This window comes from Flagellimonas onchidii (assembly GCF_004804315.1).
Taxonomy (GTDB): domain Bacteria; phylum Bacteroidota; class Bacteroidia; order Flavobacteriales; family Flavobacteriaceae; genus Flagellimonas; species Flagellimonas onchidii.
Window position 1 is genome coordinate 1 of sequence record NZ_SRXX01000013.1, and the last position, 113,948, is coordinate 113,948.

At 38.8% G+C, this 113,948-nt stretch carries 107 protein-coding genes and 1 riboswitch; of the genes, 65 read left to right on the top strand and 42 right to left on the bottom strand.

The genetic code is table 11. The features are described from left to right. Positions 1 to 116: 116 nt before the first annotated feature. The 14 genes from E4661_RS13780 to E4661_RS13850 form a co-directional block, all read right to left on the bottom strand. Complete coding sequence (locus tag E4661_RS13780; protein ID WP_136468039.1) at positions 117 to 968, bottom strand: hypothetical protein; 852 nt, start codon at positions 966 to 968, stop codon at positions 117 to 119. 5 nt (positions 969 to 973) lie between these two features. Continuing rightward, positions 974 to 1,393 (bottom strand): hypothetical protein, encoded by a 420-nt coding sequence (locus tag E4661_RS13785; RefSeq protein ID WP_136468040.1) that lies wholly within the window; start codon positions 1,391 to 1,393, stop codon positions 974 to 976. 81 nt (positions 1,394 to 1,474) lie between these two features. Next, entirely contained in the window at positions 1,475 to 2,263 is a 789-nt protein-coding gene (locus E4661_RS13790; RefSeq protein ID WP_136468041.1) for a hypothetical protein, read from the bottom strand. Positions 2,264 to 2,326: 63 nt separating this feature from the next. Beyond that, positions 2,327 to 2,845, bottom strand: coding sequence for a hypothetical protein (locus tag E4661_RS13795; protein ID WP_136468042.1), 519 nt, complete (start codon positions 2,843 to 2,845; stop codon positions 2,327 to 2,329). A 100-nt stretch (positions 2,846 to 2,945) separates the two neighbouring features. Then, the gene (locus E4661_RS13800; RefSeq protein ID WP_136468043.1) at positions 2,946 to 3,452 is read right to left on the bottom strand and encodes a hypothetical protein; all 507 of its coding nucleotides are present in this window, start codon (positions 3,450 to 3,452) and stop codon (positions 2,946 to 2,948) included. Positions 3,453 to 3,985: 533 nt separating this feature from the next. Beyond that, positions 3,986 to 4,198, bottom strand: coding sequence for a hypothetical protein (locus E4661_RS13805; protein WP_136468044.1), 213 nt, complete (start codon positions 4,196 to 4,198; stop codon positions 3,986 to 3,988). Then, a complete protein-coding gene (locus tag E4661_RS13810) occupies positions 4,188 to 5,027 on the bottom strand; it encodes a class I SAM-dependent methyltransferase (RefSeq protein WP_136468045.1) in 840 nt (279 codons plus the stop codon). Before E4661_RS13810 ends, E4661_RS13805 begins: the two co-directional genes overlap by 11 nt. Positions 5,028 to 5,465: 438 nt before the next feature. Next, on the bottom strand, positions 5,466 to 5,924 hold the full coding sequence (locus E4661_RS13820) for a hypothetical protein (RefSeq protein ID WP_136468047.1): 459 nt from the start codon (positions 5,922 to 5,924) through the stop codon (positions 5,466 to 5,468). Positions 5,925 to 6,282: 358 nt separating this feature from the next. After that, positions 6,283 to 7,098, bottom strand: a complete 816-nt coding sequence (locus E4661_RS13825) for a mechanosensitive ion channel family protein (RefSeq protein ID WP_136468048.1) — start codon at positions 7,096 to 7,098, stop codon at positions 6,283 to 6,285. Between the two features lie 148 nt (positions 7,099 to 7,246). Further along, positions 7,247 to 7,786 carry a DUF4252 domain-containing protein gene (locus tag E4661_RS13830; RefSeq protein ID WP_136468049.1) on the bottom strand — a complete coding sequence of 180 codons (540 nt, stop codon included), beginning with the start codon at positions 7,784 to 7,786 and terminating at the stop codon, positions 7,247 to 7,249. A gap of 20 nt (positions 7,787 to 7,806) precedes the next feature. After that, positions 7,807 to 8,352 carry a DUF4252 domain-containing protein gene (locus E4661_RS13835; protein WP_136468050.1) on the bottom strand — a complete coding sequence of 182 codons (546 nt, stop codon included), beginning with the start codon at positions 8,350 to 8,352 and terminating at the stop codon, positions 7,807 to 7,809. A gap of 98 nt (positions 8,353 to 8,450) precedes the next feature. Next, positions 8,451 to 8,990: a DUF4252 domain-containing protein gene (locus E4661_RS13840; protein WP_136468051.1), complete on the bottom strand. Its 540-nt coding sequence runs from the start codon at positions 8,988 to 8,990 to the stop codon at positions 8,451 to 8,453. A 10-nt stretch (positions 8,991 to 9,000) separates the two neighbouring features. After that, positions 9,001 to 9,420 carry a hypothetical protein gene (locus E4661_RS13845; protein WP_136468052.1) on the bottom strand — a complete coding sequence of 140 codons (420 nt, stop codon included), beginning with the start codon at positions 9,418 to 9,420 and terminating at the stop codon, positions 9,001 to 9,003. Further along, complete coding sequence (locus E4661_RS13850) at positions 9,407 to 9,916, bottom strand: RNA polymerase sigma factor (RefSeq protein WP_136468053.1); 510 nt, start codon at positions 9,914 to 9,916, stop codon at positions 9,407 to 9,409. The genes E4661_RS13845 and E4661_RS13850 overlap by 14 nt, the downstream gene beginning before the upstream one ends. A 211-nt stretch (positions 9,917 to 10,127) precedes the next feature. Between E4661_RS13850 and E4661_RS13855 the strand changes: the two genes are divergently transcribed. Beyond that, complete coding sequence (locus E4661_RS13855) at positions 10,128 to 11,639, top strand: S41 family peptidase (protein WP_136468054.1); 1,512 nt, start codon at positions 10,128 to 10,130, stop codon at positions 11,637 to 11,639. A gap of 49 nt (positions 11,640 to 11,688) precedes the next feature. Here the strand turns inward: E4661_RS13855 and E4661_RS13860 are convergent, their stop codons facing one another. Both E4661_RS13860 and E4661_RS13865 read right to left on the bottom strand, forming a co-directional pair. Further along, positions 11,689 to 12,630: an ABC transporter substrate-binding protein gene (locus E4661_RS13860; protein WP_136468055.1), complete on the bottom strand. Its 942-nt coding sequence runs from the start codon at positions 12,628 to 12,630 to the stop codon at positions 11,689 to 11,691. 17 nt (positions 12,631 to 12,647) lie between these two features. Beyond that, on the bottom strand, positions 12,648 to 14,525 hold the full coding sequence (locus E4661_RS13865) for a TonB-dependent receptor plug domain-containing protein (RefSeq protein ID WP_136468056.1): 1,878 nt from the start codon (positions 14,523 to 14,525) through the stop codon (positions 12,648 to 12,650). Between the two features lie 70 nt (positions 14,526 to 14,595). Beyond that, a riboswitch (cobalamin riboswitch) is annotated at positions 14,596 to 14,826 on the bottom strand. 54 nt (positions 14,827 to 14,880) lie between these two features. Between E4661_RS13865 and E4661_RS13870 the strand changes: the two genes are divergently transcribed. From E4661_RS13870 to E4661_RS13890, 5 genes are all read left to right on the top strand, one after another. After that, positions 14,881 to 16,044, top strand: coding sequence for an ABC transporter substrate-binding protein (locus E4661_RS13870; RefSeq protein WP_136468057.1), 1,164 nt, complete (start codon positions 14,881 to 14,883; stop codon positions 16,042 to 16,044). Then, positions 16,045 to 17,076 (top strand): FecCD family ABC transporter permease, encoded by a 1,032-nt coding sequence (locus E4661_RS13875; protein ID WP_136468058.1) that lies wholly within the window; start codon positions 16,045 to 16,047, stop codon positions 17,074 to 17,076. It begins immediately after the preceding gene. Continuing rightward, on the top strand, positions 17,076 to 17,855 hold the full coding sequence (locus tag E4661_RS13880; RefSeq protein ID WP_136468059.1) for an ABC transporter ATP-binding protein: 780 nt from the start codon (positions 17,076 to 17,078) through the stop codon (positions 17,853 to 17,855). The genes E4661_RS13875 and E4661_RS13880 overlap by 1 nt, the downstream gene beginning before the upstream one ends. Positions 17,856 to 17,973: 118 nt before the next feature. Next, the gene (locus E4661_RS13885) at positions 17,974 to 19,317 is read left to right on the top strand and encodes a DNA recombination protein RmuC (RefSeq protein ID WP_136468060.1); all 1,344 of its coding nucleotides are present in this window, start codon (positions 17,974 to 17,976) and stop codon (positions 19,315 to 19,317) included. A 3-nt stretch (positions 19,318 to 19,320) separates the two neighbouring features. Next, the gene (locus E4661_RS13890) at positions 19,321 to 19,686 is read left to right on the top strand and encodes a 6-phosphogluconate dehydrogenase (protein ID WP_136468061.1); all 366 of its coding nucleotides are present in this window, start codon (positions 19,321 to 19,323) and stop codon (positions 19,684 to 19,686) included. Between the two features lie 14 nt (positions 19,687 to 19,700). On the opposite strand, the gene pgl is transcribed toward E4661_RS13890, so the two are convergent. Then, a complete protein-coding gene (gene pgl, locus E4661_RS13895) occupies positions 19,701 to 20,417 on the bottom strand; it encodes a 6-phosphogluconolactonase (RefSeq protein ID WP_136468062.1) in 717 nt (238 codons plus the stop codon). A 105-nt stretch (positions 20,418 to 20,522) separates the two neighbouring features. Then, a complete protein-coding gene (zwf, locus tag E4661_RS13900) occupies positions 20,523 to 22,055 on the bottom strand; it encodes a glucose-6-phosphate dehydrogenase (RefSeq protein ID WP_136468063.1) in 1,533 nt (510 codons plus the stop codon). 185 nt (positions 22,056 to 22,240) lie between these two features. On the opposite strand from zwf, the gene gndA reads away from it, so the two are divergent. From gndA to E4661_RS13925, 5 genes are all read left to right on the top strand, one after another. After that, entirely contained in the window at positions 22,241 to 23,650 is a 1,410-nt protein-coding gene (gndA, locus tag E4661_RS13905; protein WP_136468064.1) for an NADP-dependent phosphogluconate dehydrogenase, read from the top strand. A gap of 6 nt (positions 23,651 to 23,656) precedes the next feature. Beyond that, positions 23,657 to 24,937, top strand: a complete 1,281-nt coding sequence (locus E4661_RS13910) for an RNA polymerase sigma factor (RefSeq protein ID WP_136468065.1) — start codon at positions 23,657 to 23,659, stop codon at positions 24,935 to 24,937. Positions 24,938 to 25,023: 86 nt separating this feature from the next. Then, positions 25,024 to 25,380, top strand: coding sequence for a YciI family protein (locus E4661_RS13915; protein ID WP_136468066.1), 357 nt, complete (start codon positions 25,024 to 25,026; stop codon positions 25,378 to 25,380). A 10-nt stretch (positions 25,381 to 25,390) separates the two neighbouring features. Further along, positions 25,391 to 25,591 (top strand): hypothetical protein, encoded by a 201-nt coding sequence (locus tag E4661_RS13920; RefSeq protein ID WP_136468067.1) that lies wholly within the window; start codon positions 25,391 to 25,393, stop codon positions 25,589 to 25,591. Positions 25,592 to 25,597: 6 nt separating this feature from the next. Beyond that, positions 25,598 to 26,074, top strand: coding sequence for a YHS domain-containing (seleno)protein (locus E4661_RS13925; protein ID WP_136468068.1), 477 nt, complete (start codon positions 25,598 to 25,600; stop codon positions 26,072 to 26,074). Between the two features lie 110 nt (positions 26,075 to 26,184). Here the strand turns inward: E4661_RS13925 and carB are convergent, their stop codons facing one another. After that, on the bottom strand, positions 26,185 to 29,037 hold the full coding sequence (gene carB, locus E4661_RS13930; protein WP_136468069.1) for a carbamoyl-phosphate synthase large subunit: 2,853 nt from the start codon (positions 29,035 to 29,037) through the stop codon (positions 26,185 to 26,187). 102 nt (positions 29,038 to 29,139) lie between these two features. Further along, the gene (gene rpmH / locus E4661_RS13935) at positions 29,140 to 29,298 is read right to left on the bottom strand and encodes a 50S ribosomal protein L34 (RefSeq protein WP_082433296.1); all 159 of its coding nucleotides are present in this window, start codon (positions 29,296 to 29,298) and stop codon (positions 29,140 to 29,142) included. A gap of 150 nt (positions 29,299 to 29,448) precedes the next feature. Here rpmH and E4661_RS13940 point away from each other — a divergent pair, with 150 nt between their 5' ends. The 4 genes from E4661_RS13940 to E4661_RS13955 all read left to right on the top strand — a co-directional run bounded on the left by E4661_RS13940 (position 29,449) and on the right by E4661_RS13955 (position 33,002). Further along, positions 29,449 to 30,336 carry a DUF6263 family protein gene (locus E4661_RS13940; protein ID WP_136468070.1) on the top strand — a complete coding sequence of 296 codons (888 nt, stop codon included), beginning with the start codon at positions 29,449 to 29,451 and terminating at the stop codon, positions 30,334 to 30,336. Positions 30,337 to 30,339: 3 nt separating this feature from the next. Then, positions 30,340 to 30,882 carry a DUF2892 domain-containing protein gene (locus E4661_RS13945; RefSeq protein WP_136468071.1) on the top strand — a complete coding sequence of 181 codons (543 nt, stop codon included), beginning with the start codon at positions 30,340 to 30,342 and terminating at the stop codon, positions 30,880 to 30,882. 394 nt (positions 30,883 to 31,276) lie between these two features. Beyond that, positions 31,277 to 32,524, top strand: a complete 1,248-nt coding sequence (locus E4661_RS13950; RefSeq protein ID WP_136468072.1) for a C10 family peptidase — start codon at positions 31,277 to 31,279, stop codon at positions 32,522 to 32,524. Positions 32,525 to 32,528: 4 nt separating this feature from the next. Then, on the top strand, positions 32,529 to 33,002 hold the full coding sequence (locus E4661_RS13955; RefSeq protein ID WP_136468073.1) for a hypothetical protein: 474 nt from the start codon (positions 32,529 to 32,531) through the stop codon (positions 33,000 to 33,002). Positions 33,003 to 33,182: 180 nt separating this feature from the next. On the opposite strand, the gene E4661_RS19090 is transcribed toward E4661_RS13955, so the two are convergent. Continuing rightward, positions 33,183 to 33,344, bottom strand: coding sequence for a hypothetical protein (locus E4661_RS19090; protein ID WP_168796377.1), 162 nt, complete (start codon positions 33,342 to 33,344; stop codon positions 33,183 to 33,185). An 11-nt stretch (positions 33,345 to 33,355) separates the two neighbouring features. Between E4661_RS19090 and E4661_RS13960 the strand changes: the two genes are divergently transcribed. Then, positions 33,356 to 33,865 (top strand): hypothetical protein, encoded by a 510-nt coding sequence (locus E4661_RS13960; RefSeq protein ID WP_136468074.1) that lies wholly within the window; start codon positions 33,356 to 33,358, stop codon positions 33,863 to 33,865. 49 nt (positions 33,866 to 33,914) lie between these two features. Here the strand turns inward: E4661_RS13960 and E4661_RS13965 are convergent, their stop codons facing one another. Together E4661_RS13965 and E4661_RS13970 are read right to left on the bottom strand one after the other, a co-directional pair. Continuing rightward, positions 33,915 to 34,874: a lytic transglycosylase domain-containing protein gene (locus E4661_RS13965; protein ID WP_136468075.1), complete on the bottom strand. Its 960-nt coding sequence runs from the start codon at positions 34,872 to 34,874 to the stop codon at positions 33,915 to 33,917. Positions 34,875 to 34,907: 33 nt separating this feature from the next. Beyond that, positions 34,908 to 35,585, bottom strand: coding sequence for an alpha/beta hydrolase (locus E4661_RS13970; protein WP_136468076.1), 678 nt, complete (start codon positions 35,583 to 35,585; stop codon positions 34,908 to 34,910). Positions 35,586 to 35,736: 151 nt separating this feature from the next. On the opposite strand from E4661_RS13970, the gene E4661_RS13975 reads away from it, so the two are divergent. Next, positions 35,737 to 36,030, top strand: coding sequence for a GNAT family N-acetyltransferase (locus E4661_RS13975; protein ID WP_136468077.1), 294 nt, complete (start codon positions 35,737 to 35,739; stop codon positions 36,028 to 36,030). 48 nt (positions 36,031 to 36,078) lie between these two features. Here E4661_RS13975 and mtaB read toward each other — a convergent pair whose 3' ends face one another. After that, the gene (mtaB, locus tag E4661_RS13980; RefSeq protein WP_136468078.1) at positions 36,079 to 37,407 is read right to left on the bottom strand and encodes a tRNA (N(6)-L-threonylcarbamoyladenosine(37)-C(2))-methylthiotransferase MtaB; all 1,329 of its coding nucleotides are present in this window, start codon (positions 37,405 to 37,407) and stop codon (positions 36,079 to 36,081) included. Positions 37,408 to 37,646: 239 nt separating this feature from the next. Between mtaB and E4661_RS13985 the strand changes: the two genes are divergently transcribed. The 5 genes from E4661_RS13985 to E4661_RS14005 all read left to right on the top strand — a co-directional run bounded on the left by E4661_RS13985 (position 37,647) and on the right by E4661_RS14005 (position 41,720). Beyond that, on the top strand, positions 37,647 to 38,810 hold the full coding sequence (locus tag E4661_RS13985) for a TlpA disulfide reductase family protein (RefSeq protein ID WP_136468079.1): 1,164 nt from the start codon (positions 37,647 to 37,649) through the stop codon (positions 38,808 to 38,810). 169 nt (positions 38,811 to 38,979) lie between these two features. Beyond that, positions 38,980 to 39,798 (top strand): helix-turn-helix domain-containing protein, encoded by an 819-nt coding sequence (locus E4661_RS13990; protein ID WP_136468080.1) that lies wholly within the window; start codon positions 38,980 to 38,982, stop codon positions 39,796 to 39,798. Positions 39,799 to 39,881: 83 nt separating this feature from the next. Beyond that, positions 39,882 to 40,256: a VOC family protein gene (locus E4661_RS13995; protein ID WP_136468081.1), complete on the top strand. Its 375-nt coding sequence runs from the start codon at positions 39,882 to 39,884 to the stop codon at positions 40,254 to 40,256. Positions 40,257 to 40,452: 196 nt separating this feature from the next. Beyond that, on the top strand, positions 40,453 to 41,235 hold the full coding sequence (locus E4661_RS14000) for a peroxiredoxin family protein (RefSeq protein ID WP_136468082.1): 783 nt from the start codon (positions 40,453 to 40,455) through the stop codon (positions 41,233 to 41,235). A 263-nt stretch (positions 41,236 to 41,498) separates the two neighbouring features. After that, complete coding sequence (locus E4661_RS14005) at positions 41,499 to 41,720, top strand: hypothetical protein (protein WP_136468083.1); 222 nt, start codon at positions 41,499 to 41,501, stop codon at positions 41,718 to 41,720. An 82-nt stretch (positions 41,721 to 41,802) separates the two neighbouring features. Here the strand turns inward: E4661_RS14005 and E4661_RS14010 are convergent, their stop codons facing one another. After that, on the bottom strand, positions 41,803 to 42,978 hold the full coding sequence (locus tag E4661_RS14010; protein WP_136468084.1) for a GlmU family protein: 1,176 nt from the start codon (positions 42,976 to 42,978) through the stop codon (positions 41,803 to 41,805). 82 nt (positions 42,979 to 43,060) lie between these two features. Further along, positions 43,061 to 43,327, bottom strand: coding sequence for a type B 50S ribosomal protein L31 (locus tag E4661_RS14015; RefSeq protein WP_136468085.1), 267 nt, complete (start codon positions 43,325 to 43,327; stop codon positions 43,061 to 43,063). A gap of 165 nt (positions 43,328 to 43,492) precedes the next feature. Between E4661_RS14015 and E4661_RS14020 the strand changes: the two genes are divergently transcribed. The 8 genes from E4661_RS14020 to E4661_RS14055 all read left to right on the top strand — a co-directional run bounded on the left by E4661_RS14020 (position 43,493) and on the right by E4661_RS14055 (position 50,667). Next, the gene (locus tag E4661_RS14020; RefSeq protein ID WP_136468086.1) at positions 43,493 to 44,014 is read left to right on the top strand and encodes a DUF4199 domain-containing protein; all 522 of its coding nucleotides are present in this window, start codon (positions 43,493 to 43,495) and stop codon (positions 44,012 to 44,014) included. A gap of 42 nt (positions 44,015 to 44,056) precedes the next feature. After that, the gene (locus E4661_RS14025) at positions 44,057 to 45,004 is read left to right on the top strand and encodes a glycosyltransferase family 2 protein (RefSeq protein ID WP_136468087.1); all 948 of its coding nucleotides are present in this window, start codon (positions 44,057 to 44,059) and stop codon (positions 45,002 to 45,004) included. A 56-nt stretch (positions 45,005 to 45,060) separates the two neighbouring features. Then, the gene (locus E4661_RS14030) at positions 45,061 to 46,767 is read left to right on the top strand and encodes a phospho-sugar mutase (protein ID WP_136468088.1); all 1,707 of its coding nucleotides are present in this window, start codon (positions 45,061 to 45,063) and stop codon (positions 46,765 to 46,767) included. 4 nt (positions 46,768 to 46,771) lie between these two features. Continuing rightward, positions 46,772 to 48,595, top strand: a complete 1,824-nt coding sequence (locus E4661_RS14035; RefSeq protein WP_136468089.1) for an ABC transporter ATP-binding protein — start codon at positions 46,772 to 46,774, stop codon at positions 48,593 to 48,595. A 65-nt stretch (positions 48,596 to 48,660) separates the two neighbouring features. After that, the gene (locus E4661_RS14040; protein WP_136468144.1) at positions 48,661 to 49,203 is read left to right on the top strand and encodes an RNA polymerase sigma factor; all 543 of its coding nucleotides are present in this window, start codon (positions 48,661 to 48,663) and stop codon (positions 49,201 to 49,203) included. 33 nt (positions 49,204 to 49,236) lie between these two features. Further along, positions 49,237 to 49,776 (top strand): hypothetical protein, encoded by a 540-nt coding sequence (locus tag E4661_RS14045; protein WP_136468090.1) that lies wholly within the window; start codon positions 49,237 to 49,239, stop codon positions 49,774 to 49,776. Beyond that, positions 49,751 to 50,209, top strand: coding sequence for a Spy/CpxP family protein refolding chaperone (locus tag E4661_RS14050; protein ID WP_136468091.1), 459 nt, complete (start codon positions 49,751 to 49,753; stop codon positions 50,207 to 50,209). The genes E4661_RS14045 and E4661_RS14050 overlap by 26 nt, the downstream gene beginning before the upstream one ends. A gap of 107 nt (positions 50,210 to 50,316) precedes the next feature. Next, complete coding sequence (locus E4661_RS14055; protein ID WP_136468092.1) at positions 50,317 to 50,667, top strand: DUF6515 family protein; 351 nt, start codon at positions 50,317 to 50,319, stop codon at positions 50,665 to 50,667. Between the two features lie 161 nt (positions 50,668 to 50,828). Here the strand turns inward: E4661_RS14055 and E4661_RS14060 are convergent, their stop codons facing one another. Further along, a complete protein-coding gene (locus E4661_RS14060; protein ID WP_136468093.1) occupies positions 50,829 to 51,857 on the bottom strand; it encodes a WD40/YVTN/BNR-like repeat-containing protein in 1,029 nt (342 codons plus the stop codon). A gap of 74 nt (positions 51,858 to 51,931) precedes the next feature. On the opposite strand from E4661_RS14060, the gene E4661_RS14065 reads away from it, so the two are divergent. The 9 genes from E4661_RS14065 to E4661_RS14105 all read left to right on the top strand — a co-directional run bounded on the left by E4661_RS14065 (position 51,932) and on the right by E4661_RS14105 (position 68,303). Beyond that, positions 51,932 to 53,143 carry an RsmB/NOP family class I SAM-dependent RNA methyltransferase gene (locus E4661_RS14065; RefSeq protein ID WP_136468094.1) on the top strand — a complete coding sequence of 404 codons (1,212 nt, stop codon included), beginning with the start codon at positions 51,932 to 51,934 and terminating at the stop codon, positions 53,141 to 53,143. 182 nt (positions 53,144 to 53,325) lie between these two features. Then, positions 53,326 to 56,994, top strand: a complete 3,669-nt coding sequence (purL, locus tag E4661_RS14070) for a phosphoribosylformylglycinamidine synthase (RefSeq protein WP_136468095.1) — start codon at positions 53,326 to 53,328, stop codon at positions 56,992 to 56,994. A 46-nt stretch (positions 56,995 to 57,040) separates the two neighbouring features. Then, the gene (locus tag E4661_RS14075) at positions 57,041 to 58,690 is read left to right on the top strand and encodes a beta-N-acetylhexosaminidase (RefSeq protein WP_136468096.1); all 1,650 of its coding nucleotides are present in this window, start codon (positions 57,041 to 57,043) and stop codon (positions 58,688 to 58,690) included. A gap of 176 nt (positions 58,691 to 58,866) precedes the next feature. Next, a complete protein-coding gene (locus E4661_RS14080; RefSeq protein WP_136468097.1) occupies positions 58,867 to 60,636 on the top strand; it encodes an AMP-dependent synthetase/ligase in 1,770 nt (589 codons plus the stop codon). Between the two features lie 141 nt (positions 60,637 to 60,777). After that, a complete protein-coding gene (locus E4661_RS14085) occupies positions 60,778 to 61,224 on the top strand; it encodes a MarR family winged helix-turn-helix transcriptional regulator (RefSeq protein WP_136468098.1) in 447 nt (148 codons plus the stop codon). A 13-nt stretch (positions 61,225 to 61,237) separates the two neighbouring features. Then, positions 61,238 to 63,643: a 3-hydroxyacyl-CoA dehydrogenase/enoyl-CoA hydratase family protein gene (locus E4661_RS14090; RefSeq protein WP_136468099.1), complete on the top strand. Its 2,406-nt coding sequence runs from the start codon at positions 61,238 to 61,240 to the stop codon at positions 63,641 to 63,643. Between the two features lie 83 nt (positions 63,644 to 63,726). Beyond that, complete coding sequence (locus E4661_RS14095) at positions 63,727 to 64,917, top strand: acetyl-CoA C-acyltransferase (RefSeq protein WP_136468100.1); 1,191 nt, start codon at positions 63,727 to 63,729, stop codon at positions 64,915 to 64,917. Between the two features lie 24 nt (positions 64,918 to 64,941). After that, positions 64,942 to 66,753, top strand: a complete 1,812-nt coding sequence (locus E4661_RS14100; protein ID WP_136468101.1) for an acyl-CoA dehydrogenase family protein — start codon at positions 64,942 to 64,944, stop codon at positions 66,751 to 66,753. Between the two features lie 104 nt (positions 66,754 to 66,857). Further along, on the top strand, positions 66,858 to 68,303 hold the full coding sequence (locus E4661_RS14105) for a pyridoxal phosphate-dependent decarboxylase family protein (RefSeq protein WP_136468102.1): 1,446 nt from the start codon (positions 66,858 to 66,860) through the stop codon (positions 68,301 to 68,303). Here the strand turns inward: E4661_RS14105 and E4661_RS14110 are convergent. Beyond that, the gene (locus E4661_RS14110; protein ID WP_136468103.1) at positions 68,296 to 70,095 is read right to left on the bottom strand and encodes a glycoside hydrolase family 15 protein; all 1,800 of its coding nucleotides are present in this window, start codon (positions 70,093 to 70,095) and stop codon (positions 68,296 to 68,298) included. The genes E4661_RS14105 and E4661_RS14110 overlap by 8 nt on opposite strands. 100 nt (positions 70,096 to 70,195) lie before the next feature. Between E4661_RS14110 and E4661_RS14115 the strand changes: the two genes are divergently transcribed. From E4661_RS14115 to E4661_RS14165, 11 genes are all read left to right on the top strand, one after another. Further along, positions 70,196 to 72,406 carry a bifunctional alpha,alpha-trehalose-phosphate synthase (UDP-forming)/trehalose-phosphatase gene (locus tag E4661_RS14115; RefSeq protein WP_136468104.1) on the top strand — a complete coding sequence of 737 codons (2,211 nt, stop codon included), beginning with the start codon at positions 70,196 to 70,198 and terminating at the stop codon, positions 72,404 to 72,406. Further along, on the top strand, positions 72,403 to 73,584 hold the full coding sequence (locus E4661_RS14120; RefSeq protein WP_136468105.1) for a nuclear transport factor 2 family protein: 1,182 nt from the start codon (positions 72,403 to 72,405) through the stop codon (positions 73,582 to 73,584). Before E4661_RS14115 ends, E4661_RS14120 begins: the two co-directional genes overlap by 4 nt. Before the next feature lie 118 nt (positions 73,585 to 73,702). Then, complete coding sequence (locus tag E4661_RS14125) at positions 73,703 to 74,206, top strand: VOC family protein (RefSeq protein WP_136468106.1); 504 nt, start codon at positions 73,703 to 73,705, stop codon at positions 74,204 to 74,206. Positions 74,207 to 74,216: 10 nt separating this feature from the next. Beyond that, positions 74,217 to 75,551, top strand: coding sequence for a M28 family peptidase (locus E4661_RS14130; RefSeq protein WP_136468107.1), 1,335 nt, complete (start codon positions 74,217 to 74,219; stop codon positions 75,549 to 75,551). 44 nt (positions 75,552 to 75,595) lie between these two features. Further along, on the top strand, positions 75,596 to 77,209 hold the full coding sequence (locus tag E4661_RS14135; RefSeq protein ID WP_136468108.1) for a M1 family metallopeptidase: 1,614 nt from the start codon (positions 75,596 to 75,598) through the stop codon (positions 77,207 to 77,209). Position 77,210: 1 nt separating this feature from the next. Next, positions 77,211 to 77,792, top strand: coding sequence for a YdeI/OmpD-associated family protein (locus tag E4661_RS14140; protein WP_240751486.1), 582 nt, complete (start codon positions 77,211 to 77,213; stop codon positions 77,790 to 77,792). Next, positions 77,789 to 79,213: an amidohydrolase family protein gene (locus E4661_RS14145; RefSeq protein WP_136468110.1), complete on the top strand. Its 1,425-nt coding sequence runs from the start codon at positions 77,789 to 77,791 to the stop codon at positions 79,211 to 79,213. The genes E4661_RS14140 and E4661_RS14145 overlap by 4 nt, the downstream gene beginning before the upstream one ends. Before the next feature lie 2 nt (positions 79,214 to 79,215). Beyond that, positions 79,216 to 80,613 carry an amidohydrolase family protein gene (locus tag E4661_RS14150; protein WP_136468111.1) on the top strand — a complete coding sequence of 466 codons (1,398 nt, stop codon included), beginning with the start codon at positions 79,216 to 79,218 and terminating at the stop codon, positions 80,611 to 80,613. Between the two features lie 223 nt (positions 80,614 to 80,836). Continuing rightward, positions 80,837 to 84,037 (top strand): VPS10 domain-containing protein, encoded by a 3,201-nt coding sequence (locus E4661_RS14155; protein WP_168796378.1) that lies wholly within the window; start codon positions 80,837 to 80,839, stop codon positions 84,035 to 84,037. Next, on the top strand, positions 84,037 to 84,735 hold the full coding sequence (locus E4661_RS14160) for a DUF2490 domain-containing protein (protein ID WP_136468112.1): 699 nt from the start codon (positions 84,037 to 84,039) through the stop codon (positions 84,733 to 84,735). Before E4661_RS14155 ends, E4661_RS14160 begins: the two co-directional genes overlap by 1 nt. A gap of 41 nt (positions 84,736 to 84,776) precedes the next feature. Then, positions 84,777 to 85,997, top strand: coding sequence for a bifunctional alpha/beta hydrolase/OsmC family protein (locus E4661_RS14165; protein ID WP_136468113.1), 1,221 nt, complete (start codon positions 84,777 to 84,779; stop codon positions 85,995 to 85,997). 10 nt (positions 85,998 to 86,007) lie between these two features. Here the strand turns inward: E4661_RS14165 and E4661_RS14170 are convergent, their stop codons facing one another. Beyond that, positions 86,008 to 86,220, bottom strand: coding sequence for a hypothetical protein (locus E4661_RS14170; RefSeq protein WP_136468114.1), 213 nt, complete (start codon positions 86,218 to 86,220; stop codon positions 86,008 to 86,010). A gap of 191 nt (positions 86,221 to 86,411) precedes the next feature. On the opposite strand from E4661_RS14170, the gene E4661_RS14175 reads away from it, so the two are divergent. Further along, entirely contained in the window at positions 86,412 to 86,993 is a 582-nt protein-coding gene (locus E4661_RS14175) for a superoxide dismutase family protein (protein ID WP_136468115.1), read from the top strand. Between the two features lie 178 nt (positions 86,994 to 87,171). After that, positions 87,172 to 88,176: a bifunctional helix-turn-helix transcriptional regulator/GNAT family N-acetyltransferase gene (locus E4661_RS14180; RefSeq protein WP_136468116.1), complete on the top strand. Its 1,005-nt coding sequence runs from the start codon at positions 87,172 to 87,174 to the stop codon at positions 88,174 to 88,176. 100 nt (positions 88,177 to 88,276) lie between these two features. Here E4661_RS14180 and E4661_RS14185 read toward each other — a convergent pair whose 3' ends face one another. After that, positions 88,277 to 88,921, bottom strand: coding sequence for an OmpW/AlkL family protein (locus E4661_RS14185; protein WP_136468117.1), 645 nt, complete (start codon positions 88,919 to 88,921; stop codon positions 88,277 to 88,279). Positions 88,922 to 89,089: 168 nt separating this feature from the next. Between E4661_RS14185 and E4661_RS14190 the strand changes: the two genes are divergently transcribed. Together E4661_RS14190 and E4661_RS14195 are read left to right on the top strand one after the other, a co-directional pair. After that, a complete protein-coding gene (locus E4661_RS14190) occupies positions 89,090 to 89,632 on the top strand; it encodes a mechanosensitive ion channel family protein (protein ID WP_136468118.1) in 543 nt (180 codons plus the stop codon). A 63-nt stretch (positions 89,633 to 89,695) separates the two neighbouring features. Continuing rightward, a complete protein-coding gene (locus tag E4661_RS14195) occupies positions 89,696 to 90,880 on the top strand; it encodes an LETM1-related biofilm-associated protein (RefSeq protein WP_136468119.1) in 1,185 nt (394 codons plus the stop codon). A gap of 96 nt (positions 90,881 to 90,976) precedes the next feature. Here E4661_RS14195 and E4661_RS14200 read toward each other — a convergent pair whose 3' ends face one another. From E4661_RS14200 to E4661_RS14230, 7 genes are all read right to left on the bottom strand, one after another. Beyond that, on the bottom strand, positions 90,977 to 91,732 hold the full coding sequence (locus tag E4661_RS14200; protein WP_136468120.1) for a LytR/AlgR family response regulator transcription factor: 756 nt from the start codon (positions 91,730 to 91,732) through the stop codon (positions 90,977 to 90,979). Between the two features lie 45 nt (positions 91,733 to 91,777). Next, on the bottom strand, positions 91,778 to 92,095 hold the full coding sequence (locus E4661_RS14205) for a 2TM domain-containing protein (protein ID WP_240751487.1): 318 nt from the start codon (positions 92,093 to 92,095) through the stop codon (positions 91,778 to 91,780). Further along, positions 92,086 to 92,388: a 2TM domain-containing protein gene (locus tag E4661_RS14210; protein ID WP_136468122.1), complete on the bottom strand. Its 303-nt coding sequence runs from the start codon at positions 92,386 to 92,388 to the stop codon at positions 92,086 to 92,088. Before E4661_RS14210 ends, E4661_RS14205 begins: the two co-directional genes overlap by 10 nt. 39 nt (positions 92,389 to 92,427) lie before the next feature. After that, positions 92,428 to 92,706: a 2TM domain-containing protein gene (locus E4661_RS14215; protein ID WP_136468123.1), complete on the bottom strand. Its 279-nt coding sequence runs from the start codon at positions 92,704 to 92,706 to the stop codon at positions 92,428 to 92,430. A 123-nt stretch (positions 92,707 to 92,829) separates the two neighbouring features. Next, positions 92,830 to 94,152 carry a 2TM domain-containing protein gene (locus E4661_RS14220; RefSeq protein ID WP_136468124.1) on the bottom strand — a complete coding sequence of 441 codons (1,323 nt, stop codon included), beginning with the start codon at positions 94,150 to 94,152 and terminating at the stop codon, positions 92,830 to 92,832. A 2-nt stretch (positions 94,153 to 94,154) separates the two neighbouring features. Then, positions 94,155 to 94,778 carry a hypothetical protein gene (locus E4661_RS14225; RefSeq protein ID WP_136468125.1) on the bottom strand — a complete coding sequence of 208 codons (624 nt, stop codon included), beginning with the start codon at positions 94,776 to 94,778 and terminating at the stop codon, positions 94,155 to 94,157. Between the two features lie 162 nt (positions 94,779 to 94,940). Next, entirely contained in the window at positions 94,941 to 96,080 is a 1,140-nt protein-coding gene (locus tag E4661_RS14230) for a glycoside hydrolase family protein (RefSeq protein WP_136468126.1), read from the bottom strand. 270 nt (positions 96,081 to 96,350) lie between these two features. Here E4661_RS14230 and E4661_RS14235 point away from each other — a divergent pair, with 270 nt between their 5' ends. From E4661_RS14235 to E4661_RS14265, 7 genes are all read left to right on the top strand, one after another. Further along, positions 96,351 to 98,750, top strand: a complete 2,400-nt coding sequence (locus E4661_RS14235) for a TonB-dependent receptor (RefSeq protein ID WP_136468127.1) — start codon at positions 96,351 to 96,353, stop codon at positions 98,748 to 98,750. A 6-nt stretch (positions 98,751 to 98,756) separates the two neighbouring features. After that, entirely contained in the window at positions 98,757 to 99,602 is an 846-nt protein-coding gene (locus tag E4661_RS14240; protein WP_136468128.1) for a DUF4249 domain-containing protein, read from the top strand. Positions 99,603 to 99,723: 121 nt separating this feature from the next. Continuing rightward, positions 99,724 to 100,887: a serine hydrolase domain-containing protein gene (locus E4661_RS14245; protein ID WP_136468129.1), complete on the top strand. Its 1,164-nt coding sequence runs from the start codon at positions 99,724 to 99,726 to the stop codon at positions 100,885 to 100,887. A gap of 314 nt (positions 100,888 to 101,201) precedes the next feature. Beyond that, entirely contained in the window at positions 101,202 to 101,969 is a 768-nt protein-coding gene (locus tag E4661_RS14250; RefSeq protein ID WP_136468130.1) for a hypothetical protein, read from the top strand. A 57-nt stretch (positions 101,970 to 102,026) separates the two neighbouring features. After that, complete coding sequence (locus E4661_RS14255) at positions 102,027 to 102,782, top strand: hypothetical protein (RefSeq protein WP_240751488.1); 756 nt, start codon at positions 102,027 to 102,029, stop codon at positions 102,780 to 102,782. 118 nt (positions 102,783 to 102,900) lie between these two features. Next, positions 102,901 to 103,902 (top strand): DUF3500 domain-containing protein, encoded by a 1,002-nt coding sequence (locus E4661_RS14260; RefSeq protein WP_136468131.1) that lies wholly within the window; start codon positions 102,901 to 102,903, stop codon positions 103,900 to 103,902. Between the two features lie 122 nt (positions 103,903 to 104,024). Further along, entirely contained in the window at positions 104,025 to 104,633 is a 609-nt protein-coding gene (locus E4661_RS14265; protein WP_136468132.1) for an FMN-binding negative transcriptional regulator, read from the top strand. Here the strand turns inward: E4661_RS14265 and E4661_RS14270 are convergent, their stop codons facing one another. Next, on the bottom strand, positions 104,634 to 106,433 hold the full coding sequence (locus tag E4661_RS14270; protein WP_136468133.1) for a PorP/SprF family type IX secretion system membrane protein: 1,800 nt from the start codon (positions 106,431 to 106,433) through the stop codon (positions 104,634 to 104,636). A gap of 305 nt (positions 106,434 to 106,738) precedes the next feature. Here E4661_RS14270 and E4661_RS14275 point away from each other — a divergent pair, with 305 nt between their 5' ends. Both E4661_RS14275 and E4661_RS14280 read left to right on the top strand, forming a co-directional pair. Next, positions 106,739 to 107,218: a GNAT family N-acetyltransferase gene (locus E4661_RS14275; protein ID WP_136468134.1), complete on the top strand. Its 480-nt coding sequence runs from the start codon at positions 106,739 to 106,741 to the stop codon at positions 107,216 to 107,218. A 93-nt stretch (positions 107,219 to 107,311) separates the two neighbouring features. Beyond that, entirely contained in the window at positions 107,312 to 107,734 is a 423-nt protein-coding gene (locus E4661_RS14280; RefSeq protein WP_136468135.1) for a DoxX family protein, read from the top strand. Positions 107,735 to 107,750: 16 nt separating this feature from the next. Here E4661_RS14280 and E4661_RS14285 read toward each other — a convergent pair whose 3' ends face one another. Beyond that, positions 107,751 to 109,913 carry a TonB-dependent receptor gene (locus tag E4661_RS14285; protein ID WP_136468136.1) on the bottom strand — a complete coding sequence of 721 codons (2,163 nt, stop codon included), beginning with the start codon at positions 109,911 to 109,913 and terminating at the stop codon, positions 107,751 to 107,753. A 211-nt stretch (positions 109,914 to 110,124) separates the two neighbouring features. Here E4661_RS14285 and E4661_RS14290 point away from each other — a divergent pair, with 211 nt between their 5' ends. Next, the gene (locus tag E4661_RS14290) at positions 110,125 to 111,066 is read left to right on the top strand and encodes a LysR substrate-binding domain-containing protein (protein WP_136468137.1); all 942 of its coding nucleotides are present in this window, start codon (positions 110,125 to 110,127) and stop codon (positions 111,064 to 111,066) included. 34 nt (positions 111,067 to 111,100) lie between these two features. Here the strand turns inward: E4661_RS14290 and E4661_RS14295 are convergent, their stop codons facing one another. Then, positions 111,101 to 111,298 (bottom strand): hypothetical protein, encoded by a 198-nt coding sequence (locus tag E4661_RS14295; RefSeq protein ID WP_136468138.1) that lies wholly within the window; start codon positions 111,296 to 111,298, stop codon positions 111,101 to 111,103. 208 nt (positions 111,299 to 111,506) lie between these two features. Here E4661_RS14295 and E4661_RS14300 point away from each other — a divergent pair, with 208 nt between their 5' ends. Continuing rightward, entirely contained in the window at positions 111,507 to 112,703 is a 1,197-nt protein-coding gene (locus E4661_RS14300; RefSeq protein ID WP_240751489.1) for a D-alanyl-D-alanine carboxypeptidase, read from the top strand. Here the strand turns inward: E4661_RS14300 and E4661_RS14305 are convergent. Both E4661_RS14305 and E4661_RS14310 read right to left on the bottom strand, forming a co-directional pair. Beyond that, positions 112,678 to 113,196, bottom strand: a complete 519-nt coding sequence (locus tag E4661_RS14305; RefSeq protein WP_136468139.1) for a peptide-methionine (S)-S-oxide reductase — start codon at positions 113,194 to 113,196, stop codon at positions 112,678 to 112,680. The genes E4661_RS14300 and E4661_RS14305 overlap by 26 nt on opposite strands. A 21-nt stretch (positions 113,197 to 113,217) precedes the next feature. Next, the gene (locus E4661_RS14310) at positions 113,218 to 113,802 is read right to left on the bottom strand and encodes an NUDIX domain-containing protein (RefSeq protein WP_136468140.1); all 585 of its coding nucleotides are present in this window, start codon (positions 113,800 to 113,802) and stop codon (positions 113,218 to 113,220) included. Positions 113,803 to 113,948: the final 146 nt, after the last annotated feature.

A 113,948-nucleotide genomic window follows, 5' to 3' on the forward strand; every position in this document is an offset into this window, starting at 1 on the left:
TTTGCAGACTTTTGAGGATTCCATACTTTTAGCAAAAGAAAAGCTCATCGAATACAATGAGCTTAAAGGTTCTTTTCAAGTGTCAGATTAACCACAACTGTCAGGTTAAGTAGTGGCTAGTACAATTCATGATTTATTAAAACTTTGATAATTCTGTTGTTCATATCATAAACATAGGTAAGATAATTATGCTCATATATATTACCTGTAAATATTTTTAATTTAGTCACTTTAATTATTTTTTCATTCCTGTTATATCCGAGTACAATTTTAGAATACTTACCTGTAATGATTTCCGATAGTAATCCATTGCTATTATAGCTGTATTTGATTACTTTGTTTTTCCCATTGGAAGAATGAATTGATAATTCTGATAATCTATGATTGTAGTATCTATATTCTTTATAATAATGCACTTTTGAAGTATCGTTTTTTCTATAACCAACTTTAATCAACTGACCATTTTCGTTATATTCATAAATGGTATTTTCATTTCTTGTAAGCAATCCATATTTGTTGTATTCATATATGTTTTTATCTCCAAAATGATAATCCGAGCCACCTGTATCATCGGGACAAACTTCTTCATAACCTATTTTTAATCCTAAATTGTTATAAAATATATGTTTAGAACAAAGAACAACCCCTGCATCAATATATTTTTGGGTATAAAGATAGGTAGGGAAAGTTTCTTCAGAAACTTCAACTCTTTCGGGAATTTTACCTCCAAAAACAATGTCTTGAACTTCTTTTGGTAAACCATGGGGAATTATTTTTTTATTCTTTAAATCAATAACCTTTCTTAAACTTCCCAAGCTGTTATAAAAGAATACCGAATCGTTTTGCTTTTTATATGCAATAGTTTTGTTTGAATAATAAACGATAGTATCATTAGTTTGAGCATGCACTCCGTAAACAGAAAACATGATTATCATAAATAGATTTATTTTTCTTATACCATGTTTCATAATTACTACCAACTAAAAGGATATGAATTCGTTTTAATGATTTTCCAGTTTTTATCGTCTCTGTTGTCGACAAAGTAGGTGATTTCTTCGATTGACACCGACATGCAGAGTTCTTCTGATGTCTCATTGTAAGTAAGATTGATTGTGTCGTTTTTGAAGTTCAAATCCGGAATGCTTTTACCACAAGCATTAGCTATATACCATGCTGTTACGATCATGTAATGCTCTCGCTTTTCAATTTTTACGTTATCTGAATTTGCAAGTTGCACATATTTAGCTGCTTCAGGATCCATAGGCTCACCAACGTAAACAGATTGTGCCCCTAGAAGCTTTGGGTGTTTAGGTCTGTGTTGTTTTCCTTGATTACATCCAAAACCTAGGATTATGAATGAGAATAGTATCGGTATTGAAAATCTCCTGTTCATTTTGTTAGGTTTTAATTGCTTGCAACGGTCAAGTAGTTTCGCAGATATAACTCTCAACAATACGTTGTACATCCCGTTTTTTTACTTAGCGTTATAATGCTTTCCGAAATTTTCAGGGTTCTTTAGATCAATCCAGAATATCTCGGTTGGTTCATTCGATTCCGCTTGTCCATTTTGGTTCGTGTCTTTTTTTGCAAATACGTACATATAGTCATTTGCCCAGTCGTATTCTGAGCTCAGAGCAGAATAATCTTGTGGGATAAACGCTTTTTTATCAAGTCCGTTTATGTTAAAATGATAAAACCTTCTTAAGTCTTTTACATTGATAAATCCGTCTTTGTTTGTATCCTCATCATAAACCGAAACCATATAAAATTCTCTTTTTACGGGCGCTTCGTAGTTTAATGTGTCTTTTGAAAAAGCAGGATAATACAGATTCTTGATCAAAACAGGTTTTTTAAACAACTTGTTCTCTGTTTTTGTTTCGTTGTTGTAATGGGAGACATTTACAAAATTGTATCCATAAATGGCCTCAAACCCTGGCATGAAGTTGCGGTTCCAATTATTTCCTTCCTCTGGATCATAATCCCAGCTGTTGTGATAACCAATTGATCCTGTCCATGGCTTCTTTGTTTTCTTATCGTAATTCACCTTGTAGATTGGTGTTAATCTATGTGCGTCATTAAAAGTCAGCAACACACTTTTCGGTTGTGTTTCAAGTTTTAATGAGTCGATTTGGAGTCCTACAATTTTTTGTCCACTTTCATCTTCCGTAATTTCGTTTACCTGGAATCCTTTTTTCTCAATCTTGTTTTTAGAACAACTTAAGGTTACAAGTCCAAGAATTAATACTATCAAAATTTTGTTCATATTGTTTTTTCATGGTTTACAATGTTTGTAGCTAAACTTCATGTCAGTGCAGTTTGGGTTTTATCATCTGTCATTTTCTAGACAAAAAAAGTTTTTGTATTGGCTATCCCAAATTAGCAGTATAGTTCTATCGCATCCACCAAAAGGATTCGCTATTAAGTAGAGTTCGTCATCTTTGTCACTAATTTTAATGATACAATGAAATTCGAGCAACTCCTCTGTGTTAAACGCTATTTTGCCGTTATTGAATTTTCCGGTTGCTTTGTTCTTAGTCAGTTCAAGTAATTTTTTGAAATTCTTACATCTGGATACATTTGAAGTATCGATTAATCTTTTTGACTTTTCAGTATTAATTATCTTACCACAAATTCTTTTGCGCCCTGCATTTCCTGAGAGTTCCCTATCTACATAATGACTGTTTGCAGGGAAAATTTCATACCTAAAATCTTTTTCAGCCGTTCCATTTAAGGTGTAAATTTCAATCCGATATATTCCTCCTCCACAGGCTTGACCTACCACTTGATTAGGGAAAGCCAAAGCAACAACTGTGCTAATCAAATATATTTTAAGCCAGAACTCCATATAAAATAATTTCAGGTAGCGCCATAGTTATAAAGCGTATAGTGAAGAGTGCAAACTATATATCTTATCATATGGTATTTTTATCTAGACGGGGTCATTTTTAATTCCAAGATGAGTACACTTTCCATTTATTTCCTTTTTTTTCAAGTATTTGGAGCATCATAAATTCACCATATTTAGGCACGGTAGCTTTTGAAGAATCAAATTTGGGAAGAAGACAAACAAGATATCTTTCCTCAGTAAATTCTATTTTAGGGTTCCAGTTCTTGGTAATATCCATTCCAAGTTGCTTGGTAATAGCCACTTTTTTAGAATCTTGTTCAACATCTTCTTTCGTCAAAATATGCACATTAAAATCATTGAAAAATTCTTCAAATGGAGTCATTATAACTTGTTCGGACTTAGAATAATTCCCCTTTTTCTTTTTTAATTTCCGCCTATTTATTTTTACATGTCTATTCCTATTTATTTTTTCACCTTCAAACATTTCTACAAAATCATCCAAATCATTGAAGTTTTTGAAATATTTTTTAAACTTGAGTGAGTGTAGATATTTCGTTTCCTTTTTTACAAAGTCATATATTTCTGTTTTAGTCTTAATATCCAATTGTTGTCCTTTTACTGAAAAGGCAATTATGGCAAACAATGTGACCAAGAGTTTTTCTGCTTTAATAAAGTTCATTTTTATTCTTGATTTTTTGTCTTATGCTAAATATTATTCCAAACAATAATCCTATCGGTCCACCTATATGACCTAAGCTATCCTGAATTCAGTTCAGCACAAGTACATGAAGTTCAAGAAATATTTGAGAAAATCCAGCCCAAATTGACGAATGCCGGTTATAAATTGATGGAAGTAGTTCCAGATTTGATACAATTTGAGCGCAGCCAAAATGTAACGTATCTTGACTTCCTATCCTCCGCACGAGACTTTGGAAGGTGGACACTCGATATGACATTGCAATAAGAAACCAATCGTTCCTTTCCCTTTAAAGGGAAAGGTGTCTGCCGGGTGGGCGGAAAGGGGCAATACATCCCTTCCGTCCTTCGTCCACCTTCCCTTTCCTTCGACAACACTTCGACAGGCTCAGTGTGACATTGCTCTGGATGACAGGGAAGGAGTTTTTTATGCTTATATATTTAACCACCAATATTTCTTCCTTTTGATGTTCTTATTGGCCTATAACTACAGGCTCTATGTTCAACATATTCAATTTTATGTTCGGATAGAAGTTGTGCAATGAGTTCTCTTGTTTCATTTTCATCAAAGCCCATTCTTTCTCCCAGATCAATTTCATTAAGTCGACCCTTATTTTCCAGTAAAGCTTTATAATAGATTTCCTTATTTTCCATAAGTAGTTGGTTTTTTTGCCGCTATCATCATATGAGGGCTAAAAGGTAGCAGATAGCTATCATTCTCGGTTATCTTAATAAGTTCCAATAATATTTCTCTTCTTTTGGGATTTGTCATATTGGCAAAATAAGCTTTGTCCAACCAAGCCATTCCTTCCACGGCATACATGTTAAGATAGGTCAGGTCTTGACTTGTAAATTCATCCCTGAACTGTTCTGGTTTATGATAGTACGCTTCGGCTAAAAGCCAAGGGAAATCATCAGGGGGATTGTGTATTCCTGTTGTCAACTCTTCTTTGCACATTTCAAAAAAAGATTTTTTATGTACGAGGCCGTTTAATAAACCTACCAAAGTCGATGCGGTGTAATTGATGGCAAAACCCAATACAATCCCATTAGTTTTTAAAACCCTCTTTGCCTCGCGTATTGTCGCATCTCTATCTTCTCTTTTTTGAAGATGATACAGCGGTCCGTGCAAGATTATAAGGTCTGCAAAATTATTGGGAAACTCCAATTTTCGGGACTCACCTAGGTGAACCGAAAATTTATTCTTTGAGGCATTGGCCCTGTTTTTTGCGATTTTTATATGCTTTGGAACTGGTTCAACCAAATGAACTTGATGTCCTTTCTTGGCAAGCCATTCCGAATATTTACCTGTTCCGCCACCTACATCAATTATTCTTGAAGGTGAAGATGGGATGTATTTTTCTATAAGTGATTTGATTCTTTCAAACTCGAATACTCCCATTCCTTTGTCAAGCCTAGTTTCTTCGGATGCTTTATTATAAAAGACTTCTATACTTCTGCTTATTAACTGTTTACTAGGCATTCTTAATCATTGTATTGATATCACGTTGAAATGTTGCATACATCACAAAGTGATATTGCAATCGATTTTTAATCAATTGCTTTGTTTAAAATTTGATGAAATGATTGGATATGATTATCTGTGCGCCAAAAAAAAAAGATAGTTTCTAGGCACTAGTTACTCATTTGTCCTTTGGACAAAAACACAGATAATATGTTCTAATAATAAAACAGGTTGTAAAGGTAGGTATTCTGAAGTAATTTTTTTCGGAGTTTTTTTGATTGCACTTATCGGTCTCGACTATAAGTAGTTGCTTGATTTAGCACATAACTTTGCAAGTACACACAAAGCTGAAAATCCTCACGGATTTTCAGAAGTAGTCGAGAACAAGCAATTACTTATAGCCATTGTCGCAATAAGCTTTTTTCATTCCACTTTTGGACTTAATTCAATAAAATCTTATTTTTTTTCAAAAGCAATGACGTTTTTTTTGTCATTATAATAAATTAAAAGTTGAGAATTCTTTACCTCATAGTATTCAGCCTGACTTATTTGATATAATTTAGTCCATTCAGGTTCATTGATAAATGTTTGGAAAACTGCTCCAATTGATATTTTCCCATTGGCTTTAATCTCGAATTGGGCACTGTAGCCATTTGTGACTTTAAAACCTGAAATTTCTCCTTTCCCGTCATTTTGAGGTTCAGTAAAGTTAGCGGTTATATCTCCGTTGTTATAGTCTAACCAAGTGTTCTGTTTTGTCTTAGTTATTTTATTTCCATTATCTATAAAATAGATTACTTTCCAATTTCCAGTCAAATCGTAAATAATTTCATCACTATCGTTTGAACAACTGTTAAATATAAGAGTGAAAACCATTAAAAATGTTGATGTTTTGATTGAAGAATAAGATTTCATATGTGCGTTTATTTGAAGATAAAAAAAACACCCTTTAGTTGCGTTATTTTTGTCAAGTTTACTGCCAACTAAAAGGATATGAATTCGTTTTAATGATTCATATCCCACAATAAGTGAAGTTATAGGTTTTTAGTTTAAAAATCCAGCTTGAATCAATGGGTACTAGTTACGAATTGATGAAAGTGGTTTTGATCTAATACAATTTGAGCGCAGTCAAGAATATTTAAATCTCGACTACGCTCAATGTGGCAAAATTAACTTTGCGTGTTCCCAGCACACTTCGACAAGCTCAGTGTGACAATAATTTCCCTTCTCCGACCCCTTTCGACAGGCTCAGGATGACCACGCAATGTGATGGTTATCCTTCTTTGTGGATTTCGACCTGATGTGGGTAAGGAATTTCGATTCCAGCTTCATCCAAGGCCAATTTGCAATTTTCATAGGTGGCAAAATACACATCCCAATAATCCTCTGGTTTGCAAAACGGACGTACCGCAAAGTTTACGGAGCTATCGGCCAATTCCAGCACATTTACGGTAGGTTCCGGCTCTGTTAATACCTGTGGATTGGAAGTCAATACCTTCAACAACACCTCTTTGGTCTTTTTAATATCCTCTCCATAACCTACACCAATTACAGTGTCCACTCGAATTTTACCTTCGGCGGAGTAATTGACAATATTTCCGTTCGCCATGGCTCCGTTAGGCACAATGGCCAATTTATTCTCTGGGGTAACCAATTTAGTAGTGAAAATTTCAATTTCCTTTACCACACCCAAAGCTCCCTGGGCCTCAATTAAATCTCCAATACGATAGGGCTTAAAAATCATGATCAATACCCCACCGGCAAAATTGGAGAGTGAGCCCTGTAAAGCCAAACCAATCGCCAAACCTGCGGCCGCAATAACAGCGGCAAAAGAGGTTGCGTCCACGCCCAACTGTGAGATAACCAGTAGAATCAAGAATACTTTGAGACCCCATGAAATAAGGTTGAGCAGGAATTTCTGTAGCGATTCATCATACTTGCTCTTGGACATCATATTTCGCGTGGCCCCAAGGATTTTTTTAATAACCCATGAACCTACAATATATAAGAGAATTGCTGTTATCAGCTTTGGTCCAAATTCCTTGGCCAAATCTAATCCGTAATTAATCCATTCTTGTGCTTTTTCCATAGTCGGTGTACTTAAATTTGTTAGTGTTTTCTTGTGAGTGAGACACTAATATAAAAAGAAGGTCACATAAAATCCATTACCAGAACATTTTGCACAAAAAAAGGGTAACTTAAGTTACCCTGATTCCGTTTTTTGATGTTTATATTGTTTATCCTTTCAAAAACTCACCTATTTCACCTAATCCCTCTCCTTTATAATCCGATTTTTGAATGGCCTGTATTAATTGCACTATATGGGCCGGGTTCATATCCTTGCCCAAAACTCGCACTAATGCGAAACCTTTATCCTTACTATCTCCATAAATTATGACCTCATCTATGGCATTTTCATCCCCCAAATACTTAATGACTCCTTTTCCGTATTGGGAATTGATTTTCATCAATTCAACAAAATCATCATTCTTTAGAATCTCTTTTACCTTGGCTGTCTCCGTTTTGTATTCTCCGGCATTTTCTTCGGTTTTTCTAAACGCCAAAAGATTGAATTTACGAAGAGATTCCACAGCTTCCCGCTGTGTTTCGGTCAAGTCTACCGCATCCATCTTTAATATACTTGCTGGAACATCGACCACGATGAAATTGGGGTTTTCGGAATTGTCCACATAATACTCCTGTAGACTTTGCTGTGATGAGCAGGAGGCCAATAGTATGGCCCCTGCAATCATTAAACTTTTAAACATATATTTCATCTGTTCTTTTTTGATTGTTGTTATTTTTCATCCAATTTCTCCAACCCCTTGTGAAGTTTCATCTTTCTGGTCAATGAACCTACTTTGGCAAGGTCAATGTCTCCTGTTATGGTCAACAGCACAGTTTCTATGTCGCGATGATGGCTTTTTCCATGTTTCTTATCGTCTATTCCGGTAACAAACATTAATAATTCCTCAACCCTATTATCGTTTCTCCCATGTTTAATGTAGAACCTCAAGTTGGTATCTCCATCCTTGACCTTCATCAATTCTTCAAGTTTTGAAGATTTTACATATTGCTTCATGGTAACCGCCATATCAGCAGCCGCTCCCTTGTCTTCTGAGAGAAAAATTTTGATGTTTTCTATACTTTTTGCCAACTCTACAAACTCTCGAGTATCTTCATCTTTGTCATCGGCCATCATTTGCGCTACCAGCTCAAGCATACCTTTGTTAATAGTCACTGTTCCGATTCTGTCAGAATCTTCGAATTTATCGAGTACCGATTGAGAAACTCCCCAATAAGGGAGCACGCCCATCAACAGTATTATAATTACTTTTTTCATTTTGATGTTTTTTGATTGATTTCGATTTCATCTGTCAGATATCAGTTCTAAGTCATCAGAATGCTGTACGAACTTGATTTCTGCCAACTGAAAAATGTTTATTGTTTTTTACCTGCTTTGTTCAGTTCCTTTGGAAGATTCATTTTATTGGTCAACGAATTGATTTTGTTCAAATCGATATCTCCAGTAAGGGAAAGTAATACCGTCTCGAACTTTCTACCATCTGCCTTAACTTCCTTCAAACCTGTAACGAACATCAATAACTCGCTTACATGATCGTCATCTCTACCCTGCTTAATGTAGAATTTTACATTGGCATCTTTGTCCTTCACACGCATCAATTCCTCCATCGTCGAAGCTTTCAGGTATTTATTCACAGATGATTTCATGTCATCGCCAATTTCTTTATTGTCTGTTGTAAACACCTTCAAACTTTTAAGGCTACTGGCGATGTCCATAAAGTCTTGTGCTTCTTGATCATCTACCTCAACATCTATCTTCGCCAATAGGTTGAACATGCTTTTGTTCACCACTACCGAGGTCACGTCGTCCAAATCCTCGAATTTATCGAATAGTGATTGGGAAAAACCTGAAAGTGGTAATACAGCTATTAAAAAGATTATAATATTCCTTTTCATTTTTTACGTTTTACTTGTTGTTATAAATTTTCTGCTTTGCGACTTCAAACTCTTGTAAATAGGCTACCTTTTCTGTGCCTTTTCCAAAATTCTCCGCTAAGAGTTCAAAAGCCTTTTTGGTTTCTTGATAGGCATACTCTGCCTGTCTTTGTTCCTGGTATTGATTACCAAAATAAATGCCAAAGGTCAAAACTGCTACGGCCGCAACGGAAATCCACTTGTAATAGTTTTTTCTAGGTTTTAATGGAACCTGCTTTGTGTACCGTTCTTCCTTGGCGTTGGAAAAGTAGTTGAACATAGGCTTGTACTGTTCCAGATGTGTTGCAACACTTTCTTGTGAAAAATAAGCCTGCAGTATTTTCTCTTCAGCTACCGTAGTGGTGGCTTCAAAATACTTTTCCAATAATTTTTCTATGTTATCCAATTCCATAGTTATGTTTTTTAACTAGTTCTTGTCGTACTGTTTTTCTAGCTCTTGACAGCGCTACTCTTACTGCGGTCGGTTTCATGTCCAAAAGCTCACATATTTCTTCAAACTCATATTGCTCAACATCTCGCAATTGTAGCACCATTTTTTGCTGTTCAGGTAACTCTTCCATAATGCGCTCCATCCATCTTACACTATCCTCTGCTTCAATTTGGCCTTGCAGGGAGGTGTTTTCATCAGTATAGTTACTATGCACCAACTTTAGGTTGCCCGCTTGCTTAGATTTTAATCGGTCCAAACAAAAATTCTTTGTCATGGTCATCGCAAAGGCCTCTACATTTTTATATTCACCCATACTCTCGTTTTTAGACCATAACTTTAGCAAAATTTCCTGTGTAGCGTCTTCCGCTTCTTCCCGTGACACCAACAACCTTTTGGCAAGTCGGTATAATTTGTCCTTAAAGGGCATTACCACATTTAAAAATTCGGCTTGTTTCATTAGGTTTCCTTAGTCGTTGTAGGCTTAAAATTTTTCGCTTACATTATCACGACGACACATATCGAATTTTGTTACAAAAAATTTGTATTCTCCTGATATGTATCTATTTTGTGACTTCAATTTGTAAGAATTTAGAAAATTATACCACATAAATATTATGTTTTTCAATTTATATGGAATGATAATTGATAGTTCTTATCAAAATTTAGCTATGAAAAAATTACTTTTCCCCCTTTTTGCCTTTTTACTTATTGCATGCTCCAGTGATGACAACGGTGGCAGCATAGAAAATCCCAATCCCAATCCACCTACTGCTACACTTGAAGAAGTACAGGTGCAAAACTTCATGTGGGGTGCAATGAATCTCTGGTACTTTTGGCAAGCTGATGTAGATGATCTTGCAGACGATAGATTCTCGAATAATCAAGAGTATACGGAGTTTTTGGCGGCGACTGAAAATCCTCGGGATTTCTATTATCAAATATGTAATAGGCATTCTGTCATATTTGGAGAAGAGAATTCCATTGATCGTTTCAGCTTCCTTGGCGACGATTATAGAGAGTTGGTAAATAATTTATCGGGAGTTTCTAAAAGTAATGGTCTAGAATTTGGAGTTCAGCTCTTTTCAGATGATGATAATTTGCTTTTCGGCTATGTACAATATATAGTTCCAAACTCTGATGCATCCACAAAAGACATTAAACGCGGCGATATTTTTACCCGTGTTGATGGACAACAGCTTACCTTGGGCAATTACCGTAATCTTCTATTCGGCAGCAACAACAGTTATACTTTGGGTATGGCCGATATAAATGGTACTGAGATAGATGATAATGACAAAGAGGTTACATTGACAAAAATCGAAAACCAAGTTGAAGATCCTATCTTAGTGGCCAAGACTTTAGATGTTAATGGGACTAAAGTTGCATACCTTATGTACAATCGATTTCTAAGAAGTTTTGATGAACAGCTCAATAACGCATTCGGTCAATTCGTAGCGGATGGAGCTACAGAATTAGTTCTTGACATGCGATACAATCCGGGAGGTTCTGTAAACACTTCAAGGCTTTTGGCAAGTATGATATATGGAGCCAATACCGATGATTTGTATATAAGACAACGGTATAATAATAAAATCCAACCCCAATTGAGCGAAGAGTTCTTAGAAGATTATTTTGCTAGTGGAATTGGCGACAACAACTCCGGTGCAGCTATAAACACATTAAACCTAAGCAAGATTTATGTGATTGCCACCCATGGTTCTGCATCAGCAAGTGAGTTGGTCATGAACAGTTTAGCTCCTTATATAGATATTATTCATATTGGGGAAACTACCCGTGGAAAAAACGAATTTTCAATTACGCTTGTCGACGATCCAGGTAACGCCTTTGCATATTCCCGGAATCGGGAAGACGAAATTAATCCAGAAAACAGTTGGGCTTTACAGCCTTTGGTTGGACGAAACGAAAATGCGGATGGCTTTTTTGATTACACAGCTGGTTTAGCTCCTACTATTTTCCTAGAAGAAGATTTAGCCAATCTTGGTGAGCTGGGAGATGAAAATGAGCCTCTATTGGCAAGGGCCATTCAAGAGATTACAGGCGCGGCCTCTAAACAGAGTTTTTCGGTACAAATGCCTGCAAAAACCTTAACTAGTTCTAGAATTGAAACCCCACTAAGAGACAATATGTATTTGGACAAACCAATACGATTAAACAAATAAAAAGAAAGCGGCCTTTTAGCCGCTTTCTTTTTATACTAAGGAACATGTTTTATTCTTGGGTTACCTTAACCGTCTTGAAGTGACTGTATTTTTTAGAGAGTTTTTCAGGAACTTTTAAAACCTCTGGATGAAAAAGACCAGCTAGCAATTCAATACCATTAACCAAGGTGTTTGCCGAAGATTGGGTAAACATATCAAAGTCAGCAATAAAAACTGCATTCTCTTTGACCGCTTTTAAATTGCTCCAACCCTCCTTTTCCACCAGTAGGTGTAATTCTTCAAGAGTACGGTCAACTGTAAATCCACATGGCGCAATCACCAAAACTTCAGGGTTGTATTTGACAATCTTATCCCATTGGGTTACAATGCTATCTCCCGAAGGATTAGAAAGCATATCCACTCCCCCAGCATAGGCAATTTGATGAGGGATCCAATGTCCACAATTGAAAATGGGGTCCAACCATTCCATAAGCATTACCCTTTTAGGAAGTGCCCTAGCTGCTCTTAATCCGTCCACTACAACGTCGATACGTTTGTGTAATCCATCCAAGTAAGTATAGGCAACTTCTTCTTTCCCTAACGCTTTCGCTATTGTGATGGCTGATTCAAAAACATCTTCCAACGATTCCGGGCTTATGGAAATCAATTCTGGTTGTTTCTCTAAATTAGCTACAGCTGCCGCGGTGCATGCTGTATCAATCTGGCAGATATCACACATGTCTTGCGTAAAGATGATATCTGGTGCAATCTCTTCCAAAAGGGGTTCATCCACATAGTACAAATCCTTTCCCTGATGCTTACTCGCAGAAAAAAGTGCATCTATTTCTATACTGGATAGGTTTTTCCCTTCAAGTACGCACCTTACTACAGGTTTTTTTTCTTTTAAAGCCTGTTGTGGGCATTCAAAAGTGATGCCATGCAGGTGCTCTTCCAAACCCATATCATAAAGCATTTGGGTCACAGCCGGTAAGAACGAACAAACTTTTAGCATGGCATCAAGTTATTAAATTATAGGCTAAGATTAAGTCCAGCGCTCAAGTTTCTACCTCTGGTCGTAAAACCAAAAACTTCTGTAAACTCCGCATTGAACAAATTCGTTGCATTCAGAAATAAGGTAACTCTTTCCTTCATAATCTTTTTTGAAAAATACAAGTCCACCGTAGAGAAAGAATCCAAATCTACGATGTAGGAAGGCTCGGGAAACGGAGGAAAAACCCTATCAGTTCTGCTCCCAACGTATTGATAGCGCAATGAAGCATTCATTGTATCGGAAAAAGTGAAATCAAACAGTGCATTTATCTTATGTTCGGGTATACGGATTGCATCATCACCTTGACGGTTGGTATAGGTATAGTTTGTGCTGATATTTAGCTTTTTGCTTGTTACCCAAAGAGCTTCCACCTCAACACCGTTTACATCGATTTCATCAGAAATATTGATACTTTGAAAAGTAGAGGAGTCAAAGCCTATTGCATTTTTCTCATTACGATCAAAATAAAGTGCGCTTACCCTTATTTTATCATTAACATAGTACTCCACACCGCCTTCAATGGTTCTGTTTTCTTCGGGTTCCAAATTAGGGTTCGCACCAAAATCTCCGAACAATTGAATCAACCCCGGTGTTATATAGGAAGTAGCATACGACCCCAATAACTTTACATATCCATTAGACGTGGTAAAAGCATATGAAGGATTAACGTTATATACAAAGTGATTCCCATATTCGGAATGGGTATTTAGCCTAGCTCCAGTATTCAGGTTAAATCCAAAATCAGAGACGTAGACCACATTGGCATAAGGGTCTAGAATGGAAAGCTCGGCCTCATTACTAAAAACAGCTTCATCCTTTAAGTAGTTTACACCTAAAATAGTATGCCATTTATTATCAATAACATATTTATTATATAAATCAACGACTAGGTTTTTTCCATCCAATACACTTTCTCCAAAACCGGTACTCGAATTGGTTTCATAATCGGTATACGCAGAATTAATGTGAATGGAACCGTTATTATACTTAAGCGATGAAGAAATACCTACTCTTTCTTGATCTACTTTGGAACGATTGGTAGCTTCTGCCCTATCATCATCAAACTCCGTATCAAATTTTGTTTGGTTTCCATAAATGGATATTTCAAAATTATCTGAAAACTGATATCCTAGCTTAAGATCAGTACTGTAATGTGAAAATGTATCTTCATCATTTTCAGGTGTGACCGCCGCTGAAAGTCCATTTGAATAACGGTTGGAAAACCCAACATTATAGGAGAATTTATCCAGCGTTCCGTTTACTGCAACGGCATTGCCAAAACTTGCCAAATTATAATTTTGGTCTTCCTTGGTCTGATTTGTCCCTATAGTGGATTGAATACTCCCGGCTATTTTCGCATCGGAGCTTTTCTTCGTCGTAATACTAATGACCGCAGTGGCGGCATTGGTACCATACAAGGTACTAGCAGCACCTTTTATTATTTCAATAGATTCCACGTTCGCGGGAGACAACAATCGTAAATCATATTCCCGTGAAAAGGATGAAGGGTCGGACACCCGAACTCCATCAATGATTATCAAAACCTGTCTTCCTCTACCCCCTCGTGCGAAAACCCCAAATACGGAGCCGTCTCTTCCTCGGCTCCCTGCAATTTCAATTCCGCTCTTGGCATTAATAATCTCTGGAATGGTCTTTCCTTGGTTTCTTTCGAGCTCTTCGGCTGAGATTTTAATGACCGTTTTACCTGAATTTTCCCGTTTCAATTGAAACCGGGAATCGCTCACAACCACTTCTTGTAGTTGCTGTACTTCAGTCTCATCTTGCTGCGATTCCTGTGCAGAAAGACCCTGACCCGCCACAAAAGTGGCACATAACAATAAATAATTTTTTTTCATTTCGTTTAAGTGAATAAACGGGAGAATAGTATGCTGTCCCATACGTAAACCTTTATCCCGAAAGTTTAACAATGTTTGTTTGAATTTGGCAGGTATCCTGACTTGCGTCTTGCTCACTACCTTCCCACCCAAAGGGCAGTGGTTTTGAAGTTGCGGCAAGCACCTTCTCGATGCTGACACTCTAGAAATATCATCATCAATCTGGCTGAGCTTACAGTTGCGGGAACAGCTCCGGATTTACACCGGATTCCCTTTTAATCATGCAAAAAAACACGCACAAACCAAAATTCGGCACGAAAATAATCATTCTGTTTAATCTTTTTTTGAAAAAGTTAAATAATCTTACTTTTGGGCTATGTCAAAAAATCACTTTGTATCCCTTTGTCTTGGGACATTTTTTATCGCACTTCTTTCCTCTTGTGGAGAAAAAAAGAGGCCACAACCCATTGAACAGCCCTTACAACAGGATGAATCACCATTAAAGTATGCTTCGGGTTTTAGCATCGAAAATTCTGGAGACATTACCATTGTAAAGGTCTCGTCACCTTGGCCAGATGCTAAAGAAAGCTTTACTTATGCCCTTGTTCCTAAAGACAAGTTGGCCTCCATTACCCTGCCCGCAGATGCCTATGACGCCATTGTGGGCACACCTGTGGAAAACTTGGTGATTACCTCCACAACCCATATTTCATCTTTGGAAGCGCTGGGGGCCTTGGATGTTGTTACAGGTTTTCCCAAGACCGATTTAATCTCCTCGCCCGCAGCACGCAAGCGGATTGAACAAGGACAAATCAAGGAATTGGGAACCAACGAAGACATTAATACTGAAGTAATTTTGGAATTTAACCCTGACGCAATCATCGGTTTCGGAATCAACGACACCAATAAAGCTTATGAAACCCTACAGCGATCCGGGATTCCCATTATTTATAATGGAGATTGGACCGAAAAAACTCCTTTAGGAAAAGCAGAATGGATCAAGTTTTTTGCTCCTTTTGTTGACAAGGAACTGGAAGCCGACAGTATTTTTCGAAATATTGAAAGTTCATATGATGAAGCCAAACTGTTGACCCAAAAAATTACCCAAAAACCAACTGTGCTTACAGGGGGATTGTACAAAGATGTATGGCATGTAGCGGGCGGAAACAGTTGGATGGCTCAATTTTTAAAGGATGCTAATGCTGATTATCTATGGTCCGATACTGATAATACAGGAAGCATTGGTCTAAGCCTGGAAGCCGTTTTGGTCAAGGGGGCACAGGCAGATTTTTGGTTCAACCCTTCCTTGCATGCGAGTTATGAAGAATTGTCTCTTGCCAACAACCATTACGAACAATTTTCAGCTTTTAAAAACAAGAAAGTATACTCCAATGCTGTAAAAAAAGGCGCCACCGGAGGCCTGTTATTTTATGAACTCGCTCCGCAACGTCCCGATTTGGTTTTAAAGGATTTGATTTTTATTCTACATCCGGGGCTATTGACCAATTATCAACCCCATTTTTTCATGCCCTTACGTTAAATGCTTTCCACACGGACATATCGAATTTCCTTCCTTATGATCAGCTTGGCTTTATGCTTCGCTTGGTTGTTGAATGTCAGTTCAGGGTCCGTGATCATCCCATTTAGGGATACCCTTTCAATTTTATTGGGCTCTTCCGCAGAGGTTGATTCTTGGAACTACATTATCTGGAATTTTCGCGTTCCAAAGGCATTTACTGCAGTTTTAGTTGGAGGTGGGCTCTCTATCAGTGGGTTGCTCATGCAGACACTGTTTCGTAATCCATTGGCAGGTCCTTTTGTTTTGGGCATCAGTTCAGGGGCCAGTTTAGGAGCCGCTTTGGTACTAATGGGCGGTTCGGTTCTATCCGGAATGGCTTCGTACACCTATATAAATGATATTTCGATGGCTGTGGCCGCCAGTTTAGGAAGTTTCTTGGTATTATTGGTGGTCATGTTGGTCGCCAATCGAATAAAAGATACGATGGCGCTACTGATTATCGGGCTAATGTTTGGAAGCATTACAACTGCCATAGTAAGCGTTCTGGCCTATTTTTCTGAAGCTGATAAATTGCAACGCTATATTTTCTGGTCGTTTGGTAGTGTGGGAAATCTTTCCGGCCAGCAAGTTTTATTGTTAAGCATCGTAGTATTTGTTGGATTACTGCTGAGTGTTTTGTCCATCAAAAAATTAAATGCCTACTTGTTAGGTGAGAATTATGCGCAAAGTCTTGGAGTGCATCTCAAAAAATCAAGATTGATGATTATCATAGCTACTGGGCTACTTGCCGGTGGAATAACCGCCTTTGCAGGCCCTATTGCTTTTGTAGGATTGGCTGTACCCCACCTTACCCGACAGATTTTTGATACCATGGAGCATCGCGTTTTAATTCCGGCCGTATTTCTATATGGCGCTATTTTGATGTTGTTATGCGATACCATCGCCCAGCTGCCCAGTTCAGCCAACGTATTACCCATAAATACCATAACTTCATTGATTGGAGCACCTGTAGTAATTTGGTTGTTGGTACGAAAACGTAAAATGCTTTTTTGATGTCTACCTCAGAAACACATAGCATTCAAGTAAAGAATTTAACCATAGGTTATAAAACCAAGATGGTTTGCAAAAACATTGATTTTAATGTTTCCTCTGGTCAATTATGTGCGATAATTGGAGTGAACGGGGTTGGAAAATCTACCCTTTTAAGAACGCTTGGGAAACTTCAACCTAAATTATCTGGAGATATTTTAATTGATGGTAGCTCGCTTGAGAAATTTACCTCACAGGAACTGGCAAAAAAACTCAGCTTTGTGCTTACCGAACAGCCAGCATCCAAAAATCTGACAGTTCAGGAATTAATTGCCTTGGGAAGACAGCCTTATACCAATTGGATTGGCACTCTAACTACTGAGGATAGGGCACAAATCGTTGACAGCTTAACTTCTTTCTTATTAAAAGATCTACGCCATCGCAAATGCCACCAACTAAGCGATGGCCAACTACAACGTGTTCTGATTGCACGGGCCATGGCCCAGAACACCCCTTTAATCTTATTAGATGAGCCTACCACCCATTTGGACCTCTACCATAAAGTGCAAATTCTAAAACTATTGCAGCAACTGGCTCACGATAAGAAAAAAACCATTCTATTTACCACCCATGAAATAGATTTGGCGATTCAACTGTGCGATAAAATTGTTTTACTGGACGGAAATGAAAATCCAAGTGGAACTCCCTGTGAACTCATTGAACAAAAACATTTTGAACGCTTATTTCCATCAGAAATGGTACAGTTTGATGCGAAAACGAGTTCTTTCAAAGTGAATAAGTAATACCTACTGTCATTTCGAACCGAGTTTTAACGAGTGTGAGAAGTCTCAATTAGATTCCTCGTCACTTCGTTCTGTCGGAATGACTTTAATATTATCTTTATCCGAAGAATAAAATGATATGAGTAGCGAGTTGATTTATATAATCATTGGACTGATCACTGGGATTGGTGGTTTGTTTTTAGGAATGTATATTCAAAGACTAAAGACCAAATCCAACGAAAGTGTATGGCAGGAACGGGAACAGCAATTGAATGGTTCCGTGAAATCCTTAAATGACAAACTGCTATCCATTGATGAAGAAAAAAAACAATTGCAGGGGGAAAAGGAACTCCAGGGCAATCAAATTGTTCGCTATCAAGCTGATTTGGAAAACCTCCAGCGTATAAACACAGAACAAAAGGAAGAAGTAGAAAAACTTCAGGAAAAGTTCACTAAGGAATTCGAAAACTTGGCCAACAAAATTTTGGATGAGAAGAGCAATAAGTTCACTGAGCAGAATCAAAAAAACATCAAGCAGATATTGAATCCTTTACAGGAAAAAATTCAGCTTTTCGAGAAAAAAGTCGAGGCCACACAAAAAGAGAATATCAGCATCCATTCCGCATTAAAAGAGCAATTGCTCAATCTTCAAAACCAAAACCTCAAAATTACCCAAGAAGCGGAGAACCTCACCAAAGCCTTAAAGGGAGATAGTAAAATGCAAGGGAACTGGGGGGAATTGGTATTGGAGCGTGTTCTTGAAAAATCGGGATTGGAAAAAGATCGGGAATACAGCGTACAACAAAGTTTTACCAGAGAAGATGGATCACGAGTCATGCCCGATGTTATTATTCACCTTCCTGATGGCAAAAAAATGGTGGTTGATTCCAAGGTTTCCCTTACGGATTACGAACGCTATACCAATGCAGATGAAGAACAAAAGGAAAAGCATTTAAAAGATCATATCAATTCGCTCAAAAAACACGTAGAGCAGCTTTCTGCCAAAAAGTATGAGGATCTATACGAGATGGAAAGCCCAGATTTTGTGCTCTTGTTTGTTCCTATTGAACCAGCGTTTGCCGTTGCCATCAACAACGACAATTCGCTGTATAACAAAGCATTTGAACAAAACATTGTGATTGTCACCCCCTCTACCCTGTTGGCCACACTTCGAACTATCGACACCATGTGGAGCAACGAAAAACAACAGAAAAATGCCATTGAAATTGCCCGACAAGCCGGAGCTTTATACGACAAATTTGAAGGTTTTGTCACCGACTTGACCAAAGTGGGCAAAAAAATGGATGAAGCCAAAACCGAATATCGAGGGGCCATGAACAAACTGGTCGAAGGTCGTGGTAACATTGTCACCAGCATTGAAAAACTCAAAAAAATGGGCGCCAAGGCCAAAAAATCAATACCCGAACCTATATTGAAAAGAGCTCAGGAAGATGATTTTGAAGAACCCAAACTTGAAATATAAGCTATGCGTAAGTTCCTTTTTATATTTATTGCAATTGTTCTTTTAGGTGCTACCGCCTACTTTACTTTTATCTATTATGTTCCCTTTAGCGAAGGCTATCGCTCAGGCGAGTTGATCAAGTTTAGTAGAAAAGGGGTTTTGGCAAAAACTTGGGAAGGTGAAATTAGCCAGGGTATTTCTGGGGCGCAGATTTTTGAATTTTCTGTTGAGGACAGTGAGGAGGATGTAATACAAAATTTAAAAGAGTTTCAAGGACACTACGTCAAGGTCACCTATAAGGAGCGATATGCCACTTTTTTCTGGTTAGGTGACACCAAGTACTTTATTGTTGATGTGGAAAAGGAAAAATCCCCTCATTTTGTGAATTAATCGAACAATGATGGTTATTGTTTCAGTAAGGATGCAGCATCCTCATCCATAAACCAAACTAATTTACCGGAAAAAGGGTTAACCAGGGAAGCAGGGTAAGCATGATAATCTTCTGTTTTACCCAAAATAGCTTGCACTTTTTTAGCCTTTCCTGCACCTGTCACCAAAAATACCACTTCTTTGGCGGTATTGATAACTTTCCCATTAATGGAAACCCGTTTTTGCCCTGAATCCGGATGAGTGGCCACCACGCAATGGTCTTCGGCATTCCAAAGGTCAATTTCATGTGGAAAAATGGAAGCTGTATGCCCGTCATCACCCATACCCAAAATGACCAAGTCAAATTGAGGGACACCTTCTACCCTATCCAAATTGATTTCCAACAAGTTTGCGTAGCGCATCGCTTCCCTATCTGGTTCAGCTTCCCCTAAAACCCGATGTACATTTTCTTCAGGAACATTAATTTTAGAAAACAGATGCTCCACTGTCATTTTATAATTGCTTTGATTATCTGTTGGTGGTACACAACGTTCATCTCCCCAGTAAAAATGAATATTGCTCCAGTCAATTTTATCACCATAATTCGAAGCCAACACATCAAAAACGATTTTAGGAGTACTTCCACCTGACAGCGCCACGTGAAATTCAGTCTTATCCTTCACCAATTCGGCAAAATAGTTAGAAAACTGCCTTGCCACCTCTTGTTTGTCCTTATATACTTTTAATTTCATATTCTTACCTTAAATTATTCTGAATCACTTCTTCGATAAGCTCAGAATAATGGTTCTACTTCAACCGATAACTGATAACTGATAACTGATAACTGATAACTGAATCTAACAGATTACACAATAACCCGGGTCATCGGCCAAATTCTCCCCAGGGTTTCGCCAATATCCCAAGTCTTCAATTAGATCATCCGAATTTTCCGGACCCCAAACCCCCGCGGCATACCCATACATACGAACATCCTTCCCATTTTTCCAATAGTTTAAAATGGGGTCTACAAATTCCCATGCCGCTTCCACCTCATCGGCTCTTGCATACAATGTGGCATCACCTTGCATGGCATCAAGGAGTAATCGCTCATATGCTTCCATTACATAGGTTTCTGCTAAACTGGAATAATAAAAATCCAAATTGGCTCGCTCTACTTTAAACCCTTGCCCAGGAACCTTCACTCCAAATTTGATGAGCACTCCTTCATCGGGTTGAATTCTTATGATCAACTTGTTATCCTTGCTGTTCATCCCGGAGTCTTTAAATATCTGGTGATGCGGAGTCTTAAAGTGAATGATCACCTCCGTAACCTTGGTTGGCATACGTTTGGCAGTTCTCACATAAAAGGGAACACCGTGCCAGCGCCAGTTATCCACAAAAAACTTGACCGCCGCATAGGTTTCAGTGGTAGAATTAGGATCTACCCCATCTTCTTCACGATACCCCTTCACTTTTTCACCATTGATTTCAGAATTCACGTACTGGGCACGAATCGTATGATCAAACAAGGTCTTTTCATCTTTCATAATGCGTAAAGACTTCAGGGCTTTGACCTTCTCGTTTCGAATTTCTTCAGGTTGATCTCCAATGGGCGGTTCCATAACCACCAAGGAAACAATCTGCATCAAATGGTTTTGGAACATGTCACGGAGGGCACCCGATTTGTCATAATATCCTCCTCTCTTCTCCACTCCAACACTTTCTGCATTAGTGATTTCTACATGATGGATATAATTTCTATTCCAAAGTGGTTCGAAAATACTGTTGGAAAAACGGGTCACCAATAAGTTTTGAACCGTCTCTTTCCCTAAGTAATGATCAATTCGATAAATCTGGGGTTCTTTAAAATATTGCTGTAGTCCCGCATTTAATGCTTTTGCGGTTTCCAAGCTATATCCGAACGGTTTTTCCACAATCAATCTTTTCCAGCCTTTTTCCTGACTGTTCAACCCAACATCTGCTAAATTTTTAGCTATGGGTTCATACAAACTCGGCGGCGTGGAAAAATAGAACATATAGTTATCCTCGGTTCCATTTGCCTTGTTCAAAGTTGCTATGCGATTGGCCAGACCAGAATATTCAGTAGTATAATCGCTACCCAAATCTTCGTAAAAAATTCGGTCCGTAAAGCCTTTAATATAGTTCTCCTTTAAATCCTCAAGCTTCTCCTTTAAATATGGACTGTTGTTCACCACCTTGTTGCGAAATTCCTCATCGGTCATATCGCTTCGACTGGCGCCCAAAACCACAAAATTTTTAGGCAATTGCCTAGCAACATATAGGTTAAACAATCCAGGTATCAGCTTTCTCGCAGTCAAATCTCCAGAAGCTCCAAAAATAATGAGCATTTGGTTCTCGGTCTTTCTCATAAAGTGTATCAATAGTTGGTTCGGATGTCTCAAAAAAAATGCTCATTTGTGGCATTTTTACCAAAAATCCAGTACCACCTTCATTTCGTTTTGAGCATAACGAATATAACGCTATTTTAGGTTCGGAATTCAACAAATGGCTTACTTAAAGCCGTCTTAACCTTAAGACATTAAAAATAAAGAACATGGCAGATAGGTATGATTTTGGTCTTGTGGGACTTGGAGTAATGGGGCGTAATTTTATCCTCAATGTGGCTGACAACGGCTTTACGGCTTTTGGTAACGATTTGGATGAGGAAAAAGTAAATGCGCTCATTGAGGAGGGTGGAGATACCAATAGGGTGAATGCTACTTCCGATGTATCCACCTTTGTAAACTCCTTAAGTACTCCGCGCAAAATCATGCTATTGGTTCCTGCGGGAAAGATTGTGGATGTCGTAATCGAAGGCTTACTTCCTCATTTGGATGAGGGAGACATTATTATTGATGGGGGAAATTCGTTTTTTACCGATACCGACCGACGGGAGGCTTATTTAAAGGAAAAGGGTATCAACTTTTTTGGGGCCGGAGTATCTGGTGGAGCCAAAGGAGCACGCAAAGGGCCTAGTATCATGCCCGGGGGTTCCAGAGCAGCCTATCAACATGTAAAACCTGTTTTTGAGGCGGTTTCTGCCAAATATAAAGGAGAACCTTGCGTGGCCTATCTAGGGCCAAAATCAGCTGGAAACTATGTGAAGATGGTCCATAACGGTATTGAATATGGATTGATGCAACTGACCTCAGAAATCTACGACTTATTGAAAAAAGCCGGGGGATTGACCAATGAAGAACTGCATGAAACCTATGCAAAGTGGAATGCTGGACGATTACAATCCTTTTTAGTGGAAATCACTTCGGAAATCTTCGCACAAAAAGATGATTTGGGTGAAGGCCACTTGGTAGATAAGATATTGGATAAAGCCAAACAGAAAGGAACCGGAAAATGGACCTCACAAAATGCCATGGATCTGGGTATTCCTGTTCCGACCATTGATATTGCGGTGAGCATGCGTGAAATCTCTGCTCTTAAGACAGAACGAATACAGGCGGATGAACTTTACAATCGTCCTAAACCTGAATTATTGGTAAAAGACTCTTTAATCAGCAAAGCGGAACAAGCGCTCTATTTTTCGTTCATCATCACCTATGCCCAAGGTATGCATCAATTGGCCGATGCTTCCAGGGAATATGGATATGAGTTACAGCTTGGAGAAATTGCCAAAGTTTGGCGGGCAGGTTGCATCATTCGAGCGGCATTGTTAGCTGATATAACCGAAGCTTTTAATGAGGATAATACGCTTCAAAACTTGTTGTTATCGCCTTCTTTTGTAGAAAAAATCAACGAAACTGTAGATGCTGCCAGAGAATTGGTGACTTATGGAGCCACTAACGGCATTCCCTTACCTGGACTCTCCAATGCACTTACCTATTTTGATGCCTATACCAGCAGTCGTTTACCGTTGAATTTGATTCAAGCCCAACGGGACTATTTTGGTTCCCATACTTATGAACGATTAGATCGTGAAGGGATTTTCCATACAGAGTGGGAGGAGTAAAATGAAATGACTCAGAGTCAATCCGACATATCCATCCAAATTGATCATCTGTTTCGACATGAGCATGGAAAGTTGATTGCAGTATTGACAAAAGCTTTTGGCACCCCTAACATTGATTTGGCAGAGGATGTTGTGCAGGAAGCCATGATAGAAGCACTAAACAAATGGACTTACAATGGTGTGCCGGAAAATCCTGTGGGATGGATTTATAAAGTGGCCAAATATAAGGCCGTGAACATCCTCAATAAGGAGAAATACAAACGCAGGTATGCTTCAGAAGTAGCACATCATCTACAATCGGAATGGACTAGGGAGTCAGCCTTAAAACAGATTTTTACCGATAAAGAAATTGCAGATGACCAGTTAAGGATGATCTTTACCTGTTGTCATCCCATCCTCTCAACTGATTCCCAAGTTGCCTTGACCTTAAAAACACTTTGCGGTTTCAGTATCCCTGAAATAGCCCAGGCTTTTTTAACTTCTGAAAGTAACATCAACAAGCGACTGGTGAGAGCTCGTAAAACTATTAAAGAGGCCAATTTGCCTTTTGAAGTTCCCAGTGGAAAAGAGCTCGAACCCAGATTGTCCAGTGTCTTGGAAACCCTTTATCTTTTGTTCAATGAAGGATATAACTCTATTTCAGATGATAATTTGATTCGATTGGAGCTTTGTGAGGAAGCCATCCGTCTTACAGAAATTATCGTTCAAAACCCTACCATAACATCATCCAACACCCATGCACTATTGGCATTAATGCTGTTCAATACTGCTCGATTCGGCTCAAGAATGGATGAATTGAACAACAATATAAGTCTTGAACACCAAGACCGAAGCCAATGGGACCAGCAATTGATTAAGAAAGGATTGGTACATCTAGAATTTGCCGCTGGGCAAAACGAGGTGTCCATGTATCATATTCTCGCCACCATCTCAGCCCAGCATTGCACCGCCTCCACATACCAAGATACGGATTGGGAAGGCATATTGGAATTGTACGACCTGCTTTTGAAGCTTGATAATTCTCCCATTATCCAATTGAATCGGGCCATAGTGCTTTCAAAAACCTCCGACCCTCAGACTGCCATTACGCAATTAGAGCAAATCAAAGATGAAGATACCTTTCAATCGTATTTACCTTATTATACCTCGCTGGCGGAACTCTATTTTCAGAACAATCAATCATCAGAGGCCGTTAGTCTTTTGAAAATGGCATTGGAACTCCCCATTGGAGAAAAACGTAAGTCACTTATTTACAAAAAGATAGAGGGTTTCTCCAAAAATATTTGATATTTTTCAGAATTCCATGTCCTTTTTTATACCCTTCAACTGACTACGGGGTATAAAACGATATTATATCATTCAAAACATTCATCATGCAAGAATTTATGATTTTCATCAAAACAAAGGGAGACCATTTGGAAGGTCTATCTCCAGAGCAACAACAGGCCCATGTGCAAAAAATAGGAAAGTACATTGGCGGGTTGATGGAATCGGGAAAGTTAAAGGGAGCACAGCCCTTGGAAATGAACGGAACCATTATCCATGGAAACAAAGGTGTTTTTAAGGATGGACCATTTAATGAGTCGAAGGAAGTTATTGTGGGTTATTTCCACATTGTAGCAGAAAATCTTGAAGAAGCTATTGCTATCGCCAAAGCCAATCCCATGTTTGACGATGCTGAAGGGAGTATTGAGGTAAGACCTATTAAACAAATGGAGGGAATAAACTAAAAAGGAAGTGATGGAAAACAACAATTTTGAATACGGAGGCAAATGTGCCTTCGCGCTAAGCTTGGGCAAGGATGCTCCTATCACCAATGGAAAGCACACACTCATCAAGGACGGAAAAACATATACTTTTCTAAATCCGGTTGCTAAATTTCTGTTTAAACTTTTTCCGAACAGCGTTCAGAAAGCGAATGCTGCATGGAACAAAAATTAAGCTGTCATGAAAAAAAGAAAAATCTTTAAAATCATAGGAATCTCCCTTTTTATCCTTTTTGGAGTAGTATTTACTTTTGCCAAAATCAAAAGGATTTCACCACTAGCTTGGAACCATAAGACCGTTAATCAACCTGTGTTTTCAGACAAGGCCATAAATGGTTATGATCCCGTGGCCTATATGGTTTCTGACGAAGCCATGGAAGGAAATGAGCAGTATACCCACAGATGGCATGATGCTGACTGGTTTTTTGCAACAGCGGAAAATAGAGATTTGTTTGCCAAAAACCCTGAAAAGTATGCTCCGCAGTACGGAGGGTTCTGTGCTTTCGCTGTCAGTAAAGGATTTACAGCGAACGTTTCTCCCGAAAGTTTTGTCAACGTAGAAGGAAAAATATATCTCTTTGCCGATGATGGCATAATGCAAGAATGGAAAGATGATTTGCAGGAAAACTTAAAGCTTTCCAACAAGAATTGGAAATAATCACTAGCTTTTGGGCTAAGCGTCATCCTGAGCTTGTCGAAGGACTGTGAAGGCCTTTAAACTTCGACAGGCTCAGTTTGACAGTCATGGTCTATAGTCCATTCTTTAAGCTACTTGCTCAAGTACATTTTTCTGCGGGAGTACAGGTTATAAAATTCATCATCCTTTAAACTATCGATGAACAAGATACTTTCTCCCGTACTTTTCATTTCCGGCCCAAGGTTTTTATTCACGTTCGGGAATTTATTGAACGAGAACACGGGTTGTTTTATGGCATAACCATCCAAATGGGGATTAAAATCAAAATCTTTGATTTTCTTCTCTCCTAGCATCACTTTGGTCGCATAATTTACATAAGGTTCTCCATAAGCCTTAGCAATAAATGGAACGGTTCTAGAGGCACGTGGATTGGCTTCGATAATGTAAACGGTGTCATCCTTGATGGCAAACTGAATATTTATAAGTCCAACCGTGTTTAGTGCCAAAGCAATTTTTCGGGTATGATCTTTTATTTGTTGCATCACGAACTCACCCAAATTAAAAGGTGGCAAGGTAGCATTCGAATCTCCGGAGTGGATTCCGCATGGCTCGATATGTTCCATGATTCCAATAATGTACACATCTTCTCCATCACAAATAGCATCTGCTTCCGCTTCAATGGCACCATCCAAATAATGATCCAACAAAAGCTTGTTGTTTGGAATGCTTCGAAGTAAATCCACCACATGAGCTTCCAGTTCTTCTTTATTGATGACAATTTTCATCCCTTGGCCACCCAAAACATAGGATGGTCTAACCAAAAGTGGAAAATTCAACTCGTCCGCAAGATCCAAAGCTTCATCTGCCGTTTCGGCCACACCAAATCTTGGATATGGAATATTGTTCTCTTTTAGAAGGGTAGAAAAGCTTCCTCGATCTTCTGCTAGATCCAGGGATTCGAAACTGGTTCCAATAATGTTGATTCCGTATTTGTCCAGTTTTTCAGCAAGCTTCAACGCGGTTTGTCCGCCCAACTGCACGATTACCCCTTCGGGCTTTTCATGGCGGATAATATCATAAATATGCTCCCAGAAAACCGGCTCAAAATAAAGTTTATCCGCAGTATCAAAATCGGTTGAAACCGTTTCAGGGTTACAATTGATCATGATAGTTTCGTAACCGCATTCTGCCGCTGCCAAAACTCCATGTACACAACAATAATCAAACTCTATCCCCTGTCCTATTCGGTTGGGTCCAGAGCCCAAGACCACAATCTTTTTTCTATCAGTTACTTCACTGTCGTTGGCAACAAATCGCTTTCCATCCGCAGTTTCGATTTCCTCTTCAAAAGTAGAATAGTAATATGGGGTCATCGCTTTAAACTCCGCAGCACAAGTATCTACCAGTTTATAAACTCTATTAATCCCCTTATTGATACGCTTTTTGTGAACCTCACTTTCGTAGCAGTCCAACATATGAGCTATCTGTCTATCAGCAAAACCTTTTTGTTTAGCTTCCAGCAATAGGGATTTGGGTAGACTCTCCACAGTATATTTTGAAATTTCCTGTTCCAAGAAGTTTAACTCCTCGTACTGTTTTAAGAACCACATGTCTATTTTGGTGATCTCATAAATCCTGCTCAACGGAATACCCAATTGAATGGCATCATAGATTACAAACACTCGATCCCAGCTGGGTACTTTAAGCTTTTGGATAATGGTATCATAGTCCTTATATCCTTTTCCATCTGCTCCTAGCCCATTCCGCTTAATCTCCAAGGATTGAGTGGCTTTATGCAAAGCCTCTTGGAACGAACGTCCAATTCCCATTACCTCTCCAACAGCTTTCATTTGCAATCCTAAAGTACGGTCAGAACCTTCAAATTTGTCAAAGTTCCAACGTGGAATCTTCACAATTACGTAGTCTATTGTAGGCTCAAAAAGGGCCGAAGTAGATTTGGTGATTTGGTTCTCCAATTCATCCAAAGTATACCCTATGGCCAGTTTAGCAGCTACCTTGGCGATAGGGTATCCCGTCGCTTTAGAAGCTAAGGCCGAAGACCTCGAAACCCGTGGGTTAATCTCGATGGCAATGATATCTTCCTTTTCATCCGGGCTTACAGCAAACTGTACGTTACATCCACCAGCAAAATCCCCGATACTACGCATCATGTGGATGGCCATATCCCTCATCCGCTGGAAGGTCTTGTCGGAAAGTGTCATCGCTGGAGCTACAGTAATGGAATCACCTGTATGGATTCCCATAGGATCCATATTCTCGATGGTACAGATAATGACCACATTATCATTTTTATCGCGAAGCAATTCAAGCTCATATTCCTTCCACCCCATCAAAGCTTTATCGATCATCACTTCATGGATAGGCGACACCTCAAGCCCATGACTCAATTGCTTGTCGAATTTTTCTTGATCGTATACGATTGAAGCACCAGCGCCTCCCAAGGTAAATGATGCCCTAATTACCAATGGAAAACCAAACTCTTGAGCTATTTCCTTTCCTTTAAGGAAAGAGGTAGCGGCAGCCTGAGGCGGCATGCCAATACCAATTTTTAGCATCAACTCTCTAAACTTTTCCCGATCTTCTGTAATGTTGATGGCATCAATATCAACCCCAATAATCTCTACTCCAAAATCTTCCCAGATTCCTTTTTCATCAGCTTCGATACACAGGTTCAAAGCAGTTTGCCCTCCCATCGTTGGAAGAACGGCATCTATATTGGGATGATTCTTTAAAATCTCAATGATTGATTTTGTATTCAGCGGTTTCAAGTAGACATGATCCGCCATCTTGGGGTCTGTCATGATCGTAGCAGGGTTGCTATTGATCAAAATAGTTTCAATCCCATCTTCGCGAAGTGACCGAAGGGCTTGGGAACCAGAATAATCAAACTCACATGCCTGACCAATGATGATGGGGCCAGAACCAATAATCAAAATCGATTTAAGATCTTTTCTTTTGGGCATTCTATATAAGGTTACTCGTTAACAAATTTTTCAAAATTAGATCAAAAAAAAGGTGCTAAACTTGAAAAAGTAGCACCTTTATTAAAAAGTTATTTACAGTCATTATTTCTTATGACGCGGTTCTGATGAAACAGTTAGTTTTTTTCTTCCTTTGGCTCTTCTTCTCGCAAGAACTTTTCTACCATTGGCAGTCGCCATGCGCTCTCTAAAGCCATGCTTGTTTCTTCTCTTCCGCTTTGACGGCTGATACGTTCTTTTCATTTCGGAACTATTTTAATGGATTTTGTTGATGGCAGATAAATCTACCTGAAAAATTCTGGGCGCAAATATACGAAGACTTTTTGCATTGACAAGAGCTTTCTAAAAAATGTTTGTATTAGTTTTGTCGGCTGAACAAAACACCATTATATAATGTATAAAATTGTGAGATTCTTCAGCTTGATTTTCTTATTGGGCACAATGCTTTCCTTTTCCCAAACAACTCTGGGATACCATTTAAAAAAAGGTGAAGCATTCAATATAAAGCAAACCGCTCATCAAGTTATGGTTCAGAGTATGGAGGGTACTTCCCATGAGATAACAAATGATTTGGAGGGAATTTACGAATTTAAGGTAACCAACGTTGACCAAAACAATTACGGAATAACACTCCAATTTAAAGATTTTGCGTTGAAGTCAACCTCAAGCCTCCAAGGCACCTTAATGGATGTGAGAGCTTCCGAACCTGTGGAAGGTGATATCGTTTCCAATATGTTCAGTACCTTGATCGGACATGAGATGGGCATGAAGATGGACAAACAAGGAAAAGTCTTGTCTATTGATGGAGGAGATGAGCTCGTGGAAAAAATGATAAATTCTGTGCCAGGAATCGACGATTTTACAAAAAACATCATGAAAAAGTCGTTGGAAAAAGAATTCAGCTCTGATGGTTTGGCAAGAAGTTTTGAACAAATGACCTATTTTTATCCAACTGAACCCAAAAACATAGGAGACACTTGGGAGGCAGCGTTTAGTGGAAAGGTTAATTCCATAAACCAATGGAAACTGGAAAAAGTGGAGGGTGATGTCTTGTCCATTTCGGGCAATGCTGACGTAACCATGGAAAATGCGGAGCAAGCCCTTACCTTGTCATTGAACGGACATCAAGAAACCTTGATACAAGCTTCTGCCAAAAATGGTTTCATTATTAAATTGATGGTTTCTGGAAAAAATGAGGGAAAATCCATAATGGCCCATAATAACATGGAAATACCGACCACTTTGGACCAAACCATTACTTATGAATTAATTACTGAATAAAATATGTTCCATAAAAATATAAAACTAGTAATCGCGGCCCTAATCGTTGGCTACTCCGGATATCAGTTTGTTGAAGGCAATATTGGCAATGGTATTGCATTGATTTTACTTTCGTTGGTGTTCATTTTTCTTTATTTCAGAAATGAGCTTATCCTTTTGGCGTTTTTGCGCATGCGAAAGCAGGATATGGAGGGTACCCAAAAATGGTTGGACAAAATCAAGAACCCTGAGACAGCTTTAATTAAAAAACAACAGGGGTATTACAACTACCTGCACGGTATCATCTATTCACAAAAGAACTTGACCCAAGCGGAAAAATACTTTAAAAAGGCGTTAAAACTTGGTTTGACCATGGATTATGATGTTGCCATGGCAAAATTAAGCCTTGCAGGTATTGCCATGCAGAAAAATAGAAGGCAAGAAGCTACCAAACTGCTACAAGAGGCCAAAAAACTGGACAAAAACAATATGCTTACCGAGCAGATTAAAATGATGCAGCAACAGATGAAGAAAGGTCCACAACAAGTTAGGTCTAGATATCGTTAACATTCCTTTTTTGAAACATTCATTGTAGGGCATGCCCTGAGAATGTTCCTTTCCCTGATTGGGAAAGGTGTCCACTTTTAGTGGACATAAAGAGCAAACCACCCCTTACGTCTTGATGCAAAGCATCAATCCACCTTCCCTTGACCTCTTTGAAGCTTTAGCGAAGAAGAGGGAAGGAGCCCAAAACCCACTTTTTGCTTTATTCGTCAATCCAAAAGGGGCTTTCGTCAATCCAAAAGAGGCATCTGTCAATTGCGTAGGATTTTAAAATCAAAAAACTACAATTTTACTTATCTCTATTGAACTATGTTTCAGTATCAAACTATACAATTATTAAAACAGATTATATCCTAAACATCGCAAGTAATTCGTATTGACTTTAAATTAAAAAACCATGAACAGACCAATAGATTATGGATGGTTATTAGCAATAATAATCGGGTTTACGATAATTTCATGTGAGAATGATTATACAAATACCTCACTAGAAAACAAGACTAACGAAAAAAATGTATCTCTTGATTTAGCCAAACAAGTCGCATTAAACTTTACAAAAGATAAAGCTTTTATTAAAAAACCTGACAAAGTAAGTACAAATGCCGATGTATTGAGATCCAATCAAAAATTAGATAAAGAAATTAAAGAAGCCTACGTTGTTTCGCAAGGAGATGAACCAGCTTTTTACATTATATTATTTGAACCAAATGGTTTTGCATTTATTTCTGCTACGGTTAAGGAAGAGCCTGTTATAGCCTTTTCAGAATCAGCAGAATTTGACTTTGACAATCTCCCAATAGGATTAAATCAATGGATAGATTTTCAAAAACAAAGAATAATTTCAATTAAAAATTCAGACATAGAAGTACCACAAGAACTGTTGGATGAGTGGGATAGATATTTAGGGCACCCTGATTTTGACCCAGAAACAGGTGATGACCCTGTAGACAATCCCAATGAAGGAAACTACCACATTGTAAAAGGACCATTAATGCAAACCACATGGGGGCAAGGGTGTGGGTACAACAATTTGATAAACTCGAACTGTAACTCAGGTGGAGCTTGCAATAGACCATGGACTGGCTGTGTCGCAACTGCCATGGCTCAAATAATAAGATATTACGAATATCCAAACAATTACGATTATTCAATAATGTTGGACAAAGTTGAGTTTGCTGATAGAAATACTACTGGCGCAAATGAAATATCAAAATTAATGCGAGATGTAGGTAATGCTGTTGATATGGATTATGGCTGTGGAGGCTCTGGAGCAGATACAGAAGATGAAGTGGCATCCTCTTTTAAAAATGATTTTGGGTATTCCTCGGCCACATACCATAATAATTATAATGGTTCCACTAAATACGAATGGGTTAAATCTGAAATAAATGCGGATAGACCTGTTATTTTTAGAGGAGGTGAGCAAAAACATTGGGGTGGTGTTATTCCGTATTATGCTGATGGGCATGCGTGGGTTTGCGATGGCTATATGTCTACAGGATTCAATGGAAGTAGCCATCTAAAATTCCATATGAATTGGGGTTGGAATGATGCTCATGATGGTTGGTATTCATTCAATAATTTTAATCCTAATGGAAATACGTTTAATTATAAAGTAGGAATTGTTACTAACATAAGACCATAGTGCAATGAAATATTTAATATCATTATTCTTCCTTTTCTTTTTCACGAATTGTAGTGAAAATGATTGTTGTACAGTTATTGATCTACAAGTAAATCTTAAATATTTTAACCAAGAAGGAGAAGATTTATTAAACCCTGATACAACGAATCATTTTTCAGAAAATAGAATAAAAGTGTATTATTTGGTTAATGGAGAGAAAAAAGAAATAATCAGAGGAAATTTAGATAACCCAAGAATGTTTAGTTTATCGGAACCACATTCAGAAAGAGATTATTTTATTTTAAGCCTTTCGTTAAATGACTTATCGGATGAGAAAATTAAGACAACATATTTGGAGTTGAATGAAAACGATACAGATACTATTACACACACCTTAACACAATCATCAGGTAATAATAAGGTAATTGATAAAGTATGGTACAATGGCAGGCTTCCTGATAATGAAGATTGGAAAATTTTTAAAATCACAAAGGAATGATGTTTGTCAACAATGTATCAAAGCAAATTCGACTTCATACAAATCCAATTAGAATTACTCACATCGGCTCTCAACCGAAAAAAGCAATTTAAAGTTCCTAACTGACCGTTATAAGAAACAGATAAATACCAATCCAACCTCCATCTGTTATTTGGAATTTGGTGCTTGAGATTTGAATTTTCACACCTCTCTACTCTTAAATCTAAAGTAATCTTGCCCATCTGTCAATCCCAAAGGGGTATTCGTCAATTGAGCACAGGTTTCTAAGTCAAAACCTGAGAACTTTCTTGTGAATTCAAATGCAATGCAGCCATCCAGCACCGTGACTGAATTTGTAACCAAAAAATTTTATTATGAAAGAACTCACAACGCTTCTATTCTTCCTGTTATTCCTTAACTTTTCCTTCTCTCAAGACACTGCGAACGATAATTATAGTTTTAAACCTTTTGACGTGTATTTGGATGACTCTAGCGGAAGTTTTTCCAATATAAGAGCGACTCCATGCGGCAAAGGGGTGATTATTTTAAAGATTGATGATCAAACGGACATTTTCCAATTTAGTGTGATTGATTATAAAAATGGGTGGTTAAAGATAAACTCTATTTGGAGTTTCGTACATGACTATAACATAACAGATTTAGAAGGTTGGGTACATAGTTCAATTGTGGGTATTGGGGCAATCCATGATTTTGACCTATTGGACAAACCCAATGGTAAAAAAATAGCCAGGCTTAAAGGAGAATCTGGAGATTATAAGATTGAAGATGTCTACTGTGAATGGGTAAAAATTAAAACAAAAAAAGGTATAGGTTGGGTCAAATCCGAAAAATTATGCGGAAATCCCGTTACCACTTGCCCTTAAAACAATCTTTTTTCTTTGAAATTTGGGTTTGGGATTTAAGTTTTACATCTTATTGCCCGGTACCCGCCATCCGATAATACCCTTTATTCGGAATCTCAATCACGTACTTTTTACGAGAAGCATTGTTTAAATGTGGTTCACGTAACCAAGGGTTATGCCTTTTTAAAATCTTGTAGTTGATTTCATATTGCTTGGCAAAATCTGCCCAACTGGCTACTGCCGTATCCACTTCCACGGAAAAGGTAGGCACAGCATTGTAGAGATCATCTTTTTCAACAGCAAAACCATATTTATCGGGATTAGAGATAATCTCCTTTATTGCCATAATCCTAAAAACGTAGCGTCCCGTCTCTTCTCCCAATAAAAGATCATAATAATCGTCCGCCTTTTGTATTCTCATATATTTTTGAATTCCAGCTGGTCCGGCATTATATGCTGCTGCGGTCAAGGTCCAGCTTCCAAAACGGTCTTTCCATTTTTTTAAATACTCACAAGCAACTTGGGTAGCTTTCTCAATATGATAGCGCTCATCTACATTCGAATTGATCTCGAGTCCGTATTCTTTACCTGTTGCCTTCATGATTTGCCAAAATCCTCTAGCACCGGCCGGAGAAACAGCATTTTGTAATCCACTTTCGGCCACCGCCAAATATTTAAAATCATCCGGAATACCATTTTTTGCCAAAATAGGCTCTATAATCGGGAAGTATTTATGGGCACGTTTCATCAGCAAAAGTGCGTTGGACTGCCAGTAGGTGTTCACCAAAAACTCGCGATCCACTCTTTCCAAAACCTCAGGGTCGTTCAATGGAACTTTTTCTTCTGCGAAATTTAGATTTTCAGGAATTTCAATGGCGCTAATTTGGTAACCATCAGCCACGTTCTTTTCGGTTTTGTTCTCCATCACCTTTTCAGGTTGTTCAACAGTATCGGATTGCACAGCAAAAATCAAACTTCCCATAACTGCCACCAATCCGATTCCCGCTAATATGTTTTTTATATACTTCATGTTTGGCTTTTCTATTTCTTTCGTAAAGATATACTATATAGAACTCTCTTCTCCCAAAATAATTGCCGGAAGGTGTTCATTGAACCATTTTGCCCTGTGAATGATCATAGTATGGGTTCCGTTTTTCACCGTAATACAATTTTTAATATTAACTATAGGAAAAACAGCGTCTTTTTCACCATGTATGTGAACCACATTTTCAAGTGGCTTTGATTGTTTCCAATTCACTATGTTATCAATAGACCAATCTATATAATATTTGTCCCTAATCGACAGGTATTTTTCATATAGTTCCAATCGCTTGGTGACCGTTTCTCCAAAGGCGTATTTTGCAAGAAGTTCCACATTGTTTACCAATCCTGTTGGTAGCAGTTTATGTGCCTTTGTGTATTTGGCAAAAAGCATTCTTTTGGGCAGTTCCGAACTACTCTTTACGCTGGAAACCACAATTACTTTTGATGGGGAAATATGTTTAGACATTTCCTGCACCAGCATTCCTCCAAAGGAAACTCCCAGTAAAACAGCGTTTTCATGCCCAACCTTTTGACACATTTTTTTGGAGTAATCGGTAAAAGTCATTCCCCTATTTGGGGCAAACCATTCCAGTTTATGAATTTCGAAAACTTCAGGTGGTAGATTTATTCCATCAAAAATAGAGGGATTGGCAGCCATTCCTGGCATAAGGTAGACTTGGGTTTTATTGTTTGGCATTTCTTACCTAATATAGATTTGGCTAGGAAATTAGCAATTTTTTAAGTAATTTCGTGTCCCTTTTTTTGCGAACGTCCCAAATGCATTTAAGAAGGATTTGTTTAACCGCTACTATAACGGTTAGCACCATGTCAAATAAAAACAAAACTATATGACAGAAATGAAAATCAACGACAATAGTTTCCTACGCCAATACGAAGCTAAAGTCGACGGCCATTTGGCCAAAATCGAATACTCTTCCCAAGAACGCAAAGTATTCCTGACCAAGTTGGTCATTCCAGAAGAAATTACTGAAGAGGGCTTTAAAGAAACTTTTATCAAAGCCGTTTTACATGACATTCAAGAAAAAAACCTCAGGGTGGTACCTACGAGCCCTCACATAGCAGGTTTTTTAAGGAAGAACAGACAATACAAAGAGATGCTTCCTGTTGGGATTCGCATCTAATTATTTTAAGTTGTATAAGTTTGAAAGCCTCTCAAAAGAGAGGTTTTTTTATGCCAAAATTTTGTTGGAAGCATATTCAAAGCGCACCAAGCCATCTTCATCAATACTGGTCAATTCAACTTCGTGCAAAGTGTTGACCAATTCGGGGTTCCAAGGAGCTTTTACTTTTACATAGTTCTCAGTAAAACCATGGATATAACCTGATTTGTTTTCCCCTTCGAACAAAACGGTCCTGGTGCTTCCTAATTGACTCTCATAAAAAGCCCTCCTTTTCTTTACAGATAGCCCACGAAGCATTTTGCTTCGTTTGCTTCTAACGCTTTTTGGAACCGGATTTTCCATGGTTGCAGCAAGTGTATTGTCTCTTTCAGAATAGGTAAACACGTGCAAATAAGAAATATCCAATTCATTTAAGAAATGATACGTCTCTAAAAAATGTTCGTCGGTCTCACCAGGAAAACCAACTATGACATCCACACCGATACAGGCATGGGGCATAACTTGTTTAATCCGATTTACCCGATCCACATATAGATTGGTGAGGTATCTACGTCGCATCCGTTTTAAAATCTCATCACTGCCACTTTGTAATGGGATATGAAAATGCGGTACAAACGAGTTGCTTTGAGCCACAAAATCTATGGTTTCATTTTTCAACAAGTTCGGTTCAATAGACGAGATGCGTAATCTATGAATGCCTCCTACTTTGTCCAAAGCCTGAACCAATTCAAAAAAAGTGTGTTCATGCTTTTTATTTCCGAATTCCCCCTTGCCATAATCACCAATGTTGACCCCCGTGAGCACAATTTCCTTAATGTCCTTTGAGGCAATCTCAGCGGCATTTCGCAATACATTCTCCAAGGTATCACTCCGTGAGATTCCTCTTGCCAAAGGAATGGTGCAATAGGTGCATTTGTAATCACATCCATCCTGAACCTTTAAAAAAGCCCGGGTACGGTCTCCAATGGCATAGCTGCCCACATAAAAATCGGCATCCTCAATTTCGCACGAATGTACCTCTCCTCTATCATTTTTGGTCAAATCGTTCAGGTAATCTGTGATTTTGAATTTTTCAGTAGCTCCCAACACCAGATCCACACCATCCACTGCAGCCAATTGCTCAGGTTTTAATTGGGCATAACAGCCAACCGCGGCGACAAAAGCCTCGGGATTGCTTTTTTGCGCTTGCTTTACGATGGTCTTAAAACGCTTATCGGCATTCTCCGTAACCGAACAGGTGTTGATTACGTAAACATCTGCCTTTTCAGAAAAGTCCACACGCTCAAATTCCTCCTTTTCAAAACTTCTGGCAATAGTAGAAGTTTCGGAGAAATTAAGTTTGCAACCCAAGGTGTAGAAGGCAACTTTTTTGTTCATTGACCCGTTGTGAATTTTGGCCTGCAAAGATAGTGATTTGTTGTGGGATAGCGGGTTAGGATTTACTCGGGAGCAAAAGCCATAAATACTTGTACCCGTTTATAATTGCTTAAAAGTACTTACATCGTCTTACTTATCCAAAAACATTGGTTTTCTGGTAAATTTTGATGATTTTTAGTTTTATAACCATATACGCTAGTTGGCGGTAATTGACACTTACTCATAAAACGAACAGAAATATGAATAAACTGATATTAAATTGCATCATACTTTCGACAATATTTACAGTTACATCTAATGCACAAACTGCAACTATTAATGGGTATATTAAAGGTATTGAAACAGATACTATCTTTATTAAAAGAGACATTACAACTAGCAAAACAAGAGAACCCAATGATACATTAATTGCAGAAGATGGCAGGTTTAAATATACTTTTGCTTGTGATGAACCTGTGCTTTTTATGTTATACCCGAAAAAAACATTAAGCCCTATAGCTGGGACTAAACTTTTCTTTACTCCAGAATCTAAAAGAATTTACTTATTCGTTCAACCTAACGACACAATTGAGTTAAATGGAATTTTAAAAAAGAATTACATGGATTATATGGTTGAGGGCTCTCAAATAAGTAAAGAAATAATGCAATTCCATAAACCAAACAGAGATATAAATATTGAAGTTTTCAAAAAAAGCCTGATAGTCTCATCATACTTTGCAAAAAAAGAGCATACGAAAGGAATGGAATTTTATAATGAAAATGAATCATTAAAAGATATTATCCGAAATAAACGACGCGATTTTATAATTAATAATCCCGATAAAGATTTATCTGCCTATTTACTTATCTCTTCTGGACCTGACATTATTGGGGATTGCTTAAATATTATTACACCGAGGGTTAAAAATGGGATGTTTAAAAAATATGTCTCATTAATATCAAATAAGTATAAAAATTACCTAATAGCTCAATCGTCTAAAAATACTATCGCTGGTAAATTTGCTCCTGATTTTACATTAAAAAATTTTCAAAATGAAAACTTTACCCTCTCAAAACTAAAAGGGAAATATGTTGTACTAGATTTTTGGGCATCTTGGTGCGCGCCTTGCATCAAGGGAATACCATCAATGAAAGAATATCAAAAGAAGTATAAATCCGAAGTTGAATTTGTAAGTATTGCTTGTAACGACAAAAAAAATAAGTCACAAGAGATAGTTGAAAAATATAATTTAGAATGGCATCAGTTAATGAATAACGACCAAGAAGTCCCAAATGTTTCTGCTATTTATTCTGCTGAAAGTTTGCCGACTAAAATAATTATTGATATAGACGGAAAAATCGTTTCCATTCATAAAGGAGAAAGTAAAGATTTTTATGAAAAATTAGATGAATTAATAAAATAACTACCGCCAACAATGTATATAAAAAATAGGCAGAACAGTAATGAAATCATGTCTTTTGGCTTGTTTCAAGCTTGGTGCTTTGCCGAAAGTTTAGTGCTTGTAAATCGCCTACTTTCCATATACGAGACCGTTAGCCGTCATTGAAAACGACACCTTGTAAAAATTGACAATGGATTTAAATCCGAAAACATATGAGCCAAATATTGAATTGTCAGAATTTGTCAAACGATACTGGACATTAGATGGCGAAAAGGAAAGTATTCCTTTAAAAAACACCATTGTACCAGACGGAACTATGAAGTTAATTTTTCATTATGGCGACACCTACAAACATCATTCACAAAATGGCAAAATAACAATTTTACCAAATTGCTTTTTAATTGGACAACTGACAAAGCCCTACGTAATTGAACCTGTTGGAGTAACAGGTAGTTTTGTTGTACAATTCAAACCAAATGGATTTTTACCTTTTACATCAATTCCAATCAAAGAATTGGAAAATAAGGCAATACCATTGAACAAATTATTCGGAGAAGAAGGAATTAAACTTGGTAATCAAGTCTTAAAAGCAAACTCTACATCTGAAAGAATCCAAATCATCGAAAACTTTCTTTTCAAAGAATTATCTTACAAGAATAAGGTTGATAATATTGTGAAATCAACGGTTGAAACAATTTTTAGTGTAAATGGACAATTTTCAGTAAACGAATTCTCAAGTACTAATAATGTAAGTCGAAGACAATTAGCACGTAAATTTTCTTCGGCTATAGGACTAAGTCCAAAACAACTCGCAAAGACAATTAGAATTCAATCAACCTTGAAAGTGTTACTGAACGAAGAAATCACAAGCCTAACTGAATTGGCATATGAAAAAGAATATTTTGACCAAGCACATTTTATAAAAGAGTTCAAAGAATTTACAGGCTTGACACCAAAAGAATTTTTCGGAGATGACTTAAAAATGTCTTTGATTTTTGATAAGGAGTAGCCCTGTCCCATTTTTACAATTTTGTCGTTTGAGCTGATTTTACCTTTGCGCAGCAATAATGCAAAAACTTAAAATCATAAAAAATGACGTATACAAATCCAGTTGGTTGGTTTGACCTGAATGTAGCAAACCTAGACCGAGCAAAAAAATTCTACGAAACAGTTTTCAATGTAAAGCTGACAGATGCACCTGTTGAGTGGGGAAAGCAATCATTTTTCCCCTTTAATCATGAAAGTCCAAATATTTCTGGTGCTTTAGTGGAAAAAATCGATTTTGTTCCAAATAGCAATAATACGGTTATCTATTTTGAAACCGAAGACAACATTGCAGAAGAACAAAGAATTGAAAAGGCAGGTGGAAAAGTGGTACAACCTAAAATGAGTATTGGTGAATTCGGCTTTATTTCAATTTTCATTGATACAGAAGGTAATACGGTTGGGCTGCATTCAAGAAAATAACGAACGGCCAACAAAGTGTATAAGCAATAGCGGTTTAAGTGCAAACTTGAACCATTTTTGTGTTTAAATTAAGTATATTGCTAACCGAAAAGTAGTTGCTTAAATCCGTTACTACTCATAGCCGAGACCGTTAGCTGTAAGCTGAAAAAACAAAAAAAAGAAGAAAACAATTTCGATATTAATAACCGTAATTTTAGTGATTATTTCTACAAACAGTTCTTTTTCACAAGAAATCACTGAAGAAAACTACATAAAGGCTGACAATGAAATTTGGAATGCATATGAAGAGAAAATGTCTAAACTGTCTGAATTTTATAAATCATACCCCAAAAAAAAGGATAGCTTGACACTTGTTGCTGAAAGATTAGAAAAGGAATCTAATAAAAAGAATATAGAAACAGCTATAAAATATTCATCTACTCTAAGCGGATTTAAACGGTTATATATGTTAAGGTTGGATATCCCAAAGAATAGATTAAATTCTATATTAAAAAAGCTACCAAAAGAGTTACAAGAATCAAATTACGGAAAGAGCATAAAGTTACACATTGATTCTAAACAAATAGGAGAAAGAGACAGTATTTACGATTTTAAATCTACGGATTCTAATGGCTATCAGTTTTATTTATCAAACCTGAAAGGGAAAAACATCCTTCTATTATACGGAGGTTTAGGATGTATCCGTGAAGAGGGAAGAAACTACCTAAAGGATTTCTATAATTCTGTAGATAAGAATAATTTTAAAATAGTGGTAGTAAATTCTACTTCTAACATAGAGGAGTTAAAAAACTTGAAAACTAAATATCAACTGGATTTCATCTTTATAGATGATTTTAAGAAAGACCATAGTCCAATAAAAATAATTTATGGAGCGCAAGCTACACCAACTTGTTTTATTATTAATAAAGAAGGAACTATAGCCAAAAAATCTTTTGGATTACCAGAAACTGAATTAAATAAAATAAAAGCCAGCAGGTAACAATGGCTATAATTCATTGTGGTTTTGTGCCACACCAAAATATAAGGTATTAATCAACGGCTGATTTCTAAGCGGAATAATCCTGCGGATGATTCCACAACGAAATCATAGCCGAGGCCGTTGCCAAATTTTTAACTACGAAGATTTTTTTGAACATTGGTGATGAATACATACAATAAAAAGCTAGCTTTGAAAAAGCGGGATATTATGTTGAATGAAACCTCAAGTTTGACTTATTTTGAGAATTTCACATCCATTATTATATGTTAACAACAATATTAGAAACCATAAAAAGGTTAGAAAATCGGGATAACCTTTCAAAAGAAGATAAAGAATTGCTGGAATTTTTGCATTCAGAAGCGTGGAAAGAAATTAATACTGGGATTGTTAATTTGATTTCATACGGTGACAGATTAGGCTGGGAAAAGATAGAAGAAAAGTTCTCAAGTATGCTTGGCCTTATCAATCAGGCAAAAAATAAATAAACATACCGTCACCGAAAATAGTTATAATTTATTGTAGCGAATAGATTACGCTGAAGGCATTCCCATCACCAAACCTAAAACATTAATAATTCCTCCACTTCTTGGTTTCCTCGAACACATGTTCCAGTATCTTGGCCTCTTTTTCATCAAATTCTTTACCCCTTCTGGCCATCATTACCTTTGCGGCCTCAAAAGCCCTTTTTGGCATATAAGTTGAAAAACCGGAAGCTCCGCCCCAGCTAAAACTTGGGATAAAATTCCTCGGGAACCCAGGTACATAGATATTGGAATTAACGCCTATTACCGTTCCGGTATTGAACATAGTGTTGATGGCCGTTTTGCTATGATCGCCCATCATTAAACCACAAAACTGTAATCCCGTGTGGTCAAATCCTTGGGTTTCGTAGTTCCACATACGCACTTTAGCATAATTGTTCTTAAGATTGGAATTATTGGAATCGGCACCAATGTTACACCACTCCCCTAGTACTGCGTTGCCCAAATAACCCTCATGACCCTTACTGGAATACCCAAAGATCACTGAATTACTGATTTCTCCGCAAACCTTACCGAATGGTCCTACTGTGGTCGGGCCATAAATCTTAGCACCCATTTTTACGACGGCGTTTTCACAAAGTGCCAAACCTCCACGAATAAGCCCCCCTTCCCAAATCTCGGCGTGGGCACCTATATAAATTGGGCCTTCCGTAGCATTCAGAATGCTGTGTTCCACTATTGCACCTTCCTCCAGAAATATATTCTCAGGTGCTATCAACTTGTTGGTATTTGATATCGGGGCACTTTTTCTACCCTTCGTTATAAACTCAAAATCTTCCTGTAAAGCCTCCCCATTTTTTGAAAAGATGTCCCAAGTGTAATTTATGGTAATCAGGCTCCCTTCAAATGTCTTTATCTGATACTTGGAAAAGTCTGGCACGGCGGTAGGATCCTCAGTGTGGTAGGCCACAATTCTGTCTACGTATTGTACCGCTTCATAAGTATTCAACGATCGAATTAATCCGGCAAATTCCCCATTGGGAACTATGGAACCATCAATAACTATGTTATCGGTAGTGGTAATCATGGGATACTTTTCCGAAAGATAGGCTTCAGTTTTAAAGCTCAATGGCGCATGAAGACGGCGTTTCCACTTTTCGGTTATGGTGAGAATACCAATCCTAATTTCGGCCACAGGCCTAGTGAAGGTAAAGGGAAGCAAAGCTTGTCTTCGTGGGCCATCGTCCAGAATATAGTTCATACTGTTAGTTTCTAGGGTAAAAATAAAAAACGCCCCTGATTAAAAACCAGGAGCGTTACATATTGTTGTGAAAGTCGTTAAACTATGCTTTCTTTTCTTCTTTGCTGAACTTTTTATACTTGTTCTTGAACTTATCGATTCTACCAGCTGTATCAACCAATTTGGTTTTTCCTGTATAGTAAGGATGTGAAGTTCTGGAGATTTCCAATTTCACCAAAGGATACTCAACACCTTCAACAGTGATGGTTTCTTTAGCTTCGGCAGTAGACTTTGCGATAAAAACGTCATCATTGGACATATCCTTGAAAGCTACCAATCTATAATTTTCTGGGTGTATACCTTTTCTCATCGTCTTAAATGCTTAATCTCAGAATTTTCGAGGTGCAAATTTAATGATTTATTGGATACTGACAACTTAAAACCATTAAAAAAGAAAAAATCTATTTTTATATGTAACAAACGGGCACATCAAATTACTAACAGAGTACAATCAACACTAAAAATCAAAAGTAAAATGGAAGAAAACCAATCGAAAACGGGAAAATATTCTCTGAATTATGGACTTATATTGGGTCTGATTTCAATAGTATTTGGGGTAATGCTATACATCCAAAAACTGCATTATGAAATGAGTATCCCAGTAATGATTGTTTCAACCCTTATTACCATTGTGATAATTTTCCTAGGAATCAACGCCTTTAAAAAGGCCAATGGAGGATACCTCAAACTGGCTGAAGCGCTAAAGATTGCAGTTGGAATCGCACTGATTTCTGCAATAATCTCATTGTTGTACCAATATCTTCTAGTGAATTTTATCGAACCCGATTTTATGGACAAAGCTATGGAAGTGGCCAAGCCTGGAGCTTTTGAGAAGAATCCTTCCCTAACTGAGGAAAAATGGGAACAAGGAGTAGCAATGCAGAAAAAAATGGCATGGATACGCTATCCTGTCGGGCTAATCATTAGTTGTGTGCTTGGCTTGATAATTGGCTTGATTACAGGGCTTATTCTTAAAAAGGCCAAACCTGCCTACTAAGCCAAAAAATGCTACTTTTGAAGGGAATTCCAGAAACAGGCAATGCAGATTTCCATTGTAATTCCTTTACTTAACGAACAAGAGTCGCTTCAAGAACTACATGATTGGATTGCACGGGTTATGCAATCCAATCATTTTTCATATGAAATTGTTTTTATTGATGACGGGAGTACCGATGGCTCATGGCAAACCATTGAGCAGCTTTCCAAAGCAAACCAAAATGTTAAGGGAATCAAATTTCTAAGGAATTATGGAAAGTCCCAAGCGCTACACGCAGGTTTCAGAGCTGCGCAAGGTGACGTCGTAATTACAATGGATGCCGACTTGCAAGACAATCCTGAAGAAATTCCAGAACTATATCAACTTATCAAGGAGGAAGGAAACCATGTAGTTTCTGGATGGAAAAAGAAGCGGTATGATTCCGTTATCACCAAAAATATTCCGTCCAAACTCTTTAATTGGGCTGCTCGAAGAACTTCCGGCCTAAAACTGCACGACTTTAATTGTGGACTCAAGGCGTATAAAAATGACGTCATCAAAAGCATAGAGGTTTCAGGGGATATGCACCGTTATATTCCTGTTTTGGCCAAAAATGCTGGATTTTCCAAGATTACGGAAAAAGTGGTGAAGCATCAGGCTAGAAAATATGGAACAACTAAATTCGGTATGGAGAGATTCATCAACGGCTTTTTGGATTTAATCACTATTTGGTTTGTTTCCAAATTTGGACGTCAGCCCATGCACCTTTTTGGCGCACTTGGTGTCTTGATGTTTTTTATTGGCTTTGGGTTTTCCATTTATTTGGGAATCGACAAACTCTATATCAATAAAACTGGAAGGCTTATCACAGATCGTCCAGAGTTTTACATTGCATTGACGGCCATGCTATTAGGAACTCAATTGTTTTTAGCTGGGTTTTTAGGAGAAATCATTGTCCGTTCCAAAAAAAGTGACAGCAGATATACCGTGTCCGATAAAATTAACGTTTAAGCAAACCTTGAACATAGATTCTTTGTAATTTTATTCTTATTAAATCGAAATACTACATGGATTCCATTACCTCTAACGCACAAACCTGGTTGACCGATTTTTTCGACCAAGAAACCAAAACAGAAGTACAAAACCTTATCAATAACGACCCAGAAGAACTTAAAGAGCGGTTCTATAAAGATTTAGAGTTCGGTACCGGAGGTATGAGAGGTGTAATGGGTGTGGGAACCAACAGAATCAACAAATATACCCTTGGTAAAAATACCCAAGGCTTGAGCAATTATCTTAAAAGGACCTATGCCGGGGAGGAAATCAAGGTGGTTATTGCCTATGATTGCAGGCATAACTCGGACACTTTGGCAAGAACCGTTTCGGAAGTATTCTCTGCCAACGGTATAAAAGTGTTCTTGTTTTCCGAATTACGGACCACACCAGAACTTTCATTTGCGGTGAGACATTTGAACTGTAATGCAGGAATTGTTTTGACCGCTTCCCACAATCCGCCAGAATATAATGGATACAAAGTGTATTGGACGGATGGCGGCCAAATAGTTCCTCCACAGGATGGGGAAATCATTGCTGAAATCAATTCGCTTTCTTTTGAGGATATCAATTTCGATGCTAATGAAGATTTAATCCAATCCATAGATAAAGATGTGGACGAGGCCTTCTTTGAGGCTTCTGTGAGTAATGGAAGTTTTGAAGCGGCGGGTAAAGATGATTTCAAGATTGTCTTTACCTCTTTACATGGTACTTCAATAACAGCGATTCCAGAAGTATTGAAAAGAGCAGGTTATAACAACGTGACCATTATTGAAGAGCAAGCCAAGCCAGATGGTGCTTTCCCAACGGTGGAATCTCCAAATCCTGAGGAGCCGGCAGCGCTCAAAATGGCCATCCAAAAAGCTGAGGAAATTGGTGCAGATATGGTAGTAGGTACGGACCCAGACAGTGACCGTTTGGGAATTGCTGTAAGAAACCTTGAAGGTGAAATGGAATTGTTGAACGGTAACCAGACGATGGTACTAATGACAAAGTTTCTTCTGGACCAATTCAAGAAAAAAGGCTTTAAGGGTAATGAATTTATAGCTTCCACCATAGTTTCGACACCTATGGTCGGGCAAATGGCCAACGCTTATGGCGTGGAATACAAGACTGCACTGACAGGTTTTAAATGGATTGGTAAAATGATCAAGGATTTCCCTGAATCCAAATTTATTGGAGGTGGCGAAGAGAGTTTTGGTTATATGGTAGGTGATTTTGTCCGCGACAAGGATGCGGTTACCTCTACTCTACTGGCTTGCGAAGCCGCAGCTAATGCCAAAGCCAATGGAAGTTCGTTCTATCAAGAATTAATTGATTCCTATGTGGCCTTTGGTTTCTATAAAGAACATTTGGTTTCCCTGACGAAAAAAGGAATCAGTGGTGCTGAAGAAATCAAGCAGATGTTGATTGATTTCAAAGAAAATCCGGTTGAATCCGTACAAGGTTCCAAAGTGGTTTGGATTGAGGACTACAACACTTCCGTTGCCAAGAATGTACAAACCGGCGAAGAAAGGGTTATGGATTTGCCTAAATCCAATGTATTGATTTATGAAACTGAAGACGGTACGCGAATTGCAGCAAGACCAAGTGGCACCGAACCCAAGGTTAAGTTTTATATCAGTACAAATACCAAATTGGACAAGGCCAAGGATTTTAAATCCGTAAATTCGCAGTTGGATTCCAAAATAAAAGGCATCCTTTCCGAATTGAATTTGTAGCTGAATGAATTACTTTAAGAAGATTCTCCGTTTTGCGGCCCCATATCGCAAATACGGCTTTCTGAATATATTTTTTAACATACTCTATGCGCTTTTTAGTGCGCTTTCTTTTGCAGCATTGATTCCAATGCTTGACGCTCTTTTTAAACCTGAGCAAAAAGTTACGGTAAAGCCTGTTTATGAAGGCATATCAGGCCTAAAAGACTATTTACAGCAATACGTTAATTACAGGGTCACAGAATATTCAGGTGATGATGAAATGAAAGGTCTTGTCTTGGTCATTGGTCTTGTTTTGGTATTGTTTTTATTAAAAAATGTCTTCAACTATCTGGCCATGTATTTCATCACATTTCTTAGAAATGGGGTTTTAAAGGATATTCGAAATAGGATGTATGAGAAAATCGTGGACTTACCAATTTCATACTTTTCCGAAAAACGAAAAGGAGATGTTATCGCTCGAATCACGTCCGATGTGTTGGAAATACAGCATTCTTTTCTTTCCATATTGGAGTTGATTGTAAGGGAACCGTTGACCATCCTGTTCACAATTCTTATCATGTTCGGTATCAGTGCCAAGCTTACTATTTTCGTTTTTGTGTTTATTCCTGTTGCCGGAATCATAATTTCTCGGATTGGAAAATCCCTAAAACGAAAGTCAGACAAGGTTCAAAAAGAACAAGGGGAATTTCTTTCAATTGTTGAGGAAACCTTGGGAGGTTTAAGGGTAGTCAAGGCCTTTAACGCAGAATCCAAGTTCATCAAAATATTTAAAAACTCCACAAATAGATTTTTTAGATTTTCAAATTCATTATTGAACAGACAGAACCTTGCCTCTCCAACTGGAGAATTTTTGGGAATTTTGGTGATTGGTGTGCTTCTTTGGTTTGGCGGGAAAATGGTCTTGGTCGAAAAAACGCTGGACCCCTCATCATTCATAGCTTATATGGGATTGGCCTATAATATTCTTACTCCTGCCAAGGCTATAAGCAAAGCTTCGTATGGTGTTCGTAAAGGAAATGCAGCCGCAGAAAGAGTTTTAGAAATATTAGAATCTAAAAACCCTATAGGCAATGGCAAAAATGCTGTTGACAAAACAGATTTCAACCGTGACATTGCCATCAGCGATGTTTCTTTCAAGTACGAGGACGATTATGTGCTGGAAAACTTCAATCTAGAGGTGAAAAAAGGCCATACCGTTGCCTTGGTCGGGCAATCTGGAAGTGGAAAAAGTACCATCGCCAATTTGGTGACTCGCTTTTATGATGTAAATGAGGGAGAAATTTCCATTGATGGAACCAATATTAAAGACATTACCAAAAAATCCCTCCGAGGATTGATGGGATTGGTGACACAAGACTCTATTTTGTTCAACGACACTGTAAAGAACAATATAGGGCTTGGCAAGGAAAATGCCACCGAAGACGAAATTATAGCGGCGGCTAAAGTGGCCAACGCACATGACTTTATCATGGAATTGCCCGAAGGTTATAATACTAATATCGGTGATGGTGGAAACAAGCTTAGTGGTGGGCAAAAGCAGCGTCTTTCCATAGCCAGAGCAGTTCTTAAGAATCCTCCCATTATGATTTTAGACGAAGCGACTTCTGCATTAGATACAGAAAGTGAGCGCTTGGTTCAAGATGCACTGGAAAAAATGATGCAGAATAGGACTTCCATAGTCATTGCTCATAGGCTATCTACTATCCAGAACGCCGATTCCATTGCGGTACTGAACAAGGGAAAAATTGTTGAACAAGGTACCCACGAAGAGCTCATGAAATCTAAAAAAGGTTACAAAAAGTTGGTGGAAATGCAAACCTTAGGGTAATCAGACATTTAAAGAATTAAACCTTTTTCCATTACCTTAGTCAAAGCACCAAATTGCTAAGACATTTGATTGCTGAGGAAACCCTAGTCAACGAACTAAAAAATAAAGAAAGTCAAGCTAAAGCCTTTGAGGTATTGGTCAATACCTACAAAGAAAGACTGTATTGGCATATCCGAAGAATTGTATTGAACCACGATGATGCAGACGACGTACTGCAGAATACCTTTATTAAGGTATATCGAAATATTGATGGTTTTAAGGGTGATAGTAAGTTGTATTCCTGGATGTACCGTATTGCCACCAACGAATCATTGACTTTTTTAAAGCAGAAGTCAAAAAAATTGGGCATAAGCGATGAGGAACTTAAAATGTCCTTGGTGGAAAATTTGCAGTCTGATGTATATTTTGAAGGTGATGAAATCCAATTGAAGTTGCAAAAGGCATTGGCCACGCTTCCTGACAAGCAAAAATTGGTATTTACCATGAAGTATTTTCAGGAGATGAAGTATGAAGAAATTTCAGAGGTGCTGGAAACCTCGGTAGGGGCTTTAAAAGCCTCCTATCATTTGGCTGTAAAGAAAATTGAAACGTATCTTACAACCGATTAAACCTTTTAAGTGTTTAATGGTCAAAGTAGTAATATGAAAAAGGACCACAAAAGTAAATTCAAAACCCCTGAAGGTTACTTTGACAGTTTCCACGACCGGCTCATGGATAAAATCCAGCAGGAAGAAACCGTTTCGGAAACATCTATTATTCCAAAGTCTGACGGTTTTGGAGTGCCAGAGGGATATTTTGACTCGCTTACCAACGAAGTAGTTGCTAAGGCAGACCAAAAAGAAGTTAAAGTTGTTCAGTTAAAGACCTACAAAAGATATTTCTATGGAGCGGCATCCATTGCGGCCGTTTTTCTTTTGTTTTTGATGTTAAACACAAACAATGATACATCTTTGGATTTCGATGATTTGGCAAGTGCAGAAATCACCGCATATTTTGATGATGTTGAGCTGGGGCTAAGTTCCTATGAACTAGCTGAAGCAATCCCTGCAAATGAGCTTACCTTGAATGATGTTTTGGAAAATGGCTTGGAGGATGAAAACATTCTGGAATACTTGGATGAAAATGTAGCCGATATTGAAGACTTAAACCTAGATTATGAAGATTATGAAGATTATGAATAAAAAGCTACTCATACTGTTTGTTTTTTTCTTGGGAAGCTCTTGGTTTTATGCCCAGGGCCCCGGGCGAGAGCGTATTAAAACCTTGAAGGTCGCTTTTATTACCGAGCGGGTAGGTTTGACCTCCAAAGAAGCACAATCGTTTTGGCCCATTTATAACGATTATGAGGAAACTTTAGAGTCCATCCGAAGGCAAGAACGTATAGAACTGCGATCCAGAATAGTTACCATAGAGAGTTTGTCAGAAGAAGAATCTGCTGCTCTTTTGGACAAGTTCTTAGCCATCCAAAAGGCAAAGCACCTCGCGGAGAAGGATTTTATTGCCAAAGTCCGAAATGTGATATCTCCCAAAAAAATGGTACTCTTACTAAAGGCCGAGGAAGATTTTAAAAGACGGCTATTGCAGCAAATGCGCAAACGTCGCGGCGGTGGATAGTCAAAATTTCGACAAAAAACACTAAAAGGAGCCAAAAGGCTCCTTTTTTTATTAAACCTTCCCTTAAAAGCATAGTCAAAACCATACAAACCATAAAAATCTACGTTATGAAAAATTTGAAGACAATTCTTTTTACGATAGCATTCTTGGGAACAATTTTAGTTACAAGCTCCCAAAGAACAGTAGTTCGAGTATATCCAAAACACGGTACTGTGGTTACCAAAATCACCAAACCCAAAGTTGTGGTTCACAAAAAGACGAATTTCTATTTTGCTGATGGTGTTTGGTACAAGACAAGAGGGAAAAAATATGTGGTATGTGCCGCTCCAACCGGTATTAAGGTGAGAAGGTTGCCCCCAGCTCGAAGAGTTGTTGTCGTAAATGGACGTAAGTTATACAGGTACAGAGGTGTTTGGTACAAAAAAACAGGTAGACACTACGTTGTAGTAACTGTCTAGTTGGTTAGGTTAGTTGTTATTCAAAAGAGGCTTTCTAAAAAATCTTTACACTATCAAATTGTCAGTCTGAGCTTGTCGAAGACACTTTAAAAATCTAAATGTTAAAAACTTCGACAGGCTCAGTTTGACAATACAGGATTACTTTTTAGACAGCCTCTTTTTCATTTGAATATCAGTTTCGATATCCTATATTTCCCTGCCGCATAAGCCACGGAATCGTTTAAAAATCGGATGGTGTAAAATCCTTCGTCACTAAGTTTCTTCCAATTTACCCCTTGGTTATTCGAGCAAGAAATTCCGGTAAAACCAACAGCTACAATAGTTTCTCCCTTGGATCCAGGAACAAACTGTACACAACTTTTATAGTTGGGCTCAGCTCCGTCTGCAATCAAATTCCATGTCTGACCACCATCCTGGGTTATTATTTTGTTTTTTTTGTTTGACGTAGGGTCGGTATAATCCCCACCAATAGCAAAACCCAAATTCTCATCATAAAAATCAAGGGAGTAAATACCCTCCGTCGGTTTATCCTTTATAATTGGGGTCCGGTTCACATTCCATGTTTTTCCCTTGTCCATGGAGGTATACACATTGCCTGAGGTGGTTCCTATCCAAACTTTGTCTCCCTTAATAGCAATATTGGTGTTACTTGCCGCAAAAGCCCCCTCGCCTTCTTCAGATTTTGGCAACTGGGAGCATGGCAATTTTCGCCAAGTTTTTCCACCATTCCTTGTAATAATGATGGATAGACACTCATCCATGGTATCACCAATGGCAATACCTTCCAAATCGTTCCAAAACTTCATGGAATCATAAAAAACGTCTTCCTCCTCCTCTTTATACACCAATTCCATTTTACCTGTATCCCCTGTTTTATACAACAAAGCTGGATTCGCTATCGATAGCATAAAAAAATCTGAACTCGTATGCGCTACGGCCCTAAAAGCAGGTGTAATAGAATCATACTGCTGAATATTGCTCCTGACTCTATCGGTTCGTACATCAACGGTGCCATATATTCCATCACTTCCTGCAAACGCCAACGTATTGGAATCTAAAAATTCGATGGCCCGGATACTAACCGAGTCTTGGAAAACGGTCTCAATGGTTACCTGAGAAAATGAGACTGGTTTTTCTTTTGTAGAACATCCAATGAGCAATATTGCCACAAAAATCAAACTGTATTTCATTCATAAATAGCTTTGTCCAAATGTAACTGGATTCTTATTAGAAACCATACCTTTGCAATCCTAAAATTTGGGGGATGCGTTTACACAGAAATCTTGTCTTTGCGGTCATTGATGCACTTCATCTCATTTTCAATGAAAAAGAATATGCCGATAAGGTCATTGAAAAGGTGCTACGTTATGATAAACGCTGGGGTGCTCGGGACAGAGGTTTTATTGCAGAAACCACCTACGACATTGTACGTTGGAAACGACTGTATGCGGAAATTGCAGAGGTCGGTGAACCTTATACCAGACCTCATCTATTTCGCCTTTTTGCCGTGTGGTGCGTTCTTAGAGGAATCCGGATTCCGGATTGGAAGCAATTGGAAGGCACTCCGGAACGTAGAATAAAGGGAAAGTTCGATGAGCTTTCAAAGACTAGAAAACTTAGAGAGTCTATTCCCGACTGGATAGATGAATTGGGAGAAAAAGCCTTAGGAAATAAACTTTGGACTAAAGAAATAGGTGCTTTAAACAAACAAGCTGAGGTGATTCTTAGAGTCAACACCCTTAAAACAACCAAGCAACAACTGCAAGCTATGCTTGCCAAAAGCGAAATTGAAACCGTCTCCATTGACGGATATCCTGAAGCTATAAAGTTGGTGGAGCGTAAAAATGTTTTTGTCACAGAAGCCTTTAAAAACGGTTTTTTCGAAGTCCAGGATGCTTCCTCTCAATTGGTAGCTCCATATTTGGATGTCAAACCTGGCCAGCGTGTGGTAGATGCTTGTGCGGGCGCTGGAGGAAAGACACTTCATTTGGCCTCACAAATGGAAAACAAGGGACAACTTATCGCTTTGGATATTTATGAGAGTAAATTGAAAAAGTTGAAAAAACGCACCCGAAGAAACGGTGTTCATAACGTGGAAACCCGTGTAATAGATTCCACCAAAGTCATAAAAAAACTGCATAATAGCGCTGATAGATTGCTATTGGATGCCCCTTGCTCTGGTTTGGGTGTCATCCGAAGAAACCCAGATACCAAATGGAAGTTGGAACCCGAGTTTGTTGACAGAATTATGGGGGTTCAACAAGAGATTCTCCAAGATTACAGCAAAATCGTGAAAAAAGGAGGACAAATGGTCTATGCTACCTGCTCCATCCTACCGCAAGAAAATACAGAGCAAGTCGAATCTTTTCTCGAATCTGAAAATGGAAAAGCATTTGAATTGGTCAAAGAGCAAAATGTTTACGCCTCAAAAAGTGGTTATGATGGGTTTTATATGGCCCTTCTGAAAAAGCAATGAAACAATTATCAATTAACAATGGACAATTGATCAGCACCTATTTGCTGATTGAACATTGCTAATTGAACATTGACCCAAAGCTATCAACATTTATCGTTAAAAACTGTTTGCTTCTCTAGAATAAAATCGCGTATAAAAGCGTAAATTTGCATTTTCTTAATCCGTTCAACAATAAGGCTGATATGATTCATTTCTTTGGGGACGTGGCAACTAAGGTATTTGCCGTCCAAACCACTCAAGAAATTGCACCTCAAGACATTACAAAATTGACATGGTTGTTCGGCAACCAACCTAAGATAAACTCGGCGTCTCTTGACGCCTTTTTTATTGGGCCCCGAGCTGCTATGATAACTCCTTGGAGTACCAACGCCACCGAAATAACTCAAAATATGGGTGTTCAAGGAATTCTTCGGATTGAGGAATTTCATGCGGCGGATGCAGAGCGTTCGGAGTATGATCCCATGCTTTTCCAAAAATACAAGGAATTAAATCAAGATATCTTTACCATCGATATCGAGCCGCAACCTATTTTGGAAATTGAGGACATCAATGCCTATAACCAACAAGAAGGTCTGGCGCTTAGCGATGACGAAGTTGCATATTTAGAAAATCTTTCAGAAAAGTTAGGCAGGAAGTTAACGGATTCCGAGGTTTTTGGATTTAGTCAGGTCAACTCGGAACACTGCCGCCATAAAATTTTCAATGGTACGTTTGTCATTGATGGGGAAGAAAAACCATCCTCCCTTTTTAAACTCATTAAAAAAACATCGGAAGAGCATCCGAATGATATCGTTTCTGCCTATAAAGACAATGTCGCTTTTATAAAAGGCCCAAAAGCCATTCAGTTTGCACCCAAAAGCGCCGATAAGCCAGATTTTTATGAAGAAACTGAATTTGACTCAGTGCTTTCACTAAAAGCAGAAACCCATAATTTCCCAACAACCGTAGAACCCTTTAATGGGGCTGCGACAGGTTCAGGAGGAGAAATCAGAGATAGGTTAGCCGGAGGAAAAGGTTCATTGCCACTAGCAGGAACAGCCGTTTACATGACTTCGTATTCTCGATTGGAGGAAAATCGACCTTGGGAAAAAGACATGCAAGAACGGGATTGGTTGTACCAAACTCCTATGGATATTCTGATCAAAGCATCCAATGGAGCTTCCGATTTTGGAAATAAATTTGGACAACCCTTGATTTCTGGTTCAGTGCTCACTTTCGAACATAAAGAAGATGCTCGAAAACTAGGTTTTGACAAGGTTATAATGATGGCAGGTGGCATAGGTTACGGCAAAGCTGATCAAGCCTTAAAAGATACTCCCCAAAAAGGGGACAAAGTTGTAATCCTAGGTGGTGACAACTATCGCATTGGAATGGGCGGTGCTGCCGTTTCCAGTGCCGATACAGGTGAATTTAGTTCTGCCATAGAACTCAATGCCGTGCAGCGCTCCAATCCTGAAATGCAAAAAAGAGCGTCCAATGCAATTCGTGGATTAGTGGAAAGTCACGACAATCCTATTGTGTCCATTCATGACCACGGTGCTGGGGGACACCTCAACTGCTTATCTGAATTGGTAGAGGAAATAGGTGGTGTTATTAACACTGACAAACTTCCGATTGGAGACCCAACACTTTCTGCCAAGGAACTTATCGGTAACGAATCCCAAGAACGAATGGGATTGGTCATTGGAGATCAAGACATGGAGCTACTCGACCGAATCGCTTCCCGTGAACGCTCTCCTATGTATGATGTAGGAACGGTTACAGGTGACCACCGATTTACCTTCGCTTCTAAAAAAACAGGTGAAAAACCGATGGATTTGGAACTATCTGATATGTTCGGCAGTTCTCCCAAAACTATCATGCAAGACACATCACTAGATAGAACATATAATGCTCCAACATATGCTTTAGAGCATTTCCATGATTATCTGGAACAGGTTTTACAACTGGAGGCCGTTGCTTGTAAGGATTGGTTGACCAACAAAGTTGACCGCTGTGTGGGTGGACACGTGGCCAAACAACAATGTGCAGGTCCATTACAACTTCCGTTGAACAACTGTGGTGTCATGGCGTTGGATTTTAAAGGAAAGGAAGGTATCGCAACCAGCATCGGCCACTCCCCTATTTCCGCTTTGATAGACCCAACTGCTGGAAGTAGAAACAGTATTACGGAAGCGTTGACGAACATTGTTTGGGCACCCCTTAGAGATGGATTACAGTCCATTTCCCTTTCCGCCAACTGGATGTGGCCCTGTAGAAATGAAGGAGAAGATGCCCGACTTTACGAAGCGGTAGAAGCCGTTTCCGACTTTGCCATTGCTTTGGGAATCAATGTACCTACCGGAAAGGATTCACTTTCCATGAAGCAGAAATATAAAGATGGAGATGTCCTTTCACCTGGAACAGTCATTATTTCGTCTGCAGGGAACTGTGACGATATTACCAAGGTAGTTGAACCGGTTTTGCAAAAAAACGGTGGGGATATTTATTATATAAATATGTCCCAGAATGACTTTAAGCTTGGAGGTTCCTCTTTTGCTCAAATCCTTAATACCGTGGGTAATGAAGCTCCAACCGTTAAGGACGCCAAATACGTCAAATTAGTTTTCAATACACTTCAGGAGCTCATTAAAAATGACTTGATACTTGCTGGACATGATGTGGCCTCAGGCGGATTGATTACCACTTTGTTGGAAATGTGCTTTGCCGATATTGATTTGGGAGCGAATCTCGATTTATCGGATCTTGGAGAAAATGATATCATTAAACTCTTGTTTTCGGAAAATTGCGGATTGGTTTTCCAAGCTAAGAATGATTCTGTAGAGAAAGTGCTCCTAGAGGCAGGAGTAGATTGCAAGAAGATTGGTGCAGTTAACTCAGAAGCCACCTTAAATATCAAAAACAACGGTATTGAAATAGGTTTGAATGTAGCATCGTTGCGTGACACCTGGTTCAAGACTTCTTACTTGCTCGATGACAAACAGACTGCCAATGGTCTTGCCAAAGACAGATATGAAAACTATAAGAATCAACCTTTAACCTATCAGTTTCCTAAAAATTTCAACGGTTCCCTAGCTCCTCGTATACAAACCGAGGATGAACGCCCCAAGGCGGCCATTCTAAGGGAAAAAGGAAGTAACTCCGAGCGTGAAATGGCCAATGCTATGTACCTAGCCGGTTTTGATGTCAAAGACGTCCACATGACCGATTTGATTTCGGGCCGAGAAACTTTGGAAGACATCCAATTTTTGGGTGCCGTAGGTGGTTTTTCCAATTCCGATGTGCTAGGGAGTGCCAAAGGTTGGGCCGGAGCCATTAAATACAATGAAAAGGCCAATAAAGTCATCAAGAACTTTTTTGAAAGACCCGATACCCTTTCCGTTGGTATCTGCAATGGATGTCAATTGTTCATGGAATTGGATTTGATCAACCCTGACCATGATACCCACGGAAGAATGACCTACAATGATTCTGGTAAGCACGAAAGCAATTTTACTTCGGTAAAAATTCAAGAAAACAACTCTGTTATGCTTTCCTCGCTTGCTGGAACAACTTTAGGTGTTTGGATTTCTCATGGGGAGGGGAAATTCAGTTTACCACACGCCGAGGAAAACTATGATATTGTTGCCAAATATGGTTACGATACCTATCCCACAAATCCGAATGGAAGTGATTTCAATACAGCCATGCTATGCGATAAAACAGGTAGGCATTTGGTCACCATGCCCCATATTGAAAGGTCCACCTTTCCATGGAATTGGGCACACTATCCAAAGGATAGAAATGATGTAGTTTCTCCCTGGCTACAGGCCTTTGTCAACGCAAAAGAGTGGATATTGAACAATAAATAGCTATTTTTAAGGACTAAAAGTCATTTGAAAAACTAAACACCAAAAAATGAACATCAAAAATCTATTGGCAAAGGCAAGCTTGCTTTCTTGTGCTTTTTCTTTGCTTTTTACCGCAGGGTGTGTACGTAAACATAGAAGCTTTACAGCAGAAGAAATCAATATTCTACCCCAGCCTAACGAGATAACTTTGGCCGAAAATTCATTCGGTTTAAGTGATGGTATGGAACTCACCTATGCTGATGAACAAGCTAAAGAAGTTGCCACTACCCTCGCCGAGGCTCTGACCAAAGAAACAGACCTTGAATTTTCTACCGCCGGTGGAAACGATGGAGATATCGCTTTTATACTTGCTCCCGATTTAGGAAAAGAATCCTATAATTTGGAGGTTTCACCTAAAGGAATCACAATAAGTGCAAGCACATCAGCTGGATTCTTCTATGGAGCAGAAACTTTAAAACAATTACTTACGAAGGATTCTGACGAATCACCATGGCTTATCCCCGCTTTGACCATTAAAGATGCTCCTAGGTTTGGATGGAGAGCTTATATGCTGGATGAATCCCGTTACTTTCATGGAGCAGACTACGTAAAGATGGTATTGGACCAAATGGCTTCCCTTAAAATGAACGTTTTTCACTGGCATCTAACCGATGATGCTGGTTGGAGGATTGAAATCAAAAAATATCCCAAGCTAACAGAGGTTGGGGCCTTCAGAAAAGATTCCCAGATATCCAACGGTAAAATGTGGAAGAGCAACGACTATTCTGGAGTGCCACATGGCGGTTTTTACACCCAAGAAGAAATTAAGGAGTTAGTGGCCTATGCCGCCAAAAGGAACATTACAATCATTCCTGAGTTTGAAATCCCCGGACATAGTAGCGCTGCCATTGCCGCTTATACTTGGTTGGGCACAGCGGGCAAGGATATAGACCCTCCTATCAAATTTGGACGTCATTATGACAACTACGATGTAACCAGTCCCAAAGTGGAACAATTTGTAAAAGATGTACTGTTGGAGCTTTTTGAGCTGTTCCCTTCAGAGGTTATCCACATTGGTGGTGATGAGGTAGGTTACCAAGTATGGGAAGACAGTAAGCACGTTCAAGAATACATGAAAGCCAATGGAATCAACACACCTGCGGATTTACAAATCATGTTCACCAACAAAATATCCAAATTCATTGAGCAAAATGGACGTAGGATGATGGGTTGGAATGAAATTATGGGAAAAAACATTCACGGCGATTTCTCAGAAAAGAAAATGGACAAGGAGGCGGAAACAGCACTAGCTAAAAATGTGGTGGTCCATTTTTGGAAAGGAGACTTAAACCTTGCCACTGAAGCCGCTCAAAAAGGGTATGGCATTGTGAACTCCCTGCATAGCAATACGTATCTCGATTACAACTATAAAAGTATACCTCTAGAAAAAGCCTATGACTTTGATCCCATTCCGGAAGGCCTTGAACCTCAATACCACGAAAATATTTATGGTTTGGGTTGTCAAATGTGGAGCGAATGGACTCCGACCAACAAGGATGTTGAATACCAAACTTTTCCCAGAATTGCCGCTTACGCTGAAGTCGGTTGGACCCAACCCGACCAAAAGGACTACGAGGCATTTAAAAAGGTTTTAAAAATCAAACAACAAGAATGGGATGCTCTTGGCATCAATTACGCCAAAGTTTTGGTGGAATAGCATTTTGCTCCCATTTAAGTTTATTTGAATATCAACCAAGTGGGCCTTCAAATTGAAGGCCTTTTTTTATCCCTTAAAATTGAGTGGTTTGCAAACAAAGCGGTCTGGAATTGAATTTTCCATTTTAAAATCCCGCTTCCTTTCCCTATTTTGCAATTACTTTACAGAAACTTACTATGCAAAAGGTTACCCGATTATTTGATTTTCCATACTATCAATTGGAAAAAAATCCGCTTGAGAAAGCCCTGGTTACTAAATATGATGGAAAATGGGAAGCTACTTCGACCCAAAAATTTATAGATCGAGCCAATGCTTTAAGCAGAGGACTGCTGCGTTTAGGGGTGAAGCCCAATGATAAGATTGCCGTGATATCAAGCACCAACAGAACAGAGTGGTGTATTTGTGATATAGGCATACTTCAGGTCGGCGCACAAAACGTCCCCATTTACCCCACTATATCAAAAGATGATTATGAATATGTACTAAACCATTCGGAAGCCACCTATTGTTTTGTTTCAGATGAAGAGGTTTTGCAAAAAATACTTGCCATAAGCGGAAAAGTAAAGAAGTTAAAGGACGTTTATTCATTTGACAGGCTTTCTAATTGCAATCACTGGACGGAGGTATTGGAAAAGGGAGAAGACACCTCTAATCAGGAAGAATTAGAAGAGAAAAAGGCAAATGTAAAACCTGAAGATTTAGCGACTTTGATTTACACTTCAGGGACCACTGGAAGACCGAAAGGAGTAATGCTCTCCCATGACAATATTGTATCCAACGCACTCTCTGCTCAGCAAAGAATACCTTTAGGGCCTGGAGATATCGCATTAAGTTTTCTCCCGCTTTGCCACATCTTTGAACGCACTTTTTCTTATGTGGGTCAATATTTAGGTCTTGAAATCCACTTTGCAGAAGGTTTGGACAAAATCAGTGATAATATCAAAGAGGTACACCCCGATTTTATGACCGTTGTGCCCAGATTGGTTGAAAAAGTATTCGATGCCATCATTGCCAAAGGAAGTGCTTTAACCGGAATTAAAAAGAAGCTCTTCTTTTGGGCTGTTGAACTAGGTCTCAAATTTGAGCCCTACGGAAAGAATGGATGGTGGTACGAAAAGAAATTAGGTCTTGCCCGAAAATTGATTTTCAGCAAATGGAAAGAAGCCCTTGGGGGTAATCTCCAATTTATGGCGTCTGGTAGTGCTGCTTTGCAACCAAGACTTGGCCACGTTTTTGGTGCTTCAGGAATGCCCATTATGGAATGTTATGGCCTAACCGAAACTTCACCCGGAGTTTCTGTAAGTCAAATTGAAAATAATGGTTGGAAAATTGGTAAAGTGGGCAGGGTAATGGATGGTGTTGAAGTGAAGATTGCCCAGGATGGTGAAATTTTATGTAAAGGTCCCAATATAATGATGGGCTACTACAAGGACCCTGAGAAAACTGCCGAGGTTATAAAAGATGGATACTTCCATACCGGTGATATCGGAGAAATAGATGAAGATGGCTTTTTAATGATTACGGATCGGAAAAAGGAAATGTTCAAAACCTCCGGCGGCAAGTACGTTGCACCCCAGCTTTTGGAGAATAAACTTAAACAATCCCGATTTGTGGAACAGGTGATGGTTGTGGGAGAAGGAGAGAAAATGCCGGCAGCACTGATTCAGCCTAATTTTGAATTTTTGTACGAATGGGCTAATCGACACAACATCACCCTAAGTGAGAACTCAGATATTATATTAAACGAAAAGGTGATTTCCAGAATCCAAGATGAAATTGATGTGGCCAACGAGGATTTTGCCAAATGGGAAAAAGTAAAACAATTTAGACTTACACCTGATGTTTGGAGTATAGATGATGGTCACATGACCCCTACAATGAAACTTCGTCGAAAAATCATAAAAGAAAAGTATATAGACCTCTACAATGGCATATATGGTCATTGATAGAATAAACTAATTTTCCAACCTAATTTTTGAAGGTTCAAATTAATTTTTGAGCCTTCTTTTTTTATCTACCAGAATTATTATAATTTATTATGCATGCATAATAAATTTTTGTATATTTGGGCACACCAAACCAGATTTATGAAAGAGTTGACCATTGATTATGCGCTAAGGGCTACATGGCAGGCCGTAAGTAAGATGTACAACGAAGAAGCTAAGCATTACGGACTTACAATGGCCATTGGTTTTACGCTCTTGAGCATTGATCCCAAAAAAGGAACTCCCAGTACTGCATTAGGCCCCAAAATGGGAATGGAAGCAACAAGTTTATCCCGAATTCTAAAGAATATTGAGGAAAGAGGTTACATCCAACGAAAACCAAACCCAAAAGATGGGCGGGGCGTGTTGATTCATTTGACTGCTTTGGGTCTAGAAAAAAGAAAAGATTCCAAAGATGTGGTGTTGCGTTTTAATGAAGTGGTACGAGAGAATGTTACAGAAGATGATTTAGTCGGTTTTTTTAAAACCGCTGAAATCATCAACAAACTTATAATTGAAAAGAAAATATATACAAGAACAACTAATTAATTCTAGTTCCTAAATGAAAAGGCATATCAATAAAGTTGCCGTAATAGGCTCTGGTATCATGGGTAGTGGCATAGCCTGCCATTTTGCCAATATCGGTGTCGAAGTTTTGTTATTGGACATTGTTCCTCGAGAACTCAACGACAAGGAAAAAGCGAAAGGATTGACTTTGGAGAGTAAAATCGTTCGAAACCGCTTGGTCAATGATTCATTGGCTGCAGCTCTTAAGTCCAAACCCTCGCCGATTTATCATAAAAAGTTTGCTGGTAGAATCAAGACCGGTAATCTTGAAGATGATATTTCAAAAGTTGGTGATGTAGATTGGATCATTGAGGTGGTTGTGGAACGTTTGGATATCAAGAAACAGGTCTTTGAAAATCTGGAGAAACATAGAAAGCCCGGTACGCTAATCACATCCAATACTTCTGGAATACCTATTAAATTTATGAGTGAAGGGAGGAGTGAAGATTTTCAAAAACACTTCTGTGGAACACACTTTTTCAATCCGGCCAGATACCTGAAGCTTTTTGAGATTATTCCAGGGCCTAAGACCTCTAAAGAAGTTTTGACCTTTTTAAATGGTTATGGTGAGCAGTTCTTGGGTAAAACCTCCGTGGTAGCTAAAGACACTCCTGCTTTCATTGGAAACAGGATTGGAATTTTCAGTATTCAAAGTCTTTTTCATGCCGTAAAAGACTTAGGAATGACGGTAGAAGAAGTGGACAAACTTACCGGGCCCGTAATCGGAAGACCAAAATCGGCAACCTTCAGAACCGTGGATGTAGTTGGACTAGACACTTTGGTGCATGTTGCTAACGGAATCCATGAAAACTGTAAGGATGATGAACGTTTGGAACTCTTCAAATTGCCAGATTTCATCAAGTCCATGGTCGACAATAAATGGTTGGGGAGCAAATCAGGACAAGGTTTTTATAAAAAGATCAAAGATGATAGTGGTAAGAGTGAAATCCTAACTTTGGATTTGGATACAATGGACTACCGCTCTAAAAAAAGCGCCAAGTTCGCCACTTTGGAGTTGACCAAAACCATTGACAAAGTAGTAGACCGTTTTTCAGTTCTTACATCCGGTAAGGATAAAGCTGGAGAGTTTTATAGAAAAAGTTTTGGCGCACTTTTTGCATATGTCTCTCACCGAATTCCTGAAATTTCGGATGAGCTTTACAAAATTGATGATGCCATGAAAGCTGGTTTTGGGTGGGAACATGGACCCTTCCAAATTTGGGATGCCGTAGGCTTGGAAAAGGGAATAGAATTCGCCAAGGCAGAAGGTCTGGAAGTTGCTTCATGGGTAAACAACATGAAGGAAGCTGGTATTAATTCTTTCTATTCGGTAAAAGATGGTGCCACCTATTTTTATGATGCTCCAAAAAAGACCATGGAAAAAGTTCCTGGTCAAGATGCGTTTATCATTTTGGATAACATCAGGAAATCCAATGAAGTCTTCAAAAACAGTGGTGTTGTTATCGAAGATTTGGGTGATGGAATCCTAAATATTGAGTTCCAGTCCAAAATGAACACCATAGGTGGCGATGTGTTGGCTGGTTTGAATAAGGCTGTCGACATAGCGGAAAAGGATTTTCAAGGTTTAGTAGTAGGTAATCAAGCTGCAAACTTCTCTGTGGGTGCCAATATCGGAATGATTTTCATGATGGCTGTTGAGCAAGAATATGACGAGTTGAACATGGCCATCAAATACTTCCAAGATACCATGATGCGTATGCGCTATTCATCCATCCCTACCATTTCAGCACCTCACGGAATGTGTTTGGGAGGAGGTTGTGAGCTTTCTTTACATGCAGACAAAATTGTAGCTGCCGCGGAAACTTATATAGGTTTAGTGGAGTTTGGAGTAGGCGTAATTCCAGGGGGTGGAGGCTCCAAGGAAATGGCTTTACGAGCATCCGATACTTTTAGAAAGAATGATGTGGAATTGAATGTGCTGCAGGAATATTTTTTGACCATCGGTATGGCAAAAGTGTCGACATCGGCCTATGAAGCGTACGATTTAGGGATACTTCAAAAAGGAAAGGATGTAGTGGTTGTCAATAAAGACCGACAAATAGCTACGGCTAAGGCTTATGCAAAACTAATGGCCGAAGCAGGGTACACAAAACCTCCGAAGCGAACAGATGTAAAAGTACTTGGAAAACAAGCTTTGGGAATGTTCCTAGTTGGTACCGATTCCATGGAAGCGGGGCATTATATATCTGAACACGACAAGAAAATCGCTGATAAACTGGCATACGTAATGGCCGGTGGAGATTTATCCGAAGCTAGTTATGTCAGTGAGCAATATCTGTTGGATTTGGAGCGCGAAGCTTTTCTTTCATTATGCACAGAAAGAAAAACATTGGAGCGTATCCAACATATGTTGAAAACAGGAAAACCCTTAAGGAATTAGATTATTGGATTGTTGGGATATTCGATTATTCGAATAACATATCCAATCATCCAAAAATCTATAAATCTGATAATCAAAATATAATGAAAACAGCATATATAGTAAAAGCATATAGAACAGCGGTCGGTAAGGCTCCCCGAGGTTTATTCCGGTTTAAAAGACCTGATGAATTGGCGGCTGAGACCATTGAACATATGATGAAAGAACTACCGGGTCTTGATAAACAGCGAATTGATGATGTAATTGTAGGTAACGCCATGCCTGAAGCAGAGCAAGGTCTAAATATGGCAAGATTGATTTCATTAATGGGCTTAAACATCGATGATGTTCCAGGGGTAACTGTAAATCGCTATTGTGCATCAGGATTGGAAACTATTGGTATTGCAACAGCCAAGATTCAATCCGGAATGGCCGATTGTATTATCGCAGGTGGTTCTGAAAGCATGAGCTATATCCCTATGGGTGGATACAAGCCAACTCCGGATTACGCTACCGCCAAAGAAGGTCACGAAGACTATTACTGGGGCATGGGTTTAACCGCTGAAGCGGTGGCAAAACAGTTCAACATTTCTAGGGAAGATCAAGATGTGTTCGCATATAATTCGCATATGAAAGCTTTGGCGGCTCAGGAAGAAAACCGATTCCAAGATCAGATCGTCCCAATTGACGTGGAACACACTTTTGTAAATGGAGCAGGGAAGAAAGAAACCACTTCCTATACCGTCAACAAAGATGAAGGACCGAGAAAAGGAACTAACATTCCAACTTTAAATAAACTTCGTCCAGTTTTTGCGGCCGGGGGAAGTGTCACAGCGGGGAACTCCTCACAAATGAGTGATGGAGCAGCCTTTGTTATGGTCATGAGTGAAGAAATGGTTAAAGAATTGAATCTTGAACCCATCGCTCGCTTGGTTAATTATGCGGCAGCAGGAGTCGAACCCCGTATTATGGGGATTGGTCCCGTCAAGGCCATTCCAAAAGCATTAAAACAAGCCGGTTTGAAGCAGGAAGATGTTGAATTAATTGAACTTAATGAAGCTTTTGCCTCTCAATCACTTGCAGTAATAAGAGAATTGGATTTGAATCAGGAAATCATCAACGTAAATGGAGGCGCTATAGCTCTTGGACATCCTTTGGGTTGTACTGGTACCAAGCTATCCGTGCAGCTTTTTGATGAGATGAGAAAAAGAGAAATGAAAGGCAAATACGGCATGGTGACCATGTGTGTGGGAACTGGTCAAGGAGCCGCAGGCATTTACGAATTTTTGAACTAAGAAAAAGAAACTAACAATATAGCTATGAGTACCGAAACCCTAAATAAAGACATCTTACGAGGCGGACAATTCTTGGTAAAAGAGACCAAGTGTGAAGACGTATTTACTCTAGAGGACCTTACTGAGGAGCAAAAAATGATGAGGGAAAGCACCAAAGAGTTTGTAGATAGGGAGCTTTGGGCTCATTGGGAACGATTCGAGAAAAAGGATTATGCCTATACCGAGGAAACTATGCGAAAAGCTGGTGAGCTTGGGCTTTTGAGTATAGCTGTTCCTGAAGCATATGGTGGAATGGGAATGGGATTTGTCTCTACCATGTTGGTGTGTGATTATATTTCTGGCGCCACTGGTTCATTTAGTACTGCTTTTGGAGCTCATACGGGAATTGGTACCATGCCGATTACACTTTATGGAACCGAAGAGCAAAAACAGAAATATGTACCCAAATTGGCTTCTGGAGAATGGTTTGGTGCTTATTGTTTAACAGAACCTGGTGCTGGTTCTGATGCCAATTCTGGAAAAACGAAAGCTGTTCTTTCGGAAGACGGAAAGTATTACAGCATCACAGGGCAAAAAATGTGGATTTCGAATGCGGGATTCTGTAACCTGTTTATTGTTTTTGCCAGAATAGAAGATGACAAAAATATTACGGGCTTTATTATTGAAAATGACCCGGAAAATGGTATCACATTAGGTGATGAAGAGAAAAAATTGGGGATTCACTCCTCCTCTACCCGACAAGTATTTTTCAACGAAACCAAAGTTCCTGTTGAAAATATGCTTTCAGAAAGAGGTAATGGGTTTAAAATTGCTATGAATGCCCTCAATGTTGGTAGAATCAAACTGGCTGCTGCTTGCTTAGAAGCACAGAGACGCGTACTTACCGAAGCTACTAAATATGCCAATGAGCGTATCCAGTTTAAAACTCCCATCATGAACTTTGGTGCCATCAAGGCCAAAATTGCCGACATGGCCACTAATGCTTATGTGGATGAATCTGCTTGCTATCGTGCTGCTAAAAATATTGAAGACCGAATCGCTATTCGGGAAGCTGACGGAAATTCACACCAAGAAGCGGAGCTTAAAGGTGTTGAGGAATACGCCATTGAATGTTCTATTCTTAAGGTTGCCGTTTCGGAACATGTTCAGCACACCACAGATGAAGGGATTCAGATTTTTGGAGGAATGGGCTTTAGCGCGGATACGCCTATGGAATCAGCTTGGAGGGATGCACGTATTTCCAGAATTTATGAAGGAACCAACGAAATAAACAGAATGCTGGCCGTTGGCATGTTGGTCAAAAAAGCCATGAAAGGTCATGTGGACCTGTTAGGTCCCGCAACAGCTGTGGGCGAGGAATTGATGGGCATTCCATCTTTTGACACTCCGGATTTTTCCGAACTGTTTTCAGAAGAAAAAGATTTGATATCCAGATTAAAAAAGGTTTTCTTGATGATTGCTGGAAGTGCTGTCCAAAAGTTCGGCCCAAGCCTTGAAGAACACCAAATGCTATTAATGTCAGCTTCAGACATTTTAATACAGATTTATTTGACAGAATCCACTATATTGCGTACTGAGAAAAACGCCAAAAGATTTGGAGAAAATTCTCAATCCGCTCAAATTGCAATGTCTAAATTATATTTATACAGAGCGGTGGATACCATTATCCAAAAAGGAAAAGAAGCCATAGTTTCTTTTGCTGAGGGTGATGAACAACGAATGATGCTCATGGGGCTTAAACGCTTCACGAAATATACAAATCAACCCAATGTCGTGGCGCTGCGTACACAGATTGCCGACAAAGTAGCCGCGGATAATGGGTATACCTTTGACTAATTCAAATAATGCTTAAACAAAGCTGGTTTGAAAACCGCTCCTTCTCGGAGCGGTTTTTTTGTACATAATTTTGAAGCCTTCCATATACAGCATAACTTTATCCAATGAATAAAAATTTGCTTAAAGCCCTTTACCAATCAGATAGCTTTTCAAAAATGGGCCACAAACTTATTGATACGTTAGCAGAGCATTTGCAAAACAGTATTTCCGATAAAAACAGTAAGGCCATCCGCTGGAATGACCCCCACAACGAGCTCAACTTGTGGAAGGATTTTCTGAGAAACGGAGACAAAGACGATTTCTTCAAAAAAGTCATTGAAAGGACCACACATACCCATAATCCAAAATATGTGGGGCATCAGGTGGCCCCACCTGCGCCTATCACAGCCCTTACTGGAATGTTGGCCTCTTTGATGAACAATGGTATGGCCGTATATGAAATGGGGATGTCACCAACAGCTATGGAACGTATCACCACGGACATGTTAGGTCAAAAATTAGGATATAGCACCGATTCTAGGGGAATATTGACCTCTGGAGGAACGCTGGCTAACCTTACCTCACTTTTGGCCGCCAGAAAAGCTAAAGTGGAATATGATGTATGGAACGCTGGGCATTCACAACCTCTTGGAATAATGGTCAGTGAAGAAGCACATTATTGCGTAGATAGAGCTGCAAAAATTATGGGACTAGGCGAACAGGGAATCATCAAAATTCCAGTCACAAAAGAATTTACCATGGATGTGTCCCTATTGGAAGCTTATTATCAAAATGCAAAAGACAAGGGCATTAAAGTTTTTGCCATCGTTGGAAGTGCCCCTTCAACTGCTTCTGGAATCTACGATGATTTAGAAGCCATTTCCAACTTTGCAGAAAAATACAGACTTTGGTTTCATGTCGATGGTGCCCATGGAGGGGCAGCTATCTTTTCTGAAAAATACAAACACTTGTTAAAGGGAATCGAAAACTCAGATTCGGTGGTAATTGATGGACATAAGATGTTGATGATGCCTACCATAACCACAGCGCTTATCTTTAAAGAGGGTACTCACTCACATACCACTTTTAGTCAAAAAGCTGATTATTTGTTGACCGATACTGATGAGGAGGACTGGTATAATGGAGGCAAAAGGACCTTTGAATGCACCAAAACTATGATGAGCCTTCATTGGTTCGTACTGCTCAAAATGTATGGAGAAGATATTTTTGACCAAAACGTAACGGTTTTGTACAATTTGGCTCAGGAATTTGCCAAGGTGCTCACAACTCATGAAAACTTTGAGTTGGCGATACACCCCCAATCCAATATTTTGTGTTTCAGATTTATGGTTCCCGATTTGCCATTAGATGAGCTAAACAGATTGAATCAATCCATTCGACAGCATCTTTTGGAGGATGGGGAATTTTATCTGGTGCAGACGAAATTTAACGGCATTCACTATCTCAGGACCACTTTAATGAATCCGTTTACCACCATGGAGCATTTGAATTTGCTGTTGAAAAAAATTCAAGTCACTGCCGAAAAACTTTTGACCAGTAAAACTAGCTAATAGATTCCAGTATTTTCTCTTCGCTCTTTTTTCTTGAAAAGTTGATAGCGCATTCTATCAACGCAAGGTGTGAATATGCTTGAGGGAAGTTTCCTAATAATCGCTTGCTTTCAAAATCGATGTCTTCGCTAAATAGTCCGAGATGATTACTATATCCTAATAAGCGCTCAAAGTAGGCCAAGGCTTTATCCTCTTCCCCTATTTTGAACAGGCTATTGATAAACCAAAAAGTGCATATCGTAAATGAAGATGAAGGAAGCCCGAAATCGTCCTCATTTTTATATCGGTAGAGCAACCCATCATTGTTCAAATCTTCTTCGATGGCACGCACAGTACTTACGAACTTTGGGTCTTTGGCATGGATAAATCCATATGACTCCATTAAAAGCACGGAAGCATCCAAATGATGGGATCCATAGGATTGCACAAAAGCATTCACCTCTGGATTCCACGCATGTTCATGGATATCGTGCTTTATTTCCTGTTCCAGAGCAGTCCATTCATTTATCTTTCTTTCCTTTCCAAAAATACGGGCTACTTTAATTGCCCTGTCAATAGCAACCCAGCACAACACTTTTGAAAAGGTAAAGTGCCTATCTTCCCCTCTGAATTCCCAAATTCCTTTGTCGGGCTCTCTCCAGTGTTTATTGACGATCCAAACAATCCCTTTTGTAATACTCCATAAATCCTCTCCATTTTCAATATCATTCTCAAACTTCATCAACTGTTCGTAAATAACATCCATCAAAATACCATAAATGTCATTTTGCTTCTGTTTATAAGCGGCATTGCCTATACGGACCGGTGCAGAACCTTTATATCCTTCCAAATGGTCCAAGGTCTTTTCCGTAAGCGTTTTTTGTCTGTTGATGCCATACATTATTTGCAGTTTCTCATCCTTGTCAGGCATCAAATCAATGATAAATTGCAAGTATCTTCTAGCGGAATTCTTATGTCCTAATTCCGACATTACTTTTATCACCATAGAAGCATCCCTTATCCAGCAAAATCGATAGTCCCAATTTCGGACCTCACCTATGGTTTCCGGTAAAGATGTGGTTGCAGCAGCCAAAACAGCGCCCGTTTTATCATAAGTGAGCAGTTTAAGGGTAATAGCACTGCGCATAATCTCCGCATTAAACTGCTTATAGGTAGGTGTTCTGTCAACCCAATCCAACCAATAAATTTTTGTGCGCTCTAACTCAAGGGATATTTTTTCGGTTGTAGGTCTAAAAATTTTCTCATTGTAGCAGACCAAAAAGTAGCCATCTTCCTTTATTGTAATCTCTTCACCTTCTAAAACTTGTCTTTTATTAAAAGAAGTATACAAGAACAAGGTGTCATACTTTTGCTTATTGGTCAAACTGACAATAAAGTTCTTTTTTATATGGTGGCTTGTCTGCCCTTGGGCATATTCAAGCTTTGGGTCATAGAGCACGCTAAATTTTGGAGCCCCTGATATGTATTTTACGTATCGTACTATTTCTGGTGGAGCATTGTACTTTCCAGTAAGCTTATGGTACCTAGGCATAAAATCATGAACCTCAAAAGCATTCTCTCCATCCGAATAACGTGTTACCAAGATTGCTGTATTTCTGTGATACTTTTGATGTATCTCGTAGTTATACTTTGTCCTGATTTCAAAGCTACCTCCCTTTTTTGTATCCAAAAGTTTTGCAAATACGGATGTTGAATCAAATTGAGGCAAACAACACCACTCTAAAGATCCCGTGTCAGAAATTAATGCGGCGCTTCTACAGTTTCCAATTATTCCGTAATTTAGGTTGTCCATGGTAAGGATGTGTATTTCTGTTGGTTGATAACGGTTTTTATCTTATTATAAATCGAAAAAATAGGAATTTTATTACATTTTTGTCCTAAAATCACCTTTCATGAGTAAAACTATAATTATTTCCAATAGACTACCAGTTCAGTTACAAATAAGTGATGGTGGCCTAAACGCCATTCCCAGTGTTGGAGGATTGGCGACAGGCATGAAATCCGTACATAGTGGTGGGGAAAGTCTTTGGATTGGATGGTCCGGGCTTACCGAGGAAGATACCCCGGCTGACCTTGAAAAGGAGATTGACAAAGCTCTAAAACAACATGGTTGTGCCAAGGTAAACCTCACCACAAAAGAAATGGAAGGTTTTTATTTCGGATTTAGCAACCGTACGATTTGGCCGTTGTTCCATTATTTTCTGGAATACTCGGAGTTTGAATTGGAATTCTGGAATATTTATAAAACCGTAAACCAAAAATTTGCCGATGCTATTATAGCCCATTCAAATGAGGGTGATACCATCTGGGTGCACGATTACCAGTTGATGTTGGTTCCGCAAATGGTCAGGAAACAAAGGCCCAATACTTCAATCGGTTTCTTTTTGCATATTCCGTTCCCGTCTTATGAGATTTTTAGGACCCTCCCTTGGCGGGAAGAAGTTTTGGAAGGACTTTTAGGGTCTGACCTGATTGGCTTTCATACATATGATTACGAGCGTCATTTCTTAAGCTCTGTCAGAAGGCTTCTTGGACTCGATGTTAGTTTTAATGACATTTATTTGGATCACAGGGTAATCAAGGTAGATTCTTTCCCTATGGGAATTGATTACAAAAAATTCAAGGATGCCGCTATCGCCCATGCTCAGAACACCAAAGAAAAACGTAGTGACCTTCAAATAAAATTGGATGATCATAAGGCTTCGGCTCCTGATACCAAGCTTATTCTTTCGATAGATCGGTTGGATTATAGTAAGGGTATTGCAAAACGCATTAATGCCTTTGAATACTTTTTGAACAAGTATCCCGAATACAAAGAAAAGGTTCGGTTGATAATATTGGCAGTACCATCCCGTTCCAATGTACCTCAATATCAATTGCTCAAAAAAGAAATTGACGAGTTGGTGGGTAGAATAAATGGTGAACTGTCAACCGTCAATTGGACTCCCATATGGTATTTTTATCGCTCGTTACCATTTGAAAATCTTATTGATCTTTATACTTCCAGCGATATTGCTTGGCTGACACCGCTTCGTGATGGAATGAATTTAGTCGCTAAAGAATACATTGCTACACGAATAGACAAAACTGGCGTACTCATTTTAAGTGAAATGGCCGGTTCGGCATACGAAATGAACGAAGCCCTATTGATCAATCCCAACAATTTTGAGCAGCAGGCAGATACGCTTAAAAAGGCCATTACCATGCCCAAAGAAGAGCAAATAGCTCGAAATATGTTTCTGCAAAACAGATTGGAGCGATATAATGTTGAGGTCTGGGCCAACGAATTTATGGGTTCCTTGAACCGAAAAAGTGAAGGGGAGCAAACCCATAAATCCAAAAAAATGTCGGAAGCCATACTCGAAAAAGTTGGAGAAAAATATGCCAAATCCAGCAAAAGACTATTGTTTTTGGACTATGACGGTACGCTGACTGGATTTCACAAAGATCCTCAAAAAGCATCTCCAGACGAAGAGTTATACCAGTTGCTAGACGACCTTCACAACCAAGAAAACACGACCCTTTTCCTTATTAGTGGTAGAGACAAACAAACCTTTACCAAATGGTTTCTGCACAAAAAATATAATATGATTGTGGAGCATGGAGTTTGGATTTCAAGACATGGAGAAGAATTCAAACTTTTGGAACAAGTAAAAGGTGAGTGGATGGAAAAAGTCAAGCCCGTTCTAGAGTCTTTTGTAGACCGAACACCAGGTTCTTTTATCGAAGAAAAAAACTACTCCTTGGCATGGCACTATCGAAGTACAGACCCAGATTTCGGGGAAAAAAGAGCCACGGAACTGAATACCGTTCTGACCAGTCTTATCGGAAATGATGACATAAGTGTACTTAATGGCAACAAAGTGGTCGAAATAAAAAGTAGCAATGTAAACAAAGGACGTGCTTCTGTTCGTATATTGGGAGAAGACGATTACGATTTTGTCTTTGCCATCGGTGATGATTGGACTGATGAATTCATGTTCCAAGAACTTCCCGATTCGGCAGTTACGGTTAAGGTAGGGCTTAAAAAGACCCAAGCCAAATATCATGTTGAAAGCACCAAACGGGTAAGAACACTTTTAAAAAGATTTGCTGCAAAATGAACCCCAAATTCATAATCGCTTTGCTACTCAGCGCTTCCTTTTATGGGCAAGTGAACACCGAGGTGTATCTGTTTGATTTATCAATGGAAAACGGGAACCCCATGTTGACCAACCCAAAGAACATTTCAAATAACGAAGGATACGACAACCAACCGTCTTTTTTGGACAACAACACAATACTTTTCTCTTCAACAAGGGCTGAACAAACCGATATCAAAAAATTCAATATTGAAGCCGGGAGTACAACTTCTTGGATTTCCAATACACCCACAGGAAGTGAATATTCTCCATTAAAGATTCCAGGAAAAAATGCAGTTTCTGCCATTCGGCTGGATTTAGATGGACTGCAACTCCTTTATGAATATGATTTGAAGACTGGAGAATCCGTTCCAATTCTTGATCAAATGAAAATTGGTTACCATATATGGTATAGTGACCACAAATTGATTTCTTCAGTATTAGTGGACAATCGGTTGGATTTAGTGATGAGTGATCTTAAGGATGGAACCAATCGTACCCTACAGAGAAACATAGGTCGTTCACTCTCTAAAATCCCAAATTCTGATTTAATCAGTTATATCAGTAAAAAGGAAAATCCTTGGCAAATAAAATCGATAGACCCAAACACTGAAACTATAAATTATATTTCGGATGTTCCAAAGGAAAGTGAGGATATTTGCTGGTTAAATCCCAAAATCATCTTAACTGGAGCGGGAAAGTCATTAATGAAGTTTAATGTAGAAAATGATGTTGAGTGGATTCCCATCATGTATTTTGAGGAAGAGGAAATCAACAACATTAGCAGAATCGCCACAAATGAAAATAGGACCCGCCTAGCATTTGTAGCCGAAGAATCTCCTGCCAATATTGTGCAGCAACAACTGGATGCATACAATGCAAAGGACATAGAGGCTTTTATGTATACGTATTCAAATGACATCAAACTTTACAATTATCCAAACAAATTGTTTTTGGACAATTGGACGGATATGAAAAATAGATATGCTGAATTTTTCGAATCCACCCCTGACCTGCATTGTAAAATCAAAAATCGAATTGTTATTGGCAATAAAGTGATAGACGAAGAATTTATAACCGCCAACGGTTCTAATTTCAGTGCAGTGGCCATTTACGAAGTAGAAAATGGGAAGATTGCAAAAGTCACTTTTATGAGATAAGTTTTTTCGACATATTCGAAAATGACTCTCTGCATCTATTTTCACAAGGTTCTTTCGTTTATCCTATCCTTTTGGCTATTTTTAGTACTTTCATAGACCTTTAAAAAATGATTCACAAATGAAACAAATATTACTCATTTGCCTATTCATCTCAACATCCTTATGTCTGGGTCAAACAGAAACTGAATTTGATAAACCGTATATCTCTTTGGGAGTAATCGTTTCGGATTTGGACGCATCCCTAGATTTTTACACCAAAGTAATTGGTATGAAGCAAACTGGAGAATTCAGCGTAACTGGACCAATTGGCAAAAGCACAGGATTGACAGGTGGGGTTCCGTTTGATGTAAAAGTGCTAAAACTATACGATGACCCCAATGCCACTGAATACAAGTTGATGTCCTTCAAAAATCAGAAGAACAATCCGGAAAAACATATTCAAGAACGCAACGGTATGAGATATACCACCATATTTCTAAAATCTGTCGATGCAGTGCTTCAAAGGATAAAAGACCATAATATTAAATTGTTGGGAGATACCCCGATTGAATTGCCAGACGGAAGAACTTTTATACTTGTCCAAGACCCCGACGGGGTTTTCATTGAGCTTATCGGAAATTAATACCAAAACAATGAAGCAGCTTTATATTTTAACGTCGGTACTATTTTGTATTGCACCAGTTTTTTCCCAAACAGATTCTCGGTTACATGATATCATCAACAATGTTTCTGTCGAACGAATCAAAAGTGATGTTACCACTTTGGCCAACTTCGGAACTCGACATACTTTAAGTGACACCATTTCGCAAACCCGTGGTATTGGTGCCGCAAGAAGATGGATAAAATCAGAATTTGAGAAAACCTCCTCACAATGCAATGGATGTCTAGAGGTATTTTACCAGAAGAACTTGGTTAAAGAAGAGGAAGGTTCAAGAATTGTCAAGGATGTTTGGGTAGTTAATGTAGTTGCCATACAAAGAGGCACCAAATTTCCGAATCGATTTATCATTATGAGCGGAGATATCGATTCCCGTGTTAGTGACCCCAACAACTTCACCTCCGATTCTCCCGGGGCAAATGACAATGCCAGTGGTATGGCAGGAACACTTGAAGCTGCTAGGGTTTTATCAAAATATAGTTTTGAAAGCAGTATTGTCTATGTCGGACTTTCTGGAGAAGAACAAGGACTGTTCGGCGGAAGGGGTCTTGCTGCTTATGCCAAAGAAATGGGTTGGGACATTGTCGGAATTCTCAATAATGATATGATAGGCAATATTACTGGGGTTGATGGTGTCGTCAGTAATCGAGACTTCAGGATTTTCTCAGAACCCGTACCACCAACTGAAACCGAAGACGAACGCAGAGCAAGGCGTTTTTATGGTGGTGAAGTTGATGGTATTTCACGACAATTGGCGAGATATGTCCACAAAACCACCAAACAATATATGCCGGAAATGAATCCAATGATGATTTACCGTCTAGACCGTTTTGGGAGAGGCGGACATCACCGTCCATTTAACGATGTGGGCTTCGCAGGCATCAGAATCATGGAGGCCCATGAAAATTATACCCAACAACATCAAGATATTCGTGTAGAAGATGGTATTGCCTATGGCGATGTATTGGAACACGTCAACTTTGAATATGCAAAGAAATTGACGGCCGTTAATGCGATAAATCTGGCTTCCATTGCTTGGGCTCCCCCTGCTCCTTCTACAGTTGAAATCGGTGGAATTGTTGAACCTTCGGCCAAACTAAAATGGAACAAGGTAGAAGGCGCTGTAGGCTATAAAATTTATTGGCGAGATACCACTTCTCCTACTTGGGATAATTCAAGATATGTGGAGGACGTTTCTGAATATACGTTAAATGGCATTGTTATTGACAATTTCTTTTTTGGAGTTGCATCCGTTGGAAAAGATGGGCATGAAAGTCTTGTAACTTTTCCAAATAAGATTTTTAGATAATATAAACCGCCTCGGTCTATACCAAAAGTTTTGATAGCTACCATATGAAACACTATTTTACATTGATTCTACTGATAGGCGCAATGCATTTTTCAGTAGCTCAGAATTTCACCAGACAAGATACCCTCAGGGGAAGTATTACCCCAGAACGCGCTTGGTGGGATTTAAACTATTATGATTTGAACATCAAGGTTGACCCAGAGACCGAAACTATAGGTGGGTACAACGTAATACGATACAAAGTATTGGAAGAATCTGATATACTTCAAGTTGATTTACAACAACCTTTGAAGATTTTGTCAATTTCTCAAGATGGTGAAGAACTTGATTTCACTTCTGAAGGAGCTGCTCATTTTGTGAAATTGAAAAAGAAGCAGGTACCCGGAGCGTTCAATCATGTTGTGGTAAAGTATTCTGGTGAACCCAAAAAAGCCATTCGAGCTCCGTGGGACGGTGGTTTTTCATGGGATAGGGACAAAAAAGGAAATCCCTTTGCCGCTACCTCCTGTCAAGGATTGGGTGCTAGCGTTTGGTGGCCCAATAAAGACCACATGTATGATGAAGTGGATAGCATGCGGATAAGTGTTGCCGTACCAAAACCCCTAATGAACGTTTCCAATGGAAGACTTCGTAGGGTGGATGAAAACAAGGACGATAAAATCTATACCTGGTTTGTTTCCAATCCAATCAACAACTACTGCGTTAATGTAAATATTGGAGATTATGTTCATTTTGGTGAAAAATATCAAGGAGAAAAAGGAGAGCTTGATATAGATTACTACGTTTTACGCCACAACTTAAAAAAAGCGAAAGAGCAGTTCAAACAAACCTCAATGATGTTGGAGGCCTTTGAACATTGGTTTGGCCCCTACCCTTTTTATGAAGACAGCTTTAAACTTGTCGAAGTACCTTATTTAGGCATGGAACATCAAAGTTCGGTGACCTATGGTAACAAATATCAAAACGGTTATTTGGGTCGTGATCTATCCAAATCAGGTTGGGGACTTAAATTTGATTTTATCATCATCCATGAAGGTGGTCATGAGTGGTTTGCCAACAACATTACTTATAAGGACATAGCCGACATGTGGATACACGAAGCATTTACGGCCTATTCGGAAAATTTGTATTTGGACTATCACTTTGGAAAAAAAGCTTCTGCAGAATATGTCATTGGTACTCGGGACAACATCCGAAACGACCGCCCTATAATTGGACCATATAATGTGAACCAAAGAGGTTCGGGAGATATGTATTACAAAGGGGCCAATATGTTACATACCCTCAGACAATTAATTGAGGATGATGAATTATGGAGACAGATTCTAAGAGGTTTGAATGAAGAGTTTTACCATCAAACGGTGACCACCGAACAAATTGAAAACTATATCAGTGAAAAAACCGGAATAGACCTTTCTGCTTTCTTTAATCAATACCTAAGAACCACCATGGTTCCAAAATTGGAATATTCCCTCGACGGAAACACCATAAAGTACCGCTATGTCAATGTTGTGGAAAATTTTGATATGCCCGTTCGAATTTTTGTAGATGAAAAAGAACATTGGCTATACCCAAATTCTAAATGGAAAACAGAAACTCTGGACGGAACAAACCCAGAATTTGATATCAACTTTTACATTGAAACCGAAAAAATCTAGGTTGAAAACGTATCCAGAACATTATTTTAAGAATGATACTGAGTGGAGGCACTGGCTCCGTGCAAACCATGCCACATCTGAAGGAATCTACTTAATTCTTTATAAAGTCGATCATGAAATGGAAAGCATGCGTTGGGAAGAGGCGGTTCGAGTGGCACTATGTTATGGATGGATTGATAGTACGGTAAAAAGTCTTGGAGATGGTAAACGCAGGCAATACTTCTGTCCAAGAAAACCCAAAAGTGTTTGGAGCAGGGTCAACAAAAACCACATCAAAGAACTTATTCAAGATGGTTTGATGCACAAAAGTGGTCTAGCTGTTATTGAAACCGCCAAAAAAAATGGTTCATGGGTAGCCTTAGATGATGTTGAAAACGGTGTTGTTCCGCAAGACCTACAGAAGGCCTTCGACAATAACAAAATAGCATTTGAAAATTTCCAAAACTTTACCCATGGGCAACGTAAAAGCTACTTGTATTGGTTAAACCAAGCAAAACGGGAAGAAACCAGACAGAAAAGGATTAAGGAAATCGTTAATTGCTGCGAAGCCAACATGAAATCTAGAACCCCCGGAGGCAGATGAAAAACAGAATCAAAATAGCGAGTTATATTTCATCATTGTTCATTTTATTAGGATGCCAAAACAAAGAACCAAAGCAATCCGTGGATATGTGCATTGCCAATACCAATGTAATTGACTTGGAAACCGGGCAAATCAAATTACAGGATGTTTATATTAATAATGGACGGATAAGTACGCTTATTAACACCGATGATAACACAGATTACATTGCGAAAAGCACTATAGATGCAACCGGAAAATATCTTCTCCCAGGTTTTTGGGATAATCATATCCATTTGCGTGGTGGAGATTCCCTTATTTCAAACAACAAAAACTTTTTAAACCTCTTTATTGCCAACGGTATTACCACCGTTAGGGATGCTGGAGGTGATCTTACCCCATCCGTTTTGGAGTGGAAACATCAAATTGCCGAAGAAAAACTGGTAGGCCCAACAATATTTACCTCTGGATCTAAAATAGATGGTCCTAATGCCACTTGGGCCGGTTCCTTGGAAGTGGAAAAGGAAGCTGATATTAACACTGCATTGGATTCTCTGGAAAAACTCCGTGTAGATTTTGTAAAACTGTACGATAGTAGAATTTCTGGGGAACACTACTTAAAAACAATAGAACAAGCTGAAACCAGAGGTTTGATAACATCGGGACACATGCCTTTTACAGTAACCCTTAACGAAACCATAGATGCAGGGTTGGACGCTGTGGAGCATCTGTATTATATTATGAAAGGGTGCGCTAGCAATGAAGTGGAAATTACAGAAAAGCTTAAATCCAAAGAAATTGGGTTTTGGCAAGCCATGCCCGCTCTCATGGACAATTATGCCGATAGCACCGCCCAAAAAACATTTCAAAAGTTAAAAGACCAGCAGGTCTTTGTAGTACCCACACTTCATATTGGCAAAACTTTGAGTTATTTAGATGAAATAGACCACAGCGACGATACATACTTAAAGTTTATGGGGGATGGCCTTATACAGACATATCAGGGGCGAATCAATAGAGCATTAAATGCTTCTGAAAAAGTAAGAAGGGACCGAAAAAAGCTTGATGCCTTTTTTGGTCAACTTGCCAAGGCATTAAATGATGCGGGAGTAGGTCTTTTGGCAGGCTCAGACAGTGGGGCATATAATTCCTATACCTATCCAGGGATTTCATTGCATGAGGAGCTAAAGGAAATGGTCGAAAATGGAATTTCTCCTTTGGATGCTCTGCGAACATCAGCGCCAAATGGAGCTAAGTTTTTGAAAAAGAGTACTGACTATGGTAGTATTTCGAAGGGGAAAATTGCCGAACTTGTAATTCTAGATGCCAATCCGTTGGAAAATATTGAAAATACTCAAAAAATATATGCGGTACTTAAAGGAGGAACGCTATTTACTGAAAAGCAACTCAATGACCTTTTGAACGCATCCGAAATACAGTAACAATGAAAGCTACGTTTAAAAAAATCACCCTTCTCCTACTTGTTTGCACCTTTGGAAGCTCATGTCAACCCAAACAGCAGGAAGAAGAGATTAGTCCTACCGTAATCCTCATTTCAAAGGCCAATATTATTGATGTTCGAACGGGGCAAGTCAGAACAGGCCAAAACATTTTTATTGACTCTGGGAGAATAAAGCAAATCAATGCCAAGGAAATTGATGATTTCTCAAAATACAACACGGTCATTGATGCCGAAGGTCAATTTGTTATTCCAGGGATGACGGAGATGCATGCACATATTCCCCAACCCCCCACCTCAAAAGAACGTTTAGAAGATGTATTGTTCCTGTATTTATCACAAGGTATAACAACAATCCGGGGAATGTTAGGACATCCTAATCATTTAGAGCTTAGAAAAAAAGTGCAAAATCATGAAGTTTTAGGCCCAAGAATATTTACTTCGAGTCCTTCACTCAATGGAAATTCCGTAAAAACAGAGGAAGAGGCCATTGAAAAAGTAACGGCTTATCAAAAAGCGGGCTATGATTTCTTGAAAATTCATCCTGGAATTCAGCGAAATGTATTTGATCAGCTGGTAAAAACGGCCAATGAGGTCGGAATCCGGTTTGCCGGTCATGTTCCTGTAGATGTGGGTATACGTCATGCGCTCGAGAGCAAATTTGCAACCATCGACCACGTAGATGGTTTTTTGGAAGGATTGGTCCCGAACTCTGAAAATGTGAATCCTTCTTCAAATGGTTTTTTTGGCTACAACTTCACTTTTTTGGCAGATACCACCAAAATTGACGAATTGGTACAATTGTCAAAAGATAATAAGGTATGGATAGTCCCCACACAAAGCCTCTTTGAGCGATGGTTCGCACCAGCTAATGTCGACAGCTTATTGACAGAATCCGAAATGAAATACATGCCGAAATCCACCTTGGAAAATTGGAGACGAGTTAAAGTTCAGACTATGGAAAATTCGGGCTTTAATATTTCCCAATGGAAGCAATTTGATGCCATTCGGAAAAGCCTAATCAAAAAACTTCAAGACAATGGCTATGGAATACTTTTGGGGTCAGACGCCCCGCAGTTGTTCAACGTCCCTGGGTTTTCCGTACAGCATGAAATGCAAGGAATGGCTAGAGCGGGAATGCAACCCTTGGAAATCCTTCAAGCTGCCACCATCAATCCGGCCATATTTTTTGAGATGGAAAACACTTTTGGTGAAATAAAAGAAGGTAACGAAGCTGATTTGATTCTTCTTGCTTCGAATCCATTGGATGACCATAAGAATTACACAAAAGTTTCCGGAGTTATGACCCGTGGCACCTGGATTTCCAGTACTGATATTGAAAATAGGTTGAAAGAAATTGCTGAAAGCGCAGCTAAAAACTAAATGCAAAGAAGGTGATTCGTGTAAGTTAACTAGTAGGGAATATATTAAGGATGGTTATTCAAAATCAGAAAACCAAGTAATTAGTTAAGAAACGAAGACTTAAATCAAAAATCAATAAGGCATATAGTATGAAGTTTTAATCTATACAGTCCTTTTCCCTTAACACCTTTTTAAGAAATCCACTTACTGTTTTTGGTATCTTTAGCCGACTAATTTAACCGAAATGAAATATTTCTACACCACGCTGATGCTCTTGGCATCGCTTCCCCTTTTTTCACAGGAATTTTCAATGGATTTGGTTCAAGACATGAAACCGCGTAACATAGGTCCAGCGGGAATGAGTGGCCGGGTCACCTCTATTGATGTAGTCCATTCCAATCCAGATATCATTTATGTGGGAACAGCTTCCGGAGGACTTTGGAAATCTACCTCTGGTGGAATCAAATGGGAACCTATTTTTGATAAGGAAGTTACCGCTTCCATTGGTGCAGTTGCCGTTCAGCAATCAAATCCATCCGTGATATGGGTAGGAACGGGTGAAGGAAACCCAAGAAACAGTCTTAATGGAGGATATGGTATCTATAAATCCCTTGATGGGGGTAAAACGTGGAAGTCCATGGGGCTTGAGAAGACAAGACACATCCATAGAGTTATTATTGACCCAACCAATCCAGATGTGGTTTATGCTGGTGCGATAGGGTCTCCGTGGGGAATTCATCCAGAACGCGGTGTATATAAAACCACTGATGGTGGAAAAACCTGGGACAAAATCCTATTTGTAAATAATAAGACAGGGGTTGCAGATTTAGTAATGGACCCTACCAATCCTAACAAGCTTATTGCGGCCATGTGGGAACACAAGCGAGACCCATGGTTTTTCGAATCTGGTGGTGTGGGAAGCGGACTATATATTACCCACGATGGTGGAATCAATTGGAAAAAATTAACTGATGAAGATGGTCTCCCAAAGGGAGAGCTCGGACGTATAGGGGTTACCATAGCCAAGAATAAGCCCAACATTATTTATGCACTTGTAGAAGCTAAGAAAAATGCACTCTACAAATCTGAGGATGGAGGTTTTAAATGGAAGAAAATTAATGATAAAAATGATATCGGGAATCGACCCTTTTATTATTCTGAAATCTATACCGACCCCCAAAATGAAAATAGAGTCTACTCCATTTTTACTTATGTAAATGTTTCAGAAGATGGAGGAAGGAATTTCAAACAATTAATGCCTGCATACCAAGTAAACAATGGGGTGCATCCGGATCATCATGCCTGGTGGATCCATCCAGAAAATGGGCAATTTATGATTGATGGTAATGATGGCGGTCTTAATATTACCAAAGATGGGGGGAAAACCTGGCGTTTTATTGGAAATCTTCCTGTGGCCCAGTTCTATCATATCAACATTGATAATGAATATCCCTATAATGTTTATGGCGGAATGCAGGATAACGGTTCCTGGAGAGGTCCTGCCTATGTATGGCGTGCCCAAGGTATCCGAAACAGCTATTGGCAGGAAATCGCTTTTGGTGATGGTTTTGATGTTGTACCAGATTTAGACGATAATCAATTTGGATATGCTATGAGTCAGCAGGGCTTTGTGTCTCGATACGATTGGAAAACCGGAAACAATTATACGGTAAGACCAACTCCGCCTGATGCTACTACAAAACTCCGTTTTAATTGGAATGCCGGGATAGGTCAAGACCCTTTTGATAACGGCACCGTATATTTTGGCAGTCAATTTGTGCACAAATCCACCAACAAAGGATTGACTTGGGAAGTCATTTCTCCTGATTTGACTACCAATGACAAGGAGAAACAAAAGCAACACGAAAGTGGTGGACTTACCATGGATGCCACTGGTGCAGAAAATTATTGTACTATTTTGGTTATCGAACCTTCACCTGTGGAACAAGATATGCTTTGGGTCGGTACAGATGACGGACGTGTTCATTATACTCAAAATGGAGGTAATAGTTGGACCGAGGTCACGGAAAATATCAAAGGATTACCGCGAGGCAGCTGGATTCCTCAAATTAAAGCTTCCAAGACCAACAGGGGTGAAGCATTGTTGGTAGCAAACGATTATAGAAGGTTCAACTACGAACCCTATGTTTATCGAACCAAGGATTACGGAAAAACTTGGACTCGAATTGTCGATGCCAACGATGCCGAAAGCTATGCTTTGTCCGTTGTAGAGGACCCAAAGAACCCAAATCTTATGTTTCTAGGAACGGATGATGGACTTTATATTTCCTTTAATGCTGGTGGGAAATGGCAAAAATGGACCGAAGGTTTCCCAACTGTTTCTACCAAAGATTTAGCTATTCAACCTCGTGAGGAGGATTTAGTCATTGGTACCTTTGGAAGAGCTGCTTGGGTTTTAGATGACATCCGTCCTTTAAGAGCGTTGGCTTCCAATCCTTCTGTTTTACAAAAAGACATCAAACTTTTTGATAGCCCAGATGCTTACTTGGCGGCCTATCAGCAGGCTACGGGAAGTCGTTTTGGAGGTGATGCCTTATATAATGGCGAAAACCGAAAGTCGGGAGCCATGATTACGTACTATCTCAAGGATGGAAAAAGTGAATCAAAATCCGAGGAAAACAAGGAAGAAAAAGATGAAGAAATCGAGAAAGACAAAACCAAAATAACCAAGGATTCCATTTTTTTCAAGTTTTATGATGGTGACAAATTAATTCGAACCCTCAAGTACAAAACCCCGAAAAAATCGGGCTTCCATAGAATCTATTGGAATCTTGATGAGAAGGGCCCCGACAGGCCTTCAAGAAAAATCAATAACAGCAAGTCCGAATCGGGCGGCATCAACGTTAAGCCTGGGACATACAAGGTTAAAGTATATTATGGAAAAGCTGTTGATTCCACCAACATTACGGTAAAGATAGACCCTAGGCTCAATACATCGACTGCATCCATAAACGAAGTATATGCAACTGGTAAAGAGCTGGAAAAATATATTCAAACCGCCGCTGATGCTGTGAAACAGTTAGTGCAGAGTAAAAATCTGGCCAACAAGTTCCAAAAGGAGCTCAAAGAGTTCGGCAAGGAAAAATATAAAAAGGAAATTGACGCCTCGAAGGAGATTGTAAAACAAATTGATTCTGTCTTAGCACTTTATCTGGGTAAAGAAGATAAAAGACAGGGAATCACACGTAATCCAGAAATCTCCGTTATGCAACGATTGAACACAGCAAGTTTTTACGTCGATACTAGAAAAACTGGAGTAACGGCGACGGAAAAAAGATTGCTTCAATTTGCCAAAGAGGAGCTTAAATCTGCGTTGGACAAGACGAATTCTTTCTTCAACACTGATTGGAAACCCTATAAAGAATCCATTGAAGCTTTGGAGGTATCACCATTTAAACAAACATCAACTTTTACTTTAGATTAATGAAAAAAACAATGTTGCTTGGGGCTTTGTTGGCCTCTATGATTACTATAAATGCTCAACAAGCGGGCGAAGATGAATGGGGTGCATGGTATATGTATTTCGGCACCAATAAAATAGCGGAACGTTTCAGTATCCATACCGAAGCGCAATTTAGGTTTTATGAGACCACATCCAATTTCAATCAGTTATTGCTTCGTACAGGGCTCAATTATCATATCAATCCAAGTGCTATTGCAACCGGTGGTTATGGGTATATCTCCACGGACACCAATTTTTTGGAATTTCCTGGAGAGGTCAACACGAAGGAACATCGTATTTTTCAACAGTTCATTCTAAAGAATAAAGTTTGGGAATTTCTTTTTGAACATCGTTACAGGCTGGAGCAGCGCTTTTTGGATTTCGGAGACCGCACCGACACCCAGCATAGGGCTCGGTACAGAATTCAAGTCACACTACCTCTTACCGATACTTTTTTCTTGAATTTTTATGATGAATTGTTCATTAACCTTCAAGACAACCTGTTTGGTCAAAATCGTTTATACGGGGCATTGGGCATTCATATTACCGATAATAGTAGTATTCAATTTGGATACTTGAGAAATCAGTTCAGTAGTGCAGTTTTTGACAGGTTACAGATAGGTTTCTTCTTTAATCCCGACCTAAGAGGTGTATTCAAAAAGAAGGTTAAGGACAAATAATTAGTTGTTCCGTTTGACCTTCTGTAAAACGTTTTATCAGAATGAGTCTACAAAAAGTAACCTTCAAGAACCATCAAGGGCAAACACTGGTCGGACGATTGGAACTTCCAGCGGATAGCCATCCCCATAACTTTGCCATATTTGCTCATTGCTTTACGTGCAATAAAAACCTGTTGGCAGTAAAAAACATAAGCAAAGGATTGACATCCAACGGTTTTGGTGTGCTTCGTTTTGATTTTACCGGATTGGGTGAGAGTGAGGGTGATTTTGCCGATACCAATTTTTCTGGCAATGTCGAGGATTTGGTTGCTGCCGCACAATTCCTCGAAGAAAATTATATAGCTCCTACTTTAATTGTAGGGCATTCATTGGGTGGAGCGGCTTCAATCTTTGCTGCTGGTGAAATAGCATCTATAAAGGCGGTAGCAACTATAGGTGCACCATCGAACCCGGTCCATGTAAAACATCTTCTTAAGAGTGGGATTAACGAAATTCAATCTGAAGGGAAAGCGGTCATAAATCTCAGCGGAAGGGATTTCACGATAAAAAAACAGTTTTTGGATGACCTAGAGACCAAATCACTGCCAGAAACAGCAAAGTCTTTAAGAAAACCGTTGTTGATAATGCACTCACCCCAAGATGATACCGTGGGCATTAAGAATGCAGAGGAAATCTATGTGTCGGCCCACCACCCGAAAAGTTTCGTTTCATTGGACGGGGCAGACCACTTACTGTCTAAAAAGGAAGATTCAATCTATGTTGGTGAAGTAATTTCAGGATGGGCGAAAAGATATCTCAATGAGGGTAAAGAAAATAAGCCTGTATTAAAAACCAAACATCAGGTTGTGGCGAGTTTGGATGGAGCGGATGGGTTTACAACCCAAATGAAAGTAGGTAACCATTATATGGTTGCTGATGAACCCGAAAGTTATGGTGGAAACGACTTCGGCCCTTCCCCCTATGAGTTGGTTTCGGCAGGTTTATCGGCATGTACGGCCATGACCATTCAAATGTATAGTAAGCGAAAAGGTTGGATTGTGAATAATGTAGAAGTTCATACCTCATACAGTAAATCCCATGCTGAAGATTGTGAAAACTGTGAAAGCAACAGTGCTAAAATTGACACATTTCACCGTGAAATAAGACTGACCGGAGATTTGGACGACAAACAAAAAGCGCGGATTATGCAGATTGCCGATAAATGTCCCGTTCACAAAACACTTCATAGTGAAACACAGGTAATCAGTAGTTTGGTTGACTAACTAATTACTGCTATTTCATTCGCATATAGAGGACATCAAAATAGTCAAGTTCCAATTCTATGGCAGCGCTATGGATTTTACGTAGAGATTTTACGTAATCATGTTGTGTAATGTATCCCTTAAGCCTGTCTCTTTTTAAACGCTCGTACCCCTTACAAAAAGACTTTCTCTTTTTGTAGTACTTTAGTAAATCGATATAATTTGAAGGTTGAATAACCAACATATACTATTTTTTAAGTGCCCAATGGGGGATTTTAAGGCGTTTAAAAAAATAACGGTTTAAATCGAAAAATAGTATTTCGTCGGATATTATTATCCTTTCATCGATGAAAATGGAGTGGTTATTATCAGACAAAAATTATTGTCATCTGGACAAATAATGAGTAACTTGGGCAAAATCCTTAAAACAAAACCATGAAAAAAATATGCGCAATGGCTATGGGACTTATTCTAATTGGTGCCACCAGTTGCAAACAACCTAAGAAAGAAACTGAGACCAAATCCGAAGAGGTGGTTGAAGAAGTAAAGGAGGAAATTATAGAAGTAAAATCTATTAAATTTTCAATGGAACCTAAAAGTGACAGTAATGTAGGTGGCGAAGTAACTTTTACAGAAGAAAACGGAAATGTAATTATGAAAGCTTCGTTGACAGGTCTTACCGAAGGAGAACATGCCATTCATATTCATGAAAAGGCAGATTGTTCCTCTGCCGATGGGAAATCGACAGGTGGGCATTGGAACCCAACATTTCAACCTCATGCCAAATGGGGAGCCGAAGGTGGTTATCATAAAGGTGACATCGGAAACTTTGTAGCCGATGCTGAGGGTAATGCTACGGTAGATTTTGCCACCAACGAATGGTGCATTGGCTGCGATGACGAGACCAAGAATATTGTGGGCAAAGCAGTTATTGTTCATCAAGGTGTGGACGATTACACGTCCCAACCCAGTGGGGCCGCCGGAGCGCGAGTAGCTTGCACCGGGATTATCCAATAAAAAACATCGTAAAAAGGATTCCAAAATTGGAATCCTTTTTATTTTTATCCATTTGTGGGTTGAAAAGAGTTGGATTCCCAAATGATGTAGCAACACGCTTAAGGTCTCCCCTATCTTCTTAGCGCATAACTAAATTGAATATTTTTTATATATTTATGTAACTAGTTACATAAATATCATGCACACAGATTTTCTACCGGAATTAAAACATTTGGGATTTACAGCACGAATTAAAAGGTTGAACGAGAAAATTGTTTCGAGCACCCTTACCCACTATTCCAATCTAAATATAAAACTGGAACCCAACTGGCATGTCATTTTTCTATTGTTAAAGGAAAAGGGCGAGTTGACCGTTACCGAAATAGCCAACGTTCTAGGTTTCTCCCACCCTGCCATAATCAAGATAACCCGAAAAATGATGGAAAAAGGGTATTTGGAAGCTCATAAGGACACTCTTGACGGAAGAAAAACCCTTATTGGAATATCTTCTAAAGGTCTAAAACTATTGCCAGCTTTCGAACAGGAGTGGTCAAGAATACAACAAGTACTCCAAGAAGTTGTAGATGACGATTTTTTGCAAAAGTTGACAGAATTGGAACAAAAACTAAATCATCAAAGTTTTCCAGAGCGTTATCAATACCGGTATGGCCAAACCAATCCCGAATTACCATTTACGGTTCGTAACGCCAAACCTTCAGAATACGAACATATTGGGCAGCTGATGGTTCAGGTATATTCAGGGCTTGATGGCTTTCCAAAACAGGCCGAACAACCTAGCTATTACGAGACTTTAGCAAAGATTGGAGAGTTCACCAAAAAACCTGGTGTGGAACTTCTAGTTGCTGTAACCCCAAAAAACAGGATCATTGGTGGAGTTGTGTACTTTGGGAACATGAAATATTATGGTTCTGGAGGTACAGCTTCTTTGGAAAGAAATGCCTCTGGCTTTAGACTTCTTGCGGTTCATCCGGATGGCAGAGGTCTAGGAGTTGGAAAAGCACTAAGCTTAAGCTGTATTCAAAAAGCCAAAAAGAAAAAACATAAAAACGTGGTGATCCACACCACAGAATTCATGAAAGTAGCCTGGAAAATGTATGAAAAGCTTGGTTTTAAAAGGGCGACCGACCTAGATTTCCTTCAAGTAAAACTAAAAGTTTATGGTTTCAGGTTGAAGATTAAATAGCTGATGCAACTAATTCCCTCCAATCCCAAAACATAAAAAAGGACAACTTGGCAAGCCAAGCTATCCTTCTTATCAACTAAAAAAAATAAATACTCAAAAATTACAACTTGACCCCTATCCCAAAACCAATGATCCAAGGATTAATGTCCACGTCGGCTCCGACGGTTGCGCCAAGAGCTGTAGTGGCATTTATGGTAGCATCAGTATTTAGAAATAGTTTTTTCACATCTGCATTCAAGAACCATTTGTCAGTAAGCATAAAATCAAAACCACCTTGTAGGGCATAACCAATAGTGGTGTCATAATCCACATTGTCCGCCACTGGTCCCTCATCAACTCCATAAAACAATGTTAGGTTAAGACCAGCTCCTACATACGGAACAAAGTTTCCACCTGTAAAGTGGTACTGTCCTGTCAAAGTTGGTGGAAGCAACCATACATGCCCCAAATCAATATCACCAGCAGCAGTACCCTCTGCTTTAACATCATGCTTGGTGGTAGCCAAAATGAGTTCCAAAGACCAGTTTTCATTAAAGAAATAAGAAATATCAAGTTCCGGAACAACAGCCGTGGATATTGATACATCCCCCCCTATCGTTTCAATATCCGCACTCTCATCCGGAGTTACCACAATTCCCCTTAACCTAAATTGCCATGGACTTTCACTATTATCCGTAGGTTCTTGTGCCATAACCCAATTTGAAGCTCCAAGCACAATCATTAAACAAATCACTAGTTTTCTCATTGCTTATGTTTTAAAAATTTATCAAAACTACCCCAGTACTTATTCTGAGAACATGACCTATATCATTGTGCGTTTTTTTGGCTGATTTTTGCATACTAGCAGACTTTAAATGCCCATTTTTTCCTAACCGCTAGAATTAGGTAATTTGCAGTACACAAGTAAAAACCCATGGGAAATTTAATATCGTATCAGCAAGAGATTCTAATCACCGCTATTATTGTTATAGTTATTTTCGGCTTGAACTTTTTGAGCAAGCGAGCTATTCGAAGATTCGGAAGAGTCAGTTCCATCAACATTAACAATAGAAAAATTATTTTCTATTTGAGCAATTTGTTCTTTTATGGTGTAGGGATAATTGTAATAACACTTATTTGGGGTGTAAACCTTCAAGAGTTTTCAGTGTTTATCTCTTCCGTACTTGCAATTGTAGGCATTGGCTTTGTTGCACAATGGTCTATTCTTTCCAATTTGACCGCCAGTGTAATTTTATTCTTCAGTCACCCCCTAAGGCTTGGTGACCGAATTAGGGTATTGGATAACGATTTCGACTGGACCGGAAAAGTGGAAGATATCAGTGGTTTTTACCTTTTTATGCGTACCGATGATGGCAGAAGAATTACCATTCCGACAAACTTGGTCATTCAAAAAGGCATTGAGATTTTACAACACGACCAAGAAGTAGGGTCGACGGATAAGATTCAATCGAACTAATTACAAAACACCTACGGGAAAGTCCTATAATTTGTTTTATTTTGATGCGTAAACATTAACCTAATGAACCCTTCTGCTTCCGGTTGGATTAACAAATTTGGGCACCTTGTCAAAAATAAGCCTGGAGCTTTCGCGAATTTTGAAAGTCTGTACCAAGAACTTAAAAGTAATGGTTTTGTTTATGGGATTCACATCGATATTCCTAAGTTTATTAAAGTTGAACACGAGTTGACCGAGGATGAGGTTGCTAAAATCAACCTTCTTACGGCCTTGTATTTCACCTACCAGTTTGAGAAAAAAGAAAGTGACTTCGAGCTTTTTGTAAATACTGTTTTTGGTTATTATGAATCACTTGAAGTAGGTAAAATTTCATTTCTCAATAAAATCTTGACTGGAAGTCAAACTGAATCACAGCTTGAAAAACTAATAGATTCTAGGATTTATTTGGGAGGAAACGCTTTTAACCGCGCATTTGGGAACAGTTTGACCAATTCATTATTGTATGTGGATGTGCTGATTTTTAGAATATATCTTCAAGCTCATGCTCCCGTTATAGCACACGCGCAACATTTGGAATATGTAACCATCAACATTGCATATCAGGCATTAAATTCCAAGGAAACCCAAAAGGAAGATGACAAACTAGTTCAACTTTTAGGGTCGTCGCTTACCTATCTGGATTTGGAACAGACAAATTTGGATGGTAACTATCGCGAATTATTGAAAGAAAACTTTACTGAATGCGAAAAGGATTACTTCATGGATATGGCCTGTTTGACCTTATGGGAAGACAAGCATTTGGACCCCAAAGAATCGGACTATATTTTTGGGCTTGGAAGTGTTTTGGGGAGGTCAAAAAACGAGGTCAAATCTGCCTTGGATTTTGTTCAATTTTTCTTTGAAAAAAACAAGTCAAAAATTGGATATTTAAATGACAAAAATGTAGCTGTTCAATTTTACGAAGGCATGTCAAAAAATGTTGGTAAATTAATTTTAAGAAACAGTAAAAGATTAAAAAAAGAACTTACCGAAAGTAAAGAATTGGTTTCTCTTTTATCCAAGTCCGCGACCAAAGAACTGAATGCTCAAGAAAGAAAAAAAGTTCAAAATCAGCTGTTGGATATTTTTAAGACCATACCATCTCTAGCGATTTTCATGCTACCGGGCGGAGCCGTTTTATTGCCTATTTTTATCAAGTTGATTCCAAAATTATTACCTTCAGCCTTTGACGACAACAGAGTGGACTAAAATTCTTCAATTTTAGATGAAAAAGTCACTATAAGAAAAATTTATACTTACTTTTTAGTGAATTTATCAAATTGAAATTCAGTTTTTTAAATTACTTTACTCCAACCATAACTTAAAGTCTCGTACACGCTCTCTACTCACAATGATTTCTTGCCCATTAAAGCGGTTCAACTTGATTTGAAGCCTAGAATTTGTGTATGAAATGATATCATTTATGTGATTGATGTTCACATAAAACTTTCGACTGACCCTGAAGAAAGTTTTTGGAGACAGCTCCTCCTCTAACTGCTCAAGTGTAGTGTCCAACAAATAATTTCTGCCCTCCAATGTTGCGGCATAAGTACCCTTGTTCTCGCTATAAAAACATTCGACCTCATCGGCATTTACAATTTTCAAGTGTTGGCCGACCTTGACTGTAAATCGTTTTTTATATTCTCTTTCCAAAGGGTTTACCAAAAGCTTTTTTATGTCGTTAAAATCAACCGATAATTTTTGATTTTCCGGCTTAAAATTTTGGTACTTTTTTACGGCTGTTTCCAGCTCTTCATCATCTATGGGTTTTAGCAAATAATCGATGCTATTTAACTTGAATGCTTGAAGAGCATATTCGTCATAAGCGGTAGTAAAAATTATGGCACTTTTGACTTCGATAAGATCAAAAATTTCGAAGGAAAGACCATCGGACAATTGTATGTCTAAAAAAATTAAATCCGGATGTTGGTTGTTTTGAAACCACTCGATGGATTCTTCCACCGAATGAAGCATAGTAGAAACCGACACATTAAGTTCTAATAACAATCTACTTAACCTTCTCGCTGCTGGCTTTTCATCTTCAATGATAATTACATTCATTCCTTGAGTTTAAATTTGTAAAAACATCATTTTTTGTGGTTCTGACTATTTGAACCTGTCCATTTCCTTTTTGTCCTTATCTATATATTTTTGAATTTGGCGCTCTTCCCAGTTTTCACCAAACAATACATTAAACCCAAAGGTTTTGGATGCATGGAGCAATAATCCAATTCCCCATGCGCCCAATGTTATAAAGTGCTGCCATTGCCAAAAATCTTCGGAATGCAAGTAAATATTGACCAGTATAAAGGTGTTGATCACTATATAAACTGCCAAATGGATGTAAAACCCTTTTATTTCTGCGACCTGTTTTTTAGCCCTTTTGTACTTATCCTTATCAAAATTCTCCATGACTACCTCCATTTTTTTGTTTTCTCATCCTCTTCCATCAATTCTTTAATCTTGCGCTCTTCCCAATTTTTACCGAAAAAGGGATTGAGGTTGAAAGTTCCGATAGCGTGGAACAGAACACCTATTCCCCATCCAAAGGCAGCCCATAAAAACCACATGTAACGAAATTCATTGGTCAAATAGTTGATCAAGGCAAGTGCCGATATCACCATGATATATGACCATAAATTGGCATAAAACTTTTTTAGCTCATCTACCCTTTCTTTGACTCGTATATATTTACTTTCTTTATTTGAATGCTCCATTTTGGTCGGTATTGGATAATTATTAAATATAGGTATTCATTAGAATTTATCGTCTCGCATAAGTTCTTGTATTGTGCGTTCTTCCCAGTTTTTCCCAAGGAATGGGTTGTATCCGGTAGCATGCATCCAATGTAGAATTAGTCCGAAGCCCCAGCCAAGAGCGGGAAAAACCACCCATATAAAACTTGTAGTTTGATAATTGATATAGGCTAAAAAGGGAATAACCAGGCAATAGGTCAATAAATTGGTATAAAAATCTTTGAGTTCCTTAACTTTTTCTTTGGCTCTTTGATACTTGTATTCATCTTGATTTTCCATATGATTTGTTTTGATGTTTGTTAATGACACCTCAAAATTCCATATAAATAAGGGTTGATAAAAAAATGGATTCGCGAACTGTTGTTTTATGCGGATGAATTGTTCTTAGGCATTCAGACAATATTAAAAATCATCTTTATCCATCAGTTCCTGAATTTTTCGTTCTTCCCAACGTTTACCCCAAAGCGGGTTATAGCCATAAGCTTCCATCCCGTGGGCAATAACTCCAAATCCCCATCCTAATGTGGGGAAAAATGCCCATAGAAAATCCGTAGTCCTAAAATTTAACCACCATAAAAAGGGAATCACAATGCAATAAGCGGTAAGGTTAGAATAAAAATCCTTAATGCCTTTCACTTTTTCTTTGGCTTTTAAATAGCGTTTTTCTTCAATATAGCTTTGTTGGGTTTCCATGACTGAAATCTGCTCGGTAAGCATGGGCAATCCTACACTGAACTCGGAATTGGTCTTGGATATGACAACCTCCCTATCAGTAAGAATGCCATATCGTTGTTTGATATTTTGAAGTCCTACCCCACTACTCTTTTTAACCACTTGCTTCTCTTGAAGATTATTGTGTACCACCAACATTCTATCTTCTTCCATTACTTTTATATGAAGGGGTTTGGAAGCAGTGACCACATTGTGCTTTACAGCGTTCTCCAAAAGTAATTGCAATGACAAGGGCACTATTTTAGCATTTGGGTCACCGCTTTTTTCAGGGATTTCAAATACGATACTGTCTTCAAACCTCATTTTCAAAAGCCTCACATAGGTGCGTGCAAAATTGAGCTCTTCATCAACCGTGACCAAGTCTTTGTTTTTCTGTTCAAGCACATACCGATATACTTTGGAAAGTGATGTAGTGAATTTCTGTGCCTGGTCCGTATCCTCCTCTATCAAACTCGTCAATACATTAAGGCTGTTGAACAAAAAATGGGGGTCTAACTGATTTTTCAAAGCATCGAAACGAGCTGAGGCCGTCCCCGCAATAATTTTCTGCTTCTTTACCTCCTTCTTTTGAAGTGCCCTATAAAAATAAAAGGCATGTGTGAAAAGTGAGGCTATTATAGTAATTGTAATGGCTATAATATAGGAATCCGGTTTTTCTCTTCTTAAAAACTCCAAGAATGAGTTACCTGTGTAATAGAAATGAATCAAATACCTTAACAATCCGAAGGTGATGACAGTAAGAATAAGTGCACCTACAGCACCAAACCACAATCTTTTCCGAGGATTTTTTTCCCAAGAATAGCGGATGTTCATGCCATCATAATAATAGGAATTGACAGCCGTCAATCCAAACGAAAAAATAAGACTGATAATAATATCACGTTTTATACTTTCAAATGAATAATCGCCATCCCCAAAAACAAAAATGCTAAGGATGGCGACAAATATGGCTATCAGTAAAGAAACTTTGACAACCTTTATAAAGTTCTGCATACTTACGACTTACATTGCTCTAGTACTTGTTCTGCCCTATCTTTTCCCCAAGAAGGATAGAATGGGGTTTCGCTGTTAAAATTAGCAAAAAGTTCCAAGGCCCTTTCCACATCCTTGCAATAAGGGGTAGTATCTTTTCCGAAGTAACGGGCCGAACCCATATCCCATTCCGCTTTCGAGAAAACAACCCTTGGATTTTCAGGGGCTATTTGCAAAGCTTTTTCATATAACTGTGCATTTTTTCCTGATAAAGTCATTCCATAAGTGGCTCCATCAAATGCAATCCACGCAGTATTGATCATCGCTTCTTGCACAAGAATTTCGGGATTGTTGGGAGAAATAGCTTTTGCCAAATCGATAAACTCCTTTGCTTTTCCCAATTGTTTGGACAGTTTTTCCAAGTCTTTTTCTCCAAATGAAGAAATCGTATTGATTTGGGCCACATAATAATAAGGCAACCAATTGTCCTGTTCTGCCATGGCAATTCGTTCAAAAAGGTTTGCCGCTTCCACAGGTTTTTGGTCATTCCAGAGTTGAAAGGCCTTTTTCATTCCGTTGGTGTACTGGTCTTGGGCACTTAGAGTCCCGATAAATAATAGGATTAATAATTTGGCCAAGGTTTGCATATTTATTCGTTTTTAGATTATTAGCTGCACAAAAATGCTCTTAGCTCATCAAAAAGGAAAGAAACAATTACTGAACTGTAATTTTAACGGGACGAATTGTATAAGCACGAAAAAGGCCCTGTAATCAGCTGATTACAGGGCCTTTCTATAAATAAGAATCAATTATTTACTATAATCTTTGTGTATCGCCTCATCAAAAGCTTTCCAATGGGCATCGGTCATTCTATCGGGTGTGAAAAGACAGATTCCGGCTGCTCCATTTTCCATGGAGCCCGCGATGGCTTCCGCAATCTCCCCAGGTAATAAACCATGGTTTTCCGGATCTTTTTCATCGCCCTTCTTTTCAGGTTTGGGACAGATGAACAGTCCACTATAAACAGGTACATCAGCTCTAGCTGTTTCAACTTCTTCTTTGACAATCTCTCCTACCCAAGATGGTTTTTCCAAATAGAAGTCGTTGTAATTCATTGGATATACCGCATCCAAATTCCATTTATCCCATTCTTGTCTCACCATTTTTTTGGCCATTGATGGACCTGGAAAAACAGCTGCATTTATCTTTTTGCCCTTAGCATGTACCACATCTGCCAAATGTGCCACCAAATTGGTGATTAAATCATATCTATACTGCTTCCATTCCTGTACTTGTGAAGGATCTTCCACTGTTTTGATATCAATTCCAGTTTTTGCCTTGAAGTCTTCGGTACATTTCTCAGAATAGCAATAATCATATTCTGGGAACTCCCTATCCATCACCAATCCATATTTGTCCCATAGACCACGTGCCAGAATTACATCAGGAAAGCGGATATAATCCAAATGAATACCATCAACTTCTTCTACTTCAGCCACACTTCTGTATAAATCAGCCAAAAAGTCGTGCACTCCCTCATGACAAGGACTAAGAAACGTGTAATATGGCACATAAGCGGGTTTATCAAACGCTGATTCACCATTGCGATTAACGGCATACCATTCTTTTTTAATTTTTGGATTTTTCCCTTGGACCATTGTCGGAATCCAAGCATGGAATTTCATTCCAGCATCTTTTACCAGTTTACCTACCCTTTTGTAAGTTTCAGGGTCATGTCCTCCATTGTACATTAACCCATCGATTCCTTTTTGTTTAAGATCTTTAAACTGGGCCTTCAACTCTTCATCGGTAGCTTCCCCGGGTCCGCCTGTCCATGCATAAACCGGAATCTTATACTCCTTTTGGGAAGCTAAATCGGTTTCAGATTTTTTTGATTTGCACGAGACCAATAGTGTCAATACGGACGCTACAAGTAAAAATTTGTTCATTTTTATCATCTTTTATTCTAATCGGATATGAATTTATACAAACTTTTTGGGTTGACTTATATTCTTAGCTAAATAACGCCTCTCCCAATACGAACACCGATTCTTCGACGTAAACACTCATCCTTATTCACAAAAAATAGCTTCTTTAAAAAAGAAGAATACAATTCTTTAAAATATTTTTTCTCGTGGGTGCAACCATTTTGCTTTTGAACTGTCATTAGGTGGAAACATCAAAAAACGATTCAATCTAATTTCAAAATCAAAAAACAGATGAAGAGAAAAAAGGATAGGCATAGACCTATGCGTTTACTATTTGGATTATGTCTTTTTTTGGGCACATTGACCGCAAGTGCTCAAAACAATTACACCATTAGCGGAAACGTCAAGGACAAAATTAATGGGGAGACGCTTTTCGGGACATCAATCTTTTTAAAGGGTACTACTATTGGAGCTATTACCAATGAGTATGGTTTCTATTCCATAACTGCCCCAAAAGGATCATATACCCTGGTTTTTTCGCATTTGGGGTATCAAGAAATATCGATGCAGGTGGTGTTAGATCAAAACCAAAAAATCGATATGGAAATAGAAGAGTCCTCCACTCAGCTTGATGAAGTAGAGGTAACCGCCGAAGAGCCCGAAAGAGCTATTTTAAGAAAACCTGAAATGAGCGTTTCCAAGCTCAATATTAAAACCGTAAAACAGATGCCAGTGGTTTTGGGAGAAGTGGATGTTATCAAATCCCTTCAAATCTTGCCAGGGGTAACCAACAATGGTGAAGGTTCCAGTGGGTTTCACGTTCGGGGCGGTGCCGTGGACCAGAACCTGGTTTTGTTGGATGAAGCCATTATTTACAATACTTCCCATATGCTTGGTTTTTTCTCGGTTTTCAATGCCGATGCCGTAAAAGACCTGAAACTTTATAAAGGAGGTATTCCCGCAAAGTTTGGTGGCCGTGTGTCTTCCGTACTTGATGTTAGGCAAAAAGACGGGAACAGCAAAAATTTTGCCTTGACCGGGGGAATAGGAGCTATTTCAAGTAGATTGGCAGCAGAAGGTCCCATGTTCAACGACAGAGGCTCTTTCTTAATTGCGGGGCGAGGTTCCTATGCCCATCTATTCTTAAAGTTGGCAGGAGAAAAGAATAGCGTGAGTTTCTATGACCTCAACCTGAAGACTAACTATCGTCTTAATGACAATAACAAACTATTTCTTTCAAGTTACTTTGGAAGGGATGTCTTTAATTTTGATGGCTCATTCAGCAGCAGTTACGGAAATGCTTCCGGAAATTTAAGGTGGAACCACATCTTCAACGAAAGACTATTTTCCAACCTATCTCTTATTTACAGTAAGTACGATTATGAATTGGGGATTGAGGATTTTGAGTTTGACTGGATTTCTTCCATCAAAAATTACAACGCCAAATACGATTTGAAATATTACTTCAGTGATGCCTTTAAACTCGATTTTGGAGTCAGCACAATCAAGTATGAATTCGACCCTGGTCAAATTAGACCAACTGGCCCTTCCTCTGCAATCAATGAGCTGCAACTGGATAAAAAAAGAGCTCTGGAAAGCGCAGCATATATCAATGCAGAACACAAACTAACAGATAGATTAACGGCACAGTACGGTCTTAGGTTCAGTCATTTTAACCGAATGGGCGGTCAACCCCTATCTGAATATGCCAATGACCAACCTTTAGTCTATAATCCTACACTGCGTTTTTACCAAAGAACTGACCCCATTGGCGAGATTGTTTACAAGAAAAGTGAGAGCATCAAAAAGTTCAGTAATTTTGAACCGCGTCTCGCATTAGCATATCAACTCAATGATTACTCTTCCATAAAATTAGGCTACTCAAGAGCAGCTCAATATATTCACTTATTGTCCAACACCTCCTCAGTGACCCCTCTTGATGTTTGGACTCCCAGCGGAAAATACATCAAACCACAATTGTCAGATCAGTACGCCTTAGGATATTTTAGAAATTTTAGAGACAAAATGTATTCTTTGGAAGTTGAAACCTATTATAAAACTGTAGACAATCGTATCGATTACATTGATGGTTCTGACCTCATTGGAAACAATACCATAGAAAGAGAAATCCTTAATGGAGAATCTAGAGCGTATGGTCTGGAACTATTGCTCCGTAAGAATGAAGGTCCTTTAACAGGGTGGATTTCTTATACCCTCTCAAAATCAGAACAACGGACATTTGGCGGCAACGCTGGTGGTCCTGGAATCAACAATGGGAACTGGTACAATACACCTCACGATAGAACCCATGATATTTCAGTTACCGGTGCATATCAATTTAATGATAAGTGGAGCTTTGGCGCCAACGCCATTTTCCAAACGGGAAGGCCTGTAACTTATCCCAATGGGCAATACCAATATGAAGGAATATCCATTGCGTCATATTCTGACCGTAATGCAGACAGGTTACCTGCTTATTACAGATTGGATGTTTCGGCAACGTACAAACCCAACAGAAAACCACATAAAAAGTGGAAGGGAGAATGGGTGTTTGGAATTTACAATGTATTCAATCGGAAAAATGCTGCAGCCATTTCATTTGGACAGAATTTTGAAACCGGAGTGAATGAGGCAACCCGTACGGCAATCTTCGGCATAGTCCCTTCAGTAACCTATAACTTTAAATTCTAAAAAACGATGAAACTATATTATAAAATCCTATTCAGCACTTTACTTCTTGGCATTGTATCGTGCACAGATGTTATCGAAGTTGATGTTCCCGAAGGGCCAATCAGACTAACTATTGAAGCATCATTGGACTGGGAAAAGGGAACCTCTGGCAACCAACAGACCATATTGTTGAGTACCTCTACCCCCTACTTTGAAAGTCAAAACAATTCCGCAGTGACAGGCGCCAATGTTTTGGTAAGGAACAACGATACCGGTGCCGTTTTTAATTTTGATGACCAAAACGATGGAAGCTATACTACATCTTCTTTCGTTCCCATCTTGGGGGATTCATACACTTTGGAAGTTTTATACCAGGGTGAAACGTACACCGGCACAGAAACCATGATGCCCGTAAGTGATATTTCAGCAATTACACAATCTAAAGAAGACGGGGAAGATGATGAAGCTCTTGAGGTCAATGTTTCTTTTTTGGACCCTGCAGATATCGAAAATCACTACTTCTTGAGATTTCAAAGTAGGGTTGACCGATTGCCAGAGCTCTTTTATATAAAGGACGAATTTGTGGATGGCAACGAGGTAACCTTCTACTATGAAAAAATTGAGGACGAGGATGATAACATTGAAGAATTCAAACCTGGTGATACCGTTGACATTGTGTTGTTGGGAATTTCAGAGGATTATCATAATTATTTGCGTCTTCTCGTAGAACAATTCGAAAGCGCTGGTGACGCCTTTAGTGCAACCCCAGTTGCCTTGGTAGGCAATTGTATAAATGTGGACAATCCGGAAAACATTCCTTATGGTTATTTCCGGGTTTCCGAAAAAGTAGAAAGCAGCTTCACGTTTGAGTAGTTTTTGTTTTAGGTTGACAATCCCAAAGTTCGAATCTTCGGCTTTGGGATTTTTTTGTTTTTGCAAAGTGTAACATCCTAGGACACCTTTCATCTTTTGAATAGTTTACAATTCAAAGTATATGATACGACCAGCCAGAACAACTGCATACTCTTTTCTTTTTATAATTGGACTTTTTCTTTCTGGATGCAATAATCCCAAAACAACAAATAAAAAAGTACTCGATGAGCACGACGTGGAGTTCCTAATGGGAGGTTTTGCCAAAAACGGAATAGATTCCCTTTACATTGTTAAAATGGAGGATTCTATCCGTAAAGGGGTTTATCCCAACATTCACAGCGTCCTTATAATGAAAAATGGGGAGTTGGTTTATGAAAAGTACTTTAAAGGTAGAGATGAATTATGGGGAGATGACTTAGGAATCGTCAACCATCATAAAGATAGTATTCGCGACATACGAAGTGTCTCAAAAAGTATAGTGGCAGCTTGTATTGGAATTGCCTTAAAACAAGGAAAAATAGATAGTCTATCTCAAAGTATTTTTGATTTTTATCCAGAATACAAACAGTATGATACTGATCTCCGGTCCCAAATTACCGTGGAAGATCTTTTGACTATGACTTCTGGAATGGAATGGAATGAGAGCGTTCCTTATTCTGACCCAAGAAACAGTGAAATTCAAATGACTGCCAGTAAAGACCCCATTGAGTTTATACTGAGCAGACCCATGGACACCGTTCCTGGTACTGTTTGGGAATACAATGGCGGAACCACACAATTGCTGGCATCTATAATTGAGAAAACAAGTGGCAAGACCATTCACGAGTTTGCAAAAGAATATTTATTTACGCCACTTGGAATTGAGAATTCTACATGGACCTATTTTCCTGATTTGGATTTGCCGGCAGCAGCATCTGGTCTACGATTAAAATCAAGAGACCTGTTAAAGTTTGGAATGCTGTATTCAAATGATGGAGTTTGGAAAGACCAACAGCTATTACCTTTTGAATGGATTAAAAAATCCAAGGAACCGCGCGTTTGGTTCGGCAGAAACAATAATGTCGGTTACGGATATCAATTTTGGATTTTTAAGGCCAACACGATTAACCCAAGTCAAAATCATTTGATTCCAGCTGCAGTTGGTAATGGAGGTCAACGAATTTATATTGATGAGAAAAACAACTTGATTATTGTTGTTACGGCGGGCAATTATAACAACTGGACACTAAAAAAGGATTCAGACGCTTTAATTATGGATTTCATATATCCTTCCTTGTCAAAATAAATCAACCATCTGACTTCGCTTTAGTGGCGTATATCACTATAAGTTTTGTGGGAAAAGAGAATCAAAACGTTCTTTTTTGATCTTAAACATCAAATTAATTATATATTTAAGTTACTCATTACCAGTTTTTTATTATATTAGGATACTAGGATGTCTTCATTTTTCTTGCCCCTACCCTCCTAGTTTGTTCCCCACATAATTGATCCTTACTTGCACTCTTGTAGGTTGATTCATGCTGTTCGGAATTGAGCAAGACGCCGATTACCAAATTCGAAAGCTAATTCAAATTATATCAACCTTTAATTCTGCACTCTATGAAAACAACTGCAAGTAAGCTGTTCTCAGCTTTTATTACATTGATCGTTACCTGTTCGACCTTGGCCCAGGAAAAAACTACACAGTCCTTTTGGGTACACGAAGACCAGGTAAAACCTGCTATGCTCATGGAATATGAACAAGCAGCCAAACAACTCGTGGATAACTGCAAGAAGTTTGACATTAAAACTCTAGGGTGGATAACATCCCAGACTGACGATTTTAGGTACCTCTATGTATCTCCTATCAACTCCATGGCCGACATTAGTTACGAAGGGTTTAAACCACTACGCGAAAAAATGGGAGCCGATGCTTTTGACAAAATGTTCGCGGATATGGACAAATGTTATACCTCCCATGGAGATTATGTGTTGGTCCTGGATCACGACCTATCGTACATGCCCGGTGGCATAACCCAAACGCCCGAGGGGCAAAATTACCGTCGCTTCTTCTTTTTATATACAACACCTGGCGATGTAGGCCCTTTGACCGAAGCAATCAAGAATGTCAAAAAAATGTATGAGGAAAAAGGCTCAAAATCACATTATAGAATATACCGAAGTGGTTTTGGCAATATGGGAAACTATTTCATGGTCGCTGTTGCTTCCAAAGATGCCATTGCGTATGAAACTCAGGGCGAAGCAAATGATAAACTTCTTGGTCCAAAAGCAAAAGAAGTATTTGGGAGTGTAATGAAATATGTGACCAAAATGGAAGAAGTAAGTGGAAAAATGCGGCCTGATCTTGCATATACTCCTATGGAGTAAGCTACAGCCCTGACCGAAAGGTAAGGGGAGTCTTTACTAACTCTTAAAACAACTAAAATGAAAAAACTATTTTTAATGTTGTTGGTTCCCAGCGTGTTATTCGCACAGGAAAATCAACAGGTACCAATGTTTATGAATGTGATGTTAACCGCTCATCCAGCCAAGATTTCAGAGTTTGAGACCGGCTTGGCCGCCCATAACAAGAAATACCATGCCGAAGGTCCTACCTCAGTGAGTGTATTTTGGATAGCTAGTGGAAAAAATTCAGGAAAGTACATTTGGAGCATGGGCCCTACAACTTGGGCGACCATGGATGAAGCGAACAATCCTGATTCGGAGCATTCAGCTGACTGGAATACCAACGTAGCTCCTTATGCAAAAGGTGAAATGGAAACCACTTTTTGGAAAAATGACCCAAAACATTCCAATTTCAACAAAGATTTTGAATTGAAGAATCTTTCCATTTATATGCTGGATATGAAACGGTTCAAGCAACAACAATTTATGGATGTCTTGGACAAAGTCTATAAAGTTTTTAAAACCAAGGATGGCGACCATCAGTGGGGAGTATATTTTAATGAACTCACCAATATGGATGGTCAGGATATGGTGTGGGTAGACTTTTTTGATAAATCTGCTTGGATGGGAAGGGAAGACAAATTCCCACAATGGTACGAAGAAGTTCACGGACCGGGTACTTTTATGGGCTTCTTGAGTGATTTCGAAAGTGCCACAAGCGGAAGTCAACAAGAACTTTGGATGTTCCGTCCCGATTTAAGCGGTTCCAGCGGACAAGTCCAAGCAAGGCAATAAGCATTATCTTTCATATAAAGCAGGAGCTCCATGCTCCTGCTTTTCCAATAAACAACACTTCACAAAACATGCTGGAATTGTGCACCTTATTTACTTTATCTTTACTAAAAGTGAGGTGATGAATATAACAATACGACTGGTTTTGTTTTTCGGTTTGGTCAGTGTCATGGGCATTGCCCAAAGTCCAACGACCAACTTTTTGAATTCTTTGAACGCAGAGCAAAGGAAAAAAGCAGCGATGGGTTTTACCGATGATTCCAGAGAATCTTGGCACTTTTTTCCTGCGTCTATGTTGGAAAAAAAGGGTGTTTCCTTAGGTGAACTGACTTCTTCCCAAAAAGATTTTTTCCACGCCATGCTTAAAAGCCACCTCAGCCAATCAGGTTATCAGAAGGCTATGAAAATCATTGAACTGGAAGATGTATTGCTAGAGCTCGAGGGAAATGCAAACATGAGAGATTCAAGCAAATATTATATTTCCGTTTATGGCGACCCTAATAAAGACCATATCTGGGGCTGGTCCTTTGAAGGACATCATCTCTCACTGAATTTCACTGTTGTAGGTGATCATGTCTCATTTGCGCCTAGGTTCATGGGTGCATCTCCCGCTATTGTTAAACAAGGAAAACGAAAAGGTCACCGTACTACATTGGCAAATGAGGAAGATTTGGCCCTAGAACTTATAAATTCATTGGATTCCAATCAAAAAAGCGTAGCGATCTTCAGTAAAACTGCCTTCAACGAGATTTTGACATTTGTAGAGTCAACAGTAAAACCATTTGAAACTGTTGGCATCTCTATGGATGCTCTAAATCCAAAGCAACAAGAGCTACTTTGGAAACTGATTTATGAATATATTTCAGCCATGCCCACTAATTTGGCTAAAAAACGCCTCTCAAACCTTAAGCAAGAGCAATCTTCAAACATCTATTTTGGATGGGCTGGTGATACGGTCTTGGGCAAACCACATTACTATCGAGTTCAAGGCAAAAGCTTCTTGATTGAGTTTGATAATGTTCAAAACAATGCCAATCACATTCATTTGGTCTGGAGAGATTTTGATGGGGATTTTGGCAGGAACCTCATCCATGAGCACTATCAAAATTCTAATCATCATTAGGCGAAATAACGAGCCACTATTATAAAATTGACTATCGGTTTTTGTAACTTTCGAACCGAATTTTTGATTCATTTAATGGTGTTTAGAACATCCCAGAAAAATACTAACTGAATTTTCAAGCCTTGTATATTCCGCACTACTATAAAAATGAGAATATTGACGAGATCAAAACATTTCTTAAAGAAAATGGCTTCGGTATTTTGGTCAATCAGGTCGATGGTAAACCTTGGGCCACACATATTCCGCTGGAATTGAACAAAGATTACCAAGGAAATGATGTTTTAGAGGGACATATTTCTAAAGCCAATCCGCAATGGAAGGCTTTTGAAGCATCCAAGGATGTTTTGTGCATTTTCAATGGTCCCCATGCTTATGTGTCTTCTTCCTGGTACAACGAAGAGGAAGTGCCCACCTGGGATTATATAGCTGTGCATGTATACGGGAAGTTAAAGGTCTTGAATGAGGAAGAAACCATGGAATCCCTTCACAGACTTGTGGACAAGTACGAAGCAAGTTCCAAAAATCCGATATCACTACACGATATGTCACCAAAAACGCTTAAGCAGGTCAAGGGCGTGGTAGGATTTCAAATTGAGATCAAAGATATTCAGGCTGCCTATAAGCTTTCACAAACTCGACCACAAGACCACCCAAAAATTGTGTCCGAACTCTCAGAAAGAGAAGATTACGGAAGTAAAGCAATTGCTCAAAAGATTGGTATTCAAAAGTAGTTATTCGTTATCAAGAAATTTGGTATCGGCCCATCCTGAGTATCGTGGATTGTCCACATGCATAATCCAAAGATCTTCTTTATATGCCCCTTTCATTTGTGATCGATAAGCTGCATAGGCATCCTCATTTTCCTGATATTTTGCGAGATACACATAGTTAAGGCCATTATCTGGGTTCTTGAAATATTTAGCATCAAGACCTTTGCTCTTTAGCTCTTTAATGAAGTTCTTAAGGTAAAGTTCATTCTTGAATACATTGGCCACTATATAATGACCCTTACCAATACCATCAAGATTTATGAATTTCTCGACGGGTTTGAAAGCACCTCCTGTAAACGTACCCTTTTTATTGGACGACTTTGCTACGGATTTAGCTGTTTTGATGGTTTTCGATTTGGTCTCAGTATTTGAAGCGACCAGCGTCTGCTCCATAGTCTTATAAATAGAATCCAAATCCGAGGTGTTTTTGGCTAAATAGATTTGTTTTGCCTTCGATTCTACATCGGGATGTTTATTGCCCGTTCGCCTTTCGACCATTCGCATGACCATTTCAAAACGTTTCTCTAGGTCTTGCTGCCTATTTTTCTCCAAAGAATCCATTTTAAAGACCAGTTCATTTATTACAGCATAGTTGTCAGCTTGCTGCTCCTTCAACTGCCTGACCTGTTCTTCCCAGAAGGCCAAGTCTTCTTTGTTCGTTGGTCTGAGGGTCGTTTCAGCCTCCAACTTACTTTTCTTTGACTTTTTCTTTTCTTTTTTGATATCTGCGACAAATGTTCCTTCAATTGGTTTTCTTGTGGAACCCTCCTCATTGGATGCCAAAACATTTCTTGAAAGATTGGGGACAAAGGAAAATGCTATGGAAACCTCGTGGGTCACTCCCAGATTGGTAAAACTATTATTGATGTTTTTCTCAAAATTATATCCGAAGGATAATCGTCGGTTTAAATTAAATCCTGTACCAGCGGATGCACCATAAAATTGGTCATAACCCCCTTGAATCCATCCAACTTTAGGTAAATCAAGAATTAATCCACCACCAAAAATGGGTTCTGAATCTCCTTCAAACCGAGCCCTAGCCAAAGGCAAAAGTCTCCCATCTTCAAAAATACCTGCTCCGTTTTCAAATTCATGTGCATACTGGATATGTCCAGAAAAAGTTTTCTCTGCGAAATCGGTCAAGGATTTACCTGACCTTATATTATAGTCCACCAAATTTTGAGCAAACACCCCGACATCGAATTTCCCCAAGGAAAGATTCATTCCAGGCTGAAAAGAAATAATGGAATTTTGGGTGGCATCATTCAATATTGGGTCATCTTCCAAGGTCACCGCCCTATCTGGGTCAAAACTACTCACATAATAGGGAATGTTCACTCCAAAACTCAGACTACTCTTTTGTCCTAACTGGATTCCGTGCGAATAGTTGGCCATAACCCCTAAATTGGAGATTACTCCTTCTTGTTGGTTGTACAGGCTCACACCCAATCCGACCCGATCATTGATACGGCCACTATAGCTCAGAAAGTAGTTTTGGTTGTTATCATTAAAATCCGCGCTTTGACTTCTATGAAACAGGTTAACATATGATTTGTCCTCCCGTACCGCAGAAAAAGTCGGATTAATCAAAAATCGATTGAACTTCAATAGGTTTTGAAATGGAACATCGTAGCTTACATAGGGATTACCTTCTTGAGCTTTTGATTCAATGACAAAAAAACAAGGTAAAATCAATAGGAGAAGCCGAACATTACGACCTAAGCCGATATTTTTGCAAAGAATGGGTAGTTGTATTGCCATAGCCAAAAATTCTTAGTAGGTTGAACACCCCTTTTGGGATAATAGGTATGTGGTTTTTGTTTGGTCTCATTAGCAAGATTTGGGATACTTGTAAGAGTTTTATTACTATAATATATGTAATATTAAGTGTTTTGTCGACAAAAAACCAATTTAATCGTTGAATTGCATGGTTATTTGCCAACAAGCACCATAGTACAACGTTAATAATCGTTTTTTCTTATAAATCAGCATCTTATCTTTTAATTTTTAATGTATATTTTTTTATTTCATGGTATTTTTATCCCTCTTTAGACATTCTTTATTCTATGGGCGATCAAATCAAAATTGAAGCGTGTACAGAGGAACATTTTGAAGTTTTCAGAACTTTAAACGAAGAATGGATCATCAAATATTTCAAGATTGAAGAGATGGATCGTATCTCCCTAAACAATCCGAAAGAATACATCTTAGATAAAGGTGGGTACATTGCCATTGCATTTCTTAATAATGAGCCTGTAGGAGTTTGTGCTCTTATTAAAAGTAATCGTAAAGGGTTTGATTTTGAATTGGCTAAAATGGGTGTTTCCCCGGAAGCTCAAGGCAAAGGTATAGGCAAGCTCTTGGGGCAACATATTATTGACAAGGCCAAATCGCTCAAGGCCTCCAGATTATATTTGGAAAGCAATAGAGTTTTGGGCCCTGCACTAAGGCTTTATAAAAAACTGGGGTTTCGAGAAATTATTGGCGCTTCATCCCCTTACGAGCGAAGTAACATTCAAATGGAATTAGACCTGACCAATTCCTAAGGCGTTGTCGCGTTAATCCGCTCCGTTCCATCTTAGTTTCATATCTCGTTAAAAATGAGTATATTATAATATTCATTCTAAAATTCCAACATCATGGGAACAGTAAAAAGTTTAAACAAATGGGCCAATGCCCATACCTATTATCCTTTGGATTTGATACGCGTTGCCCTTGGAATATTTCTTTTTTACAAGGGAGTGGAATTTATGACCAACCATGAACAAATGGCTGTAATGGTTAGGCCTTTTGAAGAAATGCCCGGTGGGATGATTCTTTTGCACTATATAGCCCCGGCTCATTTTGTCGGTGGTTTTTTAATTGTTGTAGGGTTGCTTACACGCTGGGCCGCCGCTGCGCAATTACCCATATTGATTGGAGCTGTGCTGACCAATTTTATGGGAGAGATGAATACAACAAATCTCGTTTTGGCAACAATCACTTTATTGGTATGTATCTTTTTCTTTATTTATGGTTCTGGAAAACATTCAGCGGATTACTATTTAAAGATGCAGCAGTAGTTTTCAGATCTCCGAATCATAAGTTGTCCAGTTGATTGCTTTTGCCATCGGTGCTAATGGTCCAAAAGAACCCAACAAAAAAGAAGCTATCGGCCGGTGGTGTTATGGCCCTTCTATTGTAAACTCCGTTCGTATTCGGAGTGTTTGCGTATTGATAATCACTGATATTGTTAAAACCCAATACGTTGCTGACCGAGAAGTATAGAATTTTTTGCTGATCTATCAAATAGGCCCAATTTACACTTAGGTTATTGAATGCTCTTGTTTTCTCTGCCATGAACGCTTCTGAGTTGGGGTTATTGTAAGGCCTTCCAGACCCATAAGAATAAGAAACCCCAACTTGCGAACGAAGTTTATCCATCCAATATTTGGTCACTACAGAGAAGTTGTGCTTCGGAGCAAAGTTTGGAGTTGCTCTTCCAGTGAAATTTCGAAAGTCGCGTTCAGTATCCAGATAGGAGTAAGAAACCCAATAGTCCAAGTTATCAATGCTCTTATTATCTCTCCAAAAAACATCCACTCCTGCGGCATACCCATTGCCTTGGTTGGTAAAATTGGAATTGAATTGGGGAAGTTCAGTATCGTACTTTACTAAATTGTCATAATCTTTGTAATATCCTTCAGCTCTGAATGTTTTTCCGTCACCAACATATTGATAGTTTAAAATGTAATGTGAGGTTTTCTCAGATACAAGGGGTTCGCCATATTTTGCCACATTGGTTATAGGGTTTTGATAGAAATCGCCATACGCCAAAGAAAACTGTCCCTTGTCACCTGGCTTATAGGCTACCGAAATTCTAGGAGAAACCGTGAAATCCTTAATAAGCGAGCTATGTTCTCCCCTAACTCCAAGTTTTATAGCGAATTGATTGCTAAAAAAGATGTCGGCCTCCGTAAAACCAGCCCAAAGTTGGTCGTCGTAGTTACTGTCAAATGTAAATCCATCATTGGTTGAAAAAGTTTCTTCGTAATCTGTATTGAACAGTTCCGAGCCGAGTGTTAGGTTGAATCGATTACTGAAATTCTTTTTTGCTTTTACCTTTAAATGGGTTGCCGTTTCCTTTGTTTCAATAGTATCCTCCCGTAAGTCGATATCGTTAGTGTCCCATGAAATGGCTGCTCCGGTAGTTACGCTCCAGTCGTTTTCAAAGAAGTATTTATAAGATGAATTAAAATAAAGGTTATTGTTCTTTAATCTGAAGCGTACAAAATCGTCAAAATTGATGTCCTCTTGATTAATATCCAAATCGGCATTATTGAACCCCGTGTAAAGCTTGAACATGCTTTTTTCTCCTTTACTGCGGAACACAGCTTCTCCTGAAATGGATTCATAGGGACTGTTCCAGCTCACTCCTTGGTTTGAAGGAATCAATGCTTCATAAGGTGACAGATTGATATAGGAGGTATTTAGGCTCAGTGATTCATCTCCCCAAATCTTGGTATGTCCCAAGCCCCCACCTACCGACATTACAGATATATCTGTTTTCTCCTGGTCAGGAACATCGGTCGTATTTAAAAGGAGTACACTTGATAAAGCTTGGCCATATTCCGCGGAATATCCACCTGTGCTAAATGTAATGCCCTTGAACAGAAATGGTGAGAAGCGTCCTCTGGTCGGCATATTGTTGGCGGTGGCGTTGAAGGGCTGAAAGACCCGAAGTCCATCGATAAATACTTGTGTCTCTTCTGCTGACCCACCTCTTACAAAAAGGCGTCCATCTTCATTTACCGTGGTGGTTCCTGGTAAAGTCTGGAGAGCGGCAACAAAATCTCCGGCAGCACCAGCAGTTGTTACAATATCCAGAGGCTTTAGAACCGAAACCTTCGAATTGTCCCCAGCCTCAAAAGTACCGGCTGTAAGAGTCACTCCTGTAAGGGCATTTATGGATTCTATCAGTTGTATTTGAAGGTTTTCAAAGTACTTGACATCCCCAATCTCGTAATGTGGGTCAAACGATAATATGGAAACCACTAAAGTTTGTGTGCCAGTTTCGGTGGTCTCAAAGCTGAATTTTCCATTTTCTGTAGTAAAGGCACCATCATAAGTTCCTTCCAAGTATACATTTGCTCCCACAATTGGATTGTTTTTGGTATCGGTAACAATACCTGATACTGTAGTTTGGCAAAAAAGTATTCCGGTATTTACTATCGCTAAGAGTAAAAGAATCCTGTTTTTCATGACTGTTCGTTGTTTGATGGCTCAAAATTGCTTTATTGCCTTTTGGATAACCAATCAGAAATACCGAATTGTAAATTCTCAATGATGAATTGACAAACAGTTCAATTTGGATGTTGATTCTGCCAGCTATAAATTTTTACCTCTATTTCTTCATTTCCCTATAGATGAAATCGATGGTTTTTCATATTTTTATTTCTCAAACCTATACTACATGACCATTACCCAATTGCAATATGTTCTGGCTGTGGCCGAGTACAAAAATTTCACGCTGGCCGCTGAAAAAAGCTTTGTTACCCAACCTACTTTGAGCATGCAGGTGCAAAAGCTAGAGGATGAACTGGACATTTTGATATTTGACCGAAGTAAAAAACCCATTTCCATCACGGAGGTGGGAAAAAAAATTGTGGCTCAAGCTAAGAATATTGTAGCAGAGGCAGAACGCATAAAGGACATCGTGGATCAAGACAAGGGGTTTATTGGTGGTGACTATACCATAGGTATAATTCCAACAGTAATGCCAACCTTATTGCCCATGTTTTTAAGCACCTTTATTAAAAAATATCCAAAGGTCAACTTGATTATCAAGGAGCAGCCAACCGATGCACTGATACGAAACATACTGGATGGGCATTTAGATGCTGGAATAGCGGCAACGCCTTTAGAAATTGAATTCATCAAAGAACGTCCACTATATTATGAGCCCTTTGTCGGTTATGTCCCAGATGACCATCGACTTTCTCCAAAAAAGGAATTGGAAACCGAAGACCTTGAAGTCGGTGACATTCTGTTGCTTCAAGATGGGCATTGTTTTAGAGATGGGGTAATCAATCTTTGCAAGTCTCCAAGAAACATGAACCAAGAGCATTTTAAAATTGAAAGTGGAAGCTTTGAAACCTTGGTCAGCTTATCAGATGAGGGCATGGGCATGACGCTACTGCCTTATCTAAATACCTTGGATCTGGACCAAAAGAAAAGAGCTCATTTAAAAGAATTTAAAAACCCTTCTCCTGCAAGGGAAATTAGTCTCATTTACCATAAGAGTGAGTTAAAAATACAGATTACAGAAGCATTAAAGGAAGTTATCTCGAGCGTTGTGCGTGGTGCGATTGCGTTTCAGGATGTTGAAATCATAAGTCCTCTTGGAAAAAACTAACCGGATAAAGAAAAAGCCGCTTAAAGCGGCTTTTTTATTTTTTAATTAATAATAAGGTGGGTTGTAATTCTGGTTTGTCTAAAATAAATTGTTGTAACCAGATCTTGAGTTCTTCGATTTCATTTGGTAATAACCTTGAAACGGCTTTCTTCAATTCTTTAGCGAAGAGTTTTGCATCAAAACTAACCTTTGACAGTACAGTTTTGGTGTAATCTAACATTGCTCTGGGCATAGAAATATGATTGTTTTGAATTAAAGGTTGTTCTCTAAATTACAAAAAAACGACCTTAATAAGACTAAATTCAGGTTAAAAATTGAATAATTTCGTGTTAAAATCGATAAACAGTAAAATGTACCACCCATACAATCAACACATTAAGTATTTGTCATTCATTTGTTTAGCAGGATTTTTCTTTCTTTTTAGCTGCTCTTCTTCCCGCTTGACAAAATTTGATAAGCAACTTAATGAGGCTAATCTTCAAAACTCTTTTCACGGATTAGTGGTCATGGATCCAGCTTCTAATAAAGTTTTGTACAACACCAATGGGGACAAATATTTTACTCCTGCCAGCAATACCAAAATAGTTACGCTCTTCACTGGATTAAAAATGATACCAAAGCATTTTCCAACCATGAAGTATCTTGAAAAGAACGATTCCGTTTATGTCATTCCCACTGGAGATCCATCATGGTTACACCCGTATTTGATGGATAGTACGGCTATAAATTTCCTAAAACCAAAAAAAAGCGTTTCTGTATATCTGAAAAATTCCGAAACCGAGAGGTTTGGTCCGGGATGGGCTTGGGAAGATTATCATTTTTATTTTTCACCCGAAAGGAGTCCGCTACCCCTTTATGGCAATGTGGCGACAATTATTAATAATGATAGTCTAGAGGTGTCTCCCAAATTCTTTCTTGATAGTGTTCAGGTAACGTATTCAGGAAAAAGAAGGGATGAGTTCAAAAATCAATTTTATATGAATCCGGAACGAAAAGATACAGTTGAAGTACCTTTTATTGTGAAGGAAGAATTGATAAGAAATCTGTTGGAATCCGTTCTGCAAAAAAAGATAGCTGTTTTGGAAAGTTTACCCTTAGCTCAAAAGAAAGTGCTTTACGGTATCAAATCCGATTCCATATATAAAAGAATGATGCATGTCAGCGATAACTTTCTTGCCGAACAAATTCTGATGACCGCTTCATCCACACTTTCGGATACATTGGGCATTCAAAGAGCTATTGACCATATGCTCGAAAACGAACTTTCCTTTTTGGAACAGCAACCACGATGGGTGGATGGGTCAGGATTATCCAGATACAATCTATTCACTCCCAAATCTTTTGTGCAAATCTTACAAAAACTATATCAAGAAGTGGATTCGGAACGTTTGTTCACCCTATTTCCGAATTGGGATGCTACAGGAACCATTTCAAAATGGGATAACCCAACCGTAGAACCCTTTATTTTTGCCAAAACCGGGACTTTGGGCAATAACTTCAATCTTAGTGGTTACTTAAAAACAAAGTCCGGAAAATTATTGATTTTCAGCTTTATGAACAATCATTTTAAAATACCAAACAGTGAAATCCGATTATATATTTACAACCTTCTCAAATCGCTTCACGAGACTCATTGATTTTTTCTTGATTTGCCAATTTCCCAAACTTTGTCAGTATTGTTTTCAGTTTTGGTGAAATATACGTTTCGCAAAAGGGCTTTTGTGGGTTTGAATAATAGTAATTGTGAAACTGCTCTTCGGATGGTTTAAATTGATTAAAGTAATGAACCTTGGTAATCAATCCTTGCTCAAAATCAGATTCCAAATCTCTCAAAATTTGTGTCGCCCGATTAAAATCTTCTTCTGAATAAACATAAACCGCAGAGCGGTACTTGTTTCTGAACGAATGTTCGGAAGTACTTTGATGGGTATGTAAATGGACCGCTATCAAATCTTTTATGGAAATCAAGGATTGGTCATAGGTGACTACAACGGCTTCTGAAAAAGCGTCGTTATCTTCTTTTGGTGAAACAAATCCTTGGTCAACAGCCAAAACTCCCCTAAGAGATTGAAAAACGGCTTCAGTACACCAATGACACCCACCCCCGAGTGCAATTTTTGAGGTATTCATCTTTTATTGGTCGTTAAAACCTCAATCGAATAACTTATTGATTTGGGCCCATTGCAACAACATAATGGTTTTGGCATCTCTTATCTCCCCTGTTTCCATCATTTTTAGTGCTTGGGCAAATGACATTTCCATAACCTCAATGTTCTCGGTCTCGTCATCAGAACCTCCACCTTCACCAACCTTCATATCTTCTTCATAATAACCAATAAAAAAATACAGAATCTCGGTAACCGAACCTGGAGACATATAAGATTCAAACACTTTTTCAACCTTATTGATCTTGTACCCAGTTTCTTCTTCAACTTCCATTTTAATGGTTTCTTCGGCATTTCCTTTTTCCAGTATTCCTGCACAGGCTTCAATCATCATCCCATCTTCATTACCATTTAAATAGGTCGGCATCCGAAACTGTCTTGTCAGTACAACACTTCTTTTGGATTTGTTATACAGAAGAATCACAGCTCCATTGCCCCTGTCATACGCTTCGCGAGCTTGCTCTTCCCATTCACCATCTTCGCGCTGATACTCAAAGATTACCTTGTTCAGTGAATACCAATTATCTGATAGCAGTTCTTTTCTAATGTTTCTGACGTTGCCGTATTTCATTGGTTAAAGGGTTTAGGGTTTAGGGTTTAGGGTTTAGGGTTTAGGGTTTAGGGTTTAGGGTTTAGGGTTTAGGGTTTAGGGTTTAGGGTTTAGGGTTTAGGGTTTAGGGTTTAGGGTTTAGGGTTTAGGGTTTAGGGTTTAGGGTT

What these genes read in the sequence shown, in the direction of transcription:
- E4661_RS14035 (WP_136468089.1), top strand. Translation starts at nt 46,772, where the DNA reads ATGAATTACTTTAAGAAGATTCTCCGTTTTGCGGCCCCATATCGCAAA.
- E4661_RS14210 (WP_136468122.1), bottom strand. Translation starts at nt 92,388, where the DNA reads ATGGAGCATTCAAATAAAGAAAGTAAATATATACGAGTCAAAGAAAGG.
- E4661_RS14075 (WP_136468096.1), top strand. Translation starts at nt 57,041, where the DNA reads ATGAACATCAAAAATCTATTGGCAAAGGCAAGCTTGCTTTCTTGTGCT.
- E4661_RS13965 (WP_136468075.1), bottom strand. Translation starts at nt 34,874, where the DNA reads ATGAAGTATATAAAAAACATATTAGCGGGAATCGGATTGGTGGCAGTT.
- E4661_RS13880 (WP_136468059.1), top strand. Translation starts at nt 17,076, where the DNA reads ATGTCTACCTCAGAAACACATAGCATTCAAGTAAAGAATTTAACCATA.
- E4661_RS14205 (WP_240751487.1), bottom strand. Translation starts at nt 92,095, where the DNA reads ATGGAGGTAGTCATGGAGAATTTTGATAAGGATAAGTACAAAAGGGCT.
- zwf (WP_136468063.1), bottom strand. Translation starts at nt 22,055, where the DNA reads ATGAGAAAGACCGAGAACCAAATGCTCATTATTTTTGGAGCTTCTGGA.
- E4661_RS14060 (WP_136468093.1), bottom strand. Translation starts at nt 51,857, where the DNA reads ATGAAATACAGTTTGATTTTTGTGGCAATATTGCTCATTGGATGTTCT.
- E4661_RS14160 (WP_136468112.1), top strand. Translation starts at nt 84,037, where the DNA reads ATGAAAAAAACAATGTTGCTTGGGGCTTTGTTGGCCTCTATGATTACT.
- E4661_RS13805 (WP_136468044.1), bottom strand. Translation starts at nt 4,198, where the DNA reads ATGGAAAATAAGGAAATCTATTATAAAGCTTTACTGGAAAATAAGGGT.
- E4661_RS14050 (WP_136468091.1), top strand. Translation starts at nt 49,751, where the DNA reads ATGAAGATTATGAAGATTATGAATAAAAAGCTACTCATACTGTTTGTT.
- E4661_RS14085 (WP_136468098.1), top strand. Translation starts at nt 60,778, where the DNA reads ATGAAAGAGTTGACCATTGATTATGCGCTAAGGGCTACATGGCAGGCC.
- E4661_RS14180 (WP_136468116.1), top strand. Translation starts at nt 87,172, where the DNA reads ATGCACACAGATTTTCTACCGGAATTAAAACATTTGGGATTTACAGCA.
- E4661_RS14270 (WP_136468133.1), bottom strand. Translation starts at nt 106,433, where the DNA reads ATGGCAATACAACTACCCATTCTTTGCAAAAATATCGGCTTAGGTCGT.
- E4661_RS13960 (WP_136468074.1), top strand. Translation starts at nt 33,356, where the DNA reads ATGAAAGAACTCACAACGCTTCTATTCTTCCTGTTATTCCTTAACTTT.
- E4661_RS14310 (WP_136468140.1), bottom strand. Translation starts at nt 113,802, where the DNA reads ATGAAATACGGCAACGTCAGAAACATTAGAAAAGAACTGCTATCAGAT.
- E4661_RS14010 (WP_136468084.1), bottom strand. Translation starts at nt 42,978, where the DNA reads ATGAACTATATTCTGGACGATGGCCCACGAAGACAAGCTTTGCTTCCC.
- carB (WP_136468069.1), bottom strand. Translation starts at nt 29,037, where the DNA reads ATGCCCAAAAGAAAAGATCTTAAATCGATTTTGATTATTGGTTCTGGC.
- E4661_RS13835 (WP_136468050.1), bottom strand. Translation starts at nt 8,352, where the DNA reads ATGAAAAAAGTAATTATAATACTGTTGATGGGCGTGCTCCCTTATTGG.
- E4661_RS14115 (WP_136468104.1), top strand. Translation starts at nt 70,196, where the DNA reads ATGAGTAAAACTATAATTATTTCCAATAGACTACCAGTTCAGTTACAA.
- E4661_RS14125 (WP_136468106.1), top strand. Translation starts at nt 73,703, where the DNA reads ATGAAACAAATATTACTCATTTGCCTATTCATCTCAACATCCTTATGT.
- E4661_RS14100 (WP_136468101.1), top strand. Translation starts at nt 64,942, where the DNA reads ATGAGTACCGAAACCCTAAATAAAGACATCTTACGAGGCGGACAATTC.
- E4661_RS13970 (WP_136468076.1), bottom strand. Translation starts at nt 35,585, where the DNA reads ATGCCAAACAATAAAACCCAAGTCTACCTTATGCCAGGAATGGCTGCC.
- E4661_RS13875 (WP_136468058.1), top strand. Translation starts at nt 16,045, where the DNA reads ATGCTTTCCACACGGACATATCGAATTTCCTTCCTTATGATCAGCTTG.
- E4661_RS13985 (WP_136468079.1), top strand. Translation starts at nt 37,647, where the DNA reads ATGAATAAACTGATATTAAATTGCATCATACTTTCGACAATATTTACA.
- E4661_RS14095 (WP_136468100.1), top strand. Translation starts at nt 63,727, where the DNA reads ATGAAAACAGCATATATAGTAAAAGCATATAGAACAGCGGTCGGTAAG.
- E4661_RS14230 (WP_136468126.1), bottom strand. Translation starts at nt 96,080, where the DNA reads ATGAACAAATTTTTACTTGTAGCGTCCGTATTGACACTATTGGTCTCG.
- E4661_RS14220 (WP_136468124.1), bottom strand. Translation starts at nt 94,152, where the DNA reads ATGCAGAACTTTATAAAGGTTGTCAAAGTTTCTTTACTGATAGCCATA.
- E4661_RS14145 (WP_136468110.1), top strand. Translation starts at nt 77,789, where the DNA reads ATGAAAAACAGAATCAAAATAGCGAGTTATATTTCATCATTGTTCATT.
- E4661_RS14165 (WP_136468113.1), top strand. Translation starts at nt 84,777, where the DNA reads ATGAGTCTACAAAAAGTAACCTTCAAGAACCATCAAGGGCAAACACTG.
- E4661_RS14275 (WP_136468134.1), top strand. Translation starts at nt 106,739, where the DNA reads ATGGGCGATCAAATCAAAATTGAAGCGTGTACAGAGGAACATTTTGAA.
- E4661_RS13995 (WP_136468081.1), top strand. Translation starts at nt 39,882, where the DNA reads ATGACGTATACAAATCCAGTTGGTTGGTTTGACCTGAATGTAGCAAAC.
- E4661_RS13780 (WP_136468039.1), bottom strand. Translation starts at nt 968, where the DNA reads ATGAAACATGGTATAAGAAAAATAAATCTATTTATGATAATCATGTTT.
- E4661_RS13890 (WP_136468061.1), top strand. Translation starts at nt 19,321, where the DNA reads ATGCGTAAGTTCCTTTTTATATTTATTGCAATTGTTCTTTTAGGTGCT.
- E4661_RS13840 (WP_136468051.1), bottom strand. Translation starts at nt 8,990, where the DNA reads ATGAAAAGGAATATTATAATCTTTTTAATAGCTGTATTACCACTTTCA.
- E4661_RS14155 (WP_168796378.1), top strand. Translation starts at nt 80,837, where the DNA reads ATGAAATATTTCTACACCACGCTGATGCTCTTGGCATCGCTTCCCCTT.
- E4661_RS14065 (WP_136468094.1), top strand. Translation starts at nt 51,932, where the DNA reads ATGCGTTTACACAGAAATCTTGTCTTTGCGGTCATTGATGCACTTCAT.
- E4661_RS13975 (WP_136468077.1), top strand. Translation starts at nt 35,737, where the DNA reads ATGACAGAAATGAAAATCAACGACAATAGTTTCCTACGCCAATACGAA.
- E4661_RS13860 (WP_136468055.1), bottom strand. Translation starts at nt 12,630, where the DNA reads ATGCTAAAAGTTTGTTCGTTCTTACCGGCTGTGACCCAAATGCTTTAT.
- E4661_RS13955 (WP_136468073.1), top strand. Translation starts at nt 32,529, where the DNA reads ATGAAATATTTAATATCATTATTCTTCCTTTTCTTTTTCACGAATTGT.
- E4661_RS14130 (WP_136468107.1), top strand. Translation starts at nt 74,217, where the DNA reads ATGAAGCAGCTTTATATTTTAACGTCGGTACTATTTTGTATTGCACCA.
- E4661_RS14280 (WP_136468135.1), top strand. Translation starts at nt 107,312, where the DNA reads ATGGGAACAGTAAAAAGTTTAAACAAATGGGCCAATGCCCATACCTAT.
- E4661_RS14255 (WP_240751488.1), top strand. Translation starts at nt 102,027, where the DNA reads ATGAAAAAACTATTTTTAATGTTGTTGGTTCCCAGCGTGTTATTCGCA.
- rpmH (WP_082433296.1), bottom strand. Translation starts at nt 29,298, where the DNA reads ATGAAAAGAACGTATCAGCCGTCAAAGCGGAAGAGAAGAAACAAGCAT.
- E4661_RS13950 (WP_136468072.1), top strand. Translation starts at nt 31,277, where the DNA reads ATGAACAGACCAATAGATTATGGATGGTTATTAGCAATAATAATCGGG.
- E4661_RS13845 (WP_136468052.1), bottom strand. Translation starts at nt 9,420, where the DNA reads ATGGAATTGGATAACATAGAAAAATTATTGGAAAAGTATTTTGAAGCC.
- E4661_RS13990 (WP_136468080.1), top strand. Translation starts at nt 38,980, where the DNA reads ATGGATTTAAATCCGAAAACATATGAGCCAAATATTGAATTGTCAGAA.
- E4661_RS14290 (WP_136468137.1), top strand. Translation starts at nt 110,125, where the DNA reads ATGACCATTACCCAATTGCAATATGTTCTGGCTGTGGCCGAGTACAAA.
- E4661_RS14170 (WP_136468114.1), bottom strand. Translation starts at nt 86,220, where the DNA reads ATGTTGGTTATTCAACCTTCAAATTATATCGATTTACTAAAGTACTAC.
- E4661_RS13870 (WP_136468057.1), top strand. Translation starts at nt 14,881, where the DNA reads ATGTCAAAAAATCACTTTGTATCCCTTTGTCTTGGGACATTTTTTATC.
- gndA (WP_136468064.1), top strand. Translation starts at nt 22,241, where the DNA reads ATGGCAGATAGGTATGATTTTGGTCTTGTGGGACTTGGAGTAATGGGG.
- E4661_RS13865 (WP_136468056.1), bottom strand. Translation starts at nt 14,525, where the DNA reads ATGAAAAAAAATTATTTATTGTTATGTGCCACTTTTGTGGCGGGTCAG.
- E4661_RS14025 (WP_136468087.1), top strand. Translation starts at nt 44,057, where the DNA reads ATGCAGATTTCCATTGTAATTCCTTTACTTAACGAACAAGAGTCGCTT.
- E4661_RS14190 (WP_136468118.1), top strand. Translation starts at nt 89,090, where the DNA reads ATGGGAAATTTAATATCGTATCAGCAAGAGATTCTAATCACCGCTATT.
- purL (WP_136468095.1), top strand. Translation starts at nt 53,326, where the DNA reads ATGATTCATTTCTTTGGGGACGTGGCAACTAAGGTATTTGCCGTCCAA.
- E4661_RS14030 (WP_136468088.1), top strand. Translation starts at nt 45,061, where the DNA reads ATGGATTCCATTACCTCTAACGCACAAACCTGGTTGACCGATTTTTTC.
- E4661_RS14090 (WP_136468099.1), top strand. Translation starts at nt 61,238, where the DNA reads ATGAAAAGGCATATCAATAAAGTTGCCGTAATAGGCTCTGGTATCATG.
- pgl (WP_136468062.1), bottom strand. Translation starts at nt 20,417, where the DNA reads ATGAAATTAAAAGTATATAAGGACAAACAAGAGGTGGCAAGGCAGTTT.
- E4661_RS13810 (WP_136468045.1), bottom strand. Translation starts at nt 5,027, where the DNA reads ATGCCTAGTAAACAGTTAATAAGCAGAAGTATAGAAGTCTTTTATAAT.
- E4661_RS14250 (WP_136468130.1), top strand. Translation starts at nt 101,202, where the DNA reads ATGAAAACAACTGCAAGTAAGCTGTTCTCAGCTTTTATTACATTGATC.
- E4661_RS14105 (WP_136468102.1), top strand. Translation starts at nt 66,858, where the DNA reads ATGAATAAAAATTTGCTTAAAGCCCTTTACCAATCAGATAGCTTTTCA.
- E4661_RS13915 (WP_136468066.1), top strand. Translation starts at nt 25,024, where the DNA reads ATGCAAGAATTTATGATTTTCATCAAAACAAAGGGAGACCATTTGGAA.
- E4661_RS14020 (WP_136468086.1), top strand. Translation starts at nt 43,493, where the DNA reads ATGGAAGAAAACCAATCGAAAACGGGAAAATATTCTCTGAATTATGGA.
- mtaB (WP_136468078.1), bottom strand. Translation starts at nt 37,407, where the DNA reads ATGAACAAAAAAGTTGCCTTCTACACCTTGGGTTGCAAACTTAATTTC.
- E4661_RS14200 (WP_136468120.1), bottom strand. Translation starts at nt 91,732, where the DNA reads ATGAATGTAATTATCATTGAAGATGAAAAGCCAGCAGCGAGAAGGTTA.
- E4661_RS13920 (WP_136468067.1), top strand. Translation starts at nt 25,391, where the DNA reads ATGGAAAACAACAATTTTGAATACGGAGGCAAATGTGCCTTCGCGCTA.
- E4661_RS13850 (WP_136468053.1), bottom strand. Translation starts at nt 9,916, where the DNA reads ATGAAACAAGCCGAATTTTTAAATGTGGTAATGCCCTTTAAGGACAAA.
- E4661_RS13820 (WP_136468047.1), bottom strand. Translation starts at nt 5,924, where the DNA reads ATGAAATCTTATTCTTCAATCAAAACATCAACATTTTTAATGGTTTTC.
- E4661_RS13925 (WP_136468068.1), top strand. Translation starts at nt 25,598, where the DNA reads ATGAAAAAAAGAAAAATCTTTAAAATCATAGGAATCTCCCTTTTTATC.
- E4661_RS13825 (WP_136468048.1), bottom strand. Translation starts at nt 7,098, where the DNA reads ATGGAAAAAGCACAAGAATGGATTAATTACGGATTAGATTTGGCCAAG.
- E4661_RS14185 (WP_136468117.1), bottom strand. Translation starts at nt 88,921, where the DNA reads ATGAGAAAACTAGTGATTTGTTTAATGATTGTGCTTGGAGCTTCAAAT.
- E4661_RS14240 (WP_136468128.1), top strand. Translation starts at nt 98,757, where the DNA reads ATGAAACTATATTATAAAATCCTATTCAGCACTTTACTTCTTGGCATT.
- E4661_RS13790 (WP_136468041.1), bottom strand. Translation starts at nt 2,263, where the DNA reads ATGAACAAAATTTTGATAGTATTAATTCTTGGACTTGTAACCTTAAGT.
- E4661_RS13910 (WP_136468065.1), top strand. Translation starts at nt 23,657, where the DNA reads ATGACTCAGAGTCAATCCGACATATCCATCCAAATTGATCATCTGTTT.
- E4661_RS14305 (WP_136468139.1), bottom strand. Translation starts at nt 113,196, where the DNA reads ATGAATACCTCAAAAATTGCACTCGGGGGTGGGTGTCATTGGTGTACT.
- E4661_RS14150 (WP_136468111.1), top strand. Translation starts at nt 79,216, where the DNA reads ATGAAAGCTACGTTTAAAAAAATCACCCTTCTCCTACTTGTTTGCACC.
- E4661_RS14110 (WP_136468103.1), bottom strand. Translation starts at nt 70,095, where the DNA reads ATGGACAACCTAAATTACGGAATAATTGGAAACTGTAGAAGCGCCGCA.
- E4661_RS14235 (WP_136468127.1), top strand. Translation starts at nt 96,351, where the DNA reads ATGAAGAGAAAAAAGGATAGGCATAGACCTATGCGTTTACTATTTGGA.
- E4661_RS13885 (WP_136468060.1), top strand. Translation starts at nt 17,974, where the DNA reads ATGAGTAGCGAGTTGATTTATATAATCATTGGACTGATCACTGGGATT.
- E4661_RS14175 (WP_136468115.1), top strand. Translation starts at nt 86,412, where the DNA reads ATGAAAAAAATATGCGCAATGGCTATGGGACTTATTCTAATTGGTGCC.
- E4661_RS13785 (WP_136468040.1), bottom strand. Translation starts at nt 1,393, where the DNA reads ATGAACAGGAGATTTTCAATACCGATACTATTCTCATTCATAATCCTA.
- E4661_RS14195 (WP_136468119.1), top strand. Translation starts at nt 89,696, where the DNA reads ATGAACCCTTCTGCTTCCGGTTGGATTAACAAATTTGGGCACCTTGTC.
- E4661_RS14005 (WP_136468083.1), top strand. Translation starts at nt 41,499, where the DNA reads ATGTTAACAACAATATTAGAAACCATAAAAAGGTTAGAAAATCGGGAT.
- E4661_RS14215 (WP_136468123.1), bottom strand. Translation starts at nt 92,706, where the DNA reads ATGGAAAATCAAGATGAATACAAGTATCAAAGAGCCAAAGAAAAAGTT.
- E4661_RS13940 (WP_136468070.1), top strand. Translation starts at nt 29,449, where the DNA reads ATGTATAAAATTGTGAGATTCTTCAGCTTGATTTTCTTATTGGGCACA.
- E4661_RS13945 (WP_136468071.1), top strand. Translation starts at nt 30,340, where the DNA reads ATGTTCCATAAAAATATAAAACTAGTAATCGCGGCCCTAATCGTTGGC.
- E4661_RS14225 (WP_136468125.1), bottom strand. Translation starts at nt 94,778, where the DNA reads ATGCAAACCTTGGCCAAATTATTAATCCTATTATTTATCGGGACTCTA.
- E4661_RS14260 (WP_136468131.1), top strand. Translation starts at nt 102,901, where the DNA reads ATGAATATAACAATACGACTGGTTTTGTTTTTCGGTTTGGTCAGTGTC.
- E4661_RS14245 (WP_136468129.1), top strand. Translation starts at nt 99,724, where the DNA reads ATGATACGACCAGCCAGAACAACTGCATACTCTTTTCTTTTTATAATT.
- E4661_RS14120 (WP_136468105.1), top strand. Translation starts at nt 72,403, where the DNA reads ATGAACCCCAAATTCATAATCGCTTTGCTACTCAGCGCTTCCTTTTAT.
- E4661_RS14045 (WP_136468090.1), top strand. Translation starts at nt 49,237, where the DNA reads ATGAAAAAGGACCACAAAAGTAAATTCAAAACCCCTGAAGGTTACTTT.
- E4661_RS13855 (WP_136468054.1), top strand. Translation starts at nt 10,128, where the DNA reads ATGAAAAAATTACTTTTCCCCCTTTTTGCCTTTTTACTTATTGCATGC.
- E4661_RS14135 (WP_136468108.1), top strand. Translation starts at nt 75,596, where the DNA reads ATGAAACACTATTTTACATTGATTCTACTGATAGGCGCAATGCATTTT.
- E4661_RS14055 (WP_136468092.1), top strand. Translation starts at nt 50,317, where the DNA reads ATGAAAAATTTGAAGACAATTCTTTTTACGATAGCATTCTTGGGAACA.
- E4661_RS13795 (WP_136468042.1), bottom strand. Translation starts at nt 2,845, where the DNA reads ATGGAGTTCTGGCTTAAAATATATTTGATTAGCACAGTTGTTGCTTTG.
- E4661_RS14015 (WP_136468085.1), bottom strand. Translation starts at nt 43,327, where the DNA reads ATGAGAAAAGGTATACACCCAGAAAATTATAGATTGGTAGCTTTCAAG.
- E4661_RS13830 (WP_136468049.1), bottom strand. Translation starts at nt 7,786, where the DNA reads ATGAAATATATGTTTAAAAGTTTAATGATTGCAGGGGCCATACTATTG.
- E4661_RS14080 (WP_136468097.1), top strand. Translation starts at nt 58,867, where the DNA reads ATGCAAAAGGTTACCCGATTATTTGATTTTCCATACTATCAATTGGAA.
- E4661_RS14295 (WP_136468138.1), bottom strand. Translation starts at nt 111,298, where the DNA reads ATGCCCAGAGCAATGTTAGATTACACCAAAACTGTACTGTCAAAGGTT.
- E4661_RS14285 (WP_136468136.1), bottom strand. Translation starts at nt 109,913, where the DNA reads ATGAAAAACAGGATTCTTTTACTCTTAGCGATAGTAAATACCGGAATA.